Origin of the sequence: Ferrovibrio terrae, from assembly GCF_943372915.1 — a bacterium.
Lineage (GTDB): Bacteria > Pseudomonadota > Alphaproteobacteria > Ferrovibrionales > Ferrovibrionaceae > Ferrovibrio > Ferrovibrio terrae_A.
Genome location: NZ_CALSAN010000012.1, coordinates 57,672 through 140,270, shown reverse-complemented (window position 1 = coordinate 140,270; position 82,599 = coordinate 57,672). Strand labels below are relative to the sequence as shown.

73 protein-coding genes and 1 riboswitch (1 of these 74 cut by a window edge) are annotated in these 82,599 nt (G+C 65.5%); of the genes, 31 read left to right on the top strand and 42 right to left on the bottom strand.

The genetic code is table 11. The features are described from left to right. The 3 genes from AAG821_RS10805 to AAG821_RS10795 form a co-directional block, all read left to right on the top strand. The coding region (locus tag AAG821_RS10805) for a hypothetical protein (protein ID WP_341916265.1) at nucleotides 1–1,318 on the top strand (1,318 nt) is incomplete at its 5' end. 11 nt (nucleotides 1,319–1,329) lie between these two features. Further along, a complete protein-coding gene (locus tag AAG821_RS10800; RefSeq protein WP_341911147.1) occupies nucleotides 1,330–2,241 on the top strand; it encodes a site-specific tyrosine recombinase XerD in 912 nt (303 codons plus the stop codon). 93 nt (nucleotides 2,242–2,334) lie between these two features. Then, nucleotides 2,335–3,312: a CoA ester lyase gene (locus AAG821_RS10795; RefSeq protein ID WP_341911149.1), complete on the top strand. Its 978-nt coding sequence runs from the start codon at nucleotides 2,335–2,337 to the stop codon at nucleotides 3,310–3,312. 12 nt (nucleotides 3,313–3,324) lie between these two features. On the opposite strand, the gene AAG821_RS10790 is transcribed toward AAG821_RS10795, so the two are convergent. From AAG821_RS10790 to AAG821_RS10780, 3 genes are read right to left on the bottom strand one after another with little or no spacing between them, the layout of a single operon-like run. After that, complete coding sequence (locus tag AAG821_RS10790; RefSeq protein ID WP_341911151.1) at nucleotides 3,325–5,268, bottom strand: nucleoside-diphosphate sugar epimerase/dehydratase; 1,944 nt, start codon at nucleotides 5,266–5,268, stop codon at nucleotides 3,325–3,327. Nucleotides 5,269–5,292: 24 nt separating this feature from the next. Further along, the gene (locus AAG821_RS10785; RefSeq protein ID WP_341911153.1) at nucleotides 5,293–6,300 is read right to left on the bottom strand and encodes a glycosyltransferase family 4 protein; all 1,008 of its coding nucleotides are present in this window, start codon (nucleotides 6,298–6,300) and stop codon (nucleotides 5,293–5,295) included. Next, nucleotides 6,297–7,466 carry a glycosyltransferase family 4 protein gene (locus AAG821_RS10780; protein WP_341911155.1) on the bottom strand — a complete coding sequence of 390 codons (1,170 nt, stop codon included), beginning with the start codon at nucleotides 7,464–7,466 and terminating at the stop codon, nucleotides 6,297–6,299. Before AAG821_RS10780 ends, AAG821_RS10785 begins: the two co-directional genes overlap by 4 nt. Before the next feature lie 153 nt (nucleotides 7,467–7,619). Between AAG821_RS10780 and AAG821_RS10775 the strand changes: the two genes are divergently transcribed. The 4 genes from AAG821_RS10775 (at nucleotide 7,620) to AAG821_RS10760 (ending at nucleotide 11,368) form a co-directional block, all read left to right on the top strand. Continuing rightward, nucleotides 7,620–8,909: a nucleotide sugar dehydrogenase gene (locus AAG821_RS10775; RefSeq protein ID WP_341911157.1), complete on the top strand. Its 1,290-nt coding sequence runs from the start codon at nucleotides 7,620–7,622 to the stop codon at nucleotides 8,907–8,909. A gap of 73 nt (nucleotides 8,910–8,982) precedes the next feature. After that, on the top strand, nucleotides 8,983–10,143 hold the full coding sequence (locus tag AAG821_RS10770) for a GTP-binding protein (RefSeq protein WP_341911158.1): 1,161 nt from the start codon (nucleotides 8,983–8,985) through the stop codon (nucleotides 10,141–10,143). Nucleotides 10,144–10,151: 8 nt separating this feature from the next. Further along, entirely contained in the window at nucleotides 10,152–10,562 is a 411-nt protein-coding gene (locus AAG821_RS10765) for a hypothetical protein (protein ID WP_341911160.1), read from the top strand. After that, nucleotides 10,559–11,368 carry a hypothetical protein gene (locus AAG821_RS10760; RefSeq protein ID WP_341911162.1) on the top strand — a complete coding sequence of 270 codons (810 nt, stop codon included), beginning with the start codon at nucleotides 10,559–10,561 and terminating at the stop codon, nucleotides 11,366–11,368. Before AAG821_RS10765 ends, AAG821_RS10760 begins: the two co-directional genes overlap by 4 nt. A 20-nt stretch (nucleotides 11,369–11,388) precedes the next feature. Here the strand turns inward: AAG821_RS10760 and AAG821_RS10755 are convergent, their stop codons facing one another. Then, nucleotides 11,389–12,420 carry an asparaginase gene (locus AAG821_RS10755; protein WP_341911164.1) on the bottom strand — a complete coding sequence of 344 codons (1,032 nt, stop codon included), beginning with the start codon at nucleotides 12,418–12,420 and terminating at the stop codon, nucleotides 11,389–11,391. 59 nt (nucleotides 12,421–12,479) lie between these two features. Here AAG821_RS10755 and AAG821_RS10750 point away from each other — a divergent pair, with 59 nt between their 5' ends. From AAG821_RS10750 to AAG821_RS10740, 3 genes are all read left to right on the top strand, one after another. Next, nucleotides 12,480–13,013, top strand: a complete 534-nt coding sequence (locus tag AAG821_RS10750) for an RNA methyltransferase (protein ID WP_341911166.1) — start codon at nucleotides 12,480–12,482, stop codon at nucleotides 13,011–13,013. 219 nt (nucleotides 13,014–13,232) lie between these two features. Then, nucleotides 13,233–14,687 carry a hypothetical protein gene (locus AAG821_RS10745; RefSeq protein ID WP_341911168.1) on the top strand — a complete coding sequence of 485 codons (1,455 nt, stop codon included), beginning with the start codon at nucleotides 13,233–13,235 and terminating at the stop codon, nucleotides 14,685–14,687. 106 nt (nucleotides 14,688–14,793) lie between these two features. Then, nucleotides 14,794–17,925 carry a CHAT domain-containing tetratricopeptide repeat protein gene (locus tag AAG821_RS10740; protein WP_341911170.1) on the top strand — a complete coding sequence of 1,044 codons (3,132 nt, stop codon included), beginning with the start codon at nucleotides 14,794–14,796 and terminating at the stop codon, nucleotides 17,923–17,925. 4 nt (nucleotides 17,926–17,929) lie between these two features. On the opposite strand, the gene AAG821_RS10735 is transcribed toward AAG821_RS10740, so the two are convergent. From AAG821_RS10735 to AAG821_RS10705, 7 genes are all read right to left on the bottom strand, one after another. Continuing rightward, nucleotides 17,930–20,002 carry an adenylate/guanylate cyclase domain-containing protein gene (locus AAG821_RS10735; RefSeq protein WP_341911171.1) on the bottom strand — a complete coding sequence of 691 codons (2,073 nt, stop codon included), beginning with the start codon at nucleotides 20,000–20,002 and terminating at the stop codon, nucleotides 17,930–17,932. 6 nt (nucleotides 20,003–20,008) lie between these two features. Continuing rightward, nucleotides 20,009–20,674 carry a hypothetical protein gene (locus tag AAG821_RS10730; protein WP_341911173.1) on the bottom strand — a complete coding sequence of 222 codons (666 nt, stop codon included), beginning with the start codon at nucleotides 20,672–20,674 and terminating at the stop codon, nucleotides 20,009–20,011. 66 nt (nucleotides 20,675–20,740) lie between these two features. Beyond that, the gene (locus AAG821_RS10725) at nucleotides 20,741–21,430 is read right to left on the bottom strand and encodes a hypothetical protein (RefSeq protein ID WP_341911175.1); all 690 of its coding nucleotides are present in this window, start codon (nucleotides 21,428–21,430) and stop codon (nucleotides 20,741–20,743) included. 96 nt (nucleotides 21,431–21,526) lie between these two features. Beyond that, nucleotides 21,527–23,257 (bottom strand): 30S ribosomal protein S1, encoded by a 1,731-nt coding sequence (rpsA, locus tag AAG821_RS10720; protein WP_341911177.1) that lies wholly within the window; start codon nucleotides 23,255–23,257, stop codon nucleotides 21,527–21,529. A 125-nt stretch (nucleotides 23,258–23,382) separates the two neighbouring features. Then, the gene (gene cmk / locus AAG821_RS10715; protein ID WP_341911179.1) at nucleotides 23,383–24,036 is read right to left on the bottom strand and encodes a (d)CMP kinase; all 654 of its coding nucleotides are present in this window, start codon (nucleotides 24,034–24,036) and stop codon (nucleotides 23,383–23,385) included. Between the two features lie 250 nt (nucleotides 24,037–24,286). Further along, a complete protein-coding gene (locus tag AAG821_RS10710; RefSeq protein ID WP_341911181.1) occupies nucleotides 24,287–24,919 on the bottom strand; it encodes a transmembrane anchor protein in 633 nt (210 codons plus the stop codon). A gap of 21 nt (nucleotides 24,920–24,940) precedes the next feature. Continuing rightward, a complete protein-coding gene (locus tag AAG821_RS10705) occupies nucleotides 24,941–25,633 on the bottom strand; it encodes a HupE/UreJ family protein (RefSeq protein WP_341911183.1) in 693 nt (230 codons plus the stop codon). Between the two features lie 62 nt (nucleotides 25,634–25,695). Here AAG821_RS10705 and AAG821_RS10700 point away from each other — a divergent pair, with 62 nt between their 5' ends. Beyond that, nucleotides 25,696–25,974, top strand: coding sequence for a metal-sensing transcriptional repressor (locus AAG821_RS10700; protein ID WP_341911185.1), 279 nt, complete (start codon nucleotides 25,696–25,698; stop codon nucleotides 25,972–25,974). A gap of 77 nt (nucleotides 25,975–26,051) precedes the next feature. On the opposite strand, the gene AAG821_RS10695 is transcribed toward AAG821_RS10700, so the two are convergent. Then, nucleotides 26,052–26,981: a LysR family transcriptional regulator gene (locus tag AAG821_RS10695; protein ID WP_341911187.1), complete on the bottom strand. Its 930-nt coding sequence runs from the start codon at nucleotides 26,979–26,981 to the stop codon at nucleotides 26,052–26,054. A gap of 104 nt (nucleotides 26,982–27,085) precedes the next feature. On the opposite strand from AAG821_RS10695, the gene AAG821_RS10690 reads away from it, so the two are divergent. Further along, nucleotides 27,086–28,231: a mandelate racemase/muconate lactonizing enzyme family protein gene (locus tag AAG821_RS10690; RefSeq protein ID WP_341911189.1), complete on the top strand. Its 1,146-nt coding sequence runs from the start codon at nucleotides 27,086–27,088 to the stop codon at nucleotides 28,229–28,231. 32 nt (nucleotides 28,232–28,263) lie between these two features. After that, entirely contained in the window at nucleotides 28,264–29,250 is a 987-nt protein-coding gene (locus tag AAG821_RS10685; protein ID WP_341911191.1) for a tripartite tricarboxylate transporter substrate binding protein, read from the top strand. Between the two features lie 32 nt (nucleotides 29,251–29,282). Here AAG821_RS10685 and AAG821_RS10680 read toward each other — a convergent pair whose 3' ends face one another. Next, nucleotides 29,283–29,933: an alternative oxidase gene (locus tag AAG821_RS10680; protein WP_341911193.1), complete on the bottom strand. Its 651-nt coding sequence runs from the start codon at nucleotides 29,931–29,933 to the stop codon at nucleotides 29,283–29,285. Nucleotides 29,934–30,136: 203 nt separating this feature from the next. On the opposite strand from AAG821_RS10680, the gene AAG821_RS10675 reads away from it, so the two are divergent. Further along, nucleotides 30,137–31,048, top strand: a complete 912-nt coding sequence (locus AAG821_RS10675; RefSeq protein WP_341911195.1) for a DMT family transporter — start codon at nucleotides 30,137–30,139, stop codon at nucleotides 31,046–31,048. Between the two features lie 39 nt (nucleotides 31,049–31,087). After that, nucleotides 31,088–31,363 (top strand): GNAT family N-acetyltransferase, encoded by a 276-nt coding sequence (locus AAG821_RS10670; RefSeq protein ID WP_341911197.1) that lies wholly within the window; start codon nucleotides 31,088–31,090, stop codon nucleotides 31,361–31,363. A 69-nt stretch (nucleotides 31,364–31,432) separates the two neighbouring features. Here the strand turns inward: AAG821_RS10670 and AAG821_RS10665 are convergent, their stop codons facing one another. Next, a complete protein-coding gene (locus AAG821_RS10665) occupies nucleotides 31,433–32,722 on the bottom strand; it encodes an NCS2 family permease (RefSeq protein WP_341911199.1) in 1,290 nt (429 codons plus the stop codon). Nucleotides 32,723–32,860: 138 nt separating this feature from the next. Next, nucleotides 32,861–33,307, bottom strand: a complete 447-nt coding sequence (gene trxC / locus AAG821_RS10660; RefSeq protein WP_341911201.1) for a thioredoxin TrxC — start codon at nucleotides 33,305–33,307, stop codon at nucleotides 32,861–32,863. A 244-nt stretch (nucleotides 33,308–33,551) separates the two neighbouring features. Here trxC and AAG821_RS10655 point away from each other — a divergent pair, with 244 nt between their 5' ends. Next, entirely contained in the window at nucleotides 33,552–35,588 is a 2,037-nt protein-coding gene (locus AAG821_RS10655; protein ID WP_341911203.1) for an elongation factor G, read from the top strand. Here AAG821_RS10655 and AAG821_RS10650 read toward each other — a convergent pair. From AAG821_RS10650 to atzF, 3 genes are all read right to left on the bottom strand, one after another. After that, nucleotides 35,585–36,133 carry a PAS domain-containing protein gene (locus AAG821_RS10650; RefSeq protein ID WP_341911205.1) on the bottom strand — a complete coding sequence of 183 codons (549 nt, stop codon included), beginning with the start codon at nucleotides 36,131–36,133 and terminating at the stop codon, nucleotides 35,585–35,587. The genes AAG821_RS10655 and AAG821_RS10650 overlap by 4 nt on opposite strands. Before the next feature lie 17 nt (nucleotides 36,134–36,150). Then, entirely contained in the window at nucleotides 36,151–36,759 is a 609-nt protein-coding gene (locus tag AAG821_RS10645; RefSeq protein ID WP_341911207.1) for a glutathione S-transferase, read from the bottom strand. 429 nt (nucleotides 36,760–37,188) lie between these two features. Beyond that, on the bottom strand, nucleotides 37,189–39,036 hold the full coding sequence (gene atzF, locus AAG821_RS10640; RefSeq protein ID WP_341911209.1) for an allophanate hydrolase: 1,848 nt from the start codon (nucleotides 39,034–39,036) through the stop codon (nucleotides 37,189–37,191). A gap of 380 nt (nucleotides 39,037–39,416) precedes the next feature. Here atzF and AAG821_RS10635 point away from each other — a divergent pair, with 380 nt between their 5' ends. From AAG821_RS10635 to hpxZ, 8 genes are read left to right on the top strand one after another with little or no spacing between them, the layout of a single operon-like run. Next, nucleotides 39,417–41,030, top strand: a complete 1,614-nt coding sequence (locus tag AAG821_RS10635) for an ABC transporter substrate-binding protein (protein WP_341911211.1) — start codon at nucleotides 39,417–39,419, stop codon at nucleotides 41,028–41,030. A gap of 30 nt (nucleotides 41,031–41,060) precedes the next feature. Further along, entirely contained in the window at nucleotides 41,061–42,074 is a 1,014-nt protein-coding gene (locus tag AAG821_RS10630) for an ABC transporter permease (RefSeq protein ID WP_341911213.1), read from the top strand. Next, nucleotides 42,071–42,916, top strand: coding sequence for an ABC transporter permease (locus tag AAG821_RS10625; protein ID WP_341911215.1), 846 nt, complete (start codon nucleotides 42,071–42,073; stop codon nucleotides 42,914–42,916). The genes AAG821_RS10630 and AAG821_RS10625 overlap by 4 nt, the downstream gene beginning before the upstream one ends. After that, on the top strand, nucleotides 42,913–43,884 hold the full coding sequence (locus tag AAG821_RS10620; RefSeq protein ID WP_341911217.1) for an ABC transporter ATP-binding protein: 972 nt from the start codon (nucleotides 42,913–42,915) through the stop codon (nucleotides 43,882–43,884). The genes AAG821_RS10625 and AAG821_RS10620 overlap by 4 nt, the downstream gene beginning before the upstream one ends. Further along, a complete protein-coding gene (locus AAG821_RS10615; RefSeq protein ID WP_341911219.1) occupies nucleotides 43,881–44,972 on the top strand; it encodes an ABC transporter ATP-binding protein in 1,092 nt (363 codons plus the stop codon). Before AAG821_RS10620 ends, AAG821_RS10615 begins: the two co-directional genes overlap by 4 nt. Beyond that, the gene (locus tag AAG821_RS10610) at nucleotides 44,969–45,154 is read left to right on the top strand and encodes a DUF4089 domain-containing protein (protein ID WP_341911221.1); all 186 of its coding nucleotides are present in this window, start codon (nucleotides 44,969–44,971) and stop codon (nucleotides 45,152–45,154) included. Before AAG821_RS10615 ends, AAG821_RS10610 begins: the two co-directional genes overlap by 4 nt. 10 nt (nucleotides 45,155–45,164) lie before the next feature. Continuing rightward, complete coding sequence (locus AAG821_RS10605) at nucleotides 45,165–46,553, top strand: AtzE family amidohydrolase (protein WP_341911223.1); 1,389 nt, start codon at nucleotides 45,165–45,167, stop codon at nucleotides 46,551–46,553. A gap of 8 nt (nucleotides 46,554–46,561) precedes the next feature. Next, complete coding sequence (gene hpxZ / locus AAG821_RS10600; RefSeq protein WP_341911225.1) at nucleotides 46,562–46,945, top strand: oxalurate catabolism protein HpxZ; 384 nt, start codon at nucleotides 46,562–46,564, stop codon at nucleotides 46,943–46,945. On the opposite strand, the gene AAG821_RS10595 is transcribed toward hpxZ, so the two are convergent. The 14 genes from AAG821_RS10595 to AAG821_RS10530 form a co-directional block, all read right to left on the bottom strand. Beyond that, the gene (locus AAG821_RS10595; RefSeq protein WP_341911227.1) at nucleotides 46,942–47,376 is read right to left on the bottom strand and encodes a DUF3429 domain-containing protein; all 435 of its coding nucleotides are present in this window, start codon (nucleotides 47,374–47,376) and stop codon (nucleotides 46,942–46,944) included. The genes hpxZ and AAG821_RS10595 overlap by 4 nt on opposite strands. A gap of 4 nt (nucleotides 47,377–47,380) precedes the next feature. Then, on the bottom strand, nucleotides 47,381–48,109 hold the full coding sequence (locus tag AAG821_RS10590) for an SDR family oxidoreductase (protein WP_341911228.1): 729 nt from the start codon (nucleotides 48,107–48,109) through the stop codon (nucleotides 47,381–47,383). After that, nucleotides 48,102–48,431: a hypothetical protein gene (locus AAG821_RS10585; protein WP_341911231.1), complete on the bottom strand. Its 330-nt coding sequence runs from the start codon at nucleotides 48,429–48,431 to the stop codon at nucleotides 48,102–48,104. Before AAG821_RS10585 ends, AAG821_RS10590 begins: the two co-directional genes overlap by 8 nt. A 67-nt stretch (nucleotides 48,432–48,498) precedes the next feature. Next, the gene (locus AAG821_RS10580; protein ID WP_341911232.1) at nucleotides 48,499–49,383 is read right to left on the bottom strand and encodes a transglutaminase family protein; all 885 of its coding nucleotides are present in this window, start codon (nucleotides 49,381–49,383) and stop codon (nucleotides 48,499–48,501) included. A 2-nt stretch (nucleotides 49,384–49,385) separates the two neighbouring features. Further along, on the bottom strand, nucleotides 49,386–52,004 hold the full coding sequence (locus AAG821_RS10575; RefSeq protein WP_341911234.1) for a circularly permuted type 2 ATP-grasp protein: 2,619 nt from the start codon (nucleotides 52,002–52,004) through the stop codon (nucleotides 49,386–49,388). A 36-nt stretch (nucleotides 52,005–52,040) separates the two neighbouring features. Next, nucleotides 52,041–55,379, bottom strand: a complete 3,339-nt coding sequence (locus AAG821_RS10570) for a transglutaminase family protein (protein ID WP_341911236.1) — start codon at nucleotides 55,377–55,379, stop codon at nucleotides 52,041–52,043. Between the two features lie 140 nt (nucleotides 55,380–55,519). Beyond that, nucleotides 55,520–57,109 carry a gamma-glutamyltransferase family protein gene (locus AAG821_RS10565; RefSeq protein WP_341911238.1) on the bottom strand — a complete coding sequence of 530 codons (1,590 nt, stop codon included), beginning with the start codon at nucleotides 57,107–57,109 and terminating at the stop codon, nucleotides 55,520–55,522. Nucleotides 57,110–57,166: 57 nt separating this feature from the next. Next, nucleotides 57,167–58,492, bottom strand: a complete 1,326-nt coding sequence (locus tag AAG821_RS10560) for a TRAP transporter large permease subunit (protein WP_341911240.1) — start codon at nucleotides 58,490–58,492, stop codon at nucleotides 57,167–57,169. Next, a complete protein-coding gene (locus tag AAG821_RS10555; protein WP_341911241.1) occupies nucleotides 58,479–59,039 on the bottom strand; it encodes a TRAP transporter small permease subunit in 561 nt (186 codons plus the stop codon). Before AAG821_RS10555 ends, AAG821_RS10560 begins: the two co-directional genes overlap by 14 nt. Nucleotides 59,040–59,047: 8 nt before the next feature. After that, the gene (locus tag AAG821_RS10550; protein WP_341911243.1) at nucleotides 59,048–60,154 is read right to left on the bottom strand and encodes a TRAP transporter substrate-binding protein; all 1,107 of its coding nucleotides are present in this window, start codon (nucleotides 60,152–60,154) and stop codon (nucleotides 59,048–59,050) included. Nucleotides 60,155–60,402: 248 nt separating this feature from the next. Next, nucleotides 60,403–61,623, bottom strand: a complete 1,221-nt coding sequence (locus AAG821_RS10545) for an amidohydrolase family protein (RefSeq protein WP_341911245.1) — start codon at nucleotides 61,621–61,623, stop codon at nucleotides 60,403–60,405. 13 nt (nucleotides 61,624–61,636) lie between these two features. Then, on the bottom strand, nucleotides 61,637–64,114 hold the full coding sequence (locus AAG821_RS10540) for a branched-chain amino acid ABC transporter ATP-binding protein/permease (RefSeq protein ID WP_341911247.1): 2,478 nt from the start codon (nucleotides 64,112–64,114) through the stop codon (nucleotides 61,637–61,639). A gap of 4 nt (nucleotides 64,115–64,118) precedes the next feature. Beyond that, a complete protein-coding gene (locus AAG821_RS10535; protein WP_341911250.1) occupies nucleotides 64,119–64,991 on the bottom strand; it encodes a branched-chain amino acid ABC transporter permease in 873 nt (290 codons plus the stop codon). A 73-nt stretch (nucleotides 64,992–65,064) separates the two neighbouring features. Further along, entirely contained in the window at nucleotides 65,065–66,258 is a 1,194-nt protein-coding gene (locus tag AAG821_RS10530) for an ABC transporter substrate-binding protein (RefSeq protein WP_341911252.1), read from the bottom strand. 254 nt (nucleotides 66,259–66,512) lie between these two features. Between AAG821_RS10530 and AAG821_RS10525 the strand changes: the two genes are divergently transcribed. Further along, a complete protein-coding gene (locus AAG821_RS10525; RefSeq protein WP_341911254.1) occupies nucleotides 66,513–66,941 on the top strand; it encodes a nuclear transport factor 2 family protein in 429 nt (142 codons plus the stop codon). A 5-nt stretch (nucleotides 66,942–66,946) separates the two neighbouring features. On the opposite strand, the gene AAG821_RS10520 is transcribed toward AAG821_RS10525, so the two are convergent. Both AAG821_RS10520 and AAG821_RS10515 read right to left on the bottom strand, forming a co-directional pair. Further along, nucleotides 66,947–67,639: a GntR family transcriptional regulator gene (locus tag AAG821_RS10520; protein ID WP_341911256.1), complete on the bottom strand. Its 693-nt coding sequence runs from the start codon at nucleotides 67,637–67,639 to the stop codon at nucleotides 66,947–66,949. A gap of 109 nt (nucleotides 67,640–67,748) precedes the next feature. Next, nucleotides 67,749–68,249, bottom strand: a complete 501-nt coding sequence (locus AAG821_RS10515; RefSeq protein ID WP_341911258.1) for a GNAT family N-acetyltransferase — start codon at nucleotides 68,247–68,249, stop codon at nucleotides 67,749–67,751. 102 nt (nucleotides 68,250–68,351) lie between these two features. Between AAG821_RS10515 and AAG821_RS10510 the strand changes: the two genes are divergently transcribed. After that, nucleotides 68,352–69,134: a hypothetical protein gene (locus AAG821_RS10510; RefSeq protein WP_341911260.1), complete on the top strand. Its 783-nt coding sequence runs from the start codon at nucleotides 68,352–68,354 to the stop codon at nucleotides 69,132–69,134. 41 nt (nucleotides 69,135–69,175) lie between these two features. Next, the gene (locus tag AAG821_RS10505) at nucleotides 69,176–69,931 is read left to right on the top strand and encodes an RluA family pseudouridine synthase (protein WP_341911262.1); all 756 of its coding nucleotides are present in this window, start codon (nucleotides 69,176–69,178) and stop codon (nucleotides 69,929–69,931) included. Between the two features lie 40 nt (nucleotides 69,932–69,971). Here AAG821_RS10505 and cydB read toward each other — a convergent pair whose 3' ends face one another. After that, nucleotides 69,972–70,979 (bottom strand): cytochrome d ubiquinol oxidase subunit II, encoded by a 1,008-nt coding sequence (gene cydB / locus AAG821_RS10500; RefSeq protein WP_341911264.1) that lies wholly within the window; start codon nucleotides 70,977–70,979, stop codon nucleotides 69,972–69,974. Then, a complete protein-coding gene (locus AAG821_RS10495; protein ID WP_341911266.1) occupies nucleotides 70,976–72,397 on the bottom strand; it encodes a cytochrome ubiquinol oxidase subunit I in 1,422 nt (473 codons plus the stop codon). The genes cydB and AAG821_RS10495 overlap by 4 nt, the downstream gene beginning before the upstream one ends. A 269-nt stretch (nucleotides 72,398–72,666) precedes the next feature. Between AAG821_RS10495 and AAG821_RS10490 the strand changes: the two genes are divergently transcribed. After that, nucleotides 72,667–74,109 (top strand): DHA2 family efflux MFS transporter permease subunit, encoded by a 1,443-nt coding sequence (locus tag AAG821_RS10490; protein WP_341911268.1) that lies wholly within the window; start codon nucleotides 72,667–72,669, stop codon nucleotides 74,107–74,109. Nucleotides 74,110–74,120: 11 nt separating this feature from the next. Beyond that, complete coding sequence (locus tag AAG821_RS10485; protein ID WP_341911270.1) at nucleotides 74,121–74,915, top strand: hypothetical protein; 795 nt, start codon at nucleotides 74,121–74,123, stop codon at nucleotides 74,913–74,915. On the opposite strand, the gene AAG821_RS10480 is transcribed toward AAG821_RS10485, so the two are convergent. Then, nucleotides 74,912–75,658, bottom strand: coding sequence for an SDR family oxidoreductase (locus AAG821_RS10480; RefSeq protein ID WP_341911272.1), 747 nt, complete (start codon nucleotides 75,656–75,658; stop codon nucleotides 74,912–74,914). The two genes, AAG821_RS10485 and AAG821_RS10480, sit on opposite strands and share 4 nt — an antisense overlap. Before the next feature lie 106 nt (nucleotides 75,659–75,764). On the opposite strand from AAG821_RS10480, the gene AAG821_RS10475 reads away from it, so the two are divergent. After that, nucleotides 75,765–76,679 (top strand): LysR family transcriptional regulator, encoded by a 915-nt coding sequence (locus AAG821_RS10475; protein ID WP_341911274.1) that lies wholly within the window; start codon nucleotides 75,765–75,767, stop codon nucleotides 76,677–76,679. 91 nt (nucleotides 76,680–76,770) lie between these two features. After that, a complete protein-coding gene (locus AAG821_RS10470; RefSeq protein ID WP_341911276.1) occupies nucleotides 76,771–77,925 on the top strand; it encodes an aminotransferase in 1,155 nt (384 codons plus the stop codon). 58 nt (nucleotides 77,926–77,983) lie between these two features. Here AAG821_RS10470 and AAG821_RS10465 read toward each other — a convergent pair whose 3' ends face one another. From AAG821_RS10465 to AAG821_RS10445, 5 genes are all read right to left on the bottom strand, one after another. Next, nucleotides 77,984–78,496 (bottom strand): 6,7-dimethyl-8-ribityllumazine synthase, encoded by a 513-nt coding sequence (locus tag AAG821_RS10465; RefSeq protein WP_341911278.1) that lies wholly within the window; start codon nucleotides 78,494–78,496, stop codon nucleotides 77,984–77,986. 95 nt (nucleotides 78,497–78,591) lie between these two features. Next, nucleotides 78,592–78,758, bottom strand: a riboswitch (FMN riboswitch). Nucleotides 78,759–78,883: 125 nt separating this feature from the next. Then, nucleotides 78,884–79,996 (bottom strand): NADH:flavin oxidoreductase/NADH oxidase, encoded by a 1,113-nt coding sequence (locus tag AAG821_RS10460; protein ID WP_341911280.1) that lies wholly within the window; start codon nucleotides 79,994–79,996, stop codon nucleotides 78,884–78,886. 99 nt (nucleotides 79,997–80,095) lie between these two features. Next, nucleotides 80,096–80,722, bottom strand: coding sequence for a TIGR02466 family protein (locus AAG821_RS10455; RefSeq protein ID WP_341911283.1), 627 nt, complete (start codon nucleotides 80,720–80,722; stop codon nucleotides 80,096–80,098). Then, a complete protein-coding gene (locus tag AAG821_RS10450; RefSeq protein ID WP_341911284.1) occupies nucleotides 80,722–82,161 on the bottom strand; it encodes a glutamine synthetase family protein in 1,440 nt (479 codons plus the stop codon). The genes AAG821_RS10455 and AAG821_RS10450 overlap by 1 nt, the downstream gene beginning before the upstream one ends. A 31-nt stretch (nucleotides 82,162–82,192) precedes the next feature. After that, on the bottom strand, nucleotides 82,193–82,599 hold the end of the coding sequence (locus tag AAG821_RS10445) for an aromatic ring-hydroxylating dioxygenase subunit alpha (RefSeq protein ID WP_341911285.1). 925 nt of this gene lie beyond the right edge of the window; 407 of the gene's 1,332 nt are visible here — the last part of the coding sequence; its start codon lies beyond the right edge, outside the window; its stop codon occupies nucleotides 82,193–82,195.

The following is an 82,599-nucleotide window of genomic DNA, read 5'->3' as shown; positions in this document are numbered from 1 at the left end:
GTCGCCGCCGCCACGGGAACTGCAGGACCCGATCTTCCGGCAACTGCCCTTCGATCTGGCGCTGCTGAAAAACGATCTGCCCAAGGCCTGCGAGATTGCCGCTGCCGGCCTGCGCGAGGATGCCTCGGCCTTCTGGCAGAAGGCGGCCGTGCTCTGCCGCTACAGCAACAAGGATATTGCCGGCGGCGATCTGGCGCTCAGCCTGTGGCGCGACGGACCGAAAGAACCCGGCGCCGGCGACGATGCCCCGTTCAATGCTCTGGCCGCTGCGCTGCGCGGCGACACCCGTGCGAAGGTCGATACGCTGGGCCCCGGCGCCAGTCCGCTGCAGTTCGCCATGCTGCGCGCCGCCAACCGCCAGCTGCCCAAGGACACGCTGGATGTTGCGTCGCCGGCCCTGCTGGTGGCGCTGGTCGGCTACGACAAGGCCGATGCTGAAATCCGGCTGACGGCAGCCGAGCGTGCCGTGCGTTATGGCGCGCTGCCGCCGGAGCTGCTGGCCGAAGCCTATACGGCCGCCGAAATCCCCGAGGCGCAGCGCGCCGGCCTGATGGCCAATATCGTGGCGGGCAAGGACAAGAGCGTGCGTGCCGCCGCGCTGGTTTACCAGGCGGCACGGGCGACCACGGAGCCGAAGACCCGCGCCGAGCTGATCAAGCGCGCCTACGATCTGGCGATGACGCGCGACCAGCTGCTGGTCACCGCTGCTGTCTACAAGCCGCTGCTGAACAACCTGGTGCCCAACGAGGGCAGCATCAGCGCCGCACCGGCCGTGATCCGCCTGGCGCTGGCCGCTGGCGAGACCGGCGCGGCGCGGCTGTGGCGCAACATCCTGCTGGCCCTGCCGCCGGAACGCGACAATGCCGGCGAGATCGCCGCCGAGGCCTGGCCTTTGCTGCTGATCGCCGGCGAAGACGGCGAGTGGCGCGACAGCCGCTATGAAGCCTGGCTGGCGGCACAGAACGACCTGTCGCCGGCCGAACGTACCAATCGCGCGGCGCAGCTGCTGACCCTGGTTGAAGCCGCCGGCATCGCCGTGCCGCCTGAGCGCTGGGACAGCCTGCTGACGGCGGCGGCCAGCAACGACCGGCGCGGCGCGGCGCCTTCGATGGCCGTCTGGCGCAACCTGCAGCGCGCCAGCACCGCCAAGGCCAAGGCCGAAACCGTGGCGCTGTCGCTGGCCATGCTCGGCGGCAATGGCAGCCTGGATGTCGATGGCCAGAGCCTGGCCACTGCACTGGCCGCCCTGCGCGATCTCGGCCTGGGCGCCGAGGCCCGGCAGATCGCCCTGGAAGCAGCCCTGCTGCGCGGCCTGTAAGGCGCCGCCACATGGCGCGCGCCTCCAGGCATATCGACAGTTTCCTTGAGATGCTGACCGCCGAACGCGGCCTGGCGCAGAATTCGCTGCTCGCCTATCGCACCGACCTGGCCGATTTCAGCGGCCATCTGAGCGCCCGCAATGAAACGCCAGATACTGTCGGCACCGACAGCCTGCGGCTGTACATGCAGGGTCTGAGCGACGCGGGCATGATGACGGCGACCGCGGCGCGGCGGCTCTCGGCCCTGCGGCAGTTCTTCAAATTCCTGGTGCAGGAAAATATCCGCAAGGATGATCCGGCCGCTTTGCTGGATGCGCCGAAGCGGGCACGGCCCCTGCCCAAGCTGCTCAGCGAAGGCGAGGTCGACAAACTGCTCCAGGCAGCGCGCTCCCTGCGCGACGATCCGGCCGAATCCGCCAGACTCACTGCGCTGCTGGAAGTGCTCTATGCCACCGGCCTGCGCGTCAGCGAACTGGTGTCCCTGCGCTGGCCGCCCTTTGGCGACGATGCCCGCTTCCTGGTGGTGCGCGGCAAGGGCAACAAGGAACGGCTGGTGCCGCTGTCGGAACCTGCCCGGCTCGCTATCGAGGACTATGCCGGCTGGCGCAGCGATTTCATCACCGCCAAGACCTCGCCCTGGCTGTTCCCCTCGCGCGGCGAGACCGGCCACCTGACGCGCCAGCGCTTCGGCCAGTTGCTGAAAGACCTCGCGGTAGCGGCCGGGATCAGCCCGTCGAAGGTGTCGCCGCATGTGCTGCGCCATGCCTTCGCCAGCCATCTGCTGGCCCATGGCGCCGACCTGCGCGCGGTGCAGAAGATGCTGGGCCATGCCGATATCAGCACCACGCAGATCTACACCCATGTGCTGGAAGCCCGGAAACAGGCGCTGGTGCGCCAGCATCACCCTCTGGCCAAGCCTTAGGTTTTCCAGAGGAATTCCCTGACCTAACGTCAGGCTTGCCAAGCCTCTCCCGGCCCGTTAGCAGTTGCAGCATAACAAGGGAGAGCCAGCGTCATGAGCTTCAAGACGATCACCCCCGCCCCGCCCCGGCTGAACCGCTGCGAGCTGGCGGTGCCCGGCAGCAGCGTGAAGCTGTTCGAGAAGGCGGCGAAATCCGCCGCCGATGTGATCTTCCTCGATCTCGAAGACGCCGTGGCACCCGACGACAAGCCGCAGGCGCGTAAGAACATCGTTCAGGCCCTGCATGACATCGACTGGGGCCGCAAGGTGATGTCGGTGCGCATCAACGGCCTCGACACCCATTACATGTATCGCGACGTCGTCGAAGTGGTGGAAGCCGCCGGCGACAAGCTCGACCTGATCATGGTGCCCAAGGTGGGCACGGCCGCCGATATCTATGCCGTCGACATGCTGCTGACCCAGATCGAAACCGCCAAGGGCTTCAAGAAACGTATCGGTATCGAGGCAATCATCGAGACCGCGCTCGGTATGCAGAATATCCACGAGATCGCTGCCGCAAGCCCACGCATGGAAAGCCTGCATTTCGGCGTCGCCGATTATGCCGCTTCGACGCGGGCGCGCACCACATCGATCGGCGGCCCGAATGCGCTCTATGGCGTGCTGACCGACAAGGATGGCGACAAGCCGCGCGACTATTTCTGGGGCGACATGTGGCATTACGCCATCTCACGCATGGTGGTGGCCGCGCGCGCCAACGGGCTGCGCCCGATCGACGGTCCCTTCGGCGACTTCTCGGATGCCGATGGCTACCGGGCGCAGGCCAATCGCGCTGCCATCCTCGGCTGCGAAGGAAAGTGGGCGATCCATCCGGCGCAGATTGCCGTTGCCAACGAGGTCTACACGCCGCCGGAGGCGGAAGTGGCCAAGGCCAGGCGGATTCTGGAAGCGATGAAGGAGGCCCAGGCCAAGGGCCAGGGCGCCGTGGCGCTGGATGGCAAGCTGATCGACATCGCCTCAATCCGTCAGGCCGAGGGCATCGTCAATCAGGCCGAGCTGATCGCGAAGGGCTGATCCGAGGGCCGGTCAGGCCGCCGAGGCCGGCGTCGCACTCTGGCCATTGGGCGCGTGCTGGAATTCCGGCACCAGGGTAGTGATGCCGCTGATCAGCGCCGCGGTATCGCGCTGCTGCGCAGATGTGATCAGGCTGGCGATGGTGCGGTCCAGCTCGGCGCGGTCGACGATGCGCGGCGCGGCCAGCATGATGCCATCCTGCGGTGTCGCCACCGTGGTCTCGGCGCTGTGCAGCACTTCCTCATACAGCTTCTCGCCCGGCCGCAGGCCGGTGAAGGCGATCTTGATATCCTTGTCGGGCTGCAGGCCGGCGAGGCGGATCATCTGGCGCGCCAGATCCTGGATGCGCACCGGCTCGCCCATGTCGAGCACGAAGATCTTGCCTTCTGCATGCACCTGGTCGCTCGGCATGGCGGCGGCCTGCAGGATCAGTTCGACCGCCTCGCGCGTGGTCATGAAAAAGCGCGTCACATCCGGATGCGTCACGGTCAGCGGGCCGCCATTGCTGAGCTGGCGCTGGAACAGCGGCACCACCGATCCGGAAGAGCCGAGCACATTGCCGAAGCGCACCGTCACATACTGCGTGCCGTTGGTACGGCCGGTAATCCGCTCCAGATCCAGGCTCTGGCAGATCATCTCAGCGATCCGCTTGGTCGCGCCCATCACATTGGTGGGATTCACCGCCTTGTCGGTCGAGATCATCACCATGACGGCGACGTTATGGCGCTGACAGGCCTGCGCCACGATCTGGGTGCCACGCACATTGGTGAGCAAACCCTCGCCGACATTGGCCTCCACCAGCGGTACATGCTTATAGGCCGCCGCATGCAAGACAATATCCGGACGCTGTGCGGCGAACGCCGATTCCACCGAGTCCGGATCGCGCACATCGCCCAGCACGGCGACGCGCGGCAGCCCCGGATAGCGTTCCGAAAGTTCCATGTCGATCTGGTAGAGCGCATGCTCGCTCTGTTCGAACAGCACGATGGCGGCGGGATCAAGCGCCGCGACCTGGCGCACCAGTTCCGACCCGATGGTACCGCCGGCGCCGGTGACCAGCACGCGCCGGCCGGCGACCAGCCGCATCACGGCACTGCGGTCGAGCACGCGCTGCGGCCGGCCGAGCAGATCCTCGACATCGACCGACTGCACCTGCGGCGCTTCGCCTTCCTTGCGGAATTCAGTCATGCGCGGCAGACGGGCAACGCTGATGCCAAGCGGCGCAGCAATCTCCACCAGATCACGGATGGTGCGGCCGTCGATCCGCTCATCCGCCACGATGATGCGCCGCGGCCGATCGAGTTCGCGCATGCCGGCCACGATGGCGGCAAGGTCAGCCATGCGGCCAAGCACGCGGATACCACGCAGGTCACGACCATGGCGGCCCGTCGAATCATCGACAATGCCGACCACGCGATAGGCGGCATTGCCCCGTTCCATCTCGCGGATGAAGGTATCGGCGGCCAGGCTGGAGCCGATCAGCACCACCGGCACGCGCCTGTCTTCGCCGCGCCACAGCACGCCGGCCAGGCTGCCTTCCTTCCAGCTGCGATACAGGATGCGCGGACCGGCCAGCAGCAGCATGAGGATGAAAACCTGCATCACCAGCGCACTGCGCGGGTAATCCGCGAGGCGGGTGAAAATGAACAGCAGTGGCAAGAAAATCAGCAGCGATAGCAGGCTGCCGCGCAGGATCGCCAGCATGTCGCGCAGCGAGGCGAAATGCCAGATGCCGCGATAAAGCCCGGTATACTGGAACACCACACCGGCCACGCCGGCGAAAACCAGCGTCGGCAGCCAGGCTTCCTCGGGCGACCAGTCGATATCGACAATCCAGAATCGCAGCCAGATCGCCAGCGGCAGTGAGATCGCGGCCATGACAATGTCATGTGCCGCCACCAGCAGGACGCGGTGGTTCAGGCGCAGGGGACTATCGAGCTTGGGCTTATCGGTCATGGTCGGTCGCGGCCATCCTAGCCGTTACGCCGATTCGGCGAAATGCCTGCAGACGATCGCCGTGGCGGCAATCGCCAGTCCCGTTGCCACCAGCGCCGCCTGCCACGAATACGTGCTTGCGACCGCCAGGCCGACCAGCAGCAGATTGAGCGCCGCGATCCGCAGGGCGACCGCCGCATGGCTGCCGAGTTTACGGGCGCCCTGCTGGTAGAAGTGGCTGCGATGGGCCTGCCAGACCTTCTCACCGCGCAAGCCGCGGCGCAGCAATGTGTAGGTTGCATCAACCCAGTAGTACATTGGCAGAATGAGGGCCGCGGCCCAGGCGCCCGACAGCGCCAGCAGCAGCAGCAGCAGCCCGAGCAGATAGCCGACCGGCACGCTGCCGACATCACCGAGAAAGACTTTCGCCCGGCCCCAGTTCCACGGCAGGAAGCCCAGCGCGGCTGCCGCCACGACCAAACCCGGGGCATTGGCGAGATCGGGATGCTGCCAGGCTGCAACCAGCACACTACCGGCGCCCAGCGTCACCATCTCGACGCCGGTGATGCCGTTGATGCCATCCATGAAGTTGAACAGGTTGGTGAACCACAGCCAGGCCAGGAACAGCACCACGCGTTCGAGCCAGAGCGGCACTGCGCCCTGGGTGACCGTGGCGAAATCGGGCAGCAGCGCCAGCACTGCGCCGACCGCCAGCATCTGCACGCCGAAGCGCAGGCCCACCGGCAGGCCGCCGCGGCGGTCGTCGAGCCAGGACACCAGCGCCAGCGCCGCCATGCCGAGCAGGACCAGCACGAAAAAATCACTGAAATCGAGAACCGACCAGACGATGCAGCCAAACAGGATGCCGGCCGTGACGGCGACGCCGCCGCCGCGCGGGGTGGCGTCGGTATGGCTGGAGCGGTCGTTGGGGATATCCAGCACGGCGCGGCGCTGCAGCCAGCCGATCAGCGGACGCATCAGTGCAAAGACCAGCAACCCGCTGGCAACCGCGATGGCCAGGGCGATCAGCCAGTCCTGCAGCAGCGCGTTCACAGCGTGTCGCCCCGCATCCGCAAGACGCGATCATAGGTCGCCAGGCTGGCCGCGACGAACTGTTCAACCGAGAATTCCGTCACCGCGATGGCGCGGCTGCGGGCGGCCAGGCGATGGCGCAGCGGCACATCCGCCAGCAGGCGGCGGATCGCAGCGGCCGTCGCCTTACCATCGCCAACCGGCACCAGCAGGCCATTTTCTTCATGCCGCACCACTTCGCGACAGCCCGGTGCATCGGTGGTGACAATGGCGCGGCCAACGGCGGCGGCCTCGATCAGGCCGCGCGGCAGGCCTTCGCGGTACGACGGCAGCACGATGATATGGGCGCGCGGCAGCATCGCCGGCATGTCATCGGCAAAGCCCCAGTACTCAACCGTTCCACTATCGATCCATGCCTGGAGTTGCTCGGCGCCGATATCGGTCTTGTTGTCCGGGTCGCGCCGGCCGACCAGCACGAAGCGGGCAGTTGCCTTCTCGGCCCGCAGGATTTCAGCCGCCGCCACGAATTCGCGCACGCCCTTGTCGCCGAGCAGGCGCGCGGGAAACATCACGACGGGGGGATTTTCGGCATCGACCGGCGGCTCGGCCCGGTCGGCAAACACCTGCATGTCGACACCGCAGCCCTTGATCATCACCCAGCGATCCGGGCGCACCAGCCGGCGCGCTTCGAACACTGCCAGATCGTCCGGGTTCTGGAAGATGGCGATGCTGCGGCCATAGCCCAGCGCGAGGCGATAGAGCCGCTCGATCAGGCGACGCAGCAATCCGGTCTTGGCGTCGGCGCGGTCTTCGCTCTGGATGAAAACATAGCCCAGCCCGGTGATGGCATGCACCACGGCCGGCAGGACCGCCAGCCGCGCGGCGAGCCCACCCCAGATCACCGGCTTGATCGAGACCAGATGGACCAGCTGTGGCCGCAGGCGCAGGAACAGCCCCAGCAGCACCAGCAGCAGTTTGAGTTCGGCCAGCGGATTCTGCCGGCTGCGGGTCAGCGGGATCGGATGGAAGACAAACCCGTCCGCCTCCAGCCGGGCGGCAATGGCCGGATCGGCCGGGGCGGCGACATGCACGGTCCAGCCACGGCGCTGCATCGCCCGCCCGACGGGCAGCCGGTGGGTGGTGAAGAACAGGGCTTCCTGGACGACGATGAGCAACCGGCGGGCCATGAGGCGGCTCTACCGGCTGGCGGAAGGCCGGTCAAGCCGCTGAATTCCTTAATGCCGCGCCCGGTCGCCCCAATAGCTTTCCGGCCCGGCTTTATTGACAGGAACCGGCCGGGCGGGTACCCCCCTTTAGCGCTTTTTCGTGAAAGTCCTGCCGTGTCCAAGCCCGCCTCGCCCCCTTCCATTGCCGTCATCGGCCTCGGTTATGTCGGCCTGCCGCTGGCCGTGGCGCTGGCCCGGCATTTTCCCGTCCTGGGCTTCGATATCGACAAGAGCCGCGTCGAGGAACTGGGCCGTGGCGAGGATCGTACCCGGGAAATCGAACCCGAGATCCTGCGCAGCTCCAGCCTGAAGCTCAGCGCCGATCCGGCGGACCTGCCGGCTCATGCCATTTATATCGTCACCGTGCCGACGCCGGTGGACGACAGGAACGTGCCGGACCTGGGCCCCGTGCGGTCGGCCTCGCGCACCGTCGGCCAGGCGCTCAAGCTCAATCCGGCGCCGGGCGCCATCGTTGTGTATGAGAGCACCGTCTATCCCGGCGTGACCGAGGAGATCTGCGGTCCGCTGCTGGAGCAGATGTCGGGCCTCGTCTGCGGCAAGGATTTCTTCCTCGGCTATTCGCCCGAGCGCATCAATCCCGGCGACAAGGTGCACACCGTCGACAAGATCACCAAGGTTGTGGCTGGCCAGACCGCCGATGTGGCGGCCACACTGGCGGGCATCTATGGCAAGATCACGTCGGGCGGCATCCATCTGGCGCCGACGATCAAGACAGCCGAAGCCGCCAAGGTGATCGAAAACGCCCAGCGCGACATCAACATCGCCTTCATCAACGAGATCGCGATGATCTTCGGCAAGATGAACATCTCGACTTACGATGTGTTGGAGGCCGCCGGCACCAAGTGGAACTTCCTCAAGTTCCAGCCCGGCTTGGTAGGCGGCCACTGCATCGGCGTCGACCCGTATTACCTGGCCCATCGCGCCGAGGAACTGGGCCACCATGCCCGCATCATCCTGTCGGGCCGCGCCATCAACGACGGCATGAGCGCTCATGTGGCCGAGGCGGTTTCGGCGCGCATCGCGCCCAAGGGCACCGTGCTGCTGCTCGGTCTCACCTTCAAGGAAGACGTGCCCGATCTGCGCAATTCCAAGGTGGCCGACCTGGTTGGCCATCTGAAGCGGCTCGGCCACAGCGTGACGATCCACGATCCGCTGGCCGATCCCCATGAGGCGCAGCACGAATATGGCCTGATGCTGGCGCCACGGCTGGACCAGCTGTCCGGCTTCGATGCCGTGCTGGGTGCCGTGCCGCACGAGGTTTACCGCAATTTCGCCGATGCCGAACTGGCCCGGCTGGTCAAGGCCGGCGGCCTGGTCGCCGACCTGAAGGGCATGTGGCGCGACCGCAAACTGCCGGCCGGCCTGAAATACTGGACGCTTTAGGGCGATCCCGGGGATATCGCACTGGACTTCGCACCGGTGCTGACCGAAATATCCTGTTCATCAGGAGCGTAAGATGTCTGAACAGATCGACAAACGCATTCCGGTATCCGTGATTACCGGCTTTCTCGGGGCGGGCAAAAGTACCCTGCTCAACCGCCTGCTACGCCATGCCGACATGGGCGACACGGCTGTCATCGTCAACGAATTCGGCGAAATCGGCCTCGATCACGCCCTGATCGCTTCCAGCAAGGAAGACACCATCCTGCTCAGCTCGGGCTGCCTGTGCTGCACCGTGCGCGGCGATCTGGTGAACACCTTCCGTGAGCTGACCGCCAAGCGTGATTCCGGCGAGGTAAAGCCCTTCAAGCGCGTGGTGATCGAGACGACAGGCCTGGCCGACCCGGCGCCGGTGCTGCACACCCTGATGAGCGATCCGGTGGTGGCCGAGCGCTGCCGCCTGGAAAGCGTGGTCACGCTGGTGGATGCAGTGAATGGCAGCGGCACGCTGGATCAGCATACCGAAGCGGTGAAGCAGGCCGCCGTGGCCGACCGGCTGGTGCTGACCAAGACCGATCTGGCCGAACCCAAGGCCGTACAGCAGCTACGCCACCGCCTGCAGCATCTCAATCCCGGCGCACCGGTCTTCACGGCGATCGGCGGCGATATCGCGCCGAAGCAGCTGTTCAACGCCGGCCTTTATGACCCCGCCACCAAGAGCTTTGACGTGCAGAACTGGCTGCGCGCTGAAGCCTATGGCGCCGACCACCACCATCATCACGATCACGATCACGATCATGGCCAAGGGCATGACCACGATCATCATGACCATGGCGACCACCATCACCATGACGATCACGGCCATCAGCATTTCGAAACCAGCGATGGCAAGCTGGACGTCAATCGCCACGATGCCTCGATCCAGTCCTTCTGCCTCACCTTCGATGAGCCCTTCGAGTGGAACACGCTGGCCACCTGGCTCGACCTGCTGGCGGCCTATCGCGGCGACAACCTGCTGCGCGTGAAGGGCCTGGTGAATGTCGCCGGTGTCGACCGACCGGTGGTGATCCATGGCGTGCAGCACCTGTTCCATCCGCCGGCCACGATTCCGGCCTGGCCCGATGACAGCCGCCAGAGCCGTATCGTCTTCATTACCCGCGACCTCGGCCGCGAAGTGATCGAACAGACGCTCAACGCGCTGCAAAAAGCCGAACCGCCCGCGGCACAAGGCGGCTGAGCGCTGCGATGAGCGCCGGTGACGTCCCGCCCGCCAGCGTAGCGACCAGTCTGGCCGCGCTGATCACCCTGGGAACCACCTTTGCCCAGATCGTGCGGGCCGAAACTGCGGCATTGCGCAAGGGCGAGCGTGACAGCTTCGAGGCGTTGACCGCGCGCAAAAGCGAATATCTCGAAATCCTGAAGCAGAGCCTGGCTGCACTGGAGCCGCAGCGTAGCACTGCCACTGCGGTGGAGCGCGAACGCTGGATGGCGGTGGCCACCGATTGCGAAGCCGCCCTGCAGGAGAATGCCAAGCTGATCGCCGGCGAGCAGCTGCATGCCGCCGCCATGATGGACATGCTGCGCCAGATGCTGCGGCAGCGTCAGACCAGCGCCGCCGGTTATGGCCGCGACGGCCGGCTGAAACCACGCATATGAACCAGATGCCTGCCCTGCCGGCGCTGGAGGCCGGCCTTGCCGAGTTGATCCGCAGCCTGCAGCGCACGGCGCCGAACCGGGTGTTTTTGGCCAGCTATGGCGGGCAGCGGCTGTGGATCAAGACCGTGGCCCGGCCGCGCCTGCGCTCCTCCGTGCTGATGCAGCAGATCATCGCCGTTTGCTCCGGCCTGCCGATGCTGCAGCCGGCACATAATCCCGGCGGTGCCGCCGGTCTGGCCGCCGAAGCCGCGGCGATGAGCGAGCTGCGGGCTGCCGGTTTTCCGGTGCCACCGGTGGTCGGCTGCACAGATGACTGGCTGGTGCTGGGTGATGCCGGCGATGCGCTGGAAACGCAGCTGAATGCCCTACGCCACAGCGACCCCGACGCCTGCTGGCGCCAGATCACGGCGGCCGGTGCGCTGCTCAGCCGCCTGCATGCCGCCGGGTTGTGGCATGGCGGTGCACAGATCCGCAATTTCAGCTGGCAGGACGGCGCGCCCGGCCTGCTGGATTTCGAGGACCATGATCTGCCCGGCATGACGCTGGCCGAACGCCAGGCGCGCGACCTGCTGCTCTTCCTGTATTCCCTGGCGCGTTACGACACTGCTGCCGGTCCGCCACGGCTGCCGGTGCTGGCGGCCTCCATGTTGGGCAGCGCCAGCACCGAGGTGCATGACGCCCTGCGCAAGTTGCGCCGCCGTATGGCCTGGCTGCTGGCACTCGCCCGCCTGATCGCCCCGAAAGCCGGGCGCGATGTGCGGCAAGCGGTGGCCGCCGATGCAGCACTGGGTGCAGCCCTGAGATAAAGACAGCGCGGCGTCAGCCTTCAGAAGGTTGGAAGGCCGATACTGCCGACGTTGATCCCGCGCCAGTTGTTGAGCGGCTGCTCCACCAGGGGCCGGATCTGCTCGCGCCCGCTGTCATCCAGCAGCTGCAGGTGTTCGAGCAGGCCACCCAGCGCGGTCTGCGCCGCGCGCGCCGTCCCGTCCAGAACCTTCAGCGCGATGCCGATGCCAAGCCCGGCCGAGGCCGCGGTATAGACGCCTTCGGCGCCGGTCTTGGCAATGAAGCGCCCCTTGCCGGCCTGCATGACAACCGTGCAGAAGCGGCCGGTGCCGGCGACGAAGAATGGTTCCGCGGCCACGGCGGCGGCCAGGCGCTGCGCTGCCTTGGCGCGTTCGGGCGCCAGGCCTGTGCCGGTGACGAAGCGGGCAAAGCCCCAGGCCAGATTGTGCAGCGGGATTGCCATGGTGGGCATCGAGCAGCCATCGGTGGCGAAATGCGCCGGATCGATCTTCACGCCGCAGACATCCTCGATCGCGGCGGTGACACGGCGCTGCACCGCATGATCGGGCTTCACATAGCCGCGGATATCCTCGCCCAGATGGGTGGCAACCGAGACCATGCCGGAATGCTTGCCCGAGCAGTTGTTGTGCAGCGGCGTCGGCGCCTTGCCGTCGCGGGCAAGCTGCCGCGCGGTCTCGTCGTGATAGGGCCAGTGGGCGCCGCATTCCAGGTCGTCAGGCTTCAGGCCGATGCGGGCGAGCCAGGCACCGGCGGTTTCGGTATGGCGCAGCTCGCCGCCATGGCTGGCGCAGGCCATCGCCAGCTCGCTCTGGCTCAGGGAAAACGCGTCGGCGGCACCGCTTTCGATCAGCGGCAGGGCCTGGATCGCCTTGTTCGACGAGCGCGGAAAGATCGAGTCCTGCGGATCGCCCCAGGCCGCCAGTGTCTTGCCGTCGCCATCGACGATGGTGGCGATCACCGGATGACGGCTTTCCACTTGCGTGCCGCGCTTCACTTCAACGATAAAGGGCCGCGCACCGGGCGCCGGCAGGGGAGCGAAAGGCTTGCCCATGGCGGTATACTCCTGTCCAGAATCCGGTGGTCTTATACACGTAAGGAATGGAACTGGCGATGCGCGGCTTTTTCGGAATCGGTGTCGAGGGCCTGAGCAAGCCGATGAATGCCGGCAACCTGTTCCGCACGGCACATGCCTTCGGCGGCAGCTTCGTCTTCACCATTGCCGCCACCTATTCGGTGAATGCCGCCCGCTCCGACACCAGCAAGACCCCGCACAATCTGCCCTGGTACACCTATGATTCACCGGCCGAGCTGAGCCTGCCGACCGGCTGTCAGCTGGTGGGGATCGAGCTGCTGGACGAGGCCATTGAGCTGCCGAGCTTCCGCCATCCGCTGCGCGCGGCCTATGTGTTGGGTCCGGAGATGGGCTCGCTGAGCCCGGCGCTGGTGGCGCGCTGCGACCATGTGATCAAGATCCCGACCAGTTTTTGCGTCAATGTCGGGGTCGCCGGCGCCATCGTCATGTACGACCGCCTCATCACCCTGGGGAAATTCGGCGAGCGGCCGCTGTCGCCGCTGGCCAAAGCCCGGGATACGGCCGCCGCGCCGGCCAATCCCGGCGGCCGCATGCCTAAGCGCAAGGCATAACGCTACGGCAGGTAGCCTGCGGGCAATCTGGGGTTTTACTGCTGCGCCGATTCGGGCCGATCTCTAATAGAATCAAGGACATGCGCATTCACTTTTCCACAGGCTGCTGTCATAGTGGTTGCGAATGGGGGTCGGCAGCAGCCTTAAATGAACGTCAGTGCACCATCGGGAATAACGGAAGTCGGTAGCGGCGTTGTCCTGTGTCAGGACGCCCATGCCTTGTCGGAACGCCGCGCTCTGGCGATGGTCGGCCGTGTCTGCCGCGACTATCTCGACGAAAACATCCTGACGCCGCTCGAGCTGCTGCATCACAGCGGTCACGCCAAGCTGCTGAACGGCGCCGAAAATCTCTGTGCCGCACTGGTGCAGAAGGCGGCGGTCGCCCAGGCCCAGGCGACCAACACCGCCGTGCGCGACAAGATGAAAAAGATCTACGCCATCACCACGGCGGCGATCACCCAGGTCGAGGCTTTCGAGAAGAAACTGCCGCATACGCCGCTGACCCATCGGCTGCTGACCCAGCTGACGGCATCAGATCCGCTCTACGGCACGCGTATCGCCTATTGCGCACTGGCCCATCACCTGAACATGACCAAGACCTGGACCGAAAAGGCCGGTCGTGCGGTTGCGCTGATCGACAATAGCATCGAACCCCCGGCGGTGGCGGTGCTGGACGAAGTGCTGGCCGAGATCCTGCAGGCCAAGACCGCGGTGCCGGAACTGCTCGGCAAGTTCCGCGACGCACGGCTCCGCGTCATCCAGCTGATGTCGCTGCTGGACAGCCGCTATGCCATCGATGACGACGCCTATGCCACCGATTTTGCCCGCACCCTGAATACGATCGCCGCCAAGCAGACGATGCCGTCGCTGCGCGAGGCCGTGATCCAGCTGGTGCGCCGCCTGCTGATATCCTCGGTACCGCTGCTGTCGGAAGAGCCCGCCGAGGAATTCCCCGCCACCCGCGAAGTCTATGCGCTGCTCACCAAGGACCGCGATTTCGCCATCGAGCTGGGCGCCGCCGATCTGTTTGAGAAACGCATGGTGCGTCTGGTGACGGCGGAAAAGCTGGCGCGGCTGATTCCCGGCCATTTCTCGGCGCCGAAGCTGATGCAGGGTCTCAAGCTGTTTGAGGAAAGCATCGGCGAGGGTCCGAAGGAAATCCTGCTCAAATACATCGCCTATCTGTTCGAGCATCGCGACCTGGAAAAGGAATTCGTCGATCCGGCCTATTCCACCGAGGAAAAGAGCGAGATCGCCCAGGAACTGCGCAAGAAGCTGATCAGCGCCGGACTTTCGGATCACCGCCGCGAACAGTTCCTCGGCATTCTCGATCCGCTGATCCAGCGCATCGGCCAGGACCAGCGCAAATCCACCCGCAACCAATGCGGTCCGGAAGACCATGTCGTGCTGGAAGGCAATCGCATTCCGCTGAAGAACTGGAGCGCCATCGGCCTGCTGTTCGGCCCGATCACCGGCACCTTCCTGCAGGGCGAGTTGCTGAAGCTGACCGTCAAGATCAAGAATCCGAAGCTGCAGATCACCTTTGATGCCGAAGGCGATGTGGTGCGCTATACCGAAGACGGTTTCGTGGCGATGAAATACCGCTGCCTCGATGCGCAGATGGCCAAGAAGGTCGCGCTGTATTTCGATCCCCTGGCGGGCGCAAAAGTTTAAAAATACACCCTCCGCATGCAGTCGATAAAAGCGCGACCCGTCACTCGCGTTGACGGCTTTTGCGGCAGGACTATGCTACCGTCATGGCTGAGGGTGGGAGATGGCCATGCAGAAAATCTTTTCGGCGCTCGTGCTGGGTCTGGTCTGGACGATGGCATCCGGCGTCCCGCTGGCCGCCCAGCCCGCAGCGCAGACCGCCGCGCCGGCTCTGGCCGCGCCGCCGCGCAGCATTGCTGACATCGTCGCCATCCTGGATCAGGAAAAACCCGATCCCGCCAGGCGCGCCCGCCTGATCGCCCAGGCCGAGATCCAGGAGCCGCCGAGCCTGGACGCCCGCCAGCGCAGCCGCTTCCTCTATGACCGCGCGCAGGCCGCCGCGCAGCTTGGCCGCCCGGAAAGCGCCCTGCGTGACGCGACCCTGGCGGCAAAGCTGGCCGAAGAGGTAGGTGACGACAACTATCGCATCATGCAGCTGGTCGGTGCGATGTCGCGCAATCTGGGCAATATCCAGGAAACGCTGGATATCTATATCCGGCAGATCGACCTGCTGGAAAAGTCGCGCGCCCGCGGCCGCGTCATCAACGCCTATCGTTCTGCCGTGCAGGCGGCCATTGATCTCGGCCGAATTGAACAGGCAGAAAAATACGTCGGTTATGCGGAAGGCGTGCATCGCGAGCTGAGCAGCGGGCGCGGCAACGCCTTTATGTTCCTGACCAGCTGGCAGGCTGACATCGACCTGTCTAAGGCAGCGATCGCTCTGGCACGCGGCCGCTATACTGAGGCGGAGACGCATTTCGCCAGTAGCATCGCCAATACGCGCGATGCACTCGAAAAGGCAAAGAACTGGCCAGAAAAGCCGCCAGCCGGCGGCATGGAAAACGGCAACGACATCAGCCTGCTGCGGCTGGGTGAAACCAAGCTGGCGCAAGGCCGCATCGTGGAGGCCGAGGTGGATATCCGCCAGGCCCTACTCAGTCTGCTGCGCCGTAGTGGAAAGTATTTCGCCCAGACAGGCCAGGCAGTGAACAGCCTGTCGACCGTTCTGGTGGAGCAGGGTCGCTATGCTGAAGCGGAAAGGCTGACACGCACCGCGCTGGAGATTTTCCGCGAAATCGGCATCGATGAGACGGCCGGCCAGATCATCAACTCCAAGCGCTCGCTGGCCAATATCCTGATCCTGCAGCGGCGCTGGCAGGATGCTGCCACGCTGTATGAAGAGGTCTTCGCCGCCGTCCAGAACAACCAGGATGCCGCCCGCGCCGGCAGCCGTATTTCCAACGGCCGCATCCTGGCACTGGCACGGACCGGCCAGGGCGCGCGTGCCGCCGAAGTGGCCGGCCGCATCCTGGAGGCCGCCACGGCGCGGCTGGGCGATCGCCATTTCGACACGGCGATGGCGCGCGGCCTGCATGGCGTCGCACTTGCCGCCGCCAGTCAGGAGGCCGAAGCCGTCGCCGCCTTCCGCGCCGCGCTGCCGGTGATCCTGTCCAGCTCGCGTCAGGCCGATACCGAGGAAAGCACCTCAGCCTCGCGCGATTTCTATATTCAGACCATCGTTGAAAATTACATCGTGCTGCTGGCGAAGGTGCAGGGCACGCCGGCCGCGGCCGGACTGGATCCCGGCATCGAAAGCTTCCGCCTCGCCGATGTTGCCCGTGGCCGCAGCGTGCAGCGCGCCCTGTCGGCCTCGGCCGCACGCGCCGCCGTGCGCGACCCGGCGCTTGCCGCCCTGATCCGCGACGAGCAGGATGTTCTGAAGCAGATCGCCGCGCAGTTCGGCCTGCTGAGCAATCTGCTCGCCCTGCCACCCACGCAGCGCGACGACAAGGCCATTCTGGCCCTGCGCACCCAGGTCGACAAGCTGCGCGATGCCCGCGCCAAGACGCGGCAGCAGATCGAGAAGCAGTTCCCCGAATATGCCAGCCTGATCGATCCGCGGCCGCCATCGCCTGACGATGTGCGCAGCACGTTGCGACCGGGCGAGGCACTGCTGTCCTTCTACCTGGCTCAGGACAACAGCTTCGTCTGGGTCGTACCCAAAGAGGGGCCGGTGGTGTTTGCCGCCAGCCCGGTCGGGGCCGCCGCCATCGAGCAGAAGGTCAATCGCCTGCGTCGCGCACTGGAACCACAGGCTGAAACGCTCGGCGACATTCCAGCCTTCGACCTGGCGCTCGCGCATGAAATGTACCAGACACTGCTGCAGCCGGTGGAAGCCGGCTGGAAGCCGGCGAAGAGCCTGTTCGTGGTCACCAATGGTGCGCTCGGCCTGCTGCCGCTGTCGCTGCTGCCCACGGCGCCGGCGACTGTCGACATGAAGGCGGCTCCGCTGTTCGATGGCTACAAGACCGTGCCCTGGCTCGCCCGCACCCACGCAGTGACACAGCTGCCCTCCACCGCCGCGCTGAAAACCCTGCGCGGCCTGCCGGCGGGCAGCGCCAGCCGTGCACCGTTCATCGGCTTCGGCGATCCCCTCTTCAACGCCGAACAGGCGGCTGAGGCAGCCAGCGAGGCACCGCAGCGGATTGCCTCGGCCGACCCGGTGGCTGTGCGCGGTGCCAAACTGAAGCGTCGCAATGCGCCCCAGATCGAGGGCGTCGACAGCGCCGAACTGGGCCTGTTGCCGCGCCTGCCCGATACCGCCGACGAGCTGCGCTCGGTGGCCGGTGCCATGCGGGCCGATCTCAGCAAATCTCTCTTCCTCGGCAAGAATGCCAACGAGAAGCTGGTCAAGCAGAGTAAACTCGATGGCTACAAGGTGGTGGCCTTCGCCACTCATGGTCTGGTTCCCGGCGAGTTGAATGGCCTGACCCAGCCGGCGCTGGCGCTGACCGCGCCGCTGATCGCCGATGTCGATGGCGATGGGCTGCTGACCATGGATGAAATCCTCGGCCTCAAGCTGGATGCCGACTGGGTCGTGCTCTCGGCCTGCAACACCGGCACCGGTGCTGGCGCCGGCGCCGAGGCCGCTTCAGGCCTGGGCCGCGCCTTCTTCTACGCCGGCACCCGTGCCCTGCTGCTGACCAACTGGTCGGTGCATTCGGCCTCGGCCAAGGATCTGGTCACCGACCTGTTCCACCGCCAGTCCGGCGATGCCAGGCTCAGCCGCGCCGAAGCCCTGCGCCAGGCGATGGTGGCGCTGCTGGATGGTCCGGGCTATCAGGAGGACGGCAAGTCGCTGTTCAGCTACAGCCATCCGATCTTCTGGGCGCCCTACACGCTGATGGGCGACGGCGGCTGAGCCGTTACTTCTCGGTCAGGCTGCGTACTGCCGACCACTGGGCCGGATCGTCGGGCAGCGCCGCGATGCGCTTGAGAAACAGGGCGGCCGCCTTGTCGTCGTCCAGTCCCTGCAGCGCAGCCACTGCCCCGCTCCGATCCCCATAGGCCAGCGCCGCATGGGCGCGCGCGAAGGCATCCACCGCAGCCTGCTGTTTGGCCGTGGCGCGGCCGTGGCGGGCCAGCGGTTCGAACAGTCGCACCGGCTGGGCCCGGCCGACCACGCGGACCATGTCGATCATGCGGGCCACGATGGCCGCATCGCCTGCGGCCGCGATGGTCGCGTCGCTGATCAGGATCGAGGTTCCATAAGCCTTGTTGGCGCCCTCCAGCCGCGAGGCCAGATTCACCGCATCGCCCATGGCGGTGTAGTTGAAACGCCGCGGCGATCCGATATTGCCGATCAGGACCCGTCCGGTATTGAGGCCGATACGGGTATGCATCACATGGCCGGCGACGGAAAAACGCTGCGGGTCATTGCGCAGGGCATCGCGCATTTTCAGCGCGGCACGGATGGCATGATCGGCATGCCGGCCGTCATCGACCGGCGCACCGAATACGGCGACAATGGCATCGCCGATATACTTGTCGACGAAACCGCCATGGTCCTCGATGATCGCGGTCATGGTGCTGAAATACGTGTTCAGCCCCTGCACCAGCGTGGCCGGATCGCAGGCCTCCGAAATCGCCGTGAAGCCGGCGATGTCGCTGAACAGCACGGTCACCTCGCGCTCCTCGCCGCCCAGCGCCGGCATGTGTCCACCGGCCACCATGCGCGCGATCACCACCGGAGGCAGGTAAAGCGAGAACAGTTTACCGATCAGCCGCCGGTCGCGGTCGGCCACGGCAAAGCGGTAGGCAACGGTCGCCGCCATGGCAGCGGCCATAGCTGCAATGATTCCGAGCCAGGGCGCCACACTGCCCGTCTGCAGCAGCAGAGCAGCACCCGGCACCAGAGCCAGTGCCGCAGCGCCGGATGCGGCCAGCCCGAGGACGAGCGGCAGATAAAAAACGGCCAGCGCGCTCAAGACTGTAAAAGCCAGTGCGGCGGCAAGGCTGCCCGCCGGCGGCCAGTCGCGCAGCGCCGCGCCATCCAGAATGTTGTCGATGGCCGTGGCATGGATATAGACGCCGGGTATGCTGTCGCGCGCCACTGCTGCCAGCGGCATCACCGGATGCACGCAGCGCGATGGGGCCGCCGCACCATCGGCCTGCTGCACCAGACGGCGCGTTGTCAGGCGACGATCCTCCACATCCAGCACGGTGGCGAAGATCACGACGCGGCCGGCAAAATGCCGCTGGAAATACTCTGTCCTGCCCGCCTGGGCACAGGCATGAAGATCGGCCAGCGAATAGGTCGGGATCGCACCCGCGGCGGTATTGAAATTCAGCAGCAGGTTGCCAGCCGCATCCGCCTGTGATGCGGCAGCGGTAACGCCAGCGGCGCGCTGCGCCAGTTCGGCGGCGAAGCCAGCCTCGCTTGTGCCATCTGCATTCGCAAATGCCAGCGGCACGCGGCGGATCACGCCATCATCGTCTTCGAACACGTTGAGCGGGCGGATATTGGCGGCACCGCCGACGGCGACCTGCTGGGCCGCATGCGGCAGGATCGGAAAGGCCGAATGCTGCACCTTGCCAAGCACCAGCTTGCCGGCGCGCGCGGCATTGCGCAGGGCGATCAGAAAGTCGCGTTCGAAGCCGCGCTGGATGGTATCGAGCGAGGTGGAATAGACCACGTCGAAACCGACCACCGCCGCCTCGCCCGCCACGGCATTGACCACCGGGGCCAGCAGCGGCAGCCAGGTCGCCTGCGGCGTTTCATTGAAAGGAGGCCGGCGATAGGTTTCTTCGTCGATGGCGACAACCGCGACATGACTGGGCTGCGCCGGCGCCGGCAGCAGCCAGTGCCGCAGCGGCATCAGCAGATCGAGCGAGGGTCCGCGCAGCCAGTTTGCTGCCGGGCCAGTCGCGAAGCCGACAGCGGCGACAGCAGCAATAACGGCGACAACAGCAAGGTCGCGGAGCTTCGCCGGAGTCATGGCCGCCTAGAAGCGGACCAGACGCAGCAGCAGCGGGCCGGCACCTTCGCCGGCATCCAGCGAAATCTGGAATACGGTGGATTTGCCGTTCAGTTCGACGCGGTAATACCCGCCGGCATCCAGCTTCTTGCCGGTCTTGCCATAGTCGAACAGCTTGCCACTGACCTGGAACACCTGCACGGTTTCGGCCACATCGAGGCGTTCGATGGTGAGCTGGCCCGGCTGTGCCACGGCAAAGGCCGGCGCGGTATACATCAGCACGGCAGAGGGTTCGGGCACGTCGGCCTTCTTGCGGCCGCTGCCCGGCTGGCCGCGGAATACCATGGCGGCGCTCTTGCCGGCCTGGCCGAGCGCGAGCTGGTTGGCGCCAGCGCATTTCAGCTGTTCCTGCTGCAACTTGGCGCCGGTCACTTTCGAGCCGGTGTCGCCGATGGTGACCGTACCGGCGCCGGTGATCGTTTCGCGCATGCAGGACTGCATATAGCCAAGCACCAGCTTGGCCCCGGCTGGCAGGGTGATGGTCTGGCCCGCATTGAGGAAGTCGAACACATCGACGCCGCTGACCTTGCCGGTCAGATCCTCGACCACGGCCGCCTGCTTGCCCTGCGCCCAGGCGGCACTGCTCGCCAGCATCACGGCAACCAGCAGCATCCATTTCAAATGCCGAATCATCCCACCCCTCCGGCTGTGCCTGACATACAGTCTAGCATGGCGGGACGGCGACGGTAGCGCTTCCGTCTACTGGATCGCCGGGCCGGCGGCATCCTCGACCTGCCGCTCCAGTTCGTTGGCGACGGCAGCGGCGGCGGCGGCGAATTCCACGCCCAGATAATGATGCAGCGCGGTCGAGACCAGGGGCGGCCCGGCATGAGCCGGCCGCGCCGGCAGCCGGCCATCCTTCACCGCCGCCGCCACCGCCGGATCTTCGGCCAGAAAATGATCAATCAGGCCGGTGGCATAGGCACGCATCAATTCAGTCTGGCCGTGATAGCCGGTGCCGCCATGGGCATGGCCATAGCGCTCCTGCCAGATCACGCCGAGCACGAAACCGAAGGCATCGTTGCCGTTCGGTGGCGCGTCGCGGCCCCACAGGCGGCCGACGACATGCACAATCGGGCTGCGGACCCGCACAAAGGCGCGGGTATATTCCGGTTCGACGGCAGGTACGCGCATCAACTCGCCCTGCACCTCGCCCGTGTTGAAGGCGACCACGCCGCGCCGGCCCGGCAGGCCGACGAAAGCGACATCCGGACAGCCGATGCGGGCATAAATCAGCTTCATCTCTTCGGCTTGCCGCCGGGTGGCAGGGTCGCTGTCGACGAAGGCGATGCGCTGCGGGCAGCGCAAGGGCTCGGCCATCGCAGCAAACGCGGCGGCCTGCAGCGCGGCCACCAGCATAACAAACCCAAACACCCGAATCAGCACCATGGCAATATTCGGGCACAGGTGACGGAAAACGGCAATAAAAAAACCCCGGCGGATCGCTCCGCCGGGGCCGGTCGTCTTTTAGAAAGACAGGACGGCTTACTGGCCGGCCTCGTCGTCCTTCTTCTTGCGCATGGCGGCACCCAGGATGTCGCCGAGCGACGCGCCCGAGTCGGTGGAACCGAACTGTTCCATCGCCTTGCGGTCTTCTTCCATTTCCAGCGCCTTGACCGACAGGGTCAGCTTCCGCGCCTTGCCGTCGATGGTGACGATCTTGGCGTCCAGCTTGTCGCCGACCGAGAAGCGGTCGGGGCGCTGTTCGTCGCGATCGCGGCTCAGCTCGGTGCGGCGGATGTAGCCCTGCACACCGTCGCCAACGGCGATGGTGATGCCCTTCGGATCGACCGCGGTCACCGTGCAGGTGACGACGCTGCCCTTCTTCAGGTCACCGAGCGACTGGAACGGATCGTTCGCCAGCTGCTTAATGCCGAGGCTGATGCGCTCCTTCTCGACGTCGATGTCGAGAACCTGCGCCTGCACCACCTGGCCCTTGGTGTATTCGGTGATGGCCTGCTCGCCCGGCTTGTTCCAGTCGAGATCCGACAGATGGACCATGCCGTCGACGCCGCCATCGAGACCGATGAACAGACCGAATTCGGTGATGTTCTTGATCTCACCTTCGATGTTCGAACCGACCGGATGCTTCTCGGCGAAGGCATCCCACGGATTCGACATGCACTGCTTCAGGCCGAGGCTGATGCGGCGCTTGGCCGGATCGACTTCCAGCACCATCACTTCGACTTCCTGCGAGGTCGAAACGATCTTGCCCGGATGGACGTTCTTCTTGGTCCAGCTCATTTCGGAGACGTGGACGAGGCCTTCCACACCCGGCTCCAGCTCCACGAAGGCGCCGTAGTCGGTGATGTTGGTGACGCGACCCATGAAGCGGGCGGTGACCGGATACTTGGACTTCACGCCCTCCCACGGATCGGCTTCCAGCTGCTTCATGCCGAGGCTGATGCGCTGGGTTTCCGGGTTCACGCGAATGACCTGCACCTTGACGGTCTGGCCGATCGAGAGAACTTCCGACGGGTGGTTCACGCGACGCCAGGCGATGTCGGTGACATGCAGCAGGCCGTCGACGCCGCCCAGATCAACGAACGCACCGTAATCGGTGATGTTCTTGACCACGCCGTCGAGGATCTGGCCTTCCTTGAGGTTGGACACCAGTTCGCTGCGGGCTTCGGCGCGGCTCTCTTCGAGCACGGCGCGACGCGAGACAACGATGTTGCCGCGGCGACGGTCCATCTTCAGGATCTGGAAGGCGGTCGGCTGGCCCATGAGCGGACCGATGTCGCGCACCGGACGCACGTCCACCTGGCTGCCCGGCAGGAAGGCGACGGCACCCGACAGGTCGACGGTGAAACCACCCTTGACCTTGCCGAAGATCACGCCTTCGACGCGCTGGTTGGCGGTGAAGCTCTGCTCCAGCTTTTCCCAGGCTTCTTCGCGGCGGGCCTTGTCGCGGCTGATGACCGCTTCGCCCATCGCGTTTTCGATGCGGTCGAGGAAGACCTCGACAACGTCACCGACCTTGATCTCGGCGGCACGGCCGGGACCAGCGAATTCCTTGACCGGCACGCGGCCTTCGCACTTCAGACCCACATCGATGAGGGCGAAGTCATTCTCGATCGCCACGACGATGCCCTTAACAACCGAGCCTTCCATGGCGGAAGACGAGGTGAAGGACTCTTCGAGCAGGGCGGCAAAATTCTCGTTGTCCGCGGCATACTGTTCCGCAGCAGCCTTAACGGCAGGACGCTTGGCCATATTGTCTCCTAGGGGCCCCGGGGGTTGGTGGCCTGCCGGCGCTATTCATCAGCGGCCGAGGGGCATGCAGGCATCCGGCGCGACGCGAACGACCGGAGGGTTGGTTGAGAAGCCTGAAACCGGCGTCAGGGTTTCAGGGTGGCCGTGACGATATCCACAGCCGCAGTAACGGCGGCTTCTATAGCCAAATCCGAGGTATCCAGCAAGTGGGCATCGTCGGCCGGCTTCAGTGGCGCGGCGCTGCGTGCCCGGTCCTGCTCGTCGCGCCGGCGCAGATCGGCCAGCACGCGCTCGAAAGTGACGGTTTCGCCCTTGTCGATCAATTCCTTATACCGCCGCTCGGCCCGCACCTCGTCGCGCGCGGTGACAAACAGCTTCACCGGGGCATCGGGGCAGACCACCGTGCCGATATCGCGGCCGTCCAGCACCGCACCGGGCCGCCCGCCCGGCGGGCTGGCGGCAAAGCGGCGCTGGTAGTCGAGCAGCGCCGCGCGCACGCCGGGAATGGCCGCCACTTTAGAGGCGGCGAGGCCGACCGCCTCCGAGCGCAGGTCGGGCACGGACAGATCGGATTCGTCCAGCGATTCCGCGATCTTGGTGGCAAACTGCGGATCGGCCGGATCGCCGCCGGCACGCCGCACCTTGGCGCCGACGGCGCGGTAGAGCGAGCCGGTATCGAGATAGGCATAGCCATACCGGTCGGCCAGCCGCCGGGCCAGGGTGCCCTTGCCGGCGGCCACCGGGCCGTCCACCGCGATCACTACAGAAGCGACTGTCATGGCGCCTTGGGTAACCGTCCGAACCGCCGGGAACAAGAGCCAGACCTTCGCAGCGGTTCGTTTGGGTTCGCTGGGGTTCCCCGGGGTTCGTGGCGCTTCGCAGGCGTTCGCTGGAGTTCGCTGGAGTTCGTGGCGCTTCGCCCGTGTTCGCCGGCATTCGCGGAGGTTTGCCGGAAATCCGGCATACCCGGTCAAACAGAACAATATAGGAACAATATCCGGGGTTTCAAGCTCTCTCGCACGATACCCCCTACATCACCCGCTTCATGCCGGCGTAGTCGCCCGTGGCGCGGAGGGTGACGTTGACATCCTTGCTGGTGCGGTTGCGCCAGAACCAGCCGTGCTGGCCATCGAAGGCAGCGGAGAAGCTGCCTTCATCCTTGGCCGTGCCGCGGCCTTTCTTGTAGCTGGTTTCCTTGCCGCCGCTGTCGCCATGCAGGTCGTAATTCACATCGCCGGTCGCGGTCCAGCTGTAACTGACCCTGGCGCCCTGTTTCATCGCCAGCTTGATCTCAGCGCCCTGCCCCGGCTTCAGCGTAATCGTCATCTCGTCACTGCGGGGCGCAGCCGCCGCCGTCTGCGCGACGGCCGAGGAGATCAATAGACGCCCGAGCAGCGTGCCGATACCGGACTTGCGATCCAGCAGGATTTCCTGGTCCCGTCGCCGGTCCTCTTCGGCCTCCTTCGCCAGCTGCTGCTTGATCTCGCCCATTTCCGCCAGGCCGAGCACGCGGCCGATGCCGGTTGGATCGATGCCGTATTCGGCGGGCAGAACAAGCGTGACCAGAATGGCCGCAGCCGTAACGATCGCGATGACGGTGGAGCGGATCAGCTGCTTCGTGGTCGGCAGCTCGGCGCGGGTCGGCATGTCGGTGTTGTACATGGCGGGAGTCTTTCTCGGCGCTCAGGAGAAGAAATAGCCGGTCAACTGATAGCCGACCAGCACGAAACCGGCCGTCATCAGCACGACATTAGCCGTATAGGCATGACGGAGGAAACTTGGCGTCCGTCGCCAGTAGCCCATGACGACCAGAATGGCGGCCAGCGCGAGGATCTGGCCGATCTCGACGCCGATGTTGAAAGCAATCAGGTTCGGCAGCAGGCCATCGGGTGCAATCTCGTAATCGATGATCTTGCTCGCCAGGCCGAAGCCGTGGAAAAAGCCGAAGATCAGCGTGGCCAGCCTGGTATCCGGCTGAAAGTCGAACCAGCGCTGGAACGCGCCCAGATTGTCCAGCGCCTTGTAGACCACCGACAGGCCGATGATCGCGTCGATCAGGTAGCTGTCAATGCCGATAGAGAAATACACGCCCAGCAGCATGGTGGTGGAATGACCCAGCGCAAAAAGGCTGACATAGAGGGCGATATGCTTCATCCGGTACAGGAAGTAGATGACGCCGAGCAGGAACAGGATGTGGTCGTAGCCGGTGACCATATGTTTTGCGCCGAGATACGCGAAAGGCAGCAGGTGGATGCCGGTGATCTCCTGAATATAGCCCTTGTCACCCTCGGCCACCGCATGCGCGAAAACGGGGGATGCCCAGCATAGCGCCGCAAGCAGTGAGCAGATCAGACCGAGCAGTCGCCAAGACTTCATAACGATCACAGTTGGTGTTCTCTCGCTTGCCGTATCCTCCCCGGGGGGATACCATACCGGACATGAGCGAGCAACATCTGCACAGCAGTCACCCCGCCATCGCGAAGCGACTGAAGCGCGCAGAGGGACATCTGCGCAGCATCACGGCGATGATCGAGGGTGGTCGTTCCTGCCTTGATATCGCGCAGCAGCTTCATGCCGTGGAAAAAGCCATCGCCCAGGCCAAAAAAACATTGATTCAGGATCATATCGATCACTGCCTGGAACAGGCGACGGACGCCAAGCCGCGCCAGCGGCAAAGCGCCGTGCGCGCGTTCAAGGAGATCACCAAGTATCTCTGACGGCTCCACTGATCCCGAGCCCGAACCACCGATGACCACCCGCACACAGCGCCGCGGTATGCTCCAGCCGGGGCTGGCTATCGGCCGCGCTGCCGCGCTGCCGCCGGCACGGTGAATTTCATTTCCGAGGCCACCTGCTGCAGGGTCTTCAGAAATGCCTGCGCCAGGCGTGACAGCGGCCGGTCGCGCGCCTGCAGGATGCGCGCCACGCTTTCGGCCTCGGGCTTCAGCGGACGGATCACCAGATCCTGGCCCTGCCCGCCGCCAAAGGCGAAGCCATCCAGCAGGGCCACCCCGGCGCCGGCGCGCACCAGCGCCAGCGCGGTGGCCGATTGCGTCACCTCGACGGCGACGCGCAGCGGCACATTGGCGTCGGCAAACAGCCGGCTGGTCTGGTTGCCGAGCGGCAGATGGCGGCTCAGGCAGATCAGCGGCACATCGGCGAGATCGGCGGGCTGCAGCACGGTCTTTTTCGCCAGCGCGTGGCGGCGCGGCAGCACGCAGCCGAGTTTCGTCGCACAGAGATCGCTGACGATCACGCCGGCACTGGCAATGGGTCCGATGATGATGCCGAGATCGGCGCGATAGTCGGCCACGCGGTTGGCGATTTCATGCGCGGTCAACGCCTGGATCACCACGGAAACATCGGGCCGCGCAGCGCGAAAGCGCTGCACCGCCTTGGGCAGCAGGGCATTGGCCAGGGCCGGAATCGCCGCCAGCGTCAGCGTGCCCGACTGCCCGGTGCGCAACCCGCCGGCCAATCGCTGGGCGGCATCGATGGCGGCAAAGGCGGCGATGGTTTCGGGAAACAGCGCATGGGCCTCGGCCGTGGGCATCAGGCGTTTTTTCTGCCGCACGAACAGCGCAAAGCCGAGCCGCTGCTCGGCATGCTGCAACAGGCGGCTGACGGCGGGCTGGGTGATGTTGAGCGCGGCGGCAGCGGCGGTGACGCTGCCCAGTTCCATCACACGGCGAAACACATCCATCTCGCGCAGGCTCAGCAGCATGGTTCATAAGTCCAGAACATGATCTCAGGTCAAATCGGCATTTGAATATATGACCCCGGCCGCGACAATACGAGCCAGATAAAAAGCAGGTCCGGGAGGACGCAGTGAAGGTTGTCGAGATTCGCGGCTATCAGCTTGGCTTTTCGCCCACGCCGCCGATCGGCAATGCCCGCACCTTTATCCGCCGTCGCGATTTCCTGCTGCTGCAGGTGATCACCGATTCCGGCCTCAGCGGCTGGGGCGAGGTGTTTGCATCGCCGCATGCGGCCGGCGCGCTGATCCAGGCCCGGCTGGCCCCGCTGGTGCTGGGGGAATCGCCGCTGCACTACGGCCGGCTGTGGGACCGCATGATGGCCGGCATCGGCTATGACCGGCGCGGCGTTGCCATGATGGCGATCTCGGCAATCGATATGGCCCTGCATGACATCGCCGCCAGGGCGCAGCAGACCAGCGTGGCCGCCATGCTGGGCGGGCGGTTGCGCGATCAGGTCTTTGCCTATGCCAGCGGGCCGTTCATTGCCGAGGGCGGCGATCCCTATGGGCATTATCTGCGCGAGACCGATGCCTATCTGAAGCGCGGCTTCCGCGCCATCAAGCCGCGCGCCGGCTTCGATCCGCGCGCCGATGGCGTGATGGCCAACGGCCTGCGCCGGCATGTGGGGCCCGAGATCGGCCTGATGGTCGACATCAACCAGGGCTACACGGCGCGCGCCGCCATCGAGTCTGCGCGCCGCATGCAGGATGCCGAACTGCTGTGGATCGAGGAACCGGTGCTGCCCGAGGATATCGCCGGCACCGCTGCCGTGGCCGCCGCCGTGCCCACGGCAATTTCCGGCGGCGAGGCTTTGGGCAGCCTGGCCGCCTTCCGCGACTTCCTGGCTGCCGGCACCTTTTCTATCCTGCAGCCGGACCTGACGGTGTGCGGCGGCTATAGCGGGTTCCAGCGGGTCGCCGCGCTGGCCGCGGCCTGGGATCTGCCGGTGATGCCGCATGTGTTCGGCACCATCGTCAACCAGCGCGCCGCCCTGCAGATGGCGGCCCTGCTGCCGGCGCGACGCGGCGGCGGACCGGCGCCCTATCCCTATATGGAAATCGATGCCACGCCCAATCCGCTGCTGACCGTGGCCGGCGAAATGCCGGTGGGCAACGACGGCATGATGGCGGTGCCGGATGCACCGGGCACCGGCCTGGATCTCGACCCCGAACGCCTGTCGCCCTGGCTGACGGCAACATGGCGCTGCGCGCCATAACCGCATACCCATAAAAACCGGAGGACCCCGTCATGACCAAGATCACCCGCCGCACCGTTGTCACGGCACTGGCCGCACTCGGCGGCGCCGCGCTGGCACCGCGCCTGACCTTTGCCGCAGGCTGGCCGGAGCGGCCGGTGACCATCGTGGTGCCGTTCCCCGCCGGCGGCAGCAACGATGTGCTGGCGCGGCTGTTTGCGCAGAGCTTCAGCCAGCGCTTCGGCAAGCCCTTCGTGGTGGAGAACCGCGCCGGCGCCAATGGCAATATCGGCGCCAATGCGGTGGCGCGCGCCGCACCCGATGGCTACACGCTGCTGCTGTCGGGCAACGGGCAGAATGCGATGAACCATGCGCTGTACAGCCAGATGACCTATGACTCGCGCAAGGACTTCGCACATATCGGCCAGATGGGCTCGGTGCCGAACGCGCTGCTGGTCTCGGCCGATTTCCCGGCGCAGAGCTTCAAGGATTTTCTCGCGCTGGTGAAATCCAAGCCCGACCAGATCGCCTGCGCCAGCCCCGGCAGCGGCTCGTCGGGCCACCTGGCGATGGCGATGCTGCAACATGCCGCCGGCATCAAGCTGCAGCATGTACCCTATCGCGGTGCAGCCCCTGCGATTACCGATGTGGTTGGCGGCCAGGTGAATGCCGTGATGATCAATGTGGACGTGGCGCTGCCGCATGTGCGCAGCGGCAAGCTGAAGGTGCTGGCGGTGACCAGCCCGGCGCGCAATCCGCTGTATCCCGATGCGCCGACGGTGGCGGAATCGGGCTTCCCCGGTTTCTCGGCGATCGGCTGGATGGGCCTGTCGGCCCCGGCCAAGACGCCGGGCGAAATCATCACGCAGATCAACACGGCGATGAATGCCACGCTGGGCGAAGCGCCGATCAAGGAACGTTATGCCGCCGGCGGCTATATCCCGGGCGGCGGCACGCCGGAGGCCTATGCCACGTTCATCGCAGCCGAGATCGACAAATGGGCCGCGGTGGTGAAGGCAACCGGCGCCTCAATCGAGTAAACTTGGCGGGTAAGTCCGGCGAGTAAGCCCGGTCAGGCCTCCGCCGGCTTCGCGCCCGGGCGTTCGCCGGCCAGGATATCGGCGAAGCGGTGATTGACGTCGCGGTGCTTGCTCTCATCCGCGCGGGTGGCGAGCACCACATCGCGCAGGGTAGCCGTGGCCGGCAGCTTCCAGTAGTCGATGGCAATCTGCGGCGCCGCGATATTGGGATGCCGGCCGGCATCGATCTCGGCCAGATAATGGGTGTAGCTGACCACCGCCTCCTCCTCCAGATAGCCGACGACGCGATGCGCGGTTTTCGGCGCCAGCAGGTAGAGCAGGAAGAAGCTGTTGAAGAAGGCGCCCTGCACCAGCAGCACCAGCAGACGCTCCAGCGCATTGGGCCGGGCGATGGTGACAAAGACCATCAGATGCATGCGCTCGTTCTCGGCCTCGTCTAGCAGGGTGTGGATCCAGCCGCGGTCGTCGCTCATGCGACGCAGGCTTTTCAGATGCACCAGCATGCCGCCGACCATGCCCGGCACGGCGGCGACGGTTTCCAGCACCACGGCGCGATGGCCATAGCGTCTGGCGAAAAAGGCATCGGCAAAAAAGCGCATCGTCTTCACCACGATGAGGGCGATGCGGTCGGAGAGATCGGCGGGCAGGTGATGCGGCGGGGTTTCGCTCCGGTCGGCGGACATGGGGGGCTCCTGTTGCCTGAGGGCTGGCTCCAGATTAGGTGGCGCGCGCGGCCAGGCAAAGGGCCTTTGTGCTGAGATGCCGGCGATTGGCCGCGCCGGACGCACCATCCCGGAGGGAATCCCCGCTGCGGGGAATTCCGCTCAAGGGCAAGCGGAAGTCTTTTCATTTGCCCGGCCGGCGCGCAGCGGCTACGCCATGCTGCATGGAATGGGCATGGATACCGATCACCATCTGGGCTGCCGCCTGCCAGACCGTGCGCACCGGCCTGCAGAAGCAGCTGAAAGGCCGGCTCAGCACCAATGGCGCCAGCTTCGTGCGCTTTGCCTATGGCCTGCCGCTGGCCGTGGTCTATCTCGTTGCCTGTCTCTGGTTCACCGGCAAGCCGCTGCCGGGAACGCATCTGGAGTTCTATGCCTGGACCGCGATGGGCGGCGTGGCGCAGATCCTGGCGACCAATCTGCTGATCCTGGCGCTCTCCATGCGCAATTTCGTGGTGGCGACCGCCTATTCGAAGACCGAGGCTTTGCAGGCCGCGGCCTTCGGCATGCTGATCCTGGCCGAGCCGGTGAGCGCCTATGGCGTGGCGGCCATCGTGATCGGCACCATCGGCGTGCTGCTGATCTCGCTGAAGGGCAGCGACAATCTGATGACGGCCTTCCTGTTCGGCTGGATGGAGAAATCCGCGCTGATCGGCATCGGCTCGGGCGCGCTGTTCGCCGTCTCCGCCATCGGCTTCCGCGCCGCATCGCTGTCGCTCGATGAAGACATCCTGCCGCTGGCTGCGGCCACCACGCTGGTGCATGCCATCGTGCTGCAGATCGGGCTGATGCTGGCCTATCTCCTGTGGCGCGAACCGGGCGAGCTGCGCCGGGTGATCGCCGCCTGGCGGCCCGGGCTGGTGGTGGGCCTGACCTCGGCGGCCGGTTCGGCCGGCTGGTTCACCGCCATGGCGCTGATGACGGCGGCCTATGTGCGCATGCTGGGCATGACCGAAATGGTGTTCACCTTCCTGATGTCGTATCTCGTCTTCCGCGAAAAACCCTCGCGGGCCGAGATCATCGGCGTGGTGGTGCTGGTGGGCGGCATCCTGCTCGGCCTCGCTGTCCGGAAATAAGGGCTTGCCCGGCGCGCCCGTCTTTCCCAGATTAAGGGCATGAGCGAGATCGTCACCGATAACACCGAGCGTCAGCAGTATGAGATGGCCATAGACGGCCAGATCGTGTTTGCGCGCTATCGCCGCCACGACGGCGTGGTCAGCATCCTGCATGTGGAAGCGCCGGTGAATTTGCGCGGCAGCGGCGCCGCCGGCCGGCTGATGCAGGGCATCGTGGAGCTGGCACGCAGGCAGAATGAAAAGCTGGTGCCGCTGTGCAGCTATGCTGCCGCCTGGATGCGGCGCCATCCCGAGAGCGCCGACCTGCTGGCATAATCAAACGCGCTTAAACAAAACGGGCGGCAGGTTGCCCCGCCGCCCGGCTGTTTCAGACTCGCCGTCCGCTCAGGTGAAGGCGAATTTCAGCACGAAGGCCAGTGCAATCGCCGCGGTGATCGGATGGATATCCTTCACCCGGCCGGTGCCGGCCTTGATGATCACATAGGAAATCAGGCCGAGGCCGATGCCGTTGGTGATCGAGAAGGTGAAGGGCATCATCACCGCGGTGATCATCGCCGGGGCGAATTCGGTGACATCCTCCCAGTCGATCTTGGCCAGACCGCTGGCCATCACGCAGGCGACAAAAACCAGCGCCGGCGCAGTGGCGAAGGGCGGGATCGAACCAGCCAGCGGCGAGAAGAACAGGGCCAGCAGGAACAGCAGCGCCACCACCACGGCGGTGAGGCCGGTGCGGCCGCCGACACGGATGCCGGCCGCGGACTCGATATAGCTGGTGGTGGTGGAGGTGCCGAGCGCGGCGCCGGCAATGGTGGCAGTGGAATCAGCCACCAGCGCCTTGCCCAGCCGTTTCAGTTTGCCATCCGCATCCATCAGGCCCGCGCGTGGCGCCACTGCCACCAGCGTGCCGGCGGTGTCGAACAGATCGACCATCAGGAAGGCGAAGACAATCGCCAGCAGGCCGAGTGACAGCGCACCCTTGACGTCCATCTGCATGAAGGTGGGCGCCAGGCTGGGCGGCGTCGAGACGATGCCGCCAAACTTCGACAGGCCGAGCGCGATGCCGAGCACGGTGACCACCAGGATGCCGATCATGATGGCGCCGGGCAGCTTGCGGAAATCCAGGATGGCGATCAGCAGGAAGCCGAGAATGGCCATCAGCACGGTGGGCGCCGCCACCTTGCCCAGGGCGACCAGCGTGGCCGGATGATCGACCACGAGGCCGGCTTCCTTCAGCCCGATCAGGCCGAGGAACAGGCCGATGCCGGCACCGATGGCCAGTTTCTGCGAATGCGGAATCGAATTGATGATCGCTTCGCGGATCGGCAGCACCGAAATGATCAGGAAGATCACGCCCGACAGGAATACGGCACCCAGCGCCACCTGCCAGGTATGCCCCATGCCGAGCACCACACCGAAGGCGAAATAGGCGTTGAGCCCCATGCCCGGCGCCAGCGCCACCGGATAGTTGGCATAGAGCCCCATGATCGCGGTACCGATGGCGGCGGCCAGGCAGGTGGCGACAAAGGCCGCGCCCGGATCAATGCCGGCCTTCGACAGGATCGCCGGATTGACGAAGACGATATAGGCCATGGTGAGGAAGGTGGTGAACCCGGCCAGCACCTCGGTCTTCACCGTGGTGCCGTGTTCGGCCAGTTTGAAATAGCGCTCAAGCATGAGTGTGGCTCCCCGTCTGCCCCTTGGGCACTGCACGGCGAAGCGCACCCCCCGGTACGTCCCCCCGCCGAATCAGGGCTTCGACTTTAGTATGAAACCGCGGCGGGAAACACAGATTCCTTGCGACTCGCCATGGTCTTACGGGCCCGCAGCCAGACTCTGTTCGACCCAGCGCTGCAACTGCGCCAGCGGCATGGCGCCGGCAATGCGGGCCACCTCGCGCCCGTCGCGGAACAGCGCGAGCGTCGGGATCGAGCGGATATTGAAGCGCGCCGCCAGCCCCTGCTCGGCTTCGGTGTCGAGCTTGCCCACGCGCAGATGCGGCTCGAAAGCCGCGGCGGCCTGGTCGATCACCGGCGCCATCATGCGGCAGGGTCCGCACCAGGCGGCCCAGAAATCCACCAGCAGCGGCAGGCCCGCCGCCGCCGCATGGCGGTCGAAATTCGCCGCCGTCAGCGTCACCGGCCGGCCGGTGAACAGCGGCTGGCCGCATTTTCCGCATTTGCCGCCATCGGCGCGACGCGCGGACGCCACCCGGTTCACGGTGCTGCACTGCGGGCATGGGATAAGAAGCTGATCGCTCATGATAACTCCTGTGCAACGGGCCATGGGGCCGGCCTGTCGCCGTTTTCACACATATATTAGCGATTCCTAAAATAACAAGACCCCGGCCAAGGCCCGCCGCGAATCCGCTATCGCCGGGCCAGGTTCTGTGGAATCCTTCCGGCAGGGTTAAACGCTGTTCCGTCCGTCTGAGACCGGCAGCAGAACCGGTCCCATCCGCCGCCAGGCTTGCTGCATTCCCGTGCCGCAACAGAGGAGACCGACCATGCCCAACACCTCTAAAACTTCGCCCAGGGTCGCTGCCATCGTCGGCCCATATACGGCCGGCAAGACCACCCTGCTGGAAGCCCTGCTGTTTGTCGCCGGTGCGATTCCGCGCAAGGGTTCGGTGCCCGCCGGCACCTCGGTCGGCGATGCGGCGCCGGAAGCGCGCAGCCGGCAGATGACCATCGAGCCCAATCTGGCGCATTGCACATTCCTCGACGATCCCTGGATCTTCCTCGACTGCCCCGGCTCGGTGGAGCTGGCGCAGGAAAGTCTGAGCGCGCTGATGGTGGCCGATATCGCCATCGTGGTGGCCGAACCCGATCCGGCGCGCGCAGTGACGCTGGCGCCGCTGCTGCGCTTCCTGGATGAGCGCCGCATTCCGCATGTGCTGTTCGTCAACAAGCTGGACAAGACCAGCATCCGCATGCGCGACCTGCTGGCCGCCCTGCAGCAGGTGTCGAGCAAACCGCTGGTGCTGCGCGAGGTGCCGATCCGCGATGGCGATGCGGCGATCACCGGCTATGTCGACCTGGTATCGGAACGCGCCTATCGCTGGCGCGACAACACTGCATCCGACCTGATCGAGATGCCCGACAGCGTGCGCCCGCGCGAAACCGAAGCCCGGCAACAATTATTGGAGACCATCGCCGATTTCGACGATGCGCTGCTGGAACAGCTGCTGGAAGATCGCGTGCCGGCACCGAAGGACATCTACAGCCGCCTGAGCAAGGACCTGGCCGAAGATCTGATCGTGCCGGTGTTTTTCGGGTCGGCCGACCATGGCAATGGCGTGCTGCGGCTGTGGAAGGCGCTGCGCCACGAAGCGCCACATCATGACGAGACCGCGTTGCGGCTGGATGTCGACGCGGATGGCGGCGATCTCGGCGCCACGGTGTTCAAGACCTTGCACCAGGCCCATACCGGCAAGCTGAGCCTGGCGCGATTGTGGCGCGGCAGTGTGGCGGAGAATGCGCAGCTGGGCGGCAAGCGCCTGGGCGGACTCTATCGCCTGATGGGTGGGCAGTCGGAAAAGGCCGCGCAGGCCGGGCCCGGCGATATCGTCGGCCTGAGCCGGCTGGACGAGATCAACACCGGCCAGTATCTGAACGGCAGCGGCCATGGCCGGCCGATTGCCGACTGGCCGGTGGCGGCGGCACCGGTGCATGCCGTGGCGCTGCACCCGACCGACCGCAAGGACGAGGTGAAGCTGACCACCGCGCTGCACAAGCTGCAGGAGGAAGACCCGAGCCTGGTGGTGGAACAGGGCGGCGGCGAGCTGCGGCTGAAAGGCCAGGGCGAGATTCACCTCAAGCTCAGCATCGACAAGCTGCAGAACCGCTTCAATGTCGGCGTGCATAGCAGCGCGCCGCAGACGGCCTACAAGGAAACCATCCGCCACGGCACCCACCAGCATGCCCGTTTCAAGCGGCAGTCTGGCGGCCATGGCCAGTTCGCCGATATCAAGGTGGAGATCGCACCGCAGCCGCGCGGCGGCGGCTATCACTTCGTCAACCGCGTGGTCGGCGGCGCGATTCCGAAAAACTTCATCCCCGCGGTGGATGAGGGCGTGCAGGATTCGCTGGTGCGCGGGCCGCTGGGTTTCCCGGTGGTGGATGTGAGCGTGACGCTGACCGACGGGCAGTATCACTCGGTGGATTCATCGGACCAGGCCTTCCGCACCTGCGGCGGGCTGGCGATGAGCGAGGGCCTGAGCAAATGCGGGCCGGTGCTGCTGGAGCCGATCCAGGCCGTCACCTTCACGGTGCCGACCGAATATACCGCAAAGGTGCATGCCATCGTGTCGTCACGACGCGGCCAGATCCTGGGCATCAGCGCGCGCGCCGACTGGCCGGGCTGGGACGAGATCGAGTGCTATCTGCCCGAAGCCGAGATGCACGACCTGGCCATCGAGCTGCGCTCGATGACCCTGGGCGTCGGCGGCTTCAGCGCGAAATTCGACCATCTGCAGGAACTGGCCGGCAAGCTGGCCGACCGCGTGGTGGAGGATCGCAAGCGCCTGCTGGCAGCCGCCTAGTCGGAATCCGCCACTGCCTTGGCGATGCCGGGCATGAAGCTGGCGGCATGGGTATAGGTGGGCGCATCGCCGCTGCTCTGGTCGGTTTCGAACACCTGGGCGGCGACGAAGCGGTCGATGGTGACACCGTCATCGGCGAGCGGGCAAAGCAGCCGCCGGGTCAGGCCAATGCGGCCGCTGGCGGCGCGATAACGCGTTTCGGAATAGACCGGCAGGCGGCTGTCGCAGGCCAACCGGTACAGATGGTTGATGTATTCGACGTAATCGCGGTTGGGATTGAGCTCGTCGATATAGCTGCCGCTGAGATCGAGTCCGGCATGCTCGATCAGCCCGCTGCCGACCAGGCGGAAACGGAAGCGCGTGCCGCCATGGGTGACATCGACCAGCGCAATATAGGGCAGCAGATCGGCGCCCAGATCGAGCGGATCAATGCTGGCACGCGATGGCAGGCGGTCGGCGGCGGGCCGCCGCAGCCGCCAGGTCCGCAGCAGATGCGCGATGCGGCGGTCGACCAGCCAGGGCTGCTGCGTCACCGCATCGCTCATGCTCTGACTCCCGTGCCTCAGGCCGGCACTGTGGCCTGGAAGGACGGCCGGGCGAACATGCGGTCGGCAAAGGCCGCCGCCTTCGGATACTGCTTGCGCCACTCGATGCCGGCATAGCGGAAGTCCATGTAGCCGAGCGCACAGGCCAGCGTGACGGTGCCGATATCGACGCGGTCGCCCAACGAAGGCGCGAGCAGCTCGATCTCGGCGAGCGCACCATGCACCTTCTTCATCTGGCCTTCCGACCAAGCTGGCCAGCGTTTGTCCTCCGGCCGCAGAAACCCTTCGTAGCGCGCGAGCAGGGCGGCATCGAGCAGGCCGTCACCCAGCGCCTGTTCGCGCAGGGCGGTCCAGCGCGCCTTGCCGGCGGCGGGGAAGAACTTCGCCTTGTCGTGCAGACCGTCGAGATATTCGCAGATCACCCGGCTGTCGAAGAGATGCAGGCCATCGTCGGTGACCAGCGTGGGCACCTTGGCGACCGGATTGGCCTTGGCGACGTCGGCATTCTGGTCAATCGGCGTGGTGGGCGACGGCAGGCGTTCGATCTTGGCATCGAGGCCGGTTTCAAGCGCCAGCACGGTGACCTTGCGGACATAGGGCGAGGTCGGCGAGAAATAGAGCTTCATCGGATGGTTTCCCCAGCAACGGTACGTGATCTGTTTGTACGGTTATGAACCGTATGCAGCCTAGCCGTGCCCCGGCCCCGGCGCCATGCCGACAATAGCGACAATCCCGTGAACGGGCCTGGGAACTGGCCCCGTTCAGGCGGGGCAAAAAAACGCCGGCATGCGGGGTTTCCGCAGGCCGGCGCAAGTGTCCGTCTCGCCACCCGGGGCCGAACCGAAGCCCAGCAGCCGGGGTAATCGCAGCCCGATGCGCCTCGGCACCGGATGCTGATCCTGACAAAGCAGATTTCATGCCAGCGATTTCAGGCCGGTTTGGGGCGTTTTAGCGCAGTTCAGGCCTGTGGAATGCCCAAGAGGCGGGCGATGGTCACGATGCCTGCCCAGCAGCAAGGCAGCCCTCGACTGCGCCATATTCGGAGGGCTGCGCGCTCAGGCCGCCACGGCGCGGCGATAGGCCCGCCAGTCGCCATAGGCGGAAATGTCTTCCGCATCGCCAATCGCGATGGCTTCGCAGAGGAAGCCCTTCACGCTGCTGCCGTCTTCCAGCGTCACGCTGCCGATGCCGAGCGGACCCGGAATCGCCGCCGTCATCACACCGAAACCGGCCGGCGGCAGGGCCCAGAGTTCAGCCCCGATGCTGACCCCGGCATGGCTGCCGACGCGGACCAGGCCGGGCCGCAGCAGCGTCTTTTCCTTCAGCCGGTAGAGCCGGTAGTGCGGCGCGGTGCGGCAGGGTCCGATCAGGCGGCCGCCAAGTGCCAGCAGCTGGGGATTGAGCGGCTCGCCCGACATATGGGCGCCGAACACCGCCACCGTGATCCATGGGTACGACGGCGCATCGGCCAGCTTTGCCGCCGGCTGGGCCGCGCCGGTGGCGCCGAGCGAAAGACCCGTCTGCTGGTGGAAGGCATGCCCGATGGCGGCCAGCACCGGTTCATGAAACCGCGGCGCGATCAGCGTGATGCCGGCCGGCAGACCATTGGGCTGGAAGCCGTTAGGCACAGCGAACGCTGCGAGATCGAAATAGTTCACGAAGTTGGTATAGACGCCGAGATTGCTGTTCAGCGCGATCGGATCGGCGGCAAGCTCGTCGATGCGATAGATCGTGCCGCTGGTGGGCACCACCAGGCAGTCGAGATCGTCCCAGACTTTCGCGGTCTGCTGGCGCAAGGCCTGCAGGCGGTAATGCAGGCGATGCACATCGGCACCGCTGGCCTCATGGCCCTTTTCCACGATGGCGCGCGTTACCGGATGCATCGCATCGGCGTGATGCTCCATGAACACCGCCGTCGCCGCCGTGCGTTCTGCAGTGCCGGCCGGCTGGTAGAGAAAACCGGCGGCCTCGGCAAAGGGCGCATAGTCGATCTCGACCGCCGTGCCGCCCATCGCCTGCAGTTTGGCGATGGCGACATCGAACAGCTTTTCGGCCTCCGCATTGCCGAAGAATTTGCGCTGCGCCTTCTGCGGCAGGCCGAAGCGGAAGGCCGCCGGCTTCGCCGGCACCACGCTGCGCCAGCCCGCCGGCGCGGCGCGGCTGTAGCCATCGCTGGTGTCGAGCGCTGCGGCCGCATCCAGCACCGCCATGCTGTCGGGCACGGTGAGCGCGAAAACCGAGATGCAATCGATGCTGCGGCAGGCCGGTACCATGCCGGTGCCACTGATCAGCCCGATGCTGGGTTTCAGGCCGACGATATTGTTGAAGCCTGCCGGCACGCGGCCCGAGCCCGCCGTATCGGTGCCGAGCGCGAAGCTGACCAGGCCGCTGGAGACGGCGACGGCCGAACCGGAACTGGAGCCGCCGGGGATATAGTCGGCGTTGAAGGGATTGCGCGCCACGCCATAGGGACTGCGCACACCGACCAGGCCGGTGGCGAACTGATCCAGGTTGGTCTTGCCAATCAGGATGGCGCCGGCGGCCAGCAGCCTGTCGACCACAGTGGCAGACACCGATGGCATGTTGGAAAAGGCCGGACAGGCCGCCGTGGTGGGCAGGCCGGCCACGTCGATATTGTCCTTCACCGCAAAGGGCACACCCCAGAGCGGCAGCGTTGCATTGTAGCCGCCGGCTTCCAGTTCGGCGGCGCGCTTGAGCGCCGCGTCGCGCGGAGTGAGCGCGATCCACACACCATCCTCACCATTGGCCGCGATGGCATCGTAGATCGCGGTGATCACCGCCGACGGCGTGCGCTGGCCCTGGCCATAGGCCTCGCGCAGGGCGCTGAGATGGAGCGGGCCGATGCGGACGGCGGCGGCAGTGGGGACAGCAGCGGGTGTCATGCTCAGGTTTCCTTGGCCCGGTTTTCCCTGGCCCGCCTCTGTTCAGACGGGCTTTCCGGATGGGCTTTCCTCAACGTGTATGCAATCACCATACCGCTGGTTTATTCGACTAAGATACTAGAAAACATACCTAATTATAGAATAGCCGTGTCGTAAAATTAATCGCTGCATGGTGCATATGCATATTATTTAATCATATTTGCCGTCGACTCGCGTCGGTGCATACGCGCTGAAAATTTCCTCAGTCAGCGGATTCGCTCAGGCCGATCAGGCGATTACCGCAAAGCACCGCCCCGTGGCGCGGCCATGGCACGCGCGTTGCACCGTGTATGCAAAGCACAACGCAGATCGGGGGCCCTAAAACCATGTCGCAGCTATCCATGCATCGTCGCGTTTTCCTGTTCGCTTCATCGGCGATGATCGCCGTGGCGGCCTTTGCCACCACACCCGCCCTCGCGCAGTCGCGGCAGGAAACCCTGCTGGTGCTGGTGGAGAATGGCCCCAACAGCCTCGACATCCATGGCGTCGGCACCAGCTTCCGCTCCTATGTGGCGGCCTGGAACATGTACGACCGCCTGGTGACCTTTGGGCGCAAGGCGCTGCCCGATGGCACCATGACCTATGACTACAGCAAGATCGAACCCGAGCTGGCCGAGAGCTACAGCGTCGCGCCCGATGGCGCCTCGATCACCTTCAAGCTGCGCAAGGATGCGAAATTCCATGACGGCACGCCGGTGACGGCGAAGGATGTGAAATGGTCTTACGACCGCGCGGTGTCGGTCGGCGGCTTCCCCACCTTCCAGATGGCGGCCGGCAGCCTGACCAAGCCGGAACAGTTCGTGGCAGTGGACGATTACACCTTCCGCGTCGACCTACCGAAGAAAGACAAGCTGTCGCTGCCTGACATGGCCGTGGTGGTGCCGGCGATCTTCAATTCGACGCTGGCGAAGAAGAATGCCACCGAGAAAGATCCCTGGGCGATGGAGTGGATGAAGACCAACTCCGCCGCCGGCGGCGCCTACAAGCTGGACAAGTGGACGCCGGGCCAGGAAATCACCTTCAACCGCAATGACGACTGGAAGGGCGGCCCGCTGCCCAAGATCAAGCGCGTGATCATCCGCGAGGTGCCGTCATCGGGTAACCGCCGCGCCCTGATGGAACGCGGCGATGCCGATATCTCGGTCGACATGCCGCAGAAGGATGCCGCCGAAATCCTCGCCGAGAAGGGCTCGGGCAAATACCTGGTGGTCGGCGTGCCGATCGAGAATTCGCTGAAATACATCGGCATGGTGACGACGCAGAAGCCCTTCGACAATGTGAAGGTGCGCCAGGCCGTCGCCCATGTGGTGCCCTATGAGCAGATCTACAAGTCGGCGATCTATGGCCGCGGCATTCCGATGGCGATGGGCCCGGCCGATGCGCCGAAGGATGCCAGCTGGCCGCAGCCCTTCCCCTACAAGACCGATCTCGCCAAGGCCAAGCAGCTGCTGACCGAGGCGGGCTATCCCGACGGCTTCGAGACCACCATCTCGATCGACCTGGGCGATGCCACCGCGTCCGAGCCGGAAGCCGTGCTGCTGCAGGAGGCGCTGGGCAAGATCGGCATCAAGGCCACCATCGAGAAGATTCCGGGCGCCAACTTCCGCAACGCCATGCTGCAGAAGAACCGGCCGATCCATATCGCCAGCTTCGGCGGCTGGCTGAACTTCCCCGACTATTACTTCTTCTGGGGCTATCACGGCCAGAATGCGGTGTTCAACACCATGGCCTACAAGGATGCCAAGATGGATGCCCTGATCGATGCCTCGCGCTATGAGACCGATCCGGCCAAGTACCAGCAGCAGGTGATGGGCTTCATCAAGATGGCGATGGACGAGGCGCCGCGCATCCCGCTGTACCAGCAGATCCTCGATGTCGGCATGCAGAAGAACATCAAGGGCTACACCTACTGGTTCCATCGCCAGCTCGATTTCCGCCAGATCGAGAAGCTGTAAGGCCGGGGGGAAGACGGCAGGAGGGCGGCGATGCTGCGGCTGATCGGAAAACGCCTGGTGGGTGCACTGCCCAGCGTGATCGGCGTGCTTATCGTCACCTTCCTGCTGACCCGCGCCCTGCCCGGCGATCCGGCCGCCTTCTTCGCCGGACCCGCCGCGACGCCGCAGGCCATCGAGGAGGTGCGCCGCGCGCTCGGGCTGGACAAGACCCTGCCCGAACAGTTCGTCGTCTATCTGAAAGATCTCAGCCAGGGCAATCTCGGCAATTCGATTGCCACCGGCCAGCCGGTGCTGACCGAGATCCGCACGCGCCTCCCCGCCTCGCTCGAACTCACGCTCTACGGCCTGCTGGTCTCGGTGCTGATCGCCGTGCCGCTGGGCGTGCTGGCCGCCACGCGGCCGGGATCGTGGATCGACCATCTGTGCCGCGTGATGACCACCGCCGGCGTCTCGCTGCCGGCCTTCTTCACCGGGCTGTTGCTGGTCTATGTGCTGTATTACCGGCTCGGCTGGGCGCCCGCCCCGCTCGGCCGCCTCGACATCTTCTATTCCGCACCGACATCGGTGACCGGGCTTTACACCATCGACGCGCTGCTGGAAGGCAATGGCGAGGTGTTCCGCGCCGCCTGCGCCCAGCTGCTGCTGCCGGTGACGGCGCTGGCGATCTTCACCCTGGCACCGCTGGCGCGCATGACCCGCGCCGCCATGCTGGAGGTGCTGGGCAGCGATTTCATCCGCACCGCGCGGGCGTCCGGCCTGCCGAAGGGCAAGATCGTCTACGCCTATGCCTTCCGCAATGCCATGCTGCCGGTGGTGACCACGCTGGGCATGGTGTTCTCCTTCCTGCTCGGCGCCAATGTGCTGGTCGAGAAGGTGTTCTCCTGGCCCGGCATCGGCACCTTCGCCATCGAGGCGCTGATCTCGTCGGACTATGCGCCGATCCAGGGCTTCGTGCTGACCATGGCGCTGCTCTATGTGGCGCTCAACCTCGCCATCGACATCCTCTATATCGTGATCGATCCGCGCGTCGGGTTTGAATCATGAGCGAGACGCTGAAGCATATCCGATATGTGCTGACCGAGAATCCGGTCACGCTGTTTGCCTTCTCGCTGTTCGGCTTCATCCTGTTCTGCGCGCTGTTCGGGCCGTATCTGGCACCCTATGACCCGCTGGCCACCAATGGCGCGGCGACGCTGAAGCCGCCATCGGCGCAGCACTGGTTCGGCACCGACGCGCTGGGCCGCGACATTTTCAGCCGCGTGCTGGTGGCCACCCGGCTCGATCTCGGCATCGCCTTCTTCTCGGTGGTGCTGACCTTTGCCATCGGCGCGCTGGCCGGCATTGCGGCCGGCTTTTTCGGCGGCTGGGTCGATCGCGTGGTGGGCCGGCTGGCCGATACCATCATGGCCTTCCCGCTGTTCGTGCTGGCCATGGGCATCGTGGCAGCATTAGGCAACACGGTGGGCAACATCGTGCTGGCCACCGCCATCATCAACACGCCGCTCTATGCCCGCGTCGCCCGCGCCGAGGCCAATATCCGCCGCAATGCCGGCTTCGTGGAGGCCGCGCGGCTGTCGGGCAATGGCGAGGGCCGGATTCTTCTCTTGCAGATCCTGCCCAATATTATGCCGATCCTGATGGTGCAGTGCTCGCTCACCATGGGCTATGCCATCCTCAATGCCGCCGGCCTGTCCTTCATCGGCCTGGGCATCGCGCCACCGACGCCGGAATGGGGCATCCTGGTGGCCGAGGGTGCCGCCTACATGATCTCGGGCGAATGGTGGGTAGCGCTGTTTCCCGGCCTGGCGCTGATGACGGCGGTATTCTGCTTCAACCTGCTGGGCGACGGGTTGCGCGATATCGTCGACCCCCGGAGGCGCACATGAGTGCCGTCCCCGTCCTCGCCGTCGACAATCTCAGCGTCGAATTCCGCACCCGCGGCGGCATCGTCAAGGCGCTGGAGCAGGTCAGCTTCAGCGTCAACAAGGGCGAGATGGTCGCCATCGTGGGTGAGTCCGGCTCGGGCAAGTCGGTGACGGCCTTTACGGTGATGGGCATCCTCGATGCCGCCGGACGGGTCAGCCAGGGCACCGCCAGCTTCGGCGGGCTGGATGTGCTGCAGGCACCGGAGGCCGTGATGCGCGATATCCGCGGCCGCGAGATGTCGATGATCTTCCAGAATCCGCGCGTAGCATTGAATCCGATCCGCCGCGTCGGCGACCAGATCGCCGATGTGCTGCTGCAGCATGGCAATGTCACCCGCCGCGAGGCGCCGAAGCGCGCCATCGAGATGCTGACCCGCGTGCGCATCCCCGATCCCGAGCGCCGTGCGAAAGCCTATCCCTTCGAGCTGTCGGGCGGCATGTGCCAGCGCATCATGATCGCCATTGCGCTCAGCTGCGCGCCGAAGCTGCTGATCGCCGACGAACCGACCACTGGCCTGGACGTCACCACCCAGGCGGCGATCATGGACCTGATCGCCGAACTGGGCGCCGAGCAGGGCATGTCGACGCTGCTGATCACCCACGATCTCGGCATGGCGGCGGAATACTGCGACCAGATCGTGGTGATGCATGCCGGCCATATCGTCGAGATGGCGCCGACGGCCGAGCTGTTCGCGCATCCGCGCCATCCCTACACCGCCAAGCTGATCGCGGCGACGCCGAAGCCGACCGCCAGCCTGATGGACCTGGCCGCGATCCCGGGCAACCTGCCCGACCTGCGCGCCGCCGAAATCCCGCCCTGCCGCTACAGCGCGCGCTGTGAACGCCGCCAGAGTCGCTGCGACCAGGCGCTGCCCTATGTGCTGGGCGAACAGAAAGGCAGCATGGTGGCCTGCTGGAATCCGCTATGAGCGAGTTTTTCGAAAAACCCCTGCTGGATGCGCAATCGCTGCACAAGCAGTTCACCGTGGGCAAGACACCCGGCCTGTTCGCCAAGGCCCGCGGTGCCGACCGGCCGGTGGCCAAGCTGCATGCGGTGGATGACGTCACCTTCACCATCGGCAAGGGCGAAGTGCTGGGCCTGGTGGGCGAGAGCGGCTGCGGCAAGTCGACCCTGGTGCGCCTGCTGACCCGCCTGCTCGACCTCACCGATGGCAGCATCCGGCTGGATGGCGAGGAGATCGGTCATCTGCCGGCGAAGGGTTTCGGCAGGAGTCCCTACCGGCCGCGCATCCAGATGGTGTTCCAGGATGCTGGCGACAGCCTCAACCCGCGCTTCACCGCCTTTGCCGCCATCGCCGATCCGATCCAGCGCCTGAAGCCTTTGCCGCGCGCCGACCTCAAGCTGCGCGTGGAAGAACTGGCGACCATGTGCGGCCTGCCGCTGGAACTGCTGGGCCGTTTCCCGCACCAGCTGTCGGGCGGCCAGAAAGCCCGTGTCGGCATCGCACGCGCCATCGCCGTGGAACCCGACCTGCTGATCCTGGACGAGCCGACCGCAGCGCTGGACGTTTCCGTGCAGGTGGTGATCCTGCAGCTGCTGGAAGACCTGAAAAAGCGGCTCGGCATGAGCTATCTGTTCGTCAGCCACGACCTGAATGTGGTGCGCCTGCTCTGCGACCGCGTGATGGTGATGTATCTGGGCCGCATCGTCGAGACCGGCCCGGCCGAGGAGGTGTTCCGCAACCCGGCGCATCCCTATACCAAGGCGCTGCTGTCGGCGATTCCGCATTTCGACCAGGTCAAGGGCAGCGGCGCGCCGCCGGTGCCGCGCCTGCGCATCAGCGGCGAACCGCGCAGCCCGATCGACCCCTCGCCCAAGGTCTGCCGGTTTTACGGCCGCTGCCCCAAGGGCCAGGAGGCCTGCACCGAGTCGATGCCGCTGCTGCATGGTGTCGGCCTGGAGCATTCCGCCGGCCACTCGGTTGCCTGTCATTTCCCGGTGTCGGATACTGACGGCAAGACCGCTGCCGTATCGCTGATCGAGGATGTTGCATGAGCAAGGAATTCGACGCCGAGGCCTTTCTGGATGCCACCGCGGCGGCCATGAATCTGAGCATCGATCCAGCATGGCGCCCCGCCGTGCTGGACAACCTGGTCCGCTCGCGCCAGATCGCCCAGGCCGTGCTGAATTTCCCGCTGCCCGACGAGGTCGAACCGGCCTCGGTTTTCAAGCCATAAGCCCGACCCGATGATCGATTTCCAGAGCAAGGCGTTCGAGATCGCCGCGGCCGTGCGTGACGGCAAGATATCCGCCACCGAGGCGCTGCGGGTTTCGCTGGCGCGGATCGAATCCACCAACCCGACGCTGAATGCCTTCACGGCCGTGACCTCTGAACGCGCGCGGGCGCGCGCGGCCGCCATCGATCAGGCGCGCGACGAGGGCAAGCCGCTCGGGCCGCTGGCTGGTGTGCCTTTCGCGGTCAAGAACCTGTTCGATGTGGCCGGCCTCGCCACCCTGGCCGGATCGAAGATCAACCGCGACCATGCGCCGGCGAAAGCCGATGCAGCGCTGGTGCAGCGGCTGGAGGCCGCCGGCGCCGTGCTGGTCGGCGCGCTGAACATGGGCGAATACGCTTATGACTTCACCGGCGAGAATGTGCATTACGGTCCGTCGCGCAATCCGCATGACCCGACCTGCATGTCGGGCGGCTCGTCGGGTGGTTCGGGCACCGCGGTGGCGGCCGGCATGGTGCCGCTGGCGCTGGGATCGGATACCAACGGCTCGATCCGCGTGCCCTCCTCGCTCTGCGGCCTGTTCGGCCTGAAGCCGACCTTCGGGCGCCTGAGCCGCCATGGCAGCTTCCCCTTCGTGGCCGATCTCGACCATCTGGGGCCGATGGCGCGTTCGGTGGCGGATCTGGCGCTGAGCTACGATGCCATGCAGGGGCCGGACGAGAATGACGCCTGGTGCGCGCAGAAACTGAGCGAGCCGGTGACCGCAAAGATCGACGCCGGTATCGACGGCCTGCGCATTGCCGTGGCCGATGGCTATTTCGCCGACCAGGGCGATGCGGAGGTGCATGAGGCAGTGGCCGCCTTTGCCAGAGCGCTGAACACCGACCGGCGCGTCACCATTCCCGAAGCCGGGCGCGGGCGCGCGGCGGCCTATGTGATCACCACTGTGGAAGGCGCGAATCTGCACCGCGAACGCCTGAAGACGCGGGCCAATGATTTCGATCCCGCCGTGCGCGACCGCTTCCTCGCCGGCCTGATGCTGCCGAGCGACTGGCTGGTGCAGGCGCATCGCTTCCGCCGCTGGTATCAGGCGCGCGTGGCCGAACTGTTCAGAGAGGTCGATATCATCCTGGCGCCGGCGACGCCGCGGGTGGCGCCCAAGTTGGGCCAGGTGATGATGACGCTGAATGGCGTGGAAATGCCGGTGCGCGCCAATCTCGGGCTGTTCACCCAGCCGATCTCGGCGATTGGCCTGCCGGTGGTGGCGGCGCCCTATGCGGACCGCGCCGGCAAGCTGCCGATCGGCGTGCAGATCATTGCCGCGCCGTGGAAGGAAGAGCTGGCGCTGCGCGTGGCACGCCGGCTTGAGTCTGTTGGCATTGCTGCATCGAAAGCTGTGTAGAGGATTTCATGGATATCAACATTCCCGAAGTGGTGGCCGAAGTGACCGCCGTGTTCATGCGTTATGAAAAGGCGCTGACCAGCAATGATGTCGCCGTGCTGGATGAACTGTTCCATAACAGCCCGCTGACCATGCGCTATGGCGTGACCGAAAACCTGCACAGCTACGACGAGATCATGGCCTTTCGCGCCGGCCGGCCCTCAGTGGGCCTGGAGCGCGAGATCTACAACACCCGCATCACCACCTATGGCCGCGACTTCGCCACCGCGAATACCGAATTCAAACGCGCCAACTCCACCAAGACCGGGCGCCAGAGCCAGACCTGGATCCGCACACCCGAGGGCTGGCGCGTGGTCAGCGCCCATGTCAGCCTGCTGCAGGAACCGGCCTAGCGCAGCAGCGCCGCCAACCCGAGGCTGCCGATAGCGGCCAGGCTGAGCGGCAGGCGCAGGCGCAGATACCATGCGGTCGTCCAGTCCTGCCGCTGAATCCAGGCATCGAAACCGAGCAGCAGCACGAAGCCGGCGGAGAGATAGAGCCAGCCGCCGGCCGTGCCAAGCAGCAGCGCCGGCCAGGCATAGAGCGCAGCCAGCACGCTGACGCCGTATTGCGCCGCGCGCCCGTCGCGCATCGCCAGGCCCCAATGCACGCCGCCCATGAAGCTGAGGATGGCGATTCCATACCCGGTGAGCAGGAGTTCAGCGGTGAAGCTGTAGGGCGGCGGCGCCAGCACGGTGGCCGCGGCCAGCAGCAGGAAAGGCAATGCGCCGGCAGCTCCCAATAGGAGAGCAATGCGGGGAATCTGGTGCGATCGGCGCATCATGGCATCACCCCTTGGTGCGCAGGCGTGACCGCCCGCCATCGACACCGATCACCTGGCCGGTGACCCAGCCAGCATCCGGTGACAGCAGAAAAGCGGTAACGGCAGCAATATCATCTGCTTCACCCAGACGCGGGATCGCGTGCAGCGCGGCAATCGCCTTCGCCATCGCATCATTGCCGGTAAGCTTGGCTGCCAGTGGGGTGCGAGTCAGGCTGGGTGCCACGACATTGACGCGGATATCGGGAGCGAGTTCGGCGGCCAACGCCACGGCGAGCGCCTCGACGCCGCCTTTCGCGGCCGAGATCACCGCATGATTGGCAAAGCCCTGGGCGACAGCCACTGAAGAAAACAGGACGACGCTGCCGCCGGCCTGCTTGAGCGCCGCCTGCGCTGCCTGAACGGACAGCGCGGCCCCCAGTGTATTGAGCCGGAACGCCTGCAGCATGGTCGCCGAAGTGACCGCGCGCAGCGGTGCCAGATCGATCGAACCGACACAATAGGCGAGCCCGGCAATGGCGGGCCCGGCCGCCGTGATCGCGGCGGCGAGGCCGGCTTCATCGAGCACATCGGCGACAGCCTGCCCGGCGGCGAGTTCGCCGGCGAGGGCCGAGAGCCGGTCGGTATCGCGGGCGATCAGATGCAGCGGATATCCGCCGGCATGCAGCCGGCGCGCCAAGGCCGAACCCACTCCACCGGTTGCACCAATGATGACGATCGGTGCGCGATCAGGCATGACCGGCCTGCGGACTGTGGCGTTCCGCCCGCTCCATGGCGGACTGGGCGGTGGCGAGCAGATCGGCGGCGAGCCGCGCGGTGACCGGCCCCGGGGCATGGATCATGGCCGTGCGGATCGCGGTGGCCATGGCGAGGGCCTGCAGCACATCGCCATTGCTGGTTTCGCCCAGCAAGCCGATCTCACGGTCCAGGGTTTCGAGCAGCGCCGTCAGCAACTGCGACACCCGCACCGGTGAGCCCGTTTCGCGATGCAGCGGGAAGCTGATCTCGAAGACATCGCCGGTCTTGGTGCGCGCCGTGTAGGGTAAATGGCTCGGCATCCGTCCTCCAGAAAACGTATCTCGCCCGCAGAGGATATGGTGCGCCGTCGGCGCCCGACCAGCTTGACTACAGCAGCGGCAGCAGTTCGACCGCGACGCCGATGCGATGCGGCCCGCCGCCCAGCACCACGCCGCGCACCGGGCTGATATCGCCGTAATCGCGGCCGATGGCGGCGGTGACATGCTCGTCCGAGCAGATCAGGTTGTTGGTGGGATCGAGATCGATCCAACCGTGATCGGGTCCGCACCAGACGCTGATCCAGGCATGGCTGGCATCGGCGCCACGCAGGCCGCTACCCGGTGCATCCGTGGCACGCAGCGTGCGGATATAGCCAGAGACATAGCGCGCAGCGAGCCCCAGGCCGCGCAGCATGGCGATTTCCAGATGGGCGAAATCCTGGCAGACGCCGGCGCGCTTCTGCATCACCACGGCCACCGGGGTGAAGATTTCGGTTGCAGCCGGATCGTAGCGGAAATCCTTGAAGATGCGCGCCGTCAAGTCACGCGCCGCCGCCAGCACCGGGCGGCCGGGCGTGAAACTGGCAAGCCCGTATTGCAGCACCTCGTCGCTTGGCATTGCCATCGGCGAGTCATGTACGAATTCGCTCTCGGCCACCGGCACGGGGAAGCCGTCGCCCGCCAGCATGTCGCGCACGCTTTCCCAGGACGGCGTGCTGTCTGCATCCGGCGCCTGCACCGGATCGACCTCGACCTCGGCGCGCAGCTCGACATCGAAACGGGTATGCGATTCGCCCAGCGTGAGATAGGCGACACGATTGCCGAAATGATCCTGCTGTTCCGACATGCGACCGGCCGATGGGCTGGTGCTGACCGTGCAGGTCTTGACGCGCTGGCGCGGCAGGTTGGGCAACGCCAGATGCAGCATATGGTGCGAGATATCGACCGCCCAGGAATAGCTGTAAGACGTGGTGTGACGCAGGCGGTAGCGCATCTTTAAGACCCGAAACCGAAGGAGCGCGCGACCTGCACATGGCTGAAATAGGTGCGCGACAGCTGGTCTGACACATCCATCAGCGCATCGCCAGCGGCATCCAGGCTGCCGCGCAGGCGGGCGGCGAGCTGCACCATTTCTTCGCGGCTGATCTCGTCGCGGTCAAACAGCGCCACCAGGTCGGTGAAGGGCCGGGCGAGCGCGAGGCAGTCGCTGCCGCGCGGCGGCGCTTCGGAATTGGGCATCGCATCGAGATGCTGGGCCATCGCATGCAGCTGGAAGGCCAGCGCATGGGGATTGCTGGCATCGAGCAGCAGCAGGTCGAAAACCGCCGAGGCCTGCAGCGAGGCGCGGTAGCGCCGGCGGTAGGTGAGCGTGGAATCGCTGACCTCCAGCGCAATGCGGAAGGCACTGTCGCTGCTGGCGCCCAGCACCGTGGTGGCGGCCGAGACGCTGCGGGTGATGAAAATGGCTCGTTCGAGCCGGCGGCCGAAATCGATGAAGCGCCAGCCCGAGCCGCGCGTCATATGCTCCGACAGCATGCCGGCAATCGCTGCCGTGGCACGGATCATCTGGTCGCAGAATTCCAGCATCGCATCGGCATCGCCATTGGCCGTCGGCCGGCTCTGGCGCAGCTCACCCAGCAGATGGTTGAACATGCGCCACATATCGGCCGAGAAACGATGGCGCGACACCGCCGCCAGCCGTTCGATGCCATCCAGTGTCTGCCCCAGCAGCTGGCCGGAGCCGCAGACGCGCGTGATCGAGCCGGCGAACAATGCCGAATCCGGCGGCGCCGCGGCGGCGCGCTGATCGAGGATGCCGCAACGGGCGAGCGCGCGCGCCAGCACGGCCATCTCGACCATGTCGCGAGCCGAGGCGAATTCGCCAACCAGGCGAGAAAGAACTGCACGCAAAAGCCGCGCGCCGTCATCCAGCCGCTCGACGCTGCGGCCGAGCCAGAACAGATCGTCGGCGACGCGGCTCTGCAGCGTGCCGGAAGACCGCCGCAGCGCCAGGCGCTGGCGCGTGCTGCTGCCGCGGATCACGGTGGGCGACTGGTCCTTGGCAACGACCCAGACATCCTTGTTGACGCCGCCGCGCTGCAGCGTGGCCCCGAAGGGATCGTTATGCGCCGGCACCCGCGCCAGACCGCCCGGCATCACCACATAGTCGTCGCCATCGGCGACCACCTGCACGCGCAGCAGGATCGGTTGCGGTTCCAGGCCGTTCTCGCCCAGACCCGGCGAGACCGAGGGGATGATGCGTTCCTGCGCCACGTAATCGGCCGGATGTGCCTTGATCTGGGCCAGCAGGCTGACCTTCTCGGCATCCGGCAGGCTGGCGACCACGATGGGCTGGTCGTTCAGGCCATAGGCACCGCGCACCACCATCTTGTCGAAATTGTTTTCCACTTCCTTCAGCGCATAAGACTGACCGCACCACCAGGTGGCGATGGAAGGCATGGAGAGGTCCTGGCCCAGCAGGCGCTGCGACAGTTTCGGCAGGAAGGCATGCAGGGCCGGCGCGCCGGCCAGGCCGCTGCCGATGGCATTGGAGACCGACACCTGGCCATCGCGCACCGCCTGCATCAGGCCGACGACGCCAAGCGTGGAGTCGGCACGCAGCTCCAGCGGATCGCACCATTCGCCATCCAGCCGCCGCATGATGACATCGACCGGTTCCAGCCCGGCCAGCGTCTTCAGGAAGATGCGGCCCTCGCGCATGGTGAGGTCGGCGCCTTCCACCAATGTGGCGCCCAGTTCGCGCGCCAGATAGATATGCTCGAAATAGGCTTCGTTATACGGGCCCGGGGTCAGCAGCACGACGCGCGGATTGTCGGGCTGCACACCGCTTTGCAGCTTCGGCGCGCGATTGCCCAGATCGGCCTGCCAGTATTCGAAATAGGCATTCAGCGGCCGCACCCGGCACTGCCGCAGGGCCTGGCCGAGCAGGCGCGACATCACGCGGCGGTTCTGCAGCGCATAGCCGGCCCCGGCCGGCGCCTGACTACGGTCGGCGATCACGCGCCAGATGCCATCGGGGCCGCGCACCAGCTCCGCGGCATAATGCTGCAGCATGCGGCCCTGGGGTTGGCCATCGGTACGGCGTGCGGCGCGCAGAAAATCGCGATGGCCATAGACCAGCGCTGGCGGCACGCGCTGTTCCTGCAGCAGCGTCATCGGCCCGTAGAGATCACGAAGCAGCGCATCGAGCAGATGCGCGCGCTGGATCAGGCCGGCCTCGATACCAGACCATTCCTCGGCCGAGAGCAGCACCGGCACCGGATCGAGTCGCCAGGGCCGCTGTTCGGGCAGCGGCGGCGCGATCGCGCCCCCGGTGCCATCGGGCAGTTCATAGAGATTGTAGGTGACGCCTTCGTCTTCGAGATACTGGCGGCCGCGCTCGGCGCGTTCGGCCAGGCCGGCGGGCCCGAGTTCGCTCAAGGTGGCGAGCAGCGGCTGCCAGTGGCCGCGGATCAGGCCCTGGCCGGTGACCATCTCGTCATAGGCGTCGGCCGGGATGCCATTGGGCAGACGGCTGGCGGCCGGCGCAGGGGCAGGTTGCGCAGCCGAAGAAGACATCGCGGCAGAAACCGTGGCCTGCAGGGGCGAATTCACAGGGTTTGCCCTTCGTGTCCGAATCGGACCGGAAGTTTAACCGGTTCGCAGGTCGAGGGTAAGCGGCTGTTCGCCAGCAACCGGCGCGGCCGGAACCGGCATGCTGCCCGGTGTATGCCCCATGGCGAAAAAGCGGGCACGGCGGCGTGCCTCGGCCTCGTTGGCATTGACCGGGAAAGTGTCGTAGTTGCGTCCGCCAGGATGCGCCACATGGTATGTGCTCCCGCCGAGCGAGCGGCCGGTCCAGCGGTCGAACAGATCCAGCACCAGCGGGGTATGCACACCGATGCTGGGATGCATGGCACTCGGCGGCCCCCAGGCCTTGTAGCGGATGCCGGCGACATATTCGCCCGGCACGCCGGTGGCGCGCATCGGCACGGCGCGGCCGTTGCAGGCCACCACATGCCGGCCATCGACCAGGCCCTTCACCTTCACCTGCATGCGCTCGACCGAGCTGTCGACATAGCGCACGGTGCCGCCGGCGGTGGCTTCTTCGCCCAGCACATGCCAAGGCTCTAGCGCATGACGCAGCTCCACCTCGATGCCGCGCGCCGCCATCTCGCCGATCTTGGGGAAGCGGAACTCGGCATGGGCGGCGAACCAGTTCGGATCGAAGCCAAGGCCCTGCTGCTTGAGATCGTCCAGCACGTCGTTGAAATCCTGCAGGCAGAAATGCGGCAGCAGGAATTCGTCATGCAGGCGGGTGCCCCAGCGCACCGGCTTGCGCGTATAGGGATTATCCCAGAAGGACGACAACAGGCCGCGCAGCAACAACTGCTGCGCCAGACTCATGCGCACATCGGGCGGCATCTCGAAAGCACGCAGCTCGACAAGTCCAAGCCGGCCAGTCGGGCCATCGGGCGAATAGAGCTTGTCGATGCAGAATTCGGTGCGATGGGTATTGCCGGTGATATCGACCAGCACGTTGCGGAAGATGCGGTCGACCAGCCACAGCGCCGGATTGGGATTCTGTTCGACCTGGTCAAACGCGATCTGCAGGTTGACCAGTGCATCGTCGCGGCCTTCATCAACGCGCGGATGCTGCGAGGTCGGGCCGATAAAGAGGCCGGAGAACAGATAGGACAGCGAAGGATGGTTCTGCCAGTAGCCGACCAGGCTGCGCAACAGATCCGGCCGGCGCAGGAAGGGACTGTCGGGCGGCGTCGCCGCACCCATGACAACGTGATTGCCGCCGCCGGTGCCGACATGGCGGCCATCGAGCATGAATTTCTCGGTGCCGAGCCGGGTCTGGCGCGCTTCCTCGTAGAGGATGGTTGTCTTCTCGGCCAGCTCGCGCCAGCCGGAGGACGGATGGATATTCACCTCGATCACGCCGGGATCTGGCGTGACGCTGAAATGCAGCAGGCGGGAATCGCGCGGCGGCAGATAGCCCTCGATCACCACCTTCTTGTTCAGCACTGCGGCGGTGTCTTCAATCGCGGTGACCAGATCAAGATAGTCTTCCGCCTGTTCCAGCGGCGGCATGAAGACATGCAGCAGGCCGCCGCGCGGCTCGATGCACATGGCGGTGCGCACCACGGACGGATCGGACTGCTGGTTCTTCGGCACCGGCGTCTGGTCGCGCGGCGCGGTGGCGGCCGCATAGTTGCGCGCCTGCGCCCAGGCCTGCATGCGGTCGGCGACAACCTTGTTGGCCTGGCGGAACACTTCATGCGGCGGCAGCGGCGGCCGGTCCTGCATGGTGTCGGGCACATGCTGGTAGGGATAGTCCTTCGCCGTCACCCAGGGCAGCGCGTCCAGCGGCAGGCGCAGGCCCATCGGTGAATCGCCGGGCAGCAGATACATGGTCTGCGGCCGGAAGAACCAGGCGCCGGACCGCCAGCGCTTGGCGCCATTGGTGGTGGGTTCACGCGTCAGCGGCAGGGCGTAGCCGACCACCTTGTCGAGCCCCTGCTCGAAGATGCGGGCCAGGCGGGCGCGTTCCTCGGGCTCCTTCAGATGCGACTGGAAGGGGTCGACATTCACCGGCAGGCGGCGTTCGCGCCACATGTAGTACCAAAGATCCTCGAAGCCCGGGATGCGATAGCCGGGATCGAGCTGGAGCCGTTCGGCCAGCGCAGCCGTGAAGATATCGGCATCCGACACATTGGCACCGTCACCGGCATCTTCATCGGCCGCCAGCAGCGCGCGCTCGCGCCACACCGGCTCGCCATCCTTGCGCCAGTGGCAGCTGAGCGCCCAGCGCGGCAGCTGTTCGCCCGGATACCATTTGCCCTGGCCGTAATGCAGCAGATGACCGGGCGCGAAACGGTCGGCCAGGCGGCGGATCAGCTTGCCGGCCAGCGTGCGCTTGTTCGGCCCCAGCGCCGCGGTGTTCCATTCGGCGCCTTCCATGTCGTCGATGGAAACGAAGGTGGGTTCGCCACCCATGGTCAGCCGCACATCGCCCTTGGCGAGACGCGTATCGACCACATCGCCAAGCTTGAGCATCTTTTCCCAGTCAGCATCGGCAATCGGCTTGGTGACGCGCGGCGTTTCGTGGAAGCGCGTCACCTTCATGTCGTAGGAAAAATCGACCTCGGCCTTCTCGATCGCGCCGCTGATCGCGGCGGCCGATTGCGGCTCGGGCGTGGCCGCGAGCGGAATATGCCCCTCACCCGCCATCAGGCCCGATGTCGGGTCCAGGCCGATCCAGCCGGCGCCGGGCAAGTAGACCTCGACCCAGGCATGCAGATCGGTGAAATCGGCCGTCGGCCCCGAGGGACCATCGAGCGCCTTCACATCGGCGACCAGCTGAATGAGATAGCCCGAAACAAAGCGCGTGGCGAAACCGAGATGGCGCAAAGCCTGCACCAGCAGCCAGGAGGTATCGCGGCAGGAGCCGCTTTTCAGCTGCAGGGTCTGCTCGGCGGTCTGCACGCCGGGCTCCAGCCGGATCAGATATTTGATCTCGCTGGAAAGCCGCTGGTTGAGACCGACCAGGAAATCGACCGTGCGATCGGCCTTGCGCGGCACCGTGGCGAGCCAAGCGCTGAGCAGCTTGCCCGGCGGATCGGCGCGCTGGAACGGCGCCAGGTCTTCCTTCAGGTCGGGATCATACTCGAAGGGATATGTCTCGGCCGCCGGCTCGAGGAAGAAGTCGAAGGGATTGATCACCGCCATATCGGCGACCAGATCCACCACCACCTCGAAATGATCGGTGCGCTCGGGGAAGACCAGGCGGGCGAGATAGTTGCCCTGCGGGTCCTGCTGCCAGTTGATGAAATGGTCCTTGGGCGAGATTTTCAGCGAATAGCTGATGATCGGCGTGCGGCAATGCGGCGCCGGACGCAGCCGGACCACCTGCGGACCCAGGCTGATCAGCTTGTCGTAGCGATAGGTGGTACGGTGATGCAGGGCGACCTGGATGCTCATGCGCTCTCTCGGCGGAACTTATTGCCTTGCGATGCAATCGACATGCCGCGCCGCTGTCCAGTGAAAACGACCAGAGCGGCCAAGAGTTGCCTCCAAGCCGGCCGGTTGGTCCGAATTTTAGGCAGAAGCTGGAAACCCGCTCAGAATCCGGCGGCGGCGCCGTCGCTGCGCGGATCGGTGGCGCCTTCCAGCACGCCATCCGCATGCCGAACAATGGCGCCGGCATGACCCATGGTGCCGGTATAGGCGCCCAGCATTTCCACATCGTGACCGGCGGCCTTCAGGGCGGTGACCAGCGCCGGATCGAAGCGGCTTTCCAGCTTGAGCGTCACGCTGTTCTCGCCCCAGGTCTTGCCCAGCAGCCAGCGTGGCGCGGTGACAGCTGCCTGCAGCCCCTGGCCGAACATGGCATAGCGGCTGAACAGGGCGGATTGCGTCTGCGGCTGGCCCTCGCCGCCCATGGTGCCATAGACCATGACCCGGCCATCATCGAAGCGCGCCATCGCCGGATTGAGGGTGTGGAACGGCATACGGCCCGGGGCCAACAGCCTCGGCCCCTTCCCCTCCAGCAGGAAGCTGGAGCCGCGGTTCTGCCAGTTGATGCCGGTTTCATCGAGCACGCAGCCCGACCCGAATTCGAAATAGATCGACTGGATGAAGCTGACCGCGACGCCATTGCCGTCGATCGCGCCCATCCAGGTGGTGTCACCGCCCGAGGCCGGCTGCGGCCAGGGCAGCGCGGTTTTGCGGTCGATCTTGGTGGCCAGCAGATCAAGCAGACCGGCTTCAAGATATTTCTGCGGCGGTTCGGGCATCGCCTCGGGATCGCCGACGATGCGGTCGCGGATGATGAAGGCCTGCTTGGTGGCCTCGACCAGGCCATGGATATGGGCGAAGCCCTCGGCCTCGCTGACGCCCAGCCGCTCGAACAGCGCCAGGATCATCAGCGACGACAGGCCCTGCGTCGGCGGCGGGAAATTGAACAGCCTTGCCGCCTTGAGCGCGACACTGAGCGGGGCGACACGGCGGGCCTGGTGGCGCGCCAGATCGTCGGCCGTCACCGGACTGCCGGCCTTGGCCAGATCGGCCGCGATCTGTTTCGCCAGCGCGCCGCGATAGAAATCTTCGGTGCCGGCCGCGCCGATGCGTTTCAGCGTCGCAGCCATGGCCGGCAGTGTCATCAAGCTGCGTTCGGCCGGCGGGGCGCCACCGGGCAGGAAACGCGCGGCAAAGCCCGGCGCATCCTTCAGCTCGGGCATCTTCTCTGTCGTCAGGTCATGCTGGCTCTGGGTGACGGCAAAGCCATGCTCGGCATGCCAGACCGCATCGGCCACCAGACGCGACAGCGGCAGTGTGCCGCCGAGTTCGCCGCTGACCCTGAGCGCTTCGCCCCAGCCGCTCACGGTGGCGGCCACGGTGTTGGCGGCCAGCGGGCCGCGCCAGGGAATGCTGGAAAGGCCGCGGGATTTATACAGCTCCGGCGTCGCCGCCATGGCGGCGCGGCCACAGGCCTCGACCGCAATGGGCGCCTGCCCCGGGGCCGCGATCAGCCAGAAGCCGTCACCGCCGATGCCGGTCATATGCGGATAGACCACCGTGAGGCAGGCGGCCATCGCCACCGTCGCCTCGATGGCATTGCCACCCTCGCGCAGCACGGCAAGGCCGGCTTCGGCAGCCAGATGATGCGGGGCGGTGACCATGCCCCGACGGGCGCGCGGTGTGTTCAGCATGGTTCGTCTTTACGACAAGGTCGAAAGGGATGCCAGTGTTAGCTTACCAGCCCCAACTCACCAGCCAATGGCGCGTGGCAGCCAGGTAGCGATGCCGGGCATGTAGAACAGGATAACGACAGCAAACACCTGCAGCGCGATGAACGGCACCACGCCCTTGTAGATATCCATGGTCGTCACCTGCGGCGGCGCCACGCCGCGCAGGTAGAACAGCGCCCAGCCAAAGGGCGGTGTCAGGAAGGAGGTTTGCATGTTGAGCGCGATCAGGGTGGCAACCCAGACCAGATCGACACCGGCCGCCTGCAGCACCGGCAGGAACAGCGGCACGACGATATAGCTGATCTCGATCCATTCGATGAAGAAGCCGAGGATGAAGATCAGGATCATCATGAACCACAGCACGCCCTCGATCCCGCCCGGCACCAGCTTGAAGAAATCATGCACCAGCTGTTCGCCCTGCAGGCCACGGAAGGCGAGCGCAAACACCTGGGCGCAGATCAGGATGAACATCATCGAGGCCGTGATCCGCCCGGTGGCGTAGACGGTTTCCTTCAGCATGGTCCAGTTGAAGCGGCCGGCGATGGCGGCAACCAGGATGCTGCCGAGCGCCCCCATCGAAGCGGCCTCGGTGGGGGCAGCAACGCCGCCGATGATCGAGCCCAGCACGGCGAGCACCAGCGCGATCGGCGGCAGGCCAACCTTGAAGGTCTTGCGCAGCAGTTCCTGCCGCGTCATGGCGAAGCGTTCTTCCGCCGGGATCGGCGGCACCAGCTCCGGCTTGAAGATGCCCAGCAGCAGCAGGAAGATGCAGAAGATGCCGGCCAGCATCATGCCTGGTATGAGCGCAGCGGCGAACAGGGTGCCGACCGACTGGCCGAGAATATCGGCCAGCAGGATGATCAGCGTACTGGGCGGGATGATCTGGCCCAATGTGCCCGAGGCGCAGATGGTGCCGCAGGCGATGCTCTTGTTATAGCCACGGCGCAGCAGGGTGGGCAGGGTGAGCAGCCCCAGGGTTACGATGGTGGCGCCGACGATGCCGGTGGTGGCGCCCATCAGCACGCCGACCAGCACGATGCCGATGCCCATGCCACCGCGCAGGCCGCCGGCCAGATGCCCGATCACCTCCATCAACTCGTCGGCGATGCGGGATTTCTCCAGCATCATGCCCATGAAGACGAACAGCGGAATCGCAATCAGCGTGTAATTCGCTGTCACGCCATAGATGCGTGCCGGCAGCAGGTTGAACAGCAGCGAGCCAAAGCCGAGCCAGCCGAAGAAAAAGCCACTGATCGCCAGGGTCAGGGCGACCGGGATGCCAAGCGCGAGCAGGACAAAGAAGGACGCGATACAGGATAGCGCCAGGATTTCATTCAGCGGCATGTTCAAACGGCTTGTCGGGTTGCGCTTCGGGCGGAATGCTGCCGCCGAAGAAAGGGACCAGGGCGCGCAGGGTCGCGGCGAGGCTCTGCACCAGCAACAGCAGGAAGCCGAGCGGGATCATCGCCTTGAGCAGGAAGCGATAGGGTAGCCCACCGGGATCGGGCGATTTCTCGCCGATCAGATAGGACTGCATCACATAGCCGATGCTGAGCTTGATGATGATGACAGAGAAGGCGACCGCGACCAGGCAGGACACCACTTCCAGGGCCTGCTTGGTGCGCGGTGAAAAGCGGCCGTAGAGGATATCGACCCGCACATGGCCTTCATGCTTGATCGCATAGGCGATGCAGAGCAGCGAGACCGGCGCCATCAGATGCCATTCCAGTTCCTGCATGGCGACAGAGCCGGTGTGGAACAGGTAGCGCAGCAGCACATTGAAGGCCATCACCAGAACCAGCGCAAAGCCGGTCCAGGATGCGAGCCGCCCGCTATGCTCGACCACCAGATCGAGCATGCGGGCGGCGGACTCCAGACGCGTAGAAATCATGGAAGACTTTATGCCTTGGTCATTTGGCCGCGGATCTGGGTCTGGTAGACCGACTCTGAGATACCGGCCCATTTGTCATGGTTGGCCTTGAAGGTCATGAAGGCGTCATGCACCTTCTTGATCGAGGCATCCTTGGCCGCGCCTTCGTTCAGCACGGTCTCGGTGACTTCCTTCAGTTTGGCGACGATCTGCGGCGGCAGCGGCTGCGCGGTGACGCCCTGGTTCTTGACCAGATCGTCCAGCGCCTCGGCATTGGTCGCCTCGCACCAGGTGTGGCTGATGGTGTTGCAGGCCGCAGCAGCGCCGCGCACGATTTCCTGCAGGTCGGGCGGCAGCGAGTCCCAGGCCTTCTTGTTGACGATCAACTCGGTGACATTGGACGGCTCGTGCCAGCCGGTGGTGTAGTAGAACTTCGCCGCCTTGTGCAGGCCGAGGCGCCGATCCTGATACGGGCCGACGAATTCGGCCGCATCGATCACACCGCGCTCCAGCGCCGGGAAGATTTCGCCGCCGGGCAGCAGCTTCACATCGACGCCAAGGGCTGCATAGACCTTGCCGGCCAGGCCGGGGATGCGCATCTTCAGGCCCTTGTAATCCTCGATGCCGGTGATCGGCTTGCGATACCAGCCGGTCATCTGCACGCCGGTGTTGCCCATCGCCATCGGCACCAGGTCAAACGGCGTATACAGCTCTTCCCACAGCTTCTGGCCGCCGCCGTGATAGAGCCAGGCGGTCATGCCCTGGAAATTCAGGCCGAACGGCACGGTGGTGAAATACTGCGCCGCGGGAATCTTGCCGGCCCAGAAATAGCTGTTGGCGGCATTCATCTCGACGATGCCCTTGGACACCGCATCGAAGCCTTCCAGTGCCGGGATCAGTTCGCCGGCGGCGAAATGCTGGATGGTCAGGCGACCGCCCGACATCTTCTTCACCATCTCGCAGAAATCGGTCGGGCTGCCGGGGCCGGCAACATAGAAGGGCGAACCCGGGCCATAGGCGTTGGTCATCTTCCACTGGAAGGTCCTGGCCTGGGCGCTGACGATGCTGGGCGCGGCGAAGGTGGCTGCAGCGGCGCCGCCAATCAGGCCGGCTTTCACGAAGGAACGACGTTTCATGGCATACCTCATCTGTGGAGTGGCGCCACACCGAGGTCTGAAACCCGATGCGGCAAAAGGCCTGCTCAGGTATGCAATCGATATGCCACGGTGCATGCAGGGCACGAAAATTGGTACGCTGTTGTTTTTGCGCCGTGTTGGCGAAACAGGCTGAACCAATTTGAATGGGTGAGCATAGGTCCCGGCAAGGTGCTGCCGCTTATCTCGGCAGATGCACAGAATGCCGCGTGCTCACGCCGGCGTGAAACTCACGGGCGATGCAGCTCTGCCTGCGGCCGGGTGAAAATGCGCCGGCCGCGCTTGAAGCCGAACAGCGGCTGCGCCAGTTCGGCCACCGCCTGCGCCGGTGCCTGTGCATCCAGCACCACCAGATCGGCCGGGTTGCCGACCGTGATGCCATAGTCTTTGAGGTTGAGCAGCCGCGCCGACTGCTCCGTCACCATATCGAGGCAGGCCGCCATCTCGGCCGGCCGGCCGAGCTGCGCGATATTGGCGTAGAGATTGGCGATGCGGACCAGCGAGCAGTCGCCAAACGGCGTGAAGGGATTGAGCACATTGTTGGTGGCGAGCGAGCAGGTGACGCCCCAACCGCTCAGGCGATGCGCATGGGTGACGCCGCGCGGAATATTGTGGTCAAAGCTGCGCCCCATCAGGAACAGGTCGGTGGCCGGCAGCACGGTGACGGCGACGCCGGCATCTTTCAGGCGCTGGGCCACGGCAGCGAAATCCGCCGGCGGCAGCGCCGACAGCTTGGTGACATGGCCGATGGTGACGCGGCCGCCCATGCCCTGCGCCACGGTCTGGCGGCAGACCTCGTCCAGCCCCATGCGGCCGGGATCGAGATCGAAATCGAGATGGAAGTCGATATCGGTGCCGAAGCGTTTGGCGATGGCGAATATCCGCGCGATCTGGCCGTTCGGATCGCTGTCGGTGTATGGACAGCCGCCGATCAGGTCGGCGCCCTGCTCCATGGCCTGGATCAAAAGCTCTTCCGCGCCGGGATCGTTCAGCAGGCCTTCCTGCGGGAAGACACAGATCTCCAGATCGACCGCCCAGGCATACTCGGCCTGCAGCCGCCGGATGGCGGCGAAACTGCGCAGGCCGATGCGCGGGTCGATCTCGACATGGGTGCGAATCCGGGTCGTGCCCTGGAGAATGGCCTTTTCCAGCGTGCGGCGGGCGCGGTCATGGACATCGGTCTCGGTGAAGGCCTTTTTCGCCGCCGCCACTTCGGCAATCGCATCCTGCAGGCTGCCCTCACTGCTGCAGCGATCGAGGATGCAGGACTTGTCGAGATGCAGATGGGTTTCGACAAAGCCCGGCACCACCAGGCGACCACCCAGATCCTGCGCCGGTCCTTCGCCGGCCAGCGCCGGTGCCACGGCGGCAAAACGGCCGGCGGTGATGCCGAGATCGACGATGCGGCCATCGGCCAGCCGGGCATTGCGCAGAATCAGATCGAAGTTCATGCCGCCTTATACACTAGTTTTCCGCATGGCCCAGATAGGCGGCTTCCAGCGCCTTGTCACCACGCAACTCGGAGGCACTGCCCTCGCGCACCACATGGCCGGATTCCAGCACATAGGCGCGATCGGCGACGGCGAGCGCCAGCACCGCCATCTGGTCGACCAGCAGGATGGTGACGCCCTCATCGCGCAGGTCGGCCAGCACGGTGAACACCTCGTTGATGATGGTAGGGGCCAGACCCAAGGACGGCTCGTCCAGCATCATCACCTGCGGTTTGGCGATCATGCCGCGGGCGACCGCCAGCATCTGCTGTTCGCCGCCTGAGAGCAGCCCGGCGCGATTGTGCAGCCGGTCGCGCAGGCGCGGGAAGCGGTGCAGCAGGGCGGCAACTTCTTCTTCCGGCTTCAGGTCGGTGCGCGTATAGGCGCCGAGCAGCAGGTTGTCGTAGACGCTGAGTTCGGGGAAGACCTGGCGGCCCTCGGGCACCAGCGCCAGGCCCGAGGCGGCGATCTTATGGGCCGGCTGCTGGCGCAGCTCGGCATCCTTCAGCAGCACCGAACCTTCGATGGGGCGGAGAAGCCCGGAGATGGCGCGCATGGCGGATGACTTGCCGGCACCGTTGGCGCCGAGCAGCGCCACCATCTCGCCCGGCTTCACGGCGATGCTGAGCTTTTCCAGCACCGGCGCGGCGCCATACCCCGCCGTGAGATTGACGGTGGCCAGCACCGCATCGGCTGGGCCCGACCAGGGCGCGACGCGTGGCCGGCCCTGCATTTCGGCGCCGCCGAGATAGGCCTTGATGACCGCAGGATTCTGCCGCACCTCCGCGGGCGTGCCGGCGGCAATCGGCGTGCCGGCATCCAGCACCACCACATGATCGGAGATGCCCATGACCAGCGCCATGTCATGCTCGACCAGGATGACGCTGATGCCGCAATCGGCGATGCGGCGCAGCAGCAGGCTCAAGGCATGCTTGTCGCCGCGCATCAGGCCGGCGGCGGGTTCATCCAGCAGCAGCACGCTCGGCTGGGTCGCCAGCGCACGCGCGATCTCGACCAGGCGGCGATCCACATGGGGCAAAGCACCGGCGAGCCGGGCCACCGGACCGGTATAGCCGACGAAGGCGAGCAGCGCCTCGGCCAGCGCGCTGTCATCGTCCGCCTTGCTCCTGCCGAGCAGCAGCCCGAGCCGGCCGCGGCGCAGCGCGATGCGGATATTGTCGAGCACGCTCAGATCGCCGAACAGCTGCGTGGTCTGGTAGGTGCGCGCAATGCCGGCACGACTGACCGCGAATGCCGGCTTGCCGGCGAGATCGTCTTCCAGCCGGATGCTGCCCTGATCGGGTTTGTAGAAGCCACCGATCATGTTGAGCACGGTGGTCTTGCCGGCGCCGTTCGGCCCGATCACGGCGGTGACCTTGCCGGGTTCGGCCATGAAGCCGACGCCATGGGCGGCGCGGATGCCACCGAAGCTGATGCCCAGGCCCTCGATCACCAGCGGCAAGGCCGAGGCCGGCTTCAGCCAGGCGGCGAGATCAATGCCGTCATTGGCGGCGACATGCGGGTCTTCGCGGCGGAAGCGCGCGGCAATGCTGCCGATGATGCCCCTGGGTGCCGCCCACAGCACCACCAGCAGCAGGATGCCGAAGAACAGCAGGCGGTATTCGGCGAGATCGGACAGCAGCTCCGGCAGCCCGACCACGACAATGGCGCCGAGCAAGGGCCCGAACACCGAGCCGGCGCCGCCGATGATGACGGCGAGCAGGAACAGGATCGACTGGAAGAAGGGAAACGAACTCGGCGCGATGAACATCATCAGCGGCGAGAACAGCGCGCCGGCCAGCGCGGTGAGGGCCGCCGACAGCGTAAACGCCGTCACCTTGATGGTCACCGGATTGAGGCCGAGCGACTGCGCCGCCACTTCCGAATCGCGCACCGCGCGCATGCCAAGGCCCCAGGCCGAACTGCTGAGGCGATGATAGAGCGCGAAGGCAAAGCCCATCAGCAGCACCGCCAGCATCGCCATCTCGCGCTCGCCGAAATTGATGCCGCCCAGGCTGGGCGGCAGGATGCCCATCAGGCCGTTGGAGCCGCCGGTGAGGCCGCGCCATTCCACCGCGCCATGCTCGATGATGAAGGCAAAGGCGATGGTGACCATGGCCAGATACGGCCCCTTCACGCGCAGCGCCGGCAGCGCCAGCAGGAAACCGACCGCAGCGCCGATCAGACCCGCCAGCGGCAGGGCGATCCAGAAGCTGACGCCCTGCAGGCTGAGGATGCCGGTGGTATAGGCGCCGATGGCATAGAAGCCGACATGGCCGAAGGAGACCTGGCCGGTGAGGCCGAGCAGCACGTTGAGGCCGACGCCGACCACGCCGGTCATGGCGACCAGCGCCAGGATGAACAGCGTATAGCCCTTGGCGATGCCTGCAACCAGCAGACCGGCCAGCGTGACCAGCAGGATGGCGATGGGGATGATCGGGCGGGTCTGCATCGCCTTACACCTTCTTGACGCCGGCACGGCCAAGCAGGCCGTTCGGCATCAGCGCCAACGCCACGATGACGAGCGCAAAGGTGAGGATCTGGGTATAGATCGAGCCGAAGTAAGCGGTGATCAGCGCCTCGGCCAGACCGAAGATCAGCCCGGCCAGCATGACGCCCCAGGCGGACGTCATGCCGCCGAGGATGGCGACGGCAAAGGCCTTGATGCCGAACAGCGTGCCCATATCGGAATGCACGGCATAGAGCGGTGCAATGAGAAGCCCGGCGATGCCGGCGAACAGCGCCGAGACGGCAAACGAGCCAGCAATGGCACCACGCACGTTGATGCCCATCAGCCGCGCCGCATCGGCATTCTGCACCACGGCGAGCAGCGCCTTGCCATGTCTGGTGCGCTGCATCAGCTGCTGCAGCGCGATGGCAATCGCCAGGCCGACCACGGGAATGACGAGCTGAAGCGGATAGACGCCGGCCCCGAAGATCTCCACCGGTTTGGTGGCGAGCGGCGAGGGAAAGCTGCGCGGCTCCTTGCCGAAGGTGAACAGCACCAGATTGTCGAGGATGATGCCGCCGGCAACGGTGGCCATCAGCCAGCCATTCGAGCCCTTCTCGGCAAACGGCCGCACCAGGAAGCGTTCGACCACCAAGCCACTGAGCGCGCAGAGCAGCAACGCCAGAATGACCGCAACCGGCATCGGCCAGCCGAGCCGGATGGCGAAGGTATAGCCCAGCACGGCGGCCAGCATCAGCACGCTGCCCTGGCTGAAATTCACGGTGTTGGAGACGGTATAGGTGACGTGATAGCCGAGCGCGATCAGGCCGTACATGCTGCCCAGACCGAGGCCGGAAATGATGGCGGACATTAAAAGCATGGGCGGTTGATCCCGCTCTAAATCCTGAAAAAACCGGACCGGCCTGTGACAGCCGGTCCGGCGGGACTGGAGATCAGTTGGTCAGCGGCAGGATTTCCGGACCGACGAAGCGGGTGAAGATATAGTCCTTCGGACCCAGCGCATCCTGGTTGTCGCTGGAGAAGGGCTTGAAGTAGCTCTTGATCAGACCGTCATACTTGTCGATGGCATGGAAGCCCTGGCGCACCTTCGGGCCTTCGGTGGTGCCGGCCTTGGCGATGGCGAGCGCGGTGAGATGCAGGCCGTCATAGGCATTGGCGATGCCCACCGCCGGCGTCACATCGGCGGTGGTCTTGATCTCGGGGAACTTCTTCTTCAAGGCGGCAAAGACCTGTTCGCCCTTGGGCGTCAGCTTGCCCGAGAAGGTGAAGGTCTGGATGAAATGCACCTTCGGTGCGCTGGCACCGGCCAGCTCGTTGAAGCGGCCACCGGCCGGGCCCCAATGCGACACGATCGGCACATCCCAGCCCATGCGGTCGAGCGACTTCACCACGATGGAGGACGGCGCCACGTTGCCGACCATGAACAGCGTATCGGCACCCGCCGCCTTCAGGCGGGTGAGCTGCGGCACCACATCGACATCGGCATCGTTGAACTTCTCGATGCCGGCATATTTCATGTTGGAGCCGGCCAGTGCCTTTTTCAGGCCGGCCTCGTTCGACTCGCCCCAGGCGTTGTTGATCAGGATCATGCCGGGCGTCTTCGACTTGTATTTCGCCACCGCATAGTCGACCAGCGCCTGGTCGACGATCTCGTCGACGGCAGAGACGCGGAAGGCATAATTCTCGGCAGCCCCATTGCGGGTGATCGGCGTGCCCGCCGCCCAGACGCCCATGAAGGGCACCTTCTCGGCATTGATATAGGGCACGATGGCCATGGAGACCGGCGTATCGAGGCCGCCGAACAGCACGGCCACCTTCTCGCGCTGCACCAGCTCGCGCGCCGCAACCAGCCCCTTGCCCGGATTGCTCTCGTCATCGCGCCGGATCAGCTCGAGTTTCTTGCCGAGCACGCCGCCCTTGGCGTTCACCTCGTCGATGGCGATCATCAGGCCACGGGTGATCGCCTCGCCCGACTTGGCCGACTGGCCCGACAGCGCGGCCACCAGGCCGATCTTGATGCTGTCTTGCGCCCAGGCGCTGTTCTGGACTGGTGCGGCAGCGAGCAGGCCGAGCGCGGCCACGGTGCCGAGCACGAACCGGCGGGAAATGCGTGTGGTATCGAACATGAGAGCCTCCCGGGCTTTGGATGGGTCGGCTTTCTGTCAGCAAGGCATGTGCCAGATATCAACATACTGATTTTTAATGGTAATTTTATTTCCGCCTACCCGATTGACCAAATTGTATGCAATCACCAACATCCAGCGCTCAGATTGTATCCAATTTCTGCTCACAATCTTCACGCAAGGGTGATTTTGCCCGGTTTTGCCAGCGGCATTGCTCTTGCTAGACCTTCTGGCGATATCTCTTTCGGAGTCCTGCCATGACCGCCGCCGCCGTTTCTGCCCTGCCCGCCTCGGGCCTGTCCGAAGAAGCCGAGATCGTCCGCCTGTTCCTCGAGGCCAGCATGGTGCCCGATCCGGAAACCGCGCAGCGCTATATCGCACCCGAGCTGGTGATCACCTTCACCGGCGGACGCAAATACAGCCACCCGCGCGAAACCGCCGCCTTCAATGCCAAGCGCTACAAATGGGTGAAGAAACAGATGGGCAGTTTCGATGTCGCGCCGGGCGCGGGCGAAACCGTGGTCTACAGCACCGGCACGCTGTATGGGGAATGGCATGACGGCACGCCGTTTGAAGGCAACCGCTATGTCGACCGCTTCGTGGTGCGCAATGGCAAGATCGTGCAGATGGACGTGTGGAACGATTCGGCCGAACGCCTGCTGATCCGCAACAATCTTGATCTTTAAAAGCCCTAAAGGTGATTGAGGCCGTGATGCTCGAGCAGGTCGATCAGCAGGCGTGCCGAGCGCAGGCGATGGGCGCGCAACAGCTTCACTGCCGCTTCACCATCGCGCCGGCGTAACGCCGCCACCACGGCGGCATGCTCCTCATTCGAGGCCACCGGCTTGGGCCGCAGCTGCAGGGTGGCCATGCGGGCGCGATGCGACTGCTCGCGGATGGTTTCCACCATCATGATCAGCCGCTGGTTACCCGACATCTCGACGATGCGGCGATGAAAGCGCGCATCGCCCTCGGCCCAGGTGGTCAGGTCCCCGCCATCCAGCGCGGCAGTCATGCCTTTCAGCAGGCCTTCCAACTCCGCCGCCTCGACCGCATTCAGGCCGCGCCGCGCCAGGATATCGGCAGCGGTGGCCTCCAGCCCGGCCAGCAGATCGTAGATCTCGCGCAGATCGGCAATCGCAATCGGCAGCACGCGCATCCCGTGGCGTGGGCGCACCTCGACCATGCCTTCCTGGGCCAGACGGATCAGCGCCTCGCGCACCGGCGTGCGACTCATGCCGAGCCATTCGGCGGTCTGCTGTTCCAGCGCCTGGGTGCCTGGCGGCAATTCATTATCGAGAATGCGGCGCTTGAGTTCATCATAGGCGCGCCGCGTCTGCGAGCGACGCGCACCATTCGCCGTAGTCGTGGCCATCAAATCCATCGCTGTTTCCCCCGCTTGCCCTGCCATCTCTGAACGGACGGTCATGACATGGCGGCAGGATAGCGGAAGCGGCGCCGGCCAGGGCGCTAAATTTTTATAACCCTGGGACTCACGATGCCGGCTTGGTCATGTAGACCACCGGCAGCTCGGCGCTGCCGGCCGGCATGATGCCATGGGCCTCGGTGCGGTAGCCCAGCGCCAGGTAGAGCGGCACGGCATTCACATTCGCGCGCACATACAGGTTCGGATAGCCGGCACGGGCCGCTGCCTGTTCGGCCGCTTGTACCAGCGCCCTGGCCAGGCCGCGCCGGGCCCAGGCGGGGTGGACAAAAACCTTGCGAATCCGCGCCGTGTGCGGACGATCTTCCAGCGCGAGCCAGCCGGCGGTGGCGATCAGGCCGTCAGTGTCATGACGGGCGAGGACCAGGTTGGAGCGGGCGAGATCGGCCGCATAGGCGGCTGCCGCGATCAGATCCTCATGGGCGGCAATCTGCGCAGCATCGTGATGGCCGGCCGCCAACACACGAAAGGCCAGTGCGTGCAACTGCCGCACATCGGCCAGATCATCCGGTGTATAGGCGTGCAGTCTGGTGTTGTCGGGCAGCGGCATTTTGGCTCCTGAGGGAACCAAACCCTAGAAAGCCGCGTTTTCCCAGACAACCGGCAACGGCGCCGCCGCGCTGGCGCCGCAATGATTCGTCTGGATGCCTGTATGAAACGTGCAATCCTTGCCTTCGCGGCTCTCGCGTTGCTTGCCGGCTGTGCCGATAGCAAAACGTCCGGTGGCATGGTGCTGACCCGGCAGAGTCAGGAGTCCGATGACTGGGGCCGTCATCTGCCCACGCTGTATGGCGGCGTCATGGCCTGCCTGGCGGCGCATCCGGACCAGCCCGCCTTCGCCACCCATGTGACGCCGCAGAATCACGGCATGATCCTGGTGCGCATGCGCGGCGCCGATCGCAGCCTGTATGAATGCAGCACCAACAGCACCGGCAGCACAACGCCGGTGCTCAAGGGCACCACGCGCCAGCGTGTCGCCGGCCCCGCCTTCACGCCCGCCACGATGGCAGAACCCTACATGCGCTGCGGGTCGCCGCAGCCGGTGCTGAGCGATACCGGCCGCCTGATCGGGTGGCTGACCTATTTCACGCGGGATTGCCCGCCACGGACCGATGCCGCCGAGACCGGCTGGCGTGCCTTCGGCAACGAGCCCTACTGGTCGCTGCGCATTGCCGGCGAGGATGTGGTGTTTGACCGGTTGGGCACCGTGCCGCAGCGCTATGGTACCCGGCCGCCTGCCACCACCGGCAACCGCCTGACCTGGGCGCTGGAAGCACCCGATGGCGTTGCGGCTGGCGACCAGCTGGAGGTGGTTATCACCGAAACCGCCTGCGGCGACACCATGGCGACACGGCAGTATCCGTATAGCGCCGAAGTGATTTTCCAGGGCCGCAGTTATCGCGGCTGCGCCGAGAAGACAGCGGCAATCCCTTAATCCTCTTGACCGGATGAACGATCTGCGGCACGCCTGCGACCATGAATGCCGCAGAGCTTGAACAGCGCCTGTTGTACCGCGACGGCCTGATGCTGGTGATCGACAAGCCGGCCGGCCTGCCGGTGCATGCCGGCCCGGGCGGTGGCGACAATCTGGAGCGCCATCTGAACTGGCTGCGCTTCGGCCTGCCCAAGGCACCGTCGCTGGCGCACCGGCTGGACCGCGATACCTCTGGCTGTCTGGTGCTGGGCCGCCACCCCAAGGCGCTGCGCAAGCTGGGCAAACTGTTTCAGGACGGCAAGGTGGACAAGACCTACTGGGCGGTGGCGCGCCATGCGCCGGCGCAGGCCGAGGGCCGTGTCGATGCGCCGCTGAAAAAACTGAGCACCAAAAGCGGCGGCTGGCATATGGCGATCGACGAGGATGGCCAGCATGCCGTGACCGATTATCGCGTGCTGGGCACCGCGCCCGATGGCCTGTGCTGGATCGAATGCCATCCGCGCACCGGCCGCACGCATCAGATCCGCGTGCATCTGGCATCGCTGGGCGCGCCGCTGCTGGGCGATACGCAATATGGCGATGCGGCGCTGGAAAAACCGCTGGTGCTGCACCTGCAGAGTCGCGCCATCACCCTGCCGCTGTATCCCTCGCGCGCATCGGTCACGGTGACGGCCGAACCGCCACCGCATATGCGCGCCGCTCTCACGGCCTGCGGCTGGGTGCCGGCGTCAGTTCCGGAGCGCCAGCTTGATCGCGTAGCCGATGGCGGCAACGGCCAGCACCCCGCCCGCCCATAGGGCGACGAACCACAGCAGTCTTTGCCAGACCGGTCTTTGCTCAGTGGTAGTGGGCATCGGGGTCGACCTTGCCGCGGAAGACGTAATAGGCATAGGCAGTGTAGGCGAGAATCACCGGCAGCAGGATCGCCGCACCGACCAGCAGGAAGCCGAGCGAGGCATCGGGGGCCGCCGCGTCGTAGAAGGTGATGGATGGCGGCACCATCAACGGCCAGAAGCTGATGCCGAGCCCGATATACGACAGCACGAATAGCGCAAGCGCCGAGAGGAAAGGCTGCGCCGGCCGGCTGTAGTCATGCAGGCCGCGCCACAGGGCACCGGCGGCGATCAACACCAGGATCGGCATCGGCGCGGTGAGCGCAATATTGGGCCAGGAGAACCAGCGCGACAGGAACTGCTCGCCGAGGAAGGGTGTCCACAGGCTGACCAGACCGATCAGCACCACCAGCGCGATGCTGAGCTTGCGGCCAAGATCGTAGCAGCGGTTCTGGATGTCGCCCTCGGTCTTGATCACCAGCCAGCAGGCGCCGAGCAGGGTGTAGCCCACCACCACGGCAATGCCGGTCAGGATGCTGAACGGTGTGAGCCAGTCCCACCAGCCGCCGGCATAGGCGCGGTCGGCCACCTTGATGCCCTGGATCAGGCCGCCGAGCGCGATGCCCTGCATGAAACTGGCGGCCAGCGAACCGAGCGCGAAGCTCCAGTCCCAGACCGGCTTCCAGCGCACCGTGCGCCAGCGGAATTCAAACGCCACGCCGCGGAAGATCAGACCCAGCAGCATCACGGTGAGCGGCGCATAGAGCGCCGGCAGGATCACCGCATAAGCGAGCGGGAAGGCCGCCAGCAGGCCGCCGCCGCCCAGCACCAGCCAGGTCTCGTTGCCATCCCAGACCGGCGCGACCGAATTCATCAGTACGTCGCGCTCGCGTTCTTTTTTAAACAGCGGGAACAGCATGCCGATGCCGAGGTCGAAGCCGTCCAGCACCACATAGGCCAGCACGGCAAATGCGATCAGGCCAGCCCAGATGAACGGAAGATCAAGGGTCATGGCCTGTCTCCGTGCTGCATGGCCGGGCCAAGCTGCGCTGGACCGGGCACGATGCCGGCGCTGCGCAGGGGCGCATCAGCCAGCGGTTCATCCGGTGCCGCACCGGGCACCTTGCCCATCAGGCGCAGCAGGTAGAACACGCCGGCGCCGAAGACGATGAAATAGACAATGATGAAGGCGATCAGCGAAGCCGAAACACCGGGCAGGCCGATCGGCGACACGGAGTCGACCGTGCGCAGCAGACCGTAGATCGTGTAGGGCTGGCGGCCGACCTCGGTGGTGACCCAGCCGGCCAGCACGGCGATAAAGCCGCTCGGCCCCATCAGCAAGGCCGCGCGATGCAACAGGCTGCTGCTATAGATGCGATCCCCGATGCGCATCACCAGGCTGACCAGGCCGAGTGCCGCCATCAGCATGCCGAGCCCCACCATGATGCGGAAACTCCAGAACACCACCGGCGTCGGCGGCCAGTCCTCGCGCGGGAAGGCCTTCAGGCCCTTCAACTCGCCCTCCCAGTCATGGGTCAGGATCAGGCTGCCGAGTTTTGGAATGCCGATGGCGTATTTCGTTTCGCCGGCCTCGTTGTCGGGCAGGCCGAACAGATAGAGCGGTGCGCCCTTGATGCTGGCTTCATAATGCCCTTCCATGGCGGCGATCTTGGCCGGCTGGTGCTGCAGCGTGTTCAGGCCATGGAAGTCGCCAGCCACAATCTGGATCGGCGCTACGATGGCGGCCATCCACATCGCCATCGAGAACATCACGCGCGCCGGCGCATTGGTTTTGTCTTTCAGCAGATGCCAGGCGCCGACGGCGCCGACCACGAATGCCGTGGTGAGATAGGCCGCCAGCACCATATGCACCAGGCGATAGGGGAAAGACGGATTGAAGATCACCGCCAGCCAGTCTTCCGGCACGAACTGGCCGTTCGGCGCGATGGCATAGCCGGCAGGCGTCTGCATCCAGCTGTTCACCGCGAGAATCCAGAAGGCCGAGAGGAAGGTGCCGAAGGCGACCATGGCGGTGGCAAAGAAATGCAGTCCCTTGCCGACGCGCTTCATGCCGAACAGCATCACACCGAGGAAACCGGCCTCGAGGAAAAACGCCGACATCACCTCGTAACCCATCAGCGGGCCGATGATCGGACCAGCCTTGTCGGAAAACACCGCCCAGTTGGTGCCGAACTGGTAGCTCATCACGATGCCCGACACGACGCCCATGCCGAAGGTGACGGCAAAGATCTTCACCCAGAATTTGAAGACCTGCATGTAGACGGCACGGCCGGTCGCCAGCCACAGCGCCTCCAGCACGGCGAGATAGCTGGCAAGGCCAATGGTGAAGGCCGGGAAGATGATATGAAACGAGACCGTGAAGGCGAACTGCAACCGGGCCAGGAAGACGGGATCGAGCAGGGCTTGCATCGGCAGATCCTCCAAAAGGCAGTCTAGAGCGGTTTGCGGGTCCGGCCAAAGAAAACTGTGGGGCGGCATTGCGGTCAATGCCATGCTGCAGGCGCGAATTGCCGCATGTGACTCGCCCTGACGAGACAATGCGCCGCAGGTGCCCTGCCTGTGACTCATGCGAGGCTTGCAGCCTTGGCAATGCTGGCGATACTGGCGCCTGCTAGACTGCCTGCTGCAGAATTCCCCTCCCTGTTCCGGCCGCCCTTCTCCATGCTGATTCCGTCCCCATGCTGATTCCGTTGATTGTTGCCTGCGCGCTGTTCATGGAGAATCTCGACTCCAGCGTGCTGGCCACCGCACTGCCCAGCATTGCGGCCTCGCTGGGCGAGAGTCCGCTCAAGCTCAATCTCGCGATCACGTCTTACCTGTTCAGCCTGGCAGTGTTCATTCCGGTCAGCGGCTGGGTGGCCGACCGTTTCGGTGCCCGCACCGTCTTCCGCGCCGCCATCATCGTTTTCAGCATCGGTTCCCTGCTCTGCGGCCTGGCCGACAGTTTCTGGACCCTGGTGGGGGCCCGCGTGCTGCAGGGCCTGGGCGGCGCCATGATGGTGCCGGTCGGCCGCATGGTGATGCTGCGCTCGATTCCGAAATCGGAACTGGTGCGCGCGGTGACCTGGCTGACCGTGCCGGCGCTGATCGGCCCGGTGATCGGCCCTCCGCTCGGCGGTTTCCTCACCACCTACCTGTCCTGGCGCTGGATCTTCTGGATCAACCTGCCGATCGGCGTGCTCGGCGTCATCCTGGTCACGCTCTACATTCCCAACATCCGCGAGCAGAATGTGAAGCCGCTCGACTGGCGCGGCTTCCTGATGTCGGCCTTCGGGCTCTGCGGCCTGGTTTTCGGTTTCGAGACCATCGGCCGCGGCCTGCTGCCGGATGCGGCCGTGGCCGGCCTGCTGATCGTCGGCGCCATCGGCATCGGCCTGTATCTGCGTCATGCGCGCCGTCATCCGCATCCGCTGATCGACCTGTCGCTGCTGAAGGTGCCGACCTTCCGCGCCGGCATGGCAGGCGCCTTCCTGTTCCGCATCGGCGTCGGTGCGCTACCGTTTCTGCTGCCGCTGATGCTGCAGCTCGGCTTCGGCCTCTCGGCCTTTGAGTCGGGCATGATCACCTTCGTCTCGGCGGCCGGCGCACTGACCATGAAGATGGCGGCCGGGCCGATCCTGCGCCGCTTCGGTTTCCGCCGCGTGCTGATCGGCAACGGCCTGCTCTGCGGCGCTTTCATTGCCGTCTGCGGCCTGTTCCGGCCCGACACGCCGCATGCGGTGATGCTGGGCCTGCTGCTGCTCGGCGGGTTCTTCCGCTCGCTGCAGTTCACCAGCACCAACACGCTGACGATTGCCGATATCGCCAACGAGCGCATGAGCCGCGCCACCAGCTTCACCTCGATGATGCAGCAACTGTCGCTGTCGGCCGGCGTGGCGGTCGGTGCCATGGTGCTGCATGCCACGGTGAGCCTGGGCGGCGGCGTCGAGCAGATCCGCGCCGACAGCTTCATGCCGGCCTTCTTCACCGTGGGCGTCACCGCGGCCCTGTCGGCGATCATCTTCTGGCGCCTGCCCGCTGATGCCGGCGCCGAGGTCAGCGGCCATCAGCTGGTGGCACCGACCCAGCGGCTCAGCCAGGGCACGCCGCCCCGCGGGCCGGACGATACCGGGCCGCGCTGATCATGCCTGAAATGGATCTCGCTTTGTTGGCCGTCGCCGCCCGCGGACTGGCCACCGCCGGTTTCGTCGGCGGCGTGGTGGCGCTGATGGAACGCGCCTCGCCCTTCATTGGCGGCATCGTACTGGCACTGCCCATCGTCACCGCGCCGGCCTATCTCTTCATTATCCTGCATCACGATGCCGGCTTCGTCGCCCAGGCCGCGCTGGGCAGCCTCGCCACCCTCGGCGCCGTGCTGCTGTTCCTGGTCAGCGTGATTGCGCTGGTTGGCCGCGTGGCGATGCCGCTGGCACTGCTGGGCGGCCTGATCGCCTGGTTCGCCACCGGGATGGTGATCCGCAGCCTGCCGCCGATGCTGGCGATCTCGTTCGGCATTCTCGCTGCCTGTGGCTTCATTGCCTGGCTGGCCGGCCGTCATGTGCCGATGAGTGCGCCGGCCGCACGCGGCCGCTCGCCATGGTTCGAGATTGCCCTGCGCGGCACCGCCGCCGGGCTGCTGGTGGCTGCGGTCAGCGGTCTGGCGCATCTGCTCGGGCCGACGGTGGCCGGTATTTTCGCCTCCTTCCCGGTGGCGCTGCTCACTGTCTGCTGGTTCCTGCCGCAGCGGCTGGAAGCAGGCGGCATTCGTGCGGCCCTGCGCGCCACCGAGATCGGCCTGCTCAGCCATGTCCCGTTTTTCGGCGGCCTAGCCGTGCTCGGGCCACGCATCGGCCCGCTACCGGCCTTCGCCATCGGCCTCGCCTGTTCGCTTGGCATCGCGGTGACGCTGGCGCTACTGCGCCGGCGCCACCTGCGCAAAATCCCCTAGACCGCGCCACCATTGGCGCGCAGCAGCTGGCCATTGATCCAGCCGCCGGCCGGACTGGCGAGAAACGCCACCACGTGGGCGATGTCGTCAGTCTGGCCCAGCCGCTCCAGCGGCGGGATTTTCGCCAGCTGCGCAACGCGCTCCGCACTCTTGCCGGCAAAGAACAGTTCGGTCGCCACCGGGCCCGGCGCCACCGTGTTCACCGTGATCTGGCGGCCGCGCAGTTCATGGGCCAGAAAACGCGACAGGGTTTCGACGGCGGCCTTGCTGGCGGCATAGACGCCGTAGCCCGGCAGGTTCATCGCCAGCACGCTGGACGACAGCGCGACAATGCGGCCGCCATTGCGCAGCCGCCGGGCCGCCAATTGCATCAGGTTGAACACGCCTTTCACGTTGATGGCGAAGATGCGGTCGAAATCGGCTTCGGCCGTGTCGGCGATTTTCGGCAGGCGCGCATCCAGCACGCCGGCATTGGCGACTAGCACATCGACGCCGCCGAAAGCCTGTTCGGCCGCATCGAACAGCGCCGTCATCGCCACAGCATCAGCCACATCGCCCTGCACGGCGATTGCCCGGCCGCCGGCATCAGCGATCTGCAGCACCAGCGTCTCGGCCTCGACCTTACGGCTGGCATAGTTGATCACCACAGCATGGCCACTGGCGGCCAGCGCCTGGCTGATGGCGGCGCCGATGCCGCGCGATCCGCCGGTGACGATCGCGACCTTTTGGGAGGGGGTAGTCATGGGAGGGCTCCTGCTTGGGTTGGGATGCCCTGCCTATGCCCTTTTGTGTAAATGGAATAAATAACCTATTATTGCCATTATTATTCAATTTATATAAACAATAGCCATGGACCGCTTTCAGGCCATGCGGCTGTTCACCCGGATTGTCGAGCTTGGCAGCTTCACCGCTGCCGCCGACGACCAGCAGCTGCCGCGCGCCACCGTCACCCATGCGATCAAGCAGCTGGAAGCCCGGCTGAAGGCCCGGCTGCTGGAGCGCACCACCCGCAGCGTGCGCACCACGCTGGATGGCGAGGCCTATTACCAGCGCTGCACCCGGCTGCTGGCCGACCTGGATGAGACCGAAGCGGTGTTCAGCCAGTCGGCCACCAGCCCGCGCGGGGTGCTGCGCGCGCATCTGCAGGGCACGATCGCGCGGCATTTCATCATTCCGGCCCTGCCGGATTTCTTTGCCCGCTATCCCGAGATCCGGCTGGAACTCGGCTTCGGCGACCGCCCGGTCGACCTGATCCGCGAAGGCATGGATTGCGGCCTGCGCAGCGGGCCATTGCCGGATTCCAGCATGGTGGCGCGGCGCATGACCGACCTGGTTCAGGTGACGGTGGCCAGTGCCGACTATCTCGCCCGCCACGGCACCCCGCAGCATCCGGACGAGCTGCACACCGGCCATCGCGCGGTGAACTACATCTCGCTGGCCAGCGGGCGGCATGAATCGCTGGATTTCACAATCGACGGCGAGAACCGCGTCTACATGCTGCCCAGCGCCGTGGCGGTGAACGATGCCGATGCCTATGCCGCCGCCTGCCGCGCCGGGCTGGGCATCGTGCAGGTGCCGCGCTATCACGTGCTCGACGACATCCGGGCCGGCCGGCTGGTCGAAATCCTCGGTCCCTGGCGGCTGGCGCCGATGCCGGTGCAGGCGGTGTATCCGGCCCATCGCCAGCTGTCGCCGCGCCTGCGCGTGTTTGTCGATTTCCTGGCCGGGGTGTTCCGCCAGGCGGATACGGAAGGCCGGCTTTAACGGTCCAGGGCTGTTGCGCCTGCGGCCGCCGTGCTACATCAGCGGCCGCATTTTCCGCAGCTATTTACGCTCTTTCGCTGGATTATCTGTGATGAACCCGATCTTCGCCGACGCGCCCACCACCATCTTCGAGACCATGTCGCGGCTCGCCGGCCAGCATGATGCGATCAATCTGGGCCAGGGCTTCCCCGACGATCCCGGCCCGGAAGACGTGCGCGCCAAGGCGGCGCAGGCCGTGCTGTCGGGCTGGAACCAGTATCCGCCGATGATGGGCCTGCCAGAACTGCGTCAGGCGGTGGCCGAACATTACAAGCGCTTTCACAATCTCAGCCTCGACTGGCAGAACGAGGTGATGATCACCTCGGGTGCCACCGAGGCGCTGGCCGACAGCCTGCTGGCGCTGATCGAGCCGGGCGATGAGGTCGTGCTGTTCCAGCCGATGTATGATGCCTATCTGCCGCTGGTGAAGCGCGCCGGCGGCGTGCCGAAATTCGTCACCCTGCGCCCGCCGCACTGGCGCATCGATGAAGCCGCGCTGCAGGCTGCCTTCTCGCCGAAGACCAAGGCCGTGATCTTCAACAACCCGCTCAACCCCACCGCCAGCGTGTTTCCGCGCGAGGATCTCGAGCTGCTCGGCCGCTACCTGGTGAAGTACAACGCCATCGCGATCTGCGACGAGGTGTGGGAGCATGTGCTGTTCGATGGTCAGCAGCATCAGCCGCTGATCGGCCTGCCGGACCTGCGCGAGCGCTGCATCAAGATCGGCTCAGCCGGCAAGATCTTCTCGCTGACCGGCTGGAAGGTGGGATTTGTCTGCGCCGCCCCGGCGATCATGAAGGTGCTGGCCAAGGCACACCAGTATGTCACCTTCACCACGCCGCCGAACCTGCAGGCCGCGGTGGCCTATGGCCTGGAAAAGAGCGACGACTATTTCGCCGGCATGCGCCAGGACCTGCAGACCGCGCGCGACCGCTTTGCCAAGGGCCTGACCGAAGCCGGCCTCACTGTGCTGCCGAGCCAGGCGACCTATTTCCTCAATGTCGATCTTTCCACCATCGCCAACGATATCGACGATGCCGCCTTCTGCCTGAAGCTGGTGGAGCAGGCGAAAGTGGCGGCGATCCCGGTCAGCGCATTCTACAGCGAGGACCAGGTGCGCAGCGTGGTGCGCTTCTGCTTCGCCAAGACCACCGACAAGCTGGACGGCGCGGTGGACCGCATCGCGAAGTTCATAAAACGGGGCTAAAGCTCCATATCTCATAGAGTGTCATGGCCGGGCAGCCCCGGCCATGACACTTCAGACACTATGCCGCCGCCTTCTGCAGCGCGCCAATATTGCGCAGCGTCGCGGCACAGGCCACCGCCACCTCACGGCCCTTGACCTTGAAATGGTCGCGGAAGAAGGCGCGATGCTCGTCATGCTCATGGAAATGATGCGGCGTCAGCACGCAGCTGAGCACCGGCACTTCGGTTTCCAGCTGCACCTGCATCAGGCCATCGATCACCGCCGCCGATACGAAATCATGGCGATAGATGCCGCCATTGACCACGAAGCCGGCGGCGACGATGGCATGATAGCGGCCGCTCTTCGCCAGCAGCTTGGCCTGCAGCGGGATTTCGAACACGCCGGGCAGTTCGAAGCGATCGATGCTGCCCTGCCGCAGGCCGGCCTTGGCCATTTCGGGCAGGAAGGCCTCCCAGGCCTCATCGACAATGTCGCGATGCCAGCAGGCCTGGATGAAGGCAACGCGTCTGGCATCCTTGCCTGTCGTATCAAGACGGATTTCGGGAAAACTCGGTTCTAGGCGCTGATTCATGGTGGCGTCCTTTCCTGCCATCAGAATCAGGGCGCACGGTACCGGCGACACGCCATGGGCATACGACAGGCGTCGCATGCCACGGCATGGTCCTTCACCGCTCTCTTCCATCCGGACTGTAACCGTCGGCTTCGGCATTTCACCGAATCTGCTGGACCCTGCCGGCCGCATGAAAGCCGGGAGGCGCTCGCGGGCTCGCGTCGGAAGATCGTTCCGACCGCATACCGCCGGTGGGGACTTTCACCCCGCCCTGAGAACGTGACCGCCGGACCATCCGGCGGCCTGGAGTCATGGATAGGACGAAGTTGCCCTCCCGGCAAGCGCGGGAATGTGCCGATACAAGATTGCTGTGACGGCCCTTACGTCAGCGGCCGTTCAGCGCCCTGTTCAGCGCACAGCCTTGAGCACGATCTCGCGCGGCGTATCGACGCCACGGGCCCGGCCGCGCAGGTATTGCGGGGCGACATGTACCTCGCCATGCAGCGCATCGGCCGCCCGCCAGGCCCAGTAGGGATCGTTGAGCAGGCCGCGGGCCATCGCCACCAGATCGGCCTTGCCCTCTTTGACAATCGCCTCGGCCTGCTGTGGCTCGGTGATCAGGCCAACCGTCATGGTGACGATGCCGGTGGCTTTTTTCACCGCGGCGGCGAAATGCACCTGATAGCCGGGGCCGGTGGCGATCTTCTGCTTCGGCGACACGCCGCCGGAGCTGACATCGACGAAATCGGCACCAAGCTCCTTCAGGCGCGCAGCAAAGGCGATGGCATCATCGATCTCCAGCCCTTCGCCCGCCACCCAGTCGCTGCCGGTGATGCGCATGCCAAGCGGCTTGTGCTTCGGCCAGACCGCGCGCACCGCCTCGAATACCTCAAGCGGGAAGCGCATGCGGTTTTCCGCATTGCCGCCGTAGCGGTCGGTTCGCTTGTTGGAGATCGGCGAGATGAACTGGTGGAACAGATAGCCATGGGCACCATGCAGCTCGATCAGGTCGACGCCGGCGCGGTCGGCGCGCCCTGCCGCCGAAACAAAGTCGCGCTTGACCGCATCGAGCCCCTCGTCATCCAGCTCCTGCGGGATATGCCAGCCGGCATCATGCGGAATGGCGCTCGGCGCCACGGTGAGCCAGGCCTGCGGGCCCTGCAGCGAATGGCCGCCGCGCCAGGGCAGATCGGCCGAGGCCTTGCGGCCGGCATGGGCGAGCTGGATGGCAAACGGTGTCGGGCCAAACTGCTTCACATCGGCGGCAATCGCGCCGAATGCAGCCTCCTGCACGGCATTATACAGGCCCAGACAGCCCGGGGTGATACGCCCCCCGGCATTCACATGGGTGGCTTCCGCCATGATGAGCCCGAGACCCGCAGTCGCATAGCGGCCGAGATGGATGCGATGCCAGTTGTTCGGCACGCCGTCGATGGCGCTGTACTGGCACATCGGCGACAGCACGATGCGGTTGGGCAGCGTAACGGACCGGAGCTGCAGCGGTTCGAACAGAGCGGACATGAGCGGGAATCTTCGGGCTGGTTTCGGTGCCGCATCAGGATGGCGCGGGTGTGGCCAAGGTCAAGCCTTGGTCCGCATTGGTGCAGATTGGTTCGCGATTTATTGGCGCGCGGTCCAGCCGTAATTGAAGCTGATCGAAATCCGCTCCTGCACTGTGAAACTGGGCGGCACCTCATGACGCAGCCAGCTTTCGAACAGCACAACCTGCCCGGCTTTCGGCTTCACGCTGAAATGGAGGCGTTCGCGCGGTGCGAGATCGGCGCGCCGGGGCGGCGCGGCCATCAGCCGATCCAGCCGCGGATCCTCGAACTTGATCGCCGCCGCCCCGCGCGGCACCTGCACGTAATAGGTACCGCTGATGAAACTGAGCGGATGCAGATGCAGGTTATGCGTCACCGCGCCGGCCATCATGTTGACCCAGCAGTCGGTCATCGACAGCTTGCGCCCGCGCAGGTCGTAACCCAGCGCCAGCGCATAGGCCTTCACCTGCGGATCGAGCGCCTTTTCCAGCGCCGCAAAGGTCGTGGAAATGCGATGCATCTGGTCATGGCTGCCATAGGAGGTATAGCCGCCCGGATAGTGCTTGGCGCTCCAGCGCTGGCCGGTGGTGTCGGCCAGACGGAGGGACTCGCAGACATCGATGAGATCGCGGTTGAAGCTGTCGAGCCCGCGCTTTTTCAGCGGCGCGACGTCGATGCGGGTGGGAAACAGGCTGAGCATCGGCATCAGAACAGCTCGAAATACTCGCGATGTTCCCAGTCACTGACTTCCAGCAGGAAACGCGCGATCTCGGCCTGCTTGATATGCAGAAAATAGTCGACAAAGGTGTCGCCGAAACCGGCGCGGTAGCAGGCGCTGTCTTTCAGCGCGGCGAGCGCGCCCTCCAGCGACCGCGGCAAGGCCGGAGCCGGCGTCTCGTAGGGCGTATCGGCAGACGGCGGCGGCTCTTTCGCGTTCGTCATGCCATCCAGACCAGCCAGCAGCTGCGAGCCCATATAGAGATAGGGATTGGCGGCCGGCTCGCCGAGCCGATTTTCGATGCGGCTGGCCGGATCGCCCTTGGCGCCGAGCACGCGACACATCACGCCGCGATTGTCCTTGCCCCAGATGGCACGGTCGGGCGCCAGCGAATATGGCCGATAGCGGCGATAGGCATTGATGGTGGGTGCGGCGAAAGCCGCCGAGGCCGGCGCATGCTCCAGCAGGCCGGCGAGGAAATGCCGGCCGAGCTGTGACAGCGGCTGGCCGTCTTCGGTCGGGATGAAGGCATTCTTCTGCGTCTTGCGATCAACCAGCGACTGATGCAGGTGCCAACCGGAAGAGAAGATGTTCGGCAGCTTGGGCCGGCACATGAAGGTGATGTGATAGCCATGCCGCCGCGCGATCTGCTTGGCGGCCGAGCGGAACAGCACCATGGTGTCGGCCGACTCCATATTGGTGCCGGGGCGGAAGGTGAATTCCGCCTGGCTGGGGCCGAATTCCACTTCCATCGAGCGCAACGGCAGGCCGAGTGCCTGGATATCCTTGCGCAGGATTTCATAGATCGCGTCATACTGGTCGTAGCGCAGTTCGGTGAGATAGTTGTAGCCCTGCGTCAGCAGGCTGACCTGCGGCGGATTGCCGGGCTGGCCGGCATCTTCCGGCTGCAGTTTCGGGTCTTCCAGCTTGAAGACATGGAACTCGACTTCCAGGCCGGCGACATAGTCGTAGCCTGTGTCATTCACTTTTTTCAGCGCATCACGATAGAGCTGGCGCGTCGAGAAGGGCACCGGGCGGCCATCGGCGAAATAGAGGTCGCAGAGCAGCCAGCCGGTATGCGGCGCCCAGGGCAGAACTTTAAATGTCGTCGGGTCGGCCACCATCAGCACGTCGGCGGCGCCCTGCATCTCGGGCAGACCGAAACCGCCGCCCTTGGTGAAGACCGGGAAGACCGTGCGATGCGAGGTGTCTTTCGCCAGCAGCGTCGTCGTGAAGCCGACGCCGCTGCGCATGGCGCTGCCGAGTTCCTCGGCCACCACGGTCTTGCCGCGCAGGATGCCGTGCTGGTCGGCAAATGAGAAACGGATCACACCGAGGCCACGCTCGGCGACCTCCTTCTCCACGGCTTTGGCAGCCTTGTGCTGCTCCGGCGTCCACAGGCCGTGCTGGTCGACGAAACGCTCCACGAAAATCCCCCGCAGAAAAACTGTCTGGTGTTTATTCAGCCGCGAGGACTGCTGGAGCCTGCCACGGCGCAGCCGCGCGTTTACGCGCATCGGCCTCGCGCCAGTATGCCCGCCATGTGGCGGTGGGGGCAATGCCGTCGATGGTGACCGGGCCGCGGATCGCCTTGGCGGCATTGGCGTCCAGCACCATCAGCGGCGGCTCGTTGCCGGTTTCCGCCTGGTCGATTGCCTTCATCAGCATGGAACGGTAGTTGATGATCGCCTTGTCGGTGCTGCCCAGATGCTCGCGGGTGCGGTCCTGGATCGGCCCCTGGCTTTCCACCGCCCACTGGTCATGCACGTTGATGTCGCTGCCCATGCCGGTATAGGTCTGGGTCTTCTGCTCCAGCGCATTGAAGCCGTAGTCGTTCGACTTGTTCAGGCGCGGGATGTAATCCG

What these genes read in the sequence shown, in the direction of transcription:
- AAG821_RS10515 (WP_341911258.1), bottom strand. Translation starts at nt 68,249, where the DNA reads ATGCCGCTGCCCGACAACACCAGACTGCACGCCTATACACCGGATGAT.
- AAG821_RS10740 (WP_341911170.1), top strand. Translation starts at nt 14,794, where the DNA reads ATGCAGAAAATCTTTTCGGCGCTCGTGCTGGGTCTGGTCTGGACGATG.
- AAG821_RS10545 (WP_341911245.1), bottom strand. Translation starts at nt 61,623, where the DNA reads ATGAACTTCGATCTGATTCTGCGCAATGCCCGGCTGGCCGATGGCCGC.
- AAG821_RS10590 (WP_341911228.1), bottom strand. Translation starts at nt 48,109, where the DNA reads ATGCCTGATCGCGCACCGATCGTCATCATTGGTGCAACCGGTGGAGTG.
- AAG821_RS10595 (WP_341911227.1), bottom strand. Translation starts at nt 47,376, where the DNA reads ATGATGCGCCGATCGCACCAGATTCCCCGCATTGCTCTCCTATTGGGA.
- AAG821_RS10770 (WP_341911158.1), top strand. Translation starts at nt 8,983, where the DNA reads ATGTCTGAACAGATCGACAAACGCATTCCGGTATCCGTGATTACCGGC.
- AAG821_RS10565 (WP_341911238.1), bottom strand. Translation starts at nt 57,109, where the DNA reads ATGCTGAACACACCGCGCGCCCGTCGGGGCATGGTCACCGCCCCGCAT.
- AAG821_RS10655 (WP_341911203.1), top strand. Translation starts at nt 33,552, where the DNA reads ATGCCCAACACCTCTAAAACTTCGCCCAGGGTCGCTGCCATCGTCGGC.
- AAG821_RS10475 (WP_341911274.1), top strand. Translation starts at nt 75,765, where the DNA reads ATGGACCGCTTTCAGGCCATGCGGCTGTTCACCCGGATTGTCGAGCTT.
- trxC (WP_341911201.1), bottom strand. Translation starts at nt 33,307, where the DNA reads ATGAGCGATCAGCTTCTTATCCCATGCCCGCAGTGCAGCACCGTGAAC.
- AAG821_RS10580 (WP_341911232.1), bottom strand. Translation starts at nt 49,383, where the DNA reads ATGCGCTACCGCCTGCGTCACACCACGTCTTACAGCTATTCCTGGGCG.
- AAG821_RS10610 (WP_341911221.1), top strand. Translation starts at nt 44,969, where the DNA reads ATGAGCAAGGAATTCGACGCCGAGGCCTTTCTGGATGCCACCGCGGCG.
- AAG821_RS10485 (WP_341911270.1), top strand. Translation starts at nt 74,121, where the DNA reads ATGGATCTCGCTTTGTTGGCCGTCGCCGCCCGCGGACTGGCCACCGCC.
- AAG821_RS10520 (WP_341911256.1), bottom strand. Translation starts at nt 67,639, where the DNA reads ATGGATTTGATGGCCACGACTACGGCGAATGGTGCGCGTCGCTCGCAG.
- AAG821_RS10685 (WP_341911191.1), top strand. Translation starts at nt 28,264, where the DNA reads ATGACCAAGATCACCCGCCGCACCGTTGTCACGGCACTGGCCGCACTC.
- AAG821_RS10700 (WP_341911185.1), top strand. Translation starts at nt 25,696, where the DNA reads ATGAGCGAGCAACATCTGCACAGCAGTCACCCCGCCATCGCGAAGCGA.
- cydB (WP_341911264.1), bottom strand. Translation starts at nt 70,979, where the DNA reads ATGACCCTTGATCTTCCGTTCATCTGGGCTGGCCTGATCGCATTTGCC.
- AAG821_RS10780 (WP_341911155.1), bottom strand. Translation starts at nt 7,466, where the DNA reads ATGGCCCGCCGGTTGCTCATCGTCGTCCAGGAAGCCCTGTTCTTCACC.
- AAG821_RS10555 (WP_341911241.1), bottom strand. Translation starts at nt 59,039, where the DNA reads ATGATTTCTACGCGTCTGGAGTCCGCCGCCCGCATGCTCGATCTGGTG.
- AAG821_RS10670 (WP_341911197.1), top strand. Translation starts at nt 31,088, where the DNA reads ATGAGCGAGATCGTCACCGATAACACCGAGCGTCAGCAGTATGAGATG.
- AAG821_RS10455 (WP_341911283.1), bottom strand. Translation starts at nt 80,722, where the DNA reads ATGCCGATGCTCAGCCTGTTTCCCACCCGCATCGACGTCGCGCCGCTG.
- AAG821_RS10570 (WP_341911236.1), bottom strand. Translation starts at nt 55,379, where the DNA reads ATGAGCATCCAGGTCGCCCTGCATCACCGTACCACCTATCGCTACGAC.
- AAG821_RS10480 (WP_341911272.1), bottom strand. Translation starts at nt 75,658, where the DNA reads ATGACTACCCCCTCCCAAAAGGTCGCGATCGTCACCGGCGGATCGCGC.
- AAG821_RS10540 (WP_341911247.1), bottom strand. Translation starts at nt 64,114, where the DNA reads ATGCAGACCCGCCCGATCATCCCCATCGCCATCCTGCTGGTCACGCTG.
- AAG821_RS10535 (WP_341911250.1), bottom strand. Translation starts at nt 64,991, where the DNA reads ATGCTTTTAATGTCCGCCATCATTTCCGGCCTCGGTCTGGGCAGCATG.
- AAG821_RS10675 (WP_341911195.1), top strand. Translation starts at nt 30,137, where the DNA reads ATGGAATGGGCATGGATACCGATCACCATCTGGGCTGCCGCCTGCCAG.
- AAG821_RS10510 (WP_341911260.1), top strand. Translation starts at nt 68,352, where the DNA reads ATGAAACGTGCAATCCTTGCCTTCGCGGCTCTCGCGTTGCTTGCCGGC.
- AAG821_RS10585 (WP_341911231.1), bottom strand. Translation starts at nt 48,431, where the DNA reads ATGCCGAGCCATTTACCCTACACGGCGCGCACCAAGACCGGCGATGTC.
- cmk (WP_341911179.1), bottom strand. Translation starts at nt 24,036, where the DNA reads ATGACAGTCGCTTCTGTAGTGATCGCGGTGGACGGCCCGGTGGCCGCC.
- AAG821_RS10795 (WP_341911149.1), top strand. Translation starts at nt 2,335, where the DNA reads ATGAGCTTCAAGACGATCACCCCCGCCCCGCCCCGGCTGAACCGCTGC.
- hpxZ (WP_341911225.1), top strand. Translation starts at nt 46,562, where the DNA reads ATGGATATCAACATTCCCGAAGTGGTGGCCGAAGTGACCGCCGTGTTC.
- AAG821_RS10615 (WP_341911219.1), top strand. Translation starts at nt 43,881, where the DNA reads ATGAGCGAGTTTTTCGAAAAACCCCTGCTGGATGCGCAATCGCTGCAC.
- AAG821_RS10530 (WP_341911252.1), bottom strand. Translation starts at nt 66,258, where the DNA reads ATGTTCGATACCACACGCATTTCCCGCCGGTTCGTGCTCGGCACCGTG.
- AAG821_RS10635 (WP_341911211.1), top strand. Translation starts at nt 39,417, where the DNA reads ATGCATCGTCGCGTTTTCCTGTTCGCTTCATCGGCGATGATCGCCGTG.
- AAG821_RS10750 (WP_341911166.1), top strand. Translation starts at nt 12,480, where the DNA reads ATGCGCGGCTTTTTCGGAATCGGTGTCGAGGGCCTGAGCAAGCCGATG.
- AAG821_RS10505 (WP_341911262.1), top strand. Translation starts at nt 69,176, where the DNA reads ATGAATGCCGCAGAGCTTGAACAGCGCCTGTTGTACCGCGACGGCCTG.
- AAG821_RS10560 (WP_341911240.1), bottom strand. Translation starts at nt 58,492, where the DNA reads ATGCCGCTGAATGAAATCCTGGCGCTATCCTGTATCGCGTCCTTCTTT.
- AAG821_RS10650 (WP_341911205.1), bottom strand. Translation starts at nt 36,133, where the DNA reads ATGAGCGATGCGGTGACGCAGCAGCCCTGGCTGGTCGACCGCCGCATC.
- AAG821_RS10665 (WP_341911199.1), bottom strand. Translation starts at nt 32,722, where the DNA reads ATGCTTGAGCGCTATTTCAAACTGGCCGAACACGGCACCACGGTGAAG.
- AAG821_RS10620 (WP_341911217.1), top strand. Translation starts at nt 42,913, where the DNA reads ATGAGTGCCGTCCCCGTCCTCGCCGTCGACAATCTCAGCGTCGAATTC.
- AAG821_RS10605 (WP_341911223.1), top strand. Translation starts at nt 45,165, where the DNA reads ATGATCGATTTCCAGAGCAAGGCGTTCGAGATCGCCGCGGCCGTGCGT.
- AAG821_RS10710 (WP_341911181.1), bottom strand. Translation starts at nt 24,919, where the DNA reads ATGTACAACACCGACATGCCGACCCGCGCCGAGCTGCCGACCACGAAG.
- AAG821_RS10490 (WP_341911268.1), top strand. Translation starts at nt 72,667, where the DNA reads ATGCTGATTCCGTTGATTGTTGCCTGCGCGCTGTTCATGGAGAATCTC.
- AAG821_RS10460 (WP_341911280.1), bottom strand. Translation starts at nt 79,996, where the DNA reads ATGTCCGCTCTGTTCGAACCGCTGCAGCTCCGGTCCGTTACGCTGCCC.
- AAG821_RS10800 (WP_341911147.1), top strand. Translation starts at nt 1,330, where the DNA reads ATGGCGCGCGCCTCCAGGCATATCGACAGTTTCCTTGAGATGCTGACC.
- AAG821_RS10470 (WP_341911276.1), top strand. Translation starts at nt 76,771, where the DNA reads ATGAACCCGATCTTCGCCGACGCGCCCACCACCATCTTCGAGACCATG.
- AAG821_RS10760 (WP_341911162.1), top strand. Translation starts at nt 10,559, where the DNA reads ATGAACCAGATGCCTGCCCTGCCGGCGCTGGAGGCCGGCCTTGCCGAG.
- AAG821_RS10550 (WP_341911243.1), bottom strand. Translation starts at nt 60,154, where the DNA reads ATGAAACGTCGTTCCTTCGTGAAAGCCGGCCTGATTGGCGGCGCCGCT.
- AAG821_RS10495 (WP_341911266.1), bottom strand. Translation starts at nt 72,397, where the DNA reads ATGCAAGCCCTGCTCGATCCCGTCTTCCTGGCCCGGTTGCAGTTCGCC.
- AAG821_RS10695 (WP_341911187.1), bottom strand. Translation starts at nt 26,981, where the DNA reads ATGCTGCTGAGCCTGCGCGAGATGGATGTGTTTCGCCGTGTGATGGAA.
- AAG821_RS10705 (WP_341911183.1), bottom strand. Translation starts at nt 25,633, where the DNA reads ATGAAGTCTTGGCGACTGCTCGGTCTGATCTGCTCACTGCTTGCGGCG.
- AAG821_RS10525 (WP_341911254.1), top strand. Translation starts at nt 66,513, where the DNA reads ATGACCGCCGCCGCCGTTTCTGCCCTGCCCGCCTCGGGCCTGTCCGAA.
- AAG821_RS10630 (WP_341911213.1), top strand. Translation starts at nt 41,061, where the DNA reads ATGCTGCGGCTGATCGGAAAACGCCTGGTGGGTGCACTGCCCAGCGTG.
- AAG821_RS10755 (WP_341911164.1), bottom strand. Translation starts at nt 12,420, where the DNA reads ATGGGCAAGCCTTTCGCTCCCCTGCCGGCGCCCGGTGCGCGGCCCTTT.
- AAG821_RS10625 (WP_341911215.1), top strand. Translation starts at nt 42,071, where the DNA reads ATGAGCGAGACGCTGAAGCATATCCGATATGTGCTGACCGAGAATCCG.
- atzF (WP_341911209.1), bottom strand. Translation starts at nt 39,036, where the DNA reads ATGACACCCGCTGCTGTCCCCACTGCCGCCGCCGTCCGCATCGGCCCG.
- AAG821_RS10680 (WP_341911193.1), bottom strand. Translation starts at nt 29,933, where the DNA reads ATGTCCGCCGACCGGAGCGAAACCCCGCCGCATCACCTGCCCGCCGAT.
- AAG821_RS10465 (WP_341911278.1), bottom strand. Translation starts at nt 78,496, where the DNA reads ATGAATCAGCGCCTAGAACCGAGTTTTCCCGAAATCCGTCTTGATACG.
- AAG821_RS10790 (WP_341911151.1), bottom strand. Translation starts at nt 5,268, where the DNA reads ATGACCGATAAGCCCAAGCTCGATAGTCCCCTGCGCCTGAACCACCGC.
- rpsA (WP_341911177.1), bottom strand. Translation starts at nt 23,257, where the DNA reads ATGGCCAAGCGTCCTGCCGTTAAGGCTGCTGCGGAACAGTATGCCGCG.
- AAG821_RS10735 (WP_341911171.1), bottom strand. Translation starts at nt 20,002, where the DNA reads ATGACTCCGGCGAAGCTCCGCGACCTTGCTGTTGTCGCCGTTATTGCT.
- AAG821_RS10730 (WP_341911173.1), bottom strand. Translation starts at nt 20,674, where the DNA reads ATGATTCGGCATTTGAAATGGATGCTGCTGGTTGCCGTGATGCTGGCG.
- AAG821_RS10765 (WP_341911160.1), top strand. Translation starts at nt 10,152, where the DNA reads ATGAGCGCCGGTGACGTCCCGCCCGCCAGCGTAGCGACCAGTCTGGCC.
- AAG821_RS10725 (WP_341911175.1), bottom strand. Translation starts at nt 21,430, where the DNA reads ATGGTGCTGATTCGGGTGTTTGGGTTTGTTATGCTGGTGGCCGCGCTG.
- AAG821_RS10645 (WP_341911207.1), bottom strand. Translation starts at nt 36,759, where the DNA reads ATGAAGCTCTATTTCTCGCCGACCTCGCCCTATGTCCGCAAGGTCACC.